The sequence below is a fragment of the Paenibacillus prosopidis genome (genome assembly GCF_003337375.1).
Lineage (GTDB): Bacteria > Bacillota > Bacilli > Paenibacillales > Paenibacillaceae > Pristimantibacillus > Pristimantibacillus prosopidis.
In genome coordinates, this window is sequence record NZ_QPJD01000006.1 from 45,172 (window position 1) to 160,514 (window position 115,343).

87 protein-coding genes and 6 pseudogenes (1 of these 93 running past the window's edge) are annotated in these 115,343 nt (G+C 47.9%); 74 read left to right on the top strand and 19 right to left on the bottom strand.

The window, feature by feature from the left end:
* Nucleotides 1–24: 24 nt before the first annotated feature.
* The 9 genes and pseudogenes from DFP97_RS10625 to DFP97_RS10665 all read left to right on the top strand — a co-directional run bounded on the left by DFP97_RS10625 (nucleotide 25) and on the right by DFP97_RS10665 (nucleotide 8,099).
* Nucleotides 25–426: a GlcG/HbpS family heme-binding protein gene (locus DFP97_RS10625; protein WP_114379979.1), complete on the top strand. Its 402-nt coding sequence runs from the start codon at nucleotides 25–27 to the stop codon at nucleotides 424–426.
* A gap of 52 nt (nucleotides 427–478) precedes the next feature.
* A complete protein-coding gene (locus DFP97_RS10630; RefSeq protein ID WP_114379980.1) occupies nucleotides 479–1,285 on the top strand; it encodes an SDR family oxidoreductase in 807 nt (268 codons plus the stop codon).
* 29 nt (nucleotides 1,286–1,314) lie between these two features.
* Nucleotides 1,315–1,716 (top strand): GlcG/HbpS family heme-binding protein, encoded by a 402-nt coding sequence (locus DFP97_RS10635; RefSeq protein ID WP_114379979.1) that lies wholly within the window; start codon nucleotides 1,315–1,317, stop codon nucleotides 1,714–1,716.
* A gap of 52 nt (nucleotides 1,717–1,768) precedes the next feature.
* Nucleotides 1,769–2,575: an SDR family oxidoreductase gene (locus tag DFP97_RS10640; RefSeq protein ID WP_114379981.1), complete on the top strand. Its 807-nt coding sequence runs from the start codon at nucleotides 1,769–1,771 to the stop codon at nucleotides 2,573–2,575.
* 359 nt (nucleotides 2,576–2,934) lie between these two features.
* A complete protein-coding gene (locus DFP97_RS10645) occupies nucleotides 2,935–3,570 on the top strand; it encodes an acetate uptake transporter family protein (RefSeq protein WP_114379982.1) in 636 nt (211 codons plus the stop codon).
* A 1,513-nt stretch (nucleotides 3,571–5,083) separates the two neighbouring features.
* Nucleotides 5,084–5,272, top strand: a complete 189-nt coding sequence (locus tag DFP97_RS10650) for a hypothetical protein (RefSeq protein WP_147275043.1) — start codon at nucleotides 5,084–5,086, stop codon at nucleotides 5,270–5,272.
* Between the two features lie 193 nt (nucleotides 5,273–5,465).
* Nucleotides 5,466–6,365: a LysR family transcriptional regulator gene (locus tag DFP97_RS10655; protein WP_114379984.1), complete on the top strand. Its 900-nt coding sequence runs from the start codon at nucleotides 5,466–5,468 to the stop codon at nucleotides 6,363–6,365.
* 409 nt (nucleotides 6,366–6,774) lie between these two features.
* Nucleotides 6,775–7,105, top strand: a pseudogene (locus tag DFP97_RS31455) (extracellular solute-binding protein); the annotation flags it as partial.
* Nucleotides 7,106–7,220: 115 nt separating this feature from the next.
* Nucleotides 7,221–8,099, top strand: a complete 879-nt coding sequence (locus tag DFP97_RS10665) for a LysR family transcriptional regulator (RefSeq protein WP_114379985.1) — start codon at nucleotides 7,221–7,223, stop codon at nucleotides 8,097–8,099.
* Between the two features lie 81 nt (nucleotides 8,100–8,180).
* Here the strand turns inward: DFP97_RS10665 and DFP97_RS10670 are convergent, their stop codons facing one another.
* The 4 genes from DFP97_RS10670 to DFP97_RS10685 all read right to left on the bottom strand — a co-directional run bounded on the left by DFP97_RS10670 (nucleotide 8,181) and on the right by DFP97_RS10685 (nucleotide 12,455).
* Nucleotides 8,181–9,281, bottom strand: coding sequence for a GerAB/ArcD/ProY family transporter (locus DFP97_RS10670; protein ID WP_114379986.1), 1,101 nt, complete (start codon nucleotides 9,279–9,281; stop codon nucleotides 8,181–8,183).
* Nucleotides 9,281–10,339, bottom strand: coding sequence for a Ger(x)C family spore germination protein (locus DFP97_RS10675; RefSeq protein WP_181873460.1), 1,059 nt, complete (start codon nucleotides 10,337–10,339; stop codon nucleotides 9,281–9,283). The genes DFP97_RS10670 and DFP97_RS10675 overlap by 1 nt, the downstream gene beginning before the upstream one ends.
* 25 nt (nucleotides 10,340–10,364) lie before the next feature.
* Entirely contained in the window at nucleotides 10,365–11,837 is a 1,473-nt protein-coding gene (locus tag DFP97_RS10680) for a spore germination protein (protein ID WP_114379988.1), read from the bottom strand.
* Nucleotides 11,838–12,182: 345 nt separating this feature from the next.
* Complete coding sequence (locus DFP97_RS10685) at nucleotides 12,183–12,455, bottom strand: SDR family NAD(P)-dependent oxidoreductase (protein WP_114379989.1); 273 nt, start codon at nucleotides 12,453–12,455, stop codon at nucleotides 12,183–12,185.
* A gap of 422 nt (nucleotides 12,456–12,877) precedes the next feature.
* Between DFP97_RS10685 and DFP97_RS10690 the strand changes: the two genes are divergently transcribed.
* From DFP97_RS10690 to DFP97_RS10715, 6 genes are all read left to right on the top strand, one after another.
* The gene (locus DFP97_RS10690) at nucleotides 12,878–14,596 is read left to right on the top strand and encodes a sensor histidine kinase (RefSeq protein WP_181873461.1); all 1,719 of its coding nucleotides are present in this window, start codon (nucleotides 12,878–12,880) and stop codon (nucleotides 14,594–14,596) included.
* A complete protein-coding gene (locus DFP97_RS10695; RefSeq protein ID WP_114379991.1) occupies nucleotides 14,589–16,028 on the top strand; it encodes a response regulator transcription factor in 1,440 nt (479 codons plus the stop codon). The genes DFP97_RS10690 and DFP97_RS10695 overlap by 8 nt, the downstream gene beginning before the upstream one ends.
* A gap of 221 nt (nucleotides 16,029–16,249) precedes the next feature.
* Nucleotides 16,250–17,209, top strand: coding sequence for an ABC transporter permease (locus DFP97_RS10700; protein ID WP_245976097.1), 960 nt, complete (start codon nucleotides 16,250–16,252; stop codon nucleotides 17,207–17,209).
* The gene (locus DFP97_RS10705) at nucleotides 17,210–18,085 is read left to right on the top strand and encodes a carbohydrate ABC transporter permease (protein ID WP_114379992.1); all 876 of its coding nucleotides are present in this window, start codon (nucleotides 17,210–17,212) and stop codon (nucleotides 18,083–18,085) included. It begins immediately after the preceding gene.
* A 52-nt stretch (nucleotides 18,086–18,137) separates the two neighbouring features.
* The gene (locus DFP97_RS10710; protein WP_114379993.1) at nucleotides 18,138–19,763 is read left to right on the top strand and encodes an extracellular solute-binding protein; all 1,626 of its coding nucleotides are present in this window, start codon (nucleotides 18,138–18,140) and stop codon (nucleotides 19,761–19,763) included.
* 197 nt (nucleotides 19,764–19,960) lie between these two features.
* The gene (locus DFP97_RS10715; RefSeq protein ID WP_114379994.1) at nucleotides 19,961–23,920 is read left to right on the top strand and encodes a LamG-like jellyroll fold domain-containing protein; all 3,960 of its coding nucleotides are present in this window, start codon (nucleotides 19,961–19,963) and stop codon (nucleotides 23,918–23,920) included.
* 124 nt (nucleotides 23,921–24,044) lie between these two features.
* Here DFP97_RS10715 and DFP97_RS10720 read toward each other — a convergent pair whose 3' ends face one another.
* Nucleotides 24,045–25,031, bottom strand: a complete 987-nt coding sequence (locus DFP97_RS10720; protein ID WP_114379995.1) for a LacI family DNA-binding transcriptional regulator — start codon at nucleotides 25,029–25,031, stop codon at nucleotides 24,045–24,047.
* Between the two features lie 170 nt (nucleotides 25,032–25,201).
* Between DFP97_RS10720 and DFP97_RS10725 the strand changes: the two genes are divergently transcribed.
* The 13 genes from DFP97_RS10725 to DFP97_RS10785 all read left to right on the top strand — a co-directional run bounded on the left by DFP97_RS10725 (nucleotide 25,202) and on the right by DFP97_RS10785 (nucleotide 37,441).
* Nucleotides 25,202–25,963 carry an SDR family oxidoreductase gene (locus tag DFP97_RS10725; RefSeq protein ID WP_114379996.1) on the top strand — a complete coding sequence of 254 codons (762 nt, stop codon included), beginning with the start codon at nucleotides 25,202–25,204 and terminating at the stop codon, nucleotides 25,961–25,963.
* A complete protein-coding gene (locus DFP97_RS10730) occupies nucleotides 25,960–27,237 on the top strand; it encodes a nickel pincer cofactor-dependent isomerase, group 22 (RefSeq protein ID WP_114379997.1) in 1,278 nt (425 codons plus the stop codon). Before DFP97_RS10725 ends, DFP97_RS10730 begins: the two co-directional genes overlap by 4 nt.
* Nucleotides 27,234–28,757 (top strand): gluconokinase, encoded by a 1,524-nt coding sequence (locus DFP97_RS10735; protein ID WP_114379998.1) that lies wholly within the window; start codon nucleotides 27,234–27,236, stop codon nucleotides 28,755–28,757. The genes DFP97_RS10730 and DFP97_RS10735 overlap by 4 nt, the downstream gene beginning before the upstream one ends.
* 13 nt (nucleotides 28,758–28,770) lie before the next feature.
* Nucleotides 28,771–29,586: an ATP-dependent sacrificial sulfur transferase LarE gene (larE, locus tag DFP97_RS10740; RefSeq protein ID WP_114379999.1), complete on the top strand. Its 816-nt coding sequence runs from the start codon at nucleotides 28,771–28,773 to the stop codon at nucleotides 29,584–29,586.
* Nucleotides 29,583–30,257 carry a nickel pincer cofactor biosynthesis protein LarB gene (gene larB, locus DFP97_RS10745; protein WP_114380000.1) on the top strand — a complete coding sequence of 225 codons (675 nt, stop codon included), beginning with the start codon at nucleotides 29,583–29,585 and terminating at the stop codon, nucleotides 30,255–30,257. Before larE ends, larB begins: the two co-directional genes overlap by 4 nt.
* A 1-nt stretch (nucleotide 30,258) precedes the next feature.
* Entirely contained in the window at nucleotides 30,259–31,650 is a 1,392-nt protein-coding gene (larC, locus tag DFP97_RS10750; protein ID WP_114380001.1) for a nickel pincer cofactor biosynthesis protein LarC, read from the top strand.
* 12 nt (nucleotides 31,651–31,662) lie between these two features.
* Nucleotides 31,663–32,322 carry a hypothetical protein gene (locus DFP97_RS10755; RefSeq protein ID WP_114380002.1) on the top strand — a complete coding sequence of 220 codons (660 nt, stop codon included), beginning with the start codon at nucleotides 31,663–31,665 and terminating at the stop codon, nucleotides 32,320–32,322.
* Nucleotides 32,323–32,397: 75 nt separating this feature from the next.
* Nucleotides 32,398–33,660: a glucuronate isomerase gene (locus tag DFP97_RS10760; RefSeq protein ID WP_114380003.1), complete on the top strand. Its 1,263-nt coding sequence runs from the start codon at nucleotides 32,398–32,400 to the stop codon at nucleotides 33,658–33,660.
* 402 nt (nucleotides 33,661–34,062) lie between these two features.
* Entirely contained in the window at nucleotides 34,063–34,812 is a 750-nt protein-coding gene (locus DFP97_RS10765; RefSeq protein ID WP_114380004.1) for a hypothetical protein, read from the top strand.
* A 2-nt stretch (nucleotides 34,813–34,814) separates the two neighbouring features.
* Nucleotides 34,815–35,189, top strand: coding sequence for a GntR family transcriptional regulator (locus tag DFP97_RS10770; protein WP_114380005.1), 375 nt, complete (start codon nucleotides 34,815–34,817; stop codon nucleotides 35,187–35,189).
* A gap of 10 nt (nucleotides 35,190–35,199) precedes the next feature.
* Nucleotides 35,200–35,880 carry an ATP-binding cassette domain-containing protein gene (locus DFP97_RS10775; protein WP_342773268.1) on the top strand — a complete coding sequence of 227 codons (681 nt, stop codon included), beginning with the start codon at nucleotides 35,200–35,202 and terminating at the stop codon, nucleotides 35,878–35,880.
* 77 nt (nucleotides 35,881–35,957) lie between these two features.
* Nucleotides 35,958–36,359 (top strand): hypothetical protein, encoded by a 402-nt coding sequence (locus DFP97_RS10780; protein WP_114380007.1) that lies wholly within the window; start codon nucleotides 35,958–35,960, stop codon nucleotides 36,357–36,359.
* Nucleotides 36,360–36,511: 152 nt separating this feature from the next.
* Nucleotides 36,512–37,441 carry a Gmad2 immunoglobulin-like domain-containing protein gene (locus DFP97_RS10785; RefSeq protein ID WP_181873462.1) on the top strand — a complete coding sequence of 310 codons (930 nt, stop codon included), beginning with the start codon at nucleotides 36,512–36,514 and terminating at the stop codon, nucleotides 37,439–37,441.
* Nucleotides 37,442–37,824: 383 nt separating this feature from the next.
* On the opposite strand, the gene DFP97_RS10790 is transcribed toward DFP97_RS10785, so the two are convergent.
* The gene (locus tag DFP97_RS10790) at nucleotides 37,825–39,210 is read right to left on the bottom strand and encodes an MFS transporter (RefSeq protein ID WP_114380009.1); all 1,386 of its coding nucleotides are present in this window, start codon (nucleotides 39,208–39,210) and stop codon (nucleotides 37,825–37,827) included.
* A gap of 112 nt (nucleotides 39,211–39,322) precedes the next feature.
* On the opposite strand from DFP97_RS10790, the gene DFP97_RS10795 reads away from it, so the two are divergent.
* The 5 genes from DFP97_RS10795 (at nucleotide 39,323) to DFP97_RS10815 (ending at nucleotide 44,990) form a co-directional block, all read left to right on the top strand.
* The gene (locus tag DFP97_RS10795; protein ID WP_114380010.1) at nucleotides 39,323–40,201 is read left to right on the top strand and encodes a LysR family transcriptional regulator; all 879 of its coding nucleotides are present in this window, start codon (nucleotides 39,323–39,325) and stop codon (nucleotides 40,199–40,201) included.
* Between the two features lie 86 nt (nucleotides 40,202–40,287).
* Complete coding sequence (locus DFP97_RS10800; RefSeq protein WP_114380011.1) at nucleotides 40,288–43,002, top strand: winged helix-turn-helix domain-containing protein; 2,715 nt, start codon at nucleotides 40,288–40,290, stop codon at nucleotides 43,000–43,002.
* A gap of 229 nt (nucleotides 43,003–43,231) precedes the next feature.
* Entirely contained in the window at nucleotides 43,232–43,543 is a 312-nt protein-coding gene (locus tag DFP97_RS10805) for a hypothetical protein (protein WP_220271149.1), read from the top strand.
* On the top strand, nucleotides 43,540–44,262 hold the full coding sequence (locus DFP97_RS10810; RefSeq protein ID WP_220271150.1) for a hypothetical protein: 723 nt from the start codon (nucleotides 43,540–43,542) through the stop codon (nucleotides 44,260–44,262). The genes DFP97_RS10805 and DFP97_RS10810 overlap by 4 nt, the downstream gene beginning before the upstream one ends.
* 2 nt (nucleotides 44,263–44,264) lie before the next feature.
* Nucleotides 44,265–44,990, top strand: coding sequence for a DUF2306 domain-containing protein (locus tag DFP97_RS10815; RefSeq protein WP_114380012.1), 726 nt, complete (start codon nucleotides 44,265–44,267; stop codon nucleotides 44,988–44,990).
* Nucleotides 44,991–45,020: 30 nt separating this feature from the next.
* Here DFP97_RS10815 and DFP97_RS10820 read toward each other — a convergent pair whose 3' ends face one another.
* On the bottom strand, nucleotides 45,021–46,184 hold the full coding sequence (locus DFP97_RS10820; protein WP_114380013.1) for an MFS transporter: 1,164 nt from the start codon (nucleotides 46,182–46,184) through the stop codon (nucleotides 45,021–45,023).
* A 173-nt stretch (nucleotides 46,185–46,357) separates the two neighbouring features.
* Entirely contained in the window at nucleotides 46,358–47,221 is an 864-nt protein-coding gene (locus tag DFP97_RS10825; RefSeq protein ID WP_114380014.1) for a LysR family transcriptional regulator, read from the bottom strand.
* 525 nt (nucleotides 47,222–47,746) lie between these two features.
* Between DFP97_RS10825 and DFP97_RS10840 the strand changes: the two genes are divergently transcribed.
* The 5 genes and pseudogenes from DFP97_RS10840 (at nucleotide 47,747) to DFP97_RS10860 (ending at nucleotide 51,801) form a co-directional block, all read left to right on the top strand.
* On the top strand, nucleotides 47,747–48,133 hold the full coding sequence (locus DFP97_RS10840) for a MerR family transcriptional regulator (protein WP_114380015.1): 387 nt from the start codon (nucleotides 47,747–47,749) through the stop codon (nucleotides 48,131–48,133).
* Between the two features lie 82 nt (nucleotides 48,134–48,215).
* Nucleotides 48,216–48,293 (top strand): annotated as a pseudogene (locus DFP97_RS10845) (MFS transporter); the annotation flags it as partial.
* Between the two features lie 108 nt (nucleotides 48,294–48,401).
* On the top strand, nucleotides 48,402–49,577 hold the full coding sequence (gene tnpB, locus DFP97_RS10850; RefSeq protein WP_114380197.1) for an IS200/IS605 family element RNA-guided endonuclease TnpB: 1,176 nt from the start codon (nucleotides 48,402–48,404) through the stop codon (nucleotides 49,575–49,577).
* A gap of 81 nt (nucleotides 49,578–49,658) precedes the next feature.
* A pseudogene (locus tag DFP97_RS10855) lies at nucleotides 49,659–50,738 on the top strand (MFS transporter); the annotation flags it as partial.
* 19 nt (nucleotides 50,739–50,757) lie between these two features.
* A complete protein-coding gene (locus DFP97_RS10860; protein WP_114380016.1) occupies nucleotides 50,758–51,801 on the top strand; it encodes an NAD(P)-dependent alcohol dehydrogenase in 1,044 nt (347 codons plus the stop codon).
* A gap of 138 nt (nucleotides 51,802–51,939) precedes the next feature.
* Here the strand turns inward: DFP97_RS10860 and DFP97_RS10865 are convergent, their stop codons facing one another.
* The 3 genes from DFP97_RS10865 to DFP97_RS10875 are packed head-to-tail and all read right to left on the bottom strand — an operon-like array spanning nucleotide 51,940 to nucleotide 56,411.
* Nucleotides 51,940–52,968: a sugar ABC transporter substrate-binding protein gene (locus DFP97_RS10865; RefSeq protein WP_114380017.1), complete on the bottom strand. Its 1,029-nt coding sequence runs from the start codon at nucleotides 52,966–52,968 to the stop codon at nucleotides 51,940–51,942.
* The gene (locus DFP97_RS10870; RefSeq protein WP_114380018.1) at nucleotides 52,961–54,586 is read right to left on the bottom strand and encodes a response regulator transcription factor; all 1,626 of its coding nucleotides are present in this window, start codon (nucleotides 54,584–54,586) and stop codon (nucleotides 52,961–52,963) included. Before DFP97_RS10870 ends, DFP97_RS10865 begins: the two co-directional genes overlap by 8 nt.
* A gap of 1 nt (nucleotide 54,587) precedes the next feature.
* On the bottom strand, nucleotides 54,588–56,411 hold the full coding sequence (locus DFP97_RS10875) for a sensor histidine kinase (protein ID WP_245976098.1): 1,824 nt from the start codon (nucleotides 56,409–56,411) through the stop codon (nucleotides 54,588–54,590).
* Nucleotides 56,412–56,677: 266 nt separating this feature from the next.
* Between DFP97_RS10875 and DFP97_RS10880 the strand changes: the two genes are divergently transcribed.
* The 17 genes from DFP97_RS10880 (at nucleotide 56,678) to DFP97_RS10955 (ending at nucleotide 85,290) form a co-directional block, all read left to right on the top strand.
* A complete protein-coding gene (locus DFP97_RS10880; RefSeq protein WP_114380019.1) occupies nucleotides 56,678–57,709 on the top strand; it encodes an ABC transporter substrate-binding protein in 1,032 nt (343 codons plus the stop codon).
* Nucleotides 57,710–57,817: 108 nt separating this feature from the next.
* Entirely contained in the window at nucleotides 57,818–59,329 is a 1,512-nt protein-coding gene (locus DFP97_RS10885; RefSeq protein ID WP_114380020.1) for a sugar ABC transporter ATP-binding protein, read from the top strand.
* A 6-nt stretch (nucleotides 59,330–59,335) separates the two neighbouring features.
* Entirely contained in the window at nucleotides 59,336–60,376 is a 1,041-nt protein-coding gene (locus DFP97_RS10890; RefSeq protein ID WP_114380021.1) for an ABC transporter permease, read from the top strand.
* Nucleotides 60,369–61,337, top strand: a complete 969-nt coding sequence (yjfF, locus tag DFP97_RS10895) for a galactofuranose ABC transporter, permease protein YjfF (protein WP_114380022.1) — start codon at nucleotides 60,369–60,371, stop codon at nucleotides 61,335–61,337. The genes DFP97_RS10890 and yjfF overlap by 8 nt, the downstream gene beginning before the upstream one ends.
* 89 nt (nucleotides 61,338–61,426) lie before the next feature.
* Nucleotides 61,427–62,479: an ABC transporter substrate-binding protein gene (locus DFP97_RS10900; RefSeq protein WP_245976101.1), complete on the top strand. Its 1,053-nt coding sequence runs from the start codon at nucleotides 61,427–61,429 to the stop codon at nucleotides 62,477–62,479.
* A gap of 180 nt (nucleotides 62,480–62,659) precedes the next feature.
* Nucleotides 62,660–64,321, top strand: coding sequence for an extracellular solute-binding protein (locus tag DFP97_RS10905; protein WP_245976102.1), 1,662 nt, complete (start codon nucleotides 62,660–62,662; stop codon nucleotides 64,319–64,321).
* Between the two features lie 87 nt (nucleotides 64,322–64,408).
* Nucleotides 64,409–66,148 (top strand): sensor histidine kinase, encoded by a 1,740-nt coding sequence (locus tag DFP97_RS10910; RefSeq protein ID WP_114380023.1) that lies wholly within the window; start codon nucleotides 64,409–64,411, stop codon nucleotides 66,146–66,148.
* Nucleotide 66,149: 1 nt separating this feature from the next.
* Nucleotides 66,150–67,790, top strand: a complete 1,641-nt coding sequence (locus tag DFP97_RS10915) for a response regulator (protein WP_114380024.1) — start codon at nucleotides 66,150–66,152, stop codon at nucleotides 67,788–67,790.
* 162 nt (nucleotides 67,791–67,952) lie between these two features.
* Complete coding sequence (locus tag DFP97_RS10920) at nucleotides 67,953–69,608, top strand: glycoside hydrolase family 43 protein (protein WP_114380025.1); 1,656 nt, start codon at nucleotides 67,953–67,955, stop codon at nucleotides 69,606–69,608.
* A gap of 724 nt (nucleotides 69,609–70,332) precedes the next feature.
* A complete protein-coding gene (locus DFP97_RS10925) occupies nucleotides 70,333–71,061 on the top strand; it encodes an ABC transporter ATP-binding protein (RefSeq protein ID WP_114380201.1) in 729 nt (242 codons plus the stop codon).
* Complete coding sequence (locus tag DFP97_RS10930; protein WP_114380026.1) at nucleotides 71,015–72,082, top strand: efflux RND transporter periplasmic adaptor subunit; 1,068 nt, start codon at nucleotides 71,015–71,017, stop codon at nucleotides 72,080–72,082. Before DFP97_RS10925 ends, DFP97_RS10930 begins: the two co-directional genes overlap by 47 nt.
* 116 nt (nucleotides 72,083–72,198) lie before the next feature.
* A complete protein-coding gene (locus tag DFP97_RS10935) occupies nucleotides 72,199–75,072 on the top strand; it encodes an ABC transporter permease (protein ID WP_114380027.1) in 2,874 nt (957 codons plus the stop codon).
* A 3-nt stretch (nucleotides 75,073–75,075) separates the two neighbouring features.
* A complete protein-coding gene (locus DFP97_RS10940) occupies nucleotides 75,076–75,969 on the top strand; it encodes an ABC transporter ATP-binding protein (protein WP_114380028.1) in 894 nt (297 codons plus the stop codon).
* A 175-nt stretch (nucleotides 75,970–76,144) separates the two neighbouring features.
* Nucleotides 76,145–76,294, top strand: coding sequence for a hypothetical protein (locus tag DFP97_RS31460; RefSeq protein WP_245976104.1), 150 nt, complete (start codon nucleotides 76,145–76,147; stop codon nucleotides 76,292–76,294).
* Complete coding sequence (locus tag DFP97_RS10945) at nucleotides 76,291–76,833, top strand: carbohydrate binding domain-containing protein (protein ID WP_245976106.1); 543 nt, start codon at nucleotides 76,291–76,293, stop codon at nucleotides 76,831–76,833. The genes DFP97_RS31460 and DFP97_RS10945 overlap by 4 nt, the downstream gene beginning before the upstream one ends.
* 107 nt (nucleotides 76,834–76,940) lie before the next feature.
* Nucleotides 76,941–83,108, top strand: coding sequence for a family 43 glycosylhydrolase (locus tag DFP97_RS31890; protein ID WP_114380029.1), 6,168 nt, complete (start codon nucleotides 76,941–76,943; stop codon nucleotides 83,106–83,108).
* 331 nt (nucleotides 83,109–83,439) lie between these two features.
* Nucleotides 83,440–85,290, top strand: coding sequence for a glycoside hydrolase family 5 protein (locus DFP97_RS10955; RefSeq protein ID WP_220271151.1), 1,851 nt, complete (start codon nucleotides 83,440–83,442; stop codon nucleotides 85,288–85,290).
* 70 nt (nucleotides 85,291–85,360) lie between these two features.
* Here the strand turns inward: DFP97_RS10955 and DFP97_RS30705 are convergent, their stop codons facing one another.
* The 7 genes and pseudogenes from DFP97_RS30705 to DFP97_RS10990 all read right to left on the bottom strand — a co-directional run bounded on the left by DFP97_RS30705 (nucleotide 85,361) and on the right by DFP97_RS10990 (nucleotide 90,727).
* Nucleotides 85,361–85,525: a hypothetical protein gene (locus DFP97_RS30705; RefSeq protein ID WP_181873463.1), complete on the bottom strand. Its 165-nt coding sequence runs from the start codon at nucleotides 85,523–85,525 to the stop codon at nucleotides 85,361–85,363.
* 614 nt (nucleotides 85,526–86,139) lie between these two features.
* Nucleotides 86,140–87,384: a DUF4153 domain-containing protein gene (locus tag DFP97_RS10965; RefSeq protein ID WP_114380031.1), complete on the bottom strand. Its 1,245-nt coding sequence runs from the start codon at nucleotides 87,382–87,384 to the stop codon at nucleotides 86,140–86,142.
* Nucleotides 87,385–87,386: 2 nt separating this feature from the next.
* Nucleotides 87,387–87,605 carry a helix-turn-helix domain-containing protein gene (locus DFP97_RS10970; RefSeq protein ID WP_114380032.1) on the bottom strand — a complete coding sequence of 73 codons (219 nt, stop codon included), beginning with the start codon at nucleotides 87,603–87,605 and terminating at the stop codon, nucleotides 87,387–87,389.
* 10 nt (nucleotides 87,606–87,615) lie between these two features.
* Nucleotides 87,616–88,089: a DUF2975 domain-containing protein gene (locus tag DFP97_RS10975; protein WP_114380033.1), complete on the bottom strand. Its 474-nt coding sequence runs from the start codon at nucleotides 88,087–88,089 to the stop codon at nucleotides 87,616–87,618.
* A gap of 245 nt (nucleotides 88,090–88,334) precedes the next feature.
* Entirely contained in the window at nucleotides 88,335–88,658 is a 324-nt protein-coding gene (locus tag DFP97_RS10980; RefSeq protein WP_114380034.1) for an NAD(P)H-binding protein, read from the bottom strand.
* Between the two features lie 195 nt (nucleotides 88,659–88,853).
* A pseudogene (locus DFP97_RS10985) lies at nucleotides 88,854–89,814 on the bottom strand (MFS transporter); the annotation flags it as partial.
* A gap of 151 nt (nucleotides 89,815–89,965) precedes the next feature.
* The gene (locus DFP97_RS10990) at nucleotides 89,966–90,727 is read right to left on the bottom strand and encodes a response regulator transcription factor (protein ID WP_114380035.1); all 762 of its coding nucleotides are present in this window, start codon (nucleotides 90,725–90,727) and stop codon (nucleotides 89,966–89,968) included.
* Nucleotides 90,728–91,005: 278 nt separating this feature from the next.
* Between DFP97_RS10990 and DFP97_RS10995 the strand changes: the two genes are divergently transcribed.
* From DFP97_RS10995 to DFP97_RS11050, 12 genes are all read left to right on the top strand, one after another.
* The gene (locus DFP97_RS10995; protein WP_114380036.1) at nucleotides 91,006–92,397 is read left to right on the top strand and encodes an ABC transporter substrate-binding protein; all 1,392 of its coding nucleotides are present in this window, start codon (nucleotides 91,006–91,008) and stop codon (nucleotides 92,395–92,397) included.
* 99 nt (nucleotides 92,398–92,496) lie between these two features.
* The gene (locus DFP97_RS11000) at nucleotides 92,497–95,388 is read left to right on the top strand and encodes an extracellular solute-binding protein (RefSeq protein WP_181873464.1); all 2,892 of its coding nucleotides are present in this window, start codon (nucleotides 92,497–92,499) and stop codon (nucleotides 95,386–95,388) included.
* Between the two features lie 45 nt (nucleotides 95,389–95,433).
* The gene (locus DFP97_RS11005; RefSeq protein WP_114380204.1) at nucleotides 95,434–96,363 is read left to right on the top strand and encodes a carbohydrate ABC transporter permease; all 930 of its coding nucleotides are present in this window, start codon (nucleotides 95,434–95,436) and stop codon (nucleotides 96,361–96,363) included.
* Between the two features lie 8 nt (nucleotides 96,364–96,371).
* Entirely contained in the window at nucleotides 96,372–97,241 is an 870-nt protein-coding gene (locus DFP97_RS11010; protein ID WP_114380205.1) for a carbohydrate ABC transporter permease, read from the top strand.
* Nucleotides 97,242–97,257: 16 nt separating this feature from the next.
* Entirely contained in the window at nucleotides 97,258–98,724 is a 1,467-nt protein-coding gene (locus DFP97_RS11015; RefSeq protein ID WP_114380037.1) for a hypothetical protein, read from the top strand.
* Nucleotides 98,717–99,343 (top strand): YIP1 family protein, encoded by a 627-nt coding sequence (locus DFP97_RS11020; RefSeq protein ID WP_114380038.1) that lies wholly within the window; start codon nucleotides 98,717–98,719, stop codon nucleotides 99,341–99,343. Before DFP97_RS11015 ends, DFP97_RS11020 begins: the two co-directional genes overlap by 8 nt.
* Nucleotides 99,344–99,359: 16 nt before the next feature.
* Nucleotides 99,360–101,918: a DUF5696 domain-containing protein gene (locus DFP97_RS11025; protein ID WP_114380039.1), complete on the top strand. Its 2,559-nt coding sequence runs from the start codon at nucleotides 99,360–99,362 to the stop codon at nucleotides 101,916–101,918.
* A complete protein-coding gene (locus DFP97_RS11030; protein WP_114380040.1) occupies nucleotides 101,915–102,829 on the top strand; it encodes a carbohydrate ABC transporter permease in 915 nt (304 codons plus the stop codon). The genes DFP97_RS11025 and DFP97_RS11030 overlap by 4 nt, the downstream gene beginning before the upstream one ends.
* A gap of 19 nt (nucleotides 102,830–102,848) precedes the next feature.
* Nucleotides 102,849–103,796, top strand: coding sequence for a carbohydrate ABC transporter permease (locus DFP97_RS11035; protein WP_114380041.1), 948 nt, complete (start codon nucleotides 102,849–102,851; stop codon nucleotides 103,794–103,796).
* Between the two features lie 108 nt (nucleotides 103,797–103,904).
* On the top strand, nucleotides 103,905–105,206 hold the full coding sequence (locus DFP97_RS11040) for an endo-1,4-beta-xylanase (RefSeq protein ID WP_245976111.1): 1,302 nt from the start codon (nucleotides 103,905–103,907) through the stop codon (nucleotides 105,204–105,206).
* Between the two features lie 82 nt (nucleotides 105,207–105,288).
* Nucleotides 105,289–106,806 carry a glycoside hydrolase family 43 protein gene (locus DFP97_RS11045; protein ID WP_114380042.1) on the top strand — a complete coding sequence of 506 codons (1,518 nt, stop codon included), beginning with the start codon at nucleotides 105,289–105,291 and terminating at the stop codon, nucleotides 106,804–106,806.
* Between the two features lie 404 nt (nucleotides 106,807–107,210).
* Nucleotides 107,211–107,888, top strand: a complete 678-nt coding sequence (locus DFP97_RS11050; protein WP_114380043.1) for a class I SAM-dependent methyltransferase — start codon at nucleotides 107,211–107,213, stop codon at nucleotides 107,886–107,888.
* A gap of 181 nt (nucleotides 107,889–108,069) precedes the next feature.
* Here the strand turns inward: DFP97_RS11050 and DFP97_RS11055 are convergent, their stop codons facing one another.
* Nucleotides 108,070–108,960 (bottom strand): diguanylate cyclase domain-containing protein, encoded by an 891-nt coding sequence (locus tag DFP97_RS11055; protein ID WP_147275044.1) that lies wholly within the window; start codon nucleotides 108,958–108,960, stop codon nucleotides 108,070–108,072.
* A gap of 219 nt (nucleotides 108,961–109,179) precedes the next feature.
* On the opposite strand from DFP97_RS11055, the gene DFP97_RS11060 reads away from it, so the two are divergent.
* From DFP97_RS11060 to DFP97_RS11085, 7 genes and pseudogenes are all read left to right on the top strand, one after another.
* The gene (locus tag DFP97_RS11060; protein ID WP_114380045.1) at nucleotides 109,180–110,829 is read left to right on the top strand and encodes an RNA polymerase sigma factor; all 1,650 of its coding nucleotides are present in this window, start codon (nucleotides 109,180–109,182) and stop codon (nucleotides 110,827–110,829) included.
* A 280-nt stretch (nucleotides 110,830–111,109) separates the two neighbouring features.
* Nucleotides 111,110–111,424: pseudogene (locus tag DFP97_RS11065) on the top strand (DoxX family protein); the annotation flags it as partial.
* Between the two features lie 55 nt (nucleotides 111,425–111,479).
* Nucleotides 111,480–111,575 (top strand): annotated as a pseudogene (locus DFP97_RS32100) (VOC family protein); the annotation flags it as partial.
* Between the two features lie 216 nt (nucleotides 111,576–111,791).
* The gene (locus tag DFP97_RS11070; protein ID WP_114380047.1) at nucleotides 111,792–112,772 is read left to right on the top strand and encodes a glycoside hydrolase family 43 protein; all 981 of its coding nucleotides are present in this window, start codon (nucleotides 111,792–111,794) and stop codon (nucleotides 112,770–112,772) included.
* Nucleotides 112,773–112,822: 50 nt separating this feature from the next.
* Complete coding sequence (locus DFP97_RS11075; RefSeq protein WP_114380048.1) at nucleotides 112,823–114,352, top strand: glycoside hydrolase family 43 protein; 1,530 nt, start codon at nucleotides 112,823–112,825, stop codon at nucleotides 114,350–114,352.
* Nucleotides 114,353–114,507: 155 nt separating this feature from the next.
* Nucleotides 114,508–115,029, top strand: a complete 522-nt coding sequence (locus DFP97_RS11080; RefSeq protein WP_114380049.1) for a TetR/AcrR family transcriptional regulator — start codon at nucleotides 114,508–114,510, stop codon at nucleotides 115,027–115,029.
* A gap of 131 nt (nucleotides 115,030–115,160) precedes the next feature.
* Nucleotides 115,161–115,343, top strand: the start of a protein-coding gene (locus tag DFP97_RS11085; RefSeq protein ID WP_245976113.1) for an SDR family NAD(P)-dependent oxidoreductase. 795 nt of this gene lie beyond the right edge of the window; only the first 183 of its 978 coding nucleotides appear in the window; it begins with the start codon at nucleotides 115,161–115,163; its stop codon lies off the right edge, out of view.

Below are 115,343 nucleotides of genomic sequence, written 5' to 3' on the forward strand. Positions count from 1 at the left end.
TCCTAAAAGACAGGAGAATACGAGATGATTACAGCAGAACAAGCCCGCAAGATCATCGCCGCCGGCGAGGCGCGGGCCACGGAAATCGGCGTTCCGGTCAATATTGCAGTCCTGGACGCCGGCGTGAACCTGAAGGCCTTTGGCCGGATGGACGGTGCCCTTCTGGGCTCCATCGACATCGCTCTCGGCAAGGCCCGGACAGCCGCACTGTTCGGCATGCCCACCGAGGCGATCGGTGAATTCTCCAAACCCGGCGGCACCTCGCCCGGCCTGGAGCAGACCAATGGCGGTCTGGTGGTCTTCGCAGGCGGCCTCCCCCTGCTAGACACCAGCGGCATCCTTATCGGTGCAGTCGGCGTATCCGGCGGCGCAGTAGCTCAGGACCTCGACATCGCCCAAGCCGCGGCAGCGGCGCTCGGCAACTGAGCACCAACCCAAGCACAACCATCAACCCAAATGTGAAAGGAATGAATGTATCATGACAACCAAGACCATCCTCATCACCGGCGCTGGCTCTGGCTTCGGCAAGGCAGCGGCCATCGGCATGGCCAAGAATGGCCACAACATCATCGCTACCGTCCACGTATCCTCGCAGGTGACCCCGCTGCGCGAGGAAGCCGAAGCCCTCGGCCTCTCCAACCTGCGCGTCGAGCGGCTAGACTTGACCGACTCTTATGATATCAAGCAGGCGCAGTCCTGGGACTTCGACGTGCTCTGGAACAATGCGGGCATGGGCGAAGCCGGCCCGGTCTGGGAAATCCCCGTCGATCTCGTCCGCAAGAATTACGAGGTCAACGTCTTCCTGCCACTGATCCTCACTCAAGGCGTTGTCCAGAAATGGGTACGCGAGGGCAAGAAGGGCAAGGTCGTCTTCACTTCGTCCATGGGCGGCCTGTTCACCCCTGCCAACTGGGGCACCTATGTTTCGACCAAGCATGCGCTGGAGGCATTCGCCGAAGCCATGCAACAGGAGTTGGCCCAGTATGGGATCAGGGTCCAGACCATCAATCCGGGCGCCTATTACACGGGCTATAACGAAACGATGGCGGACAATCCGTTCCGCTGGCTCGATGACGAGGTCAACTTCACAAAGCGCGCCGATCTGCGCAAGGGCTTCGACGATTTCTTCGCCACGCCTGAAGGCAAGATGGATGCGCAGGAGATGATCGATCGCATGATCGAAATCGTCCCCGCCGACGAAGGCAAGTTCCGAAACGTCGTCCCTCAGGTGATCGAGGACATGCTGAAGAACCATCAGCTCGCCGCCTGGGAAAACCGGATCTGATCTCAACCTAAAAGACAGGAGAATACGAGATGATTACAGCAGAACAAGCCCGCAAGATCATCGCCGCCGGCGAGGCGCGGGCCACGGAAATCGGCGTTCCGGTCAATATTGCAGTCCTGGACGCCGGCGTGAACCTGAAGGCCTTTGGCCGGATGGACGGTGCCCTTCTGGGCTCCATCGACATCGCTCTCGGCAAGGCCCGGACAGCCGCACTGTTCGGCATGCCCACCGAGGCGATCGGTGAATTCTCCAAACCCGGCGGCACCTCGCCCGGCCTGGAGCAGACCAATGGCGGTCTGGTGGTCTTCGCAGGCGGCCTCCCCCTGCTAGACACCAGCGGCATCCTTATCGGTGCAGTCGGCGTATCCGGCGGCGCAGTAGCTCAGGACCTCGACATCGCCCAAGCCGCGGCAGCGGCGCTCGGCAACTGAGCACCAACCCAAGCACAACCATCAACCCAAATGTGAAAGGAATGAATGTATCATGACAACCAAGACCATCCTCATCACCGGCGCTGGCTCTGGCTTCGGCAAGGCAGCGGCCATCGGCATGGCCAAGAATGGCCACAACATCATCGCTACCGTCCACGTATCCTCGCAGGTGACCCCGCTGCGCGAGGAAGCCGAAGCCCTCGGCCTCTCCAACCTGCGCGTCGAGCGGCTAGACTTGACCGACTCTTATGATATCAAGCAGGCGCAGTCCTGGGACTTCGACGTGCTCTGGAACAATGCGGGCATGGGCGAAGCCGGCCCGGTCTGGGAAATCCCCGTCGATCTCGTCCGCAAGAATTACGAGGTCAACGTCTTCCTGCCACTGATCCTCACTCAAGGCGTTGTCCAGAAATGGGTACGCGAGGGCAAGAAGGGCAAGGTCGTCTTCACTTCGTCCATGGGCGGCCTGTTCACCCCTGCCAACTGGGGCACCTATGTTTCGACCAAGCATGCGCTGGAGGCATTCGCCGAAGCCATGCAACAGGAGCTGGCCCAGTATGGGATCAAGGTCCAGACCATCAATCCGGGCGCCTATTACACGGGCTATAACGAAACGATGGCGGACAATCCGTTCCGCTGGCTCGATGACGAGGTCAACTTCACAAAGCGCGCCGATCTGCGCAAGGGCTTCGACGATTTCTTCGCCACGCCTGAAGGCAAGATGGATGCGCAGGAGATGATCGATCGCATGATCGAAATCGTCCCCGCCGACGAAGGCAAGTTCCGAAACGTCGTCCCTCAGGTGATCGAGGACATGCTGAAGAACCATCAGCTTGCCGCCTGGGAAAACCGGATCTGATCTCAACCTGCCACCGGGCGGCGCCTCAAGCGGGTGCCGCCCCGAAAGTAGGGATTCTACATTTTACTCGCAAGAAATATTCGGCGGTAAAGTAATCATTCTTATATATAAGTGTGAGGTTTTCTCTTAAGGTAAATTAGGTTAGTTTTTTAAAATAATAAAAAATACCCTACGGAACCAACGCCGCAGGGTATTTTTTTAATAAGGTATTAACTGCGACCTACTTTGTTGCAGTCCGTGCGGGTTAAGTCATATACGCTTGAGTACATTCCTGTCGCCCGTACTCCAGCGACTCATATCTCTTGCTACTATGACCTTATTACGATAATAATTAGAATCAGTTTTAGGAGGAAATAAAAATGGATGAGAACAAAACACAAAATGACCATTCGCAGCATTGGTCGAATCCGACGCCTGCGGGGCTTGTTGCGCTTGCTGTAGCCTGCTTTTGCTTCTTTGCTTTGCTGACGGGGAGTGTAGATGCAAGTGCTATGCCGCTGCTTGCCTGCTTTTTGCTTGGCGGGTTCGTAATTCAGTTTGTAGTCGCTTTGCTTGACCTCAAGGCAAACAATCTGTCGGGCGGCAACACATACCTTTACTTTTCCGCATTCTTTATGCTTGTGAGCGGACTGGAAATGTTATTAAAGTATTACGAGCCCGGACTGGACGCGAGAATAGACGGTTGGGCATGGACTGCTCTTGCGCTTGTGGTTCTGCTCTGGACGCCCGCATTTTTCAAGTCACCGGCAATACTTTTCGAGCTTATAGTTGTATTGAACTTCGCGATAATCAGTATCGCTATTCACGACTTCGGCATAGTCAGCGCAGGATTCAGCAATGTTCTTGCTCATATCGCCGCATACGCGCTGCTCATCTGCGGATTGCTTGGAATATATCTGTCGGCTGCGCTTGTGGTGAACGGCACTTTTGGCAAAGAAATCTTTCCGAATCCGAGTCCGTTCTATACTAAATTGCAAAATAGAAAGAAAAACTGAAAATTGAAAAGCACGGACATCTCCGTGCTTTTTCTTATTTTTTCGGGAAAATAACTTCAGTTGTGTCCTCGTGACAATTAAATTAGTTAAATATTAATGAAATTAAACATTCAGCACGTGCATAATGTTTCCGTTCATTATCATAAGCACCAGGACATGCTGTTTTCCGGCTGGTTCGCCAGCCACTAAAAAACAACTCTCATTATCCCTGTGCTTCCGAAGCGTCCGTTACAATCTCGCCAGTTTCGCAGTCAATGATAATCTCATCATCTGATGCAAACTTGATTTTAGGCTCGGCGGTCTTGTCGTTTAAAGTGCTGACCGTTCCGTCAGCCGTGATGAAGTCTGAACGCAGCGGCGCGTATTTCAATGGGGGTGCGCGGCGACTACTGGCGTATGGACGACGAGCGCGTTGCTCGGTCGTTCGAAGACCGAACGAAGATGAGCTTTTCGAAATCAGGATGACAAACGCTTACCTCGCTAAACTAATACCGTTGTCCAACCTAATTTTTAAACGATCATTCGATTAATAACCTCGTCACTACCCGCATTGTCCGCCCTTATCCACAAGGAGAGGAGAGGGTGACCATCAATAAGGCGTTTCGCGGTCAGTCCTACTCGATTCCGGCATTCTCCAGAATGAAAGAATAAGGAAGGGTCCGATTAACCATTCTATAATTATGAGTGGGTGCTATGTTTAAAATAACTTTGAATTTGCCAGAATGGCGCACATTGAATCGCATGTCTAGGCAAGACGTTGAGGCATTCACGGTTATACCTACGGACATTACGCAGGGGACCAGCTGCTTGTACAATGGTCCAGGCTTGCCAATGAAGCAGCAGGGACGTAGCCACGTATGTGATCTGAAGAAAGCTTTTCCGAGGTAAAGTGAAACTAACAGCCCCGTACTTGTATTTATGGGGTTATTTGTTGTTCGCCGATAACATGTCGGAACGTCAAAATGATTCTGTGATTGAGATGATCAATTCTATTAAAAACCTATTGACTCGCCGAAAACTCTAAGCACTCCATATAGTTCCGCAACATCGATTGTTATGCGAGATTTAATAGTTTTAGCGACGGGTAACAGACCCAGGTGAACATCCGATCAGCCCCGGCTACTGAGAAATACACCACCAAGACAAAATTGGTCAACCAGCCAACGCGATTTAACCATCCCCCCCCCCCCGTCTTACCATAGCCGTTGCTGATATTCGTTCGGTAACATGCCGGAGTGGCGAAGGAACAGGCGTGTAAAGATCTCCGTAGTGCAGCCGACCTGTTCGGCGATTTCCTTGATTTTTTTCTTCGGCTACTCTTCCATGAGCTTGCAGGCCATTTGGTAGCGGAATTCGACCAAATAGTCCTTGAAGTTGCGGCCCACTTCTGATGCCCGGTAAAATGTCCGATTCATGCCCGTTTTTTTTACCGATAATTACAAGGTGGGGAAAGGTTAAGTTTTAACTCGTATTGTATTACTATAGGATAGGGGATTATTAGAGGGTAATGGGTTTGAATTATTACGAACGCATGTTACGCGCATTTTCCAGGAAGGCCATCATTTATACGCTGCTGATCGAGCCCGTCTTTTTGCAGCTTTATTGGTTTCCTTCGAGACATCGCGCCGCCGGCCGATTCGTCCTGGGAGAAGGGCGCGTCCAACTGGGCGAAGTGCCGCGAAGAGCTGCTTACCAAGTATAAAGGACGTGAACTGTTCAAGACGTATGCAGAGCAGATCTCCAAGGCGCACGGACGACGATATCTCTTGTATATCTTAATTCCGTTACTATGAGGTCCGCTGCATGCATATTCATTCAAGAGATGAATTCATATGTAAGTACAGGACGATCATATAACACAGTACGATCTATTGGGAAAAGGAGGTGAATCTTTCGTGTTCTGGCAACTAGAATGTTTCGTTGGAATTTGCAAAGAAGGAAGCTTTACTAAGGCCGCAGAAGTTTTAATGATCTCTCAATCTAATTTAAGTCAACATATCCGATTTTTAGAAGGAGAAGTTGGAACTCCTTTGTTTGAGAGAGTTGGTAGGGGGGTAAAGATTACAGCTGCCGGTGAAATACTTTACGAAAAGGCTCTTTCTGTGATGAGGCTCATTGAAGAATCGAAGAAAGAAACTTACGAGTTACGCAATGCTCGAACAAATAATCTTTTGGTAGGCATCCCGCATATGGACTTTTTTTGTTTAATACCCCGTTTTTTGAAATTCCATGAACAGTATCCTGATATCACATTACAATTTGCCAGTGCAGAGGATACATCACAGCAATTATTGAATAGTAGTATCGATATTGGCATTACCGACAATCATGAACCAAACAAAGAAATTCACATGATGCACCTATATAAAGAAGAACAAGGATTGGTCGTTTATGCGGATCATCCATGGGCAGATCGAACCGTTATTTCTTTTCAGGAGCTAGAAGATTTAGAATCTGTCTTATTTGTTAGGGATTTAAGTCTAATCCAGCAACTTCATACATTCAGCGATAAGATCGCTAAATCTTCAAAGTTTGAGTCAGCTTACACATCAATGCATCTTTTTATGGTGCTGCATAAGATGGGGGTAGCTATTTTACCTGCTTCTTTAATTGAAAACAGCTTTTTTGGTCAGCAATTAAAAATGATTCGTCTCGTAGATCCAACGCCTGTTCGTGAGATCAAACTTATTTTTAAAAAGCATCATTACAATAATCCTTCGGTTCAAACATGTATCGAGTTTTTTCTAGAACAATCGAAAACACTTGGCACACTATGGCCATCGCAAATAGGGTAATTATGAAGTTTAAACGCTTCCTCGATTTACCCTCCAACCCATATTAAAAAAAGACAGTCACTGCTGACTGTCTTTTTTTTGCGATGAATTGAATTATCATCAGCAAGAATCGCTGTAACGCATAGCGATTGCCAAGACGGTATCGTAGGTTTCTTGGCATGCCCAATCTCGATGGTACTCCAGCAGAACGGACAGTCAGTTGAACAGACATGTCCCATTAAATGTCGCTTATATAGCGGCTTTTATTTTAAATTCTAGGGGTGCATTTTTATTGTGCAAAGCGGGCTTGGTCTAAATAGAAAAAACATTTGGACCTTTCAGAAAAGCGATAGCACCAAAAGTACGTTAAAGTTAATTAATCAGGTGGGATTCACAAACAACAGGAATATGGTAAAGACAATGAATATGGTGGACTATCAATTTCGATTGGTTCACCAGCAAGTGGGGAGACAACGTCGTTTCCGATTATATAACGAAGTAGACGGGCATCAGCTTGAACTTTATCGTGCCTGCTGACAACGTCAACGAGAAGCCCAACACGATGATGGCAGCAAGGTCGCTTCCTGACTTCATCACGCTGGGCTAAGTACGAGGATGCCGTGCAGAAGATGATCAAGGGAGATAGGGTGCTTCGATTAAATGAGCTAGCGGATCAGTATGATCCTTATTTCTATATAGTCGCAGACCCCATAGCTGGTATACACAGGCTGACGGCAATGTGGTATGACTACCCGAATGCTTTCTTGAACAGAACCAGCCAGCGAATATAGGTGATGTCAATTCTAAGGGGTGCATATCACTCTCAATGAGGCGCCGCTTTTTTGTTTGAACTATCTTTGCAGCGAGGGATACACAATGGAATTACGCCAACTTAAATATTTTATTCAAATATGCAAATCGGGAAGTTTCACTAAAGCTAAAGGAGAATTAGGTGTGACTCAGCCTACACTAAGTCGGCAAATTCGGGCTTTGGAAGATGAGTATAATATTCCACTGTTCGATCGGGTAAGTAGGGGAGTTGAAGTAACGGAAGCGGGAAAAATTCTCTTGAAAAAGGGCAACGCTATAATGAATCTTCTTGAAGAGGCGCGAAATGAAATATATGGCGTAAACAATATATCTAGAGAAATAATTTCTATTGGATGTTGTCCTTCTGAACTTGAATATCTTGCTCCCTATTTCATGAGATTTCGCGAAAAGTACCCGAATTTTTTATTAAAAATTATCGATGCTGAGGATGCCGAGAATAAAGTTTTGGAGCAAAGGGTAGACATTGGAATCACCGCAAAACCGATTTCTGATGCTTCGGTCATTTCGACTCATTTGTATAGACAAGAAATGGCGCTATTGGTTCACTCAGAACATCCTTTGGCTGATAAATCTTCAATTCCTTTTCGATCCTTGAAGCAATTGAATTCTATCATGTTTCGAGACGAAAACAAATCATTAATTAATATGTATTGTTTATCTTGTGGGTTCACCTTGAAGTCGATAATAGAAACGTCCTCCACTTCAGTATTGATTCATTGGGTTCGTCATGGACTTGGAGCAGCTCTTATACCAACATCTTTGCTCGAAAGTTTAAGGGACGAATCTTTGCGTATTGTAAGATTAGAAGGCCATGTTCCTTGTTGGGATATATCTCTTGTATATCTTAATTCCGTTACTATGAGGCCCACTGCACGTTTATTCATTAAAGAGATGAATTCATATGTCCAAGCGGTGCTGCGCTAACGGTTAATGATAGCGTTCGAATTAGAGGCATTTCCAACTGCAGCCGTTTCGCTCAAGTCGTTGCGAATCATTTCGGATGAATCACTGTGCAAGCCGCTTACCCTTCATTTTTTTTATCGCGAAATAAAGAACAAACAGCAGAGGGATATAAGCGATAACGAAATAAATTCCAATTTGCGAAGTGAAACGGCTTAAAGCATAGATTTTAGTCTGATCGTTAAATGGTTGAGCTGCGATAAAAAGGAACGCGAGTACGACAACCAAAAATAACTTTGGCTTTAACGCAAACAATCTTTTCGTTAATCTTGTGCAACACCATAATGGAATGCAAACGGTTGGGATGATGATCATGAGCCAAATAAAAATGAACAGATATTCGAATCTCTCAAGAAATGGCACTTCGATGATTTTCATCATCTCTAAGGTAGGCCAAAGAGTTCGACTCAGATGTCCTTGGCTGAAATAAAGGAGGGTAACGATTAATAGCGCCAGATACTTGATTGTGCTAAAAAGCAGGGCAAAATGCGCCCATTTTATGTTGGTTTGCGGGGACTTTAAAAATGGAAAATACAACAGCAATGATTCAAAACCGAGAAAGACAACACTCGAAGATTGCGAGGACTTCAATAAGTCTGAGAAAGAATGGTTGAATATAGGGAAGAAATAATTCAACTGCCCGTGTTGCAATGGAAAATATAACGAGAACATGAGCCCGGTGGATAATAGTACGCTAAAAAAACAAAAACCCGTCAGGACTCTGAAACCTCCGGTTATTAAGTAGTATAAAATGATAAGAAGCGCAAGCGATAATTCCCACGTCTTTAAAGCGGGAAAAATCCATACCTGAAGGATGTTGATGTAAGCCAGCAGGACCGTAAGCGCAATAATAAAGAAGTATCCGATCAACAATAGGGATACAGCGTTTCCCAAGAACCTGCCGAAGCAATAACGGTGAACATCGATGATATCCTTGGAAGGATTATTCAGGATCTTAACCATCATCCATAATACAATATGTAAGCATAATCCTGCGATAATGACGGCTATCCAAGAATCTTGTCCGGCGCCTTCAATAATCTGACGTTGAAAGCTGAGCATGCCGATTCCCGTTTGAGTGGAATGAATGAGAAAAAATACAAGAAAGCCGGATATTTTGTAATTTTCTTTAACTGCGCAGTGCATTATGACCCCACTCCTGATTGAGAAAAGATAACTTCAGTATGGATGATAAAATTAAGCTTTGGATAGGTATCTCTATAAAAATCCTCTTCGTTCCATTCTTTTAATTTTCCCCTGTACAATTCTCCAAACCCGGCAGGGTCGACGTTACGACTTTGGAATTTTTCGATTACGGCAACGATCTTCCGCTGAAGCTCATCTTCGACTCGACTTTTCAGATCGCTCATTTCTTTATTGTCCAGCAAGTTTACGGTTGCCGGATATTCTTTGACCTGAACATGTAAAACAAAAGAAACAACAGCCTTTTCATTCGTGAGGGATATGTTCCTTTTGCCATTTAACAAATTCATTAAAATGTGTTCGTTCTTGCCCGTTGCCAACTCCAATTGCCCTGTCAGGTTTTTATCTTTCAGAAGCTTTAGAAAAAAAGCCTCTTGACGGTTGATTTGCAGCGTGAATTTTTCTCTTTTAAAGATACCTGCCCCGTCCATATGCAATAGTCCGTCCGGGTCTATATTCACAATCGGCAAGAAGATATCTTGGCCTTCGCCAAAATATTGATTCAGCAATATGTTTAAATTTGTTGTCGGCGTATTTCCCTCCTTCATGTTTTGTTCAATTAAATTCGAAAAATAATAAGGTGGTTGTTTCAAAGAATGCGTGAGTATCTTGTTCGAAGTTTGATTGGTTAGAACAACGGTAGTATTGCTTCCCATCACGGGATCGCGGAGAAGCGAATGGATAAGCTCTGAGATTCTATGCTTCGCAAAGTCTTCGCTTAATACCAATGTACGGGTCTGGCCAAGCGCGATCGGGAACTGGGATTGGGCCGTGAACGACGCAGTAATGCCTTGAACCGTGGCCGATTGTCCTTTCATTAATAAAAGCGGACTGCCTCTATGCGTAGTTTTGTACAACGGGTACGATGCAAAGCCCTTTATGGCTTGTCCTTCCATGTCATATCCTAAACTTTGCACAATCTTTATTTCATCAATGATTTGTAATTTGGCGCATCCCGACAGAACGAGAGCCAGCGATAAGCTTAGACCAATCATCTTCATCGTATCTTCTCCTGGGTATAAGATTCTATTCTTCGTTAAAGTTGTCACCTTTATCATTTCTCGGACGGACGTTGTACCGTTTCTGCGTGAGCGGACGCAGGTACCCCGGGCGTAAATAAGAGGATTCGACGGAAGAGCGAACGAAACTGTCTCGATAATCCTTGTAACGGAAAGGGAACATAGGGACGAGATAGGGATTGCCTAACGACTTTAGTCTCAAGAGGTGTCCCAAAATAAGCACAATCCCCATCATAATGCCAAGTCCCCCCCATAGAGCGGCAAGGCCGATTAACGGAAACCGTAAAAAACGAATGGTGTTCGACATTTTATAAATAGGAGTCGTAAATGAAGCAAGAGCGGAAAGAGAAACGAAAATGAGCAGAATATTGCTTGTGAGGGCGGCAGCTACCGCCGCTTGCCCGATAACAATACCGCCGACGATACCCAGCGTTTGGCCCACCTTCGTGGGGAGCCTGGCTCCTGCTTCGCGCAAAAGCTCGATCGTTATTTCTAGAAACAACGCTTCCACGACCGGCATAAAGGGTACGTTGACTCTTGAGTCAATAATGGAACCCATGAGTTCCCAAGGGATGACCGAATAGTGGAAACTTGTGACGGCTACATAGATAGGGGTTGCCATAATGGAAAAAAGTACCCCGAAATACCGGATGAGGCGAAAGAAGGAACCAATAACCCATGGGAGATAATAATCTTCAGGAGAAATGAAAAAATCGAAGATCGTTGCAGGTCCGATTAATACATACGGAGAGCCGTTGCATACGATGACAAGCTGTCCGGAGATCAGGGCATATTTGATGCGGTCAACTCGTTCGGACGTCATAAATAAAGGGAAAGGCGAATTGGAGTTATCTGTAATGATTTGGTCAATAAAAGAACTATCGAAGATGACGTCGAAATCAAAATCAGAAAGTCTTTGTCTAACGGTGTTAACGTGTTGACGGCTTGTTATCCCGTCAATGTAACCAATAGCGACTCTAGTTTTGGATAAGGAACCGACGGTGCTTTCTTCAAATTTGAGTTTATCCGACTTGATGATTCTGCGAATCAGCTTCAGATTGGTATCGATATCTTCGACAAACCCGACTTTCGGTCCGACAACGCTGTATTCGTTTTCGGTATCGTTATTTTTGCGAATGGCGCTGTTTAAATCACTGATATTGATTAATATTCCTTCGTTATAGTTTTCGTCCAACTGTATAAAGACGAAACCGTTCATTAAATGCTCCATAATTTCATCGGCTCCAGATGATACCCTTATATCCTGAATAGGGATTAGAGCGCGCAATTCCTGCAGATGATTAATACTGTTCTCCGGAGTTTTGAGAAAGGTCAATATTTCGTGATGCAATTGTTCTTTGCTAATGAGCGTATTGTAATAGGACAAATAAAAAGAGTTCCATTTTGTATGCACGCTGGTTTGAGCAAAATCGTCGGATCCGGATAATTCTTTTAATGAGTCGTAGAAAGTCCTTTGCATGTATGTACCACCTATCGGCTTATGAAAAAAGTCATGAGCTTATCATTTACCAACTATAAATTTGTTATTCATAGATGTCGGGAATTAAAATGGTTCCGAAAATTGGTATTGGAGCGATTACTCCTTGGAATAAGTGATTTTCTCTATCCTCGGGAGATAAGAAGCAGTACAAAAACTTAAGGAATTTAGTCAGTCCCGATGATGGTTAGATCTCATCGGGACTTTTTTATTTAGAGATGTATTTCTATATCTACGACTGGAGAAAGGTTTAAACGAGTAAGTAACATACCTGAATAATCAAGTCGATGTTGCTAGGTAAGAACCTCCGATGGGGTAAATGCTCGACTAGCGTGAAATGAGTGCGGCAATGCCGGCATTATTAACAAGACCATCTAGACGTCCATAAGTCTCGACAGCAAATTCGACCAATCTCCTTACATCTTCTTCTTTGCTTACATCTGTTTTGAAGAAGGATGCTTCACCGCCACTAGCGTTTATCTCATTTACAACCTGCGTTCCCTTTTCTGTGTTGATATCTGAAACAACGACTTCCATGCCATTCTCTGCGTAACAAAGCGCAATCGCTTTTCCTAGTCCGTCTGCGGCGCCGGTTACAATTGCGACTTTTCCTTTTACGCTCGAAAAATCTTCATATTATGTCCTCCATTCAAAATATCAAAATACTGTGTTCTTTACGTTCTATACCATCTGCCTTCTACATTAAGGAATTCCGATAGGCTTATCTAACGTTTTGACGACTTTCACGATAATACTTTAACGACTTTCTAAACCATGACGACTACGGCGGATGCAGGACGGACGGCTTGTTGAAGTAATTGTCAATCCAAATAATATATAAAATCATTTTCTACCAATGATGCTCAACTAGCGTCAAATTTTCATGACATGTACAATGGAACGAGCTGTTATATAATAACGGAAAATAAATTTTCGAAGCGTTCATACAATTGCCAACTTCAACTAGAGGTCGTGAAAATATGGAATACCTTAAAAAATTGCCGATAAGAGTTCAATTATCTATGTTGGTCATTATCATTATCGTAATCGTTATTTTTATTATTTTTACCAATTACTTCAAAGCAGCTAATGTCGTGGAAAAGAAAAATGAAGAATACTTTACAGAAATGATTTCTCAAATGAATCAAACCTTATCTTCCAACAGCGATGTTGTGAAGCGAATTATTCAAAATATTTCTTATAATTCGCCCATCGTCCAGCAATATTTGACTGAGACTAATCCGGCAGCGAAATTTGTGCAATATAATCAGCTGAAAAGCTATATTTCAGACATGACCAGTATGAAGGACGGTATTTTGGATATCGCGCTGATCGGAAGCAACGGCACGAAATTCAACATCAACGGCGATATCAGTAACCTCGTCCCGCTTAAAGATGAAATACCGGAAAAACAGCTTTATTATTTTACGGCCTTGAAAACGCTCCCTTTCAATAATGAAAACAAAAATGTATTTATTGCGGGGGCTCAAATCTATTCCATTGACAATTTAGAAAGCACGAAAGCAATCGGCACGCTTCTGGTTGTTATGGATGCAAACGCTCTACTCGGCTCCTCAAACAAAGCGTTACGGATCAGTGGAAGTAAAGCCTATGCATTGGACCGCAATGGCAACGTTTTTTTTACCAATGATGACGAGATAAAGCCTGGCAGCGCCTATCCACCCCTCTTATCGTTGGAAAAAGATGGGGATGTTATCATTCAGAAAGGCGCGGTTCCCGATATTGGGGGAGAAATTATTTTCAAGCTGCCGAAAAGCGAGCTTCTTAGCGGCATCGAAGAAATTCGCAAGCAATCTTTTTTGATCTTCTTTATTTCCTTGCTTTTATTGGCCATCCCTTTTTTTCTAGTAATCAATAATATTCTTCAGCCTTTAAAGAAGTTAATGCGGTTAATGAATGAAATCAAGTTAGGCAAACTGAACAATCTTCGAAAGCGGATCAGTCTGCAGGGATATGCGGAAATCATTATCATGGCAAACGATTTCAATGAGATGCTGGACGAAATTGACGACCTGACTCATCGCCTGTTGGAAAGCAAGACAAGACTGTACGAGGCGGAATTGGTCAAAAAGCAGTCCGAAATGGCGTATTTGCAAAGCCAAATTAATCCGCACTTTTTATATAACACGCTGGAGTCCATCAATGGAATTGCGGCGAAAGAAGGGGCTGACAAAATATATCATATGACAAAAGCGCTGTCCCTTGTTTTTCGTTATAGCGTGAAAGGAACGGATACGGTTCCGCTTCGCGAGGAGCTCGCGATGATTAAAAGCTTTATCTACATTCAAAAAATCCGTTTCGGCAACCGGTTTGAAGTGAAATATCATTTTCCCGAAGAGATTTTGGAGTACAGGGTTCCGAAAATGATTTTGCAGCCGATCGTGGAAAATGCGATTTTTCACGGAATTGAGCCGAAAAGCGGGGAGGTCTTATTGGAGCTGGCAGGAGAGATTTCGGGAGATATGATCTTGTTAACTGTTAAAGACAACGGAATGGGCATGGATGATGAAAAGCTTCGTATGATAATGAATAGCTTGTCTGCCAAGCAGGGGTTAATAGGCCAAAACCAGGATTGGACCATAAGCATTGGATTGGCGAACGTAAACAATCGGGTAAAATTGAAATATGGGAACGAGTATGGCATTATAATCGAAAGTGAACCCGGGTTGGGTACAGAAGTTGTCATTATGATGCCGGGTGGGAGTGACTCCGATGTTTAAAGTCTTTCTTGTAGACGATGAAGAGATGGTGATCGAGAGTTTAAAAGCATGCGTGGACTGGAACAAATATGGGTTCGAGGTCGCGGGCTTTGCCTTGAGAGGCGAGGAAGCGTTCAAAATGATTGCGGTCATGAAACCGGATGTCGTATTTACGGATATCCGGATGCCCGGCATGAGCGGTCTTGAACTCATTAAACGTTTAAAGGATACATTCAATCCTGCTCTGGCAATCGTTGTAAGCGGGTACGCCGAGTTTGCCTTGGCACAGAAAGCGATTAATTACGGCGCCTTCGGATACTGCTTGAAGCCGTTCGACGAAGGCGAGATTATCGGTTTCCTGAAAAAAGCAAGGGCGGTTCTGGAGGAGCGCGACACATCCATTGCTACAAAAATATGGGATCTTATGGAGGAAAATCATACGGGGGCAAGTGTTGGTTTACGCAGGATGTTAATCTTGTCGGGAATCGATCTGGAATCGGCTGAGGGCATGAAGGCAATCGTCACGATCGGAAAAAGCAAGCTCAAGCTTGACGGGGTGCGAGGCTGCGTCATCTTGAATATAGGATTCGGCAAATACGCTTACCTGATTCAGGAGAACCTTGATAGCCAATTGCAAATCGATTTGCGGGAAGCGGCAGCCAGCGGAATAAAGGGAATCGGAGTCAGCGGCATCATCCGCAAGGAAGAACAGATCAAAGAAGCGATTCATACGGCTGAAATCAACGCGTACCGCTACTTTATAACCGGCGAGCCGTGCAGCGTTTCAGATGAAGCAGCCAACGAAGCAGCGGGCGGGCCGGAGAAAGATCATTCCATCAAAAAAATGGAGGAAACCATCGGCAAAAACGATATTGCTGCGCTTTTCGATTTGCTTGACGAGACGGGAGCCTCATTTGCGAGCGGGCAATTGCATATGAAGCATGCTTTGATCGTTTACAATCAGATCATGTCGTTCGCTCATAAGAACGATGAAGAACCATACGAAGATTATATGTATTCCTTGGACCAGCTTGCAGGATTGTTCAGTACCGCTCATGACATGCTGCTGTTCCTGAAAGAACGGTTAAGGGAGAAGCTCGAAACGACAACGGGGTGGAAGCTTCTTCATGTGAGGAATCGAACATTCAAAGCTATCTTAGCCTATGTCGATGAAAATTATTGCCGCGACATATCGATTTCAAGCATTTCAAAACAATTTAATGTGAATGGCAACTACATAAGCCAGCTGTTCACGAAGGAAGTCGGAACAACGTTCACGCAATATTTGTCAAAGCTGCGGATCGATTATGCTTGTCAATTGCTCACGACCACGGATCTTCCCATCAACGAAATAGCCGAAAAGACAGGGTATGACGATAACTTCTATTTTAGCCGGATTTTTAAAAGAATGAAGGGAACATCGCCCAGCGCCTACCGGGTTGGGAAGCAATGAAAAAGCTCAAAAAATAAATTCGGCCGCATCAGGCCGGATTTTTTTTTTTTGCGCTGATGGACAATACTTCGTGAATCATGGATTTTTCTTATGTACACTCAGCAAATATAACGCTTTCATTTCGTATCAATCGTACATTTTTGCCTAACCTGCGTGAATGTTCCTGTCGATAAAAGTCGATTATTATAGAGCTGTAATGAAAAAGATAGAGGTGAACAGGATTGGAAACGGATACGGAACTCAAACTTCAAAGCAGCATGACCCTGAGGCAGACAGGCAATCGATTATGGAAGGAAATCGTAAAGCATAAGTACCTGTATATACTTGTAGCTCCCGTTGTTATTTTTTACATTGTATTCACCTACATTCCTATGTATGGAATTGTACTCGCTTTCAAAGAATTCGACTATTCCAAGGGAATACTCGGAAGCCCATGGAATAACTTTCAAAACTTTAACGAAGTATTCGCCAACCCGGATTTTCGGGTCGCCTTTCGCAATACGTTACTGATCAGTTTAGGGAGGCTAATCATCGAATTTCCGGTTCCGATTGTCCTTGCCTTGCTGCTGAATGAAATATCGAAAGGCCGGATGACGCGTATTTTTCAAACGGTTTTTACTTTTCCGCATTTTATCAGCTGGGTTGTATTAAGCGGAATTGTTGTCGGGATCTTCAACGATCAGGGCTTATACAATCAAATATTAACGGTTCTGGGGATAGAGAAAACATCCGTATTGACGGATGGCCCAGGATTCACGGCTGTATTGTTTCTATCAAACATTTGGAAAGAGGCGGGCTGGTCGTGCATTCTTTATTTGGCGGCAATCGCGGGAATCAATCCGGAGCTGTATGAAGCGGCTTCCGTCGATGGCGCGAATCGGTTTCAACAAATGAAAGCGATCACTTGGCCGGTGTTGAAATCGACCGCAGCCGTACTCCTGATTTTGGCCGTAGGCAACATCATGAACGGCGGATTTGATCAAATCTTTAACATGTACAATCCCGCCGTTTATGATTACGCGGATATTCTGGACACTTATGTATATCGCAGCGCATTTACGGATGCGACAGGGTTCGGGTTTTCGACGACCGTTGGGCTTCTGAAGTCCGTGATCAATTTCGCTCTGCTGTTCGGCGCCAATTACCTTGTCAAAACCATTGGAAAGGAGGAGGGTTTGTAAGTGAAGAACAAAATGAGTTTGGCCAATCTGATCATAACCATTTTTCTTTCAATCCTGGCATTCATTGCTTTGTTTCCTTTTTATCAAACGATTATGCTTTCGTTTTCTACGGTTACCGATGTCGGTTCAGGCAAGCTGTTTCTGTTTCCGTCAACGTTCGATTTGTCATCCTATAAGTTCTTATTACTCGAAGGGAAGGTTACTCAAGGGCTAATCATATCCGTGATCGTAACCATAGCTGGAACCGTTATGAGCTTGATCGTAACGACCGCCGGAGCCTATGCTTTGTCCAAAAAAACCTTGCCCGGCAGAAACCTTATCTTTAATGGCATTATCTTTACGATGTTTTTCTCCGGCGGTTTAATCCCGTATTTTCTTACGCTGCAAAAGCTTCATTTTCAAAACAGTCTGCTTGTTATGATCATTCCTCTGGCCGTTAATACCTTTTACCTTATTTTGATGAAAAACTTTTTCAATACGATTTCACCGTCTTTGGAGGAATCGGCCAGAATCGACGGAGCGCAGGATATTACGATTCTGGTGCGGATTGTAGTGCCCGTATCCATGCCTATCATTGCGACGATGATCCTGTTCTATGCCGTAGACCGGTGGAACGAATGGTGGGTGCCTACGCTCTTTATTAACGATACGAAATTGTATCCGCTTCAATTGGTCTTGCGAAATGCATTAACGAACATGAGCCAAATTATTGGCAACGCAGCGGGCTCTCAACTGGCGGCGGGTACACAGAACATTTATGGAGATTCCGTCAGATCCGCAATGATTGTTATTTCCGCCGTCCCGATTATATTGGTATATCCGTTTATCCAGAAGTATTTTGCTAAAGGCATCATGATCGGATCGATCAAAGGTTAATAATATTAGCGAAAGCTTTTATTATATATAAAATGATAAAGGGTGAGTCTTCGTGAGAAAAGGCAAAACGATTGTCATGGCAGTTTCCTTAATTCTGGCAGCGGTAATTGCAGGCTGCAGCAGCAACAGCAATGAACCCAAAGAACCGGCAGCTTCAAACGCAGCTGAAAACTCCAATTCGGGAGGGGAAGCATCAACGAACAATGAGGCTGCTGCGCCAGTAGAGCTCAGCGTCTCATTGATGGGGATCCAGGACGGATTTGACGCGCAAGGAGCCAAGGAAGACAAGATCTTCAACGATCTGCAGAAGAAATTTAATGTGACGATCAAGCCTGTTCAGGTTACATGGAACGATTGGCAGGAAAAGGCGAAGGTATGGGCCGCATCCGGGCAGCTGCCTGACATATTCCCGAATGCAATCGCGGTGGAGAATCCAGCTCTGTATGCTTCGTGGGCGAAACAAGGCGTTATTAAAGCGCTTCCGGACGATTTGAGCAAATATCCAAATCTGGCCAGAATCATGGAGCTTCCGTCCATTCAGCCGCTGAAGGTGGATGGAAAGTTCTATACCGTGCCTCGAATGACCTACAATGATTCGAGCGATTGGATTTTGGACAGACCGATCCTATACCGCAAGGATTGGGCCGCGCAAGCAGGCTTTACATCGGAGCCGCAAAGCTTCGACGAATTCGTCGCAATGGTCAAGGCTGTGCAAAAACAGCATCCTGGAACGGTTGGAATCGCGATTATGAATAAAGATTACTTGAATACATTATTCCTGCCAACATTCCCTGAAATGTCCAACAAGAAGAGCTGGACGAATGAGAACGGCAAATGGGTGCCTTCCTTTGCCTCGTCTAAAATCAATGACGGTATCAAGCAGTTAAGACAGCTTTATACGGAAGGTTTGTTGGACAAGGATTTCGCGATCCAAAAAGAAGCGGACGGCTTTACGAAATTCATGAACGGCCAAGCGTTTATTTCCCTCGGCGGAACGTTTACGAACCCCGCTAACGTCGAAACGTTCAATAAAGCGAATCCAGGCGTCAATATTGCGTCGGTCGGGCTCATGAACATTTGGCCTGCGGCGGATGGAAACCGGTATACGTTTGTTGAAACGCCATTCTGGTCCGAGACGTACTTCAGCAACAAATTGGATGACGAAACATTCGACAGAGCGCTTCAATTGATTGATTATATGTCCTCGGAAGAATACTCCGCTTTGGCAGTAAACGGTATTTTGGACACGGACTACAAAATGGAGGGCGACAAAGCGGTTTCGCTGCTGAAAGGCGACGAAACGCTGCAGAAGAAATACCCGGTCAATTCCGCGATCGGCTTCCTGGCGCAATGGAACGGCGCATTCGGCAAAGCGGGTAAAGCGGTTGTCAATCCGAACCCGGACGTCGCGGCTTGGCAGGCCTATGACCACGATATGTTCGTGAAGTTCAAGCAAGAGGATAAGCCGGCGCCAATCAATTTTGATATTATGTTGATGTCTACACCGGCGAAGGACAAGCTTGTCGTAAATGTGATGGATGATCTTATTAAAGTCATCCTGGAGAAGGGCGATCCTGTTGAAATGTGGAACGCTACGGTTAAAGGCTATGATGCCAAGGGGCTGCAAGAGGCGATTGCCGAAGTCAATGCAAAGGCTGCGGAACTGGGTATTAAATAAAGATGATTCGACATGGGATGTAACATATCTCGCCCGGGATGTTACATCCCATCTTTAACAGAATTATGGAAGCGGTTTCATTGAAATCGGAAAATGGCGATACTATGATGCACGGCATGCTGTCGTAACCCGCGAGGGGGTGATTAATGAAGTTTAGCTTTTGATTTAAATGATTAATATTAAAAGGAGTTGAAAGTATGTTTAAAAGTTCATGGTTTAACAGAAGTAAAAAGAGGTCTAAACTGTTTACTTTTCTGCTTGCGTTTTTATTAGCCTTCACTACAATGACGGTAAACTTTCCTACAAATGTTGAAGCGGCTACTACATTAACGACATATCCGGCCCCCGCGGGTGCCACCCTTAACACCGACTTTACTGTAAAAGTCCGTGTACCGGGTGGAGCATGGCAGGACCTGGATGAATATCGAACGAGAATTGGGGCGCCAACTAGAGCCACCTATGCATCATTTGTTTATTTCGATACGGACGGTCCGGTAGAACTATCTGTGACCGCTAATGCCGGAACGGTAACATCGGCTGAAGTCCGGCCATTGCATCGTAATATTACTCCCGCGATCAATGGCAATACAATGACCTTTACTATATCCGGTCCCCAGAAGCTTGTCTTTGATGTTAATGGGAATGTTGACAGTAATCTGATGATTTTTGCCAATCCATTAGAAGTTAATCCGCCAAGCCCTACCGACCCTGATGTCATTTACCTTGGTCCTGGTCTTTATACTCAAAACTACAAAGTGCCTAGTGGCAAGACTCTTTACATTGCCGGCGGAGCGGTCGTCCAAGGAGGAGTGACTTTAGCTAATGTCACGAATGCCAAGGTTATTGGGCGTGGAGTTCTAGATCGCCCCTCAAACTCTGCCATAGACATCCTTTTTTCCAACAATATCACAGTTGATGGTATCATATTTAACGACTACAATAACGCGAACAGCGGCGGCAACGGTATTCTTATCGGAAATTCCACCAATGTCTCAGTAAATAATGTTAAAGTATTAGCTTTCCAGAGATGGTCTGATGGTATTGATACTTATTGCGCTTCCAATGTTTCCATCAATGACGTATTTGTTCGCTCAGGAGATGATTCCATTTCTGTATACGCTTCTCGATGGACGTTCTCGGGAAATACTACCAATATCAGTGTCACAAACTCTATTCTCATGCCGGGCAAAGCCCATCCGATCAATATAGGGACCCATGGCAATCCGGGTTCACCTGGCGGCGGAGATATGATAGATACACTCAACTTTTCGAATCTGGACATCTTGACGTATAACCCGTTAAGCGCCGGTTTACCATTACAAACGTCCTTAACCGCCAGCGATGGAAGTCTGATATCCGATGTAAATTTCACGGATATTCGGATAGACGATGCCGTTGTAAATAAGTTTATCGATATCAAAACTTTTAAAAATCCGGGTTATGGTCTTGGAGTGGGGCGTGGAATTAATAATGTCTATTTCAAGAATATTTCCTATACCGGTTCTAATAGCATCGCTAACGAAATTTTCGGCAATAGCTCCACCCGCTTGACACAGGATATAACATTTGAAAATTTGAAAGTGAACGGGAATGTAGTCCAGAATGCTGCTGATGGAAATTTCAGTATCGGCAATTTTGCCAACAATATTAATTTCATCGCTTCCGGTGCTACTCCGCCATCAACGACACCGATTCCGCATTATGCTCCAATCAATCTGGCCTTGAAAAAGGCTGCCAGTGCGGATAGTTGGCAGACAGGCAGTCCGGCTGCCAGTGGAAACGACGGCAACGAAACGACCCGCTGGACGGCGAATGATGGAAATACCGGCCATTCGTGGACGGTTGACCTTGGTTCAAGCATGAATATCACACGCGGCACTCAGGTTAAATGGGAATTCGGCGGCGGCGGATATAAGTATAAGATTGAAACCTCAAATGATAATACGAACTGGAAATTAAAGGTTGATAAAACCAATAATACTAGCACGGATCAGACGCAATCCGATATCTTTTACGATACAGCCCGGTATGTCCGTATTACCGTGACCGGATTGCCAAGCGTTGGCTGGGCCAGCTTCAGTGAGTTTAAGGTGTTTGGAGATCCAACCAACTTGGCGTTGAATAAGACCGCAAGTGCGGATAGTTCGCAGTCATCCAATCCAGCATCCTTTGGGGCGGACGGCAATGCTGCAACCCGCTGGAGTGCGAATGATGGCAATACCGGCCATTCGTTAACGGTAAACCTTGGCTCAAGCAGGAATATCACCCATGGTTCCCAAGTGGCGTGGGAAAAGAGCGGCGTATATCAATATAAGATTGAAACATCAACGAATAATACAAACTGGACTACAGTCGTTGACAAGACCGCCAATACCAGCACGGATCAGGTTCAGAACGATTACTTTACCGGTATCGCCCATTATGTCCGTATTACCGTGACCGGACTGCCAAGCGGTTCGAATGCCAGCCTCTACGATTTCATGGTATTTGGAGATCCAACCAATCTGGCATTGAACAAGACTGCAAGTAGCGATAGTTCTCAGACAACGAATCCGGCTAGCAATGCTAACGATGGTAATACTGCAACCAGCTGGATTGCGAATGACGGACTTACCGGCCATTGGTGGATGGTAGACCTAGGCTCAAGCAAGACTATTACTGGTGGCGTCCAGGTGATGTGGCAACAGCCTAGTTCAATTTATTCCTATACGATTGATACATCAATTGATAATACGAATTGGACTACAGTGATTGACCAAACTAATGCTTCGAACAATGCTCAGGTCTACAACAATTTCTTTAACGGTACCGCCCGTTATGTCCGTGTTACCTCGACGGGCTTGCCAAGCGGTATTAATGCCGGCATTTCCGATTTCAAGGTATTTGGAGACACAGGCGAAACCGTGCCGCTCGCACAACTTCCGTTTGACGAGACAAGCGGAACGACGACAAACGATACGACCGGCAACGGCTGGAACGGCACATTGACGGGCGGCGCTAGCTTTGTGGCTGGTAATAGCGGAAACGCAGTTGATTTGGCTGGAACGAACGGCTACGTTGCTCTTCCGACCGGCGTTGTCTCCAAAGCCAGCACAGCTACCATTGCAGCCTGGGTGAATCTGGATACTGCAAGCACCTATTCGCGGATTTTTGATTTCGGTTCCGGAACGTCTACCAATATGTTCCTCACGCCGAAAAATTCCAGCGGTCAAATCCGCTTTGCGATCAAGGTCAATAACTCAAGTGAACAAAGAATTGACGGGCAAGCGGCGCTGCCGACCGGAGGTTGGCATCATGTAGCTGTCACCTTAAACGGCTCGACAGGCACCCTCTACGTTGATGGCGCTCAAGTAGGGATCAATACCGCGATGACCCTGAAACCATCCGATTTAGGAGCTACCACGCAGAATTGGATCGGCCGCTCCCAGTACTCCGATCCTTATCTCGACGGGCTGGTGGACGACTTCCGCATCTATAATCGTGCTTTGACCACTTCGGAAGTCATGCATTTAAAGAAAGGGCAATCCGTGTTTCCGATCGCGGAACTTCCTTTTGACGGAACAACCGGAACGACGGCAACCGATGTTTCCGGCAACGGCTGGGACGGAAGATTGGCCAACAATGCAGGTTGGACGACAGGCCACAGCGGCAACGCAGTGAGCCTGAGCGGAACGAATCAATATGTCGAATTGCCAGCCGGTGTTGTTTCCAGCGCTGACACGATGACCGTTACGGCTTGGGTCAATCTGAATACCGTGACCAACTGGACGAGGATCTTCGATTTCGGTACCGGGACGACCAACTACATGTTCCTGTCGCCGAAAAACGGTTCCACCGGCAATATTCGCTTTGCGATCAAATCCGCTTCGTCAACTGAGGAAGTTATCGACGGAACTGCGGCGTTGGCTGGGAACGGATGGCACCATGTGGCCGTTACCCTGAACGGCTCTACGGGAACACTTTATGTCGATGGCCAGCAGGCAGGCAGCAATACCGCCATGACTATAACACCTGCCATGCTCGGAGCCACGACACGGAATTGGATCGGTCGCTCCCAATTCTCCTCAGATGCTTATCTCAACGGACTGGTGGATGGCTTCCGCGTTTATAATCGTGCTTTATCCGCGTCGGAAGTATTGGCAGTGATGAACGAGTAGAATTCGGTGCTGCCGACACTATCGGGCTTGGCGCTAAGGATAAAGGTTGAATAAGAATTTAAAAAGACGATTTTTCTTTCCCTAAAAGGAAGAAAAAATCGTCTTTTTTATTCCATAAAATGTCTTAGTGTAGTCGGGAGGTGGAAGCACGTACAACCAGTTCTGGTTCTAAATAAACGGTCTTAAGTGAAGCTGGAGCTTCAATTAGTTCAAGAATTGTTGCTGCAATTACGGATGTTATGGTATCGATGGCAACGCCGACAACAGTCATAGGCGTTTCAAGGTCTTCCATCTGAGGCAGGTTGTCATAACTGACAACGGAAATATCCTGCGGAACGCTTAGTCCCTGCTCTCCTATGGCCCGGAGGATGCCTCGTGTCAAATCGATGCCGCCGCTGATGACGGCTGTAGGACGTGTCGTCCGCTCCAGCATTGTACGTGCGGCCATATATCCGTCGTGAAAGTCCAAGCCATTCATCTGAAGAATCGCATCGTTCCTGGCATGTATGCCTAGACGAATTATTTCGTCCCGGAAAGCTTCGATCTTGACGGTCTGCAGCGGATCTTGCGACTGAGGTTCCCCTATAAAGGCTATATCTGTATGACCGAGCCCAACTAAATGACGAACGGCAAGACGAATGGCTTGGCCCCGGTTTACGTCCACTGCGGAAAATGGAGCGTAGCCGGCAGCGCCATAGGTGAGAATCGGAATCTGCAGCGGATTCAAGTGATTAAAGCTGGAAAAACTATCCCTGTCCCCAAAGACGAGTATGGCGTCTACTTGATACCGGCGGAAGGTATCAATCGCAGAATCTAAATTACTTATCGATAGTAATGTGATATAACCTTGCTTTTCGAGTTGTTTATTAATCTTCGTAATGAGGGAGGAAAGTGCAGCTCTTTCGATGGATGGCCATACGACGCCAATCGCCCCGCTTCTTCTGGAGACGAGACTTCGGGCTGCGATATTGGGTTGGTAACCCATCTCCTTCGCGATGGATAGAATATGCTGTTTTGTTTTGTTCTGTACGAGCGGGCTGTCTCTCAATGCCTTAGAGACAGTGGAGAAGCTGACGCCGGCTCGGTCTGCGATGTCTTTAATGGTTACCATGGATTCCCTCCGGAAACACGTGTACGAGTTCTCATTTATGACGTTCACTTTATCATAGAACACATTTTTTGCAAATGAAAGCGGTATATTTTTTCGTATAGACAGTAAAGTAGTATTCGGATATTATGAAAATAACAACGTTGTTAATTTGGATTTAAAGGTGGTTTCCTATGTTTGAATTACAAAATACCGTATCAGTCGTTATCGGAGGCAATGGCGTGTTAGGCAGTGCCATGTCTGCCGCGCTTGCAGAAGCAGGATCAAAAGTGGCGGTTATCGGCAGGGACATGGAGAAAGCTCGTTTAGTATGTGAGCAGATAGAACGAAACGGCGGAACGGCGATTGCATTGAAGGCGGACGCGACTAAGAAAGAGGAGCTGGAGTCGGTTTTAAATGAAGTGCTGTTATGGGGCGGCCGTGTGGATACGCTTGTGAATGCTTCAGGGACGAATAGCGCGACCCCCTTTTTTGATCTGGAAATGGATGAATGGGACCGAATTATGGATGTTAACCTCAAAAGCGTCGTATTGGCAAGTCAAGTGTTTGGTAAAAGGATGATCGAACAGGGAGATGGCGGCTCCATTATTAATATTTCTTCCGTATCATCTTCACCGCCGCTATCTAGAGTATTTACTTACTCGGTATCGAAATCGGGAGTAAATAGCGTAACCCAATATCTGGCACGGGAGTTCGCTCCAAGTAAGGTACGGGTTAACGCGATCATTCCCGGGTTCTTCCCGGCTGAACAAAATAAAAAAATCTTATCGCCTGACAGAATTGAATCAATTATGAATCATACGCCAATGAATCGCTTCGGAGATCCGGAGGAACTTAAGGGAACTGTTGTTTACTTGGCTTCAGCAAAAGCATCATCATTTGTCACCGGGGCTTTGATCCGGGTCGACGGAGGGTTTGGAGCGATGACCATATGAGTGAATTACTTAGAAGTTTAGTTGAAAATACGCCGATTCCGAAACTAGTGAAAATTCGTCAGTCATTTGATGACACGGTACTTGCGGACCCAATCGGAGAATTGATTGAGCGGCTGCGAACTGCTGATTCTATGACTGGAATTACTGCCGGGCAAAGGGTTGCGGTGGCCGTTGGAAGCCGTGGGATTTCCCGAATCGATGAGCTCACAAAGACTGTTATCGACGAGCTGAAAAGAATCGGCGCCGAACCTTTCATTGTGCCATGCATGGGAAGTCACGGGGGAGCGACAGCGGAAGGGCAAACGGAGGTGCTTGCCCATCTTGGTATAGATGAGAAACGCATGGGTTGCCCCGTCCGATCTTCAATGGAGGTTGTAGAGCTGGAGCGTCTGCCAAACGGCTTGCCGGTGTACTGTGACAAAATCGCAGCTACAGAGTCTGATGCCATTATCGTCATTAACCGTATAAAGCCGCATACCGCTTTTCGGGGGGCGATTGAAAGCGGCATGTTCAAGATGATTTCTATCGGACTCGGCAAGCAGAAGGGTGCGGAGGCTTGCCATCAGCTTGGCTTTAAATATATGGCTGAGAATGTACCCGCCATGGCCAGGGTTATGATCGAGAAGCTTCCGATCCGGTTTGGCGTAGCGATTGTTGAAAATGCGTACGACCAAATCTGCCGGATTGAGGTACTCGGAACGGACACGATGGAAGAGAGAGAAAAGGAGCTGTTAATTGAGGCGAAAAGCCGGCTTCCGCAAATCCTTTTCAATGAGTTGGATGTTCTTGTTATTGATTACATCGGCAAGAACATCAGCGGAGATGGAGCGGATCCGAATATCACGGGCAGGTATCCGACGCCTTATGCGCACGGGGGACCTGAAGTGAACAAGATGGTTGTTCTCGATCTGACGCCAGAGTCCCAGGGCAATGCAAACGGAGTGGGCACAGCCGATTTCACGACAAGCAGACTAGTAAGCAAGACGGATTGGCCCGCTACCTACGCCAATGGACTAACCTCTACGGTTTGCGCACCGACGAAACAAGCGACTACGCTTGAGAATGATCGTGATGCCATTAAAGCTGCGATCAAAACCTGCAACATTTTGCATTACACAAAGTGTAAGCTGGTGCGTATTCGCGATACGCTTCATCTTGGAACGATAGAAATTTCCGAATCGCTGCTAGAGGAAGCAAAAAGCAATCCGCGTATTGAAATTTTGGAAGGACCTTACGAGTGGAAGTTCGACGCGGAAGGATTTTTGCCGAAATGAGTGCGGATACAGAATTAGTCATTGCCATTGATATCGGAACGACGAGCACGAAGACGCTGGCAGTCGGCCTAACAGGACAAATTCTCGGCAGTCATTCGATCGAGTACCCTCTGCATACTCCGAGTCCCGGCTATGCCGAGCAGGATCCTGATGTCATCTGCGAGGCTGTAATAGATAGTGTAAGCAAGGTTATGAGGAATGGCGGATTTCGGGCACAGGATATACGCTGTGTTGCCTTCAGCTCAGCAAATCACAGCTTGATACTGCTTGATTCGAAAGGACGTCCGCTCACACCGAGCATCACTTGGGCGGATCAGCGCAGCGCGGCTCAGGCAGAGAGATTGATGAATGACGGATCGGGATTATCGGTCTATTCGCGAACGGGGACGCCGATCCACCCGATGTCGCCGCTCGTCAAGCTGATCTGGTTGAGGGAAGAACGACCGGATCTATTTCATTCCGCACATCATTTCGTCGGTATAAAGGAATATATTTTGAATAAATTATTTGGAATTATGATTATGGACCATTCGATCGCAAGCGCTACCGGTTTATTTAATCTGGAAACGTTGACATGGGACAAGGAAGCTTTAATTCTCGCAGGTATCCGTGAGGATCAACTGCCCCGATTAGTTCCTTCTACGGAGTGTATCGAAGGGCTCAGCAGGGAAACGGCTGAACGGATGGGACTTGGAACGGACACGACATTCATCGTCGGGGCGCAGGACGGCGTACTGGCCAATCTTGGGATTGGCGCGGTGGAGGATGGGGTTCTGGCAGTGACGATTGGCACAAGCGGCGCTGTCCGGACTTCTGTCAGTCGACCGACCTTTGACGCAGAAGGGAAGCTGTTCTGCTACGCCTTGACGAAAGATCATTGGATTGTAGGCGGACCTTCCAACAATGGAGCTATCGTAGCCAGGTGGATTTCGGATCGCCTCTACCCCGGGAAACCTATAGATGAGGTGCTTCCTTTAGCTGGCGCTGTGCCTCCGGGATCAGACGGACTGCTCTTTCTACCTCTTTTATCGGGTGAACGAGCTCCCTTCTGGGACGCACAAGCCAAAGGAGTGATGTTCGGATTGACACTCGCGCATACGGAGCCGGATATGCTTCGCGCTGCAATGGAAGGCGTTCTGTTTCAAATTACGGCTATCGTTTCTTTAATGAAGCAGGCAGGAGAAAAGCCTAGGGAGGTTCGGGCATCCGGAGGATTTGCCCGTTCAACCATATGGTGCCAGATGATGGCGGATATGCTGGGCGTGCCCGTTCGCGTACCCGAATCCGTAGAAAGCTCAGGTCTCGGAGCCGCTCAGCTTGGGCTGCACGCCATGGATGGCTGCCGCGGTCCGCTGCTGAGGTGGAAGGAGATGGAGGGCAGCCTCTATGGACCTGATTTGACCAATCATAAGCTGTATCAAAGATTACTTCCGCTATATTTAAGCTTATATGACCGATTGAAAGAGCCGATGAGGGAAATATCGAAGTTGCAGCATGCGTCGGTTGGATGTCGTAACTGAAGGAGGGATCAAGATGCATGATAAATACAGCAGGCTGCAGGCGATTCTAACGGAAATGGAATCCGTTGTGGTGGCGTTCTCTGGAGGCGTTGACAGTACTTTTCTTCTGGATGCCGCCATAAAAACACTTGGTAGCAAGCGTGTCTTGGCGGTCACGGCTGACTCGGAAACCTATCCGACAGAAGAGCTTGAGGAGGCTATTCAGCTCGCGAAGCGTATTGGCGCGACTCATAGGGTGATAGAAACGTCTGAGTTAGGTATTCCTGGTTATAAAGAGAACAATGCGAACCGTTGTTATTTTTGCAAGAGGAGTCTATTCGAGCATTTAGAACCTTTCATCAAGGACGGAGCTTACCGCCATATCGTCTACGGGCTAATTGCAGATGACATGAATGAGCATAGGCCAGGGGTTCAGGCGGCGAAGGAACGAGGCGTGCGCGGACCTTTGCAGGAAGCGGGTCTTTATAAAGAGGAAATCCGTGATCTATCTCGAGAGCACGGTCTGCCAACTTGGGATAAGCCATCATTCGCTTGTCTTTCCTCACGAATCGCATACGGCGAGACTATAACGATCGAGAAGCTTGGACGTGTCGGAGAAGCTGAGCGCTATATTCGTTCACTAGGCTTTGGCCAAGTACGAGTCAGAAGCCATGGCGATATCGCCCGAATCGAAGTAGAACCGGGAGCAATGGAGCTGCTTATCAGTCACGCCTCAATCATTTCAGATCGACTGAAAGAGCTTGGTTTTATCTACGTTGCAATGGACCTTTCCGGTTACCGGAGCGGCAGTATGAATAAAGTGCTTGAACTTGGAGGCTCGGCGATATGAATGAGTTTGAGGATCTTGGATTCTGCAAGCTTGACGTGGGGCGCAACGAGCGGACGGGACATCCGGAAGTCGTTTTCGGACAGGGAAAGACGGTTGATCAGGTTGAAACGATCTTCTCACGGCTCGTTGAGATTCATGGCAGGGCGCTTGTCACCCGGGCAACGGCAGAGATGGCGGAACGCGTGATCACGAGGTACCCTGAAGCGCGATACGAAGAAGGATCTCGTCTGATCTCACTGGGTCAATCTGCTCGTAAGCTGCCAGGAAAAGTGGCTGTGCTGACCGGAGGTACATCGGATATCCCGGTAGCGGAGGAAGCGGCAGGGACAGCCGAATGGATGGGCTGCGAGGTCGATCGTATCTTTGACGTAGGTGTCGCTGGAATCGATCGGCTTCTCAGCCAAAAGGACCGGATCCGCGAAGCGTCCGTTGTGATTGGGGTCGCCGGCATGGAGGGCGCCTTAGTGAGTGTAGTCGGAGGACTCGTGCGCAGGCCGGTGATTGCCGTACCGACGTCTGTCGGATACGGCGCAAATTTACAGGGCATTACAACGCTGCTTGCTATGATGACCTCCTGCGCAGCCGGCGTTACGGTAGTCAACATCGATAACGGCTTCGGGGCAGGATTTCAAGCAGCAATGATTTTACAACTGGTAGCGGAGGGCGCTTAAGATGAGGACGGTCTATTTGGATTGTATTTCTGGCATCGCAGGAGATATGGCACTGTCCGCGCTAGTGGACCTTGGCGCAGACCAGGATTATATTATTAGCCATTTAGCGAAACTGCCAATCGATCCATTCACGATGGAATTTGTAAAGGTGGACCGGAGAGGCATTACGGCGAACTGGCTGAAGCTAAACTTTGATCAGAGTAACCAAAAGGAAGGTCATGTAAACCTTCATCATGATCACGCCCACACTCATGACCACACTCATGACCACACTCATGACCACACTCATGACCACACTCATGACCACACTCATGATCACACTCATGATCACGCTTATGATCACACTCATGACCACACTCATGATCACACTCATGATCACACTCATGGTCACACTCATGGTCGCACTCATGATCACCATCATGAGCACTCGCATGAGCATAGAAAAGCTGCTGATATCATTAGAATGATCGAAATTTCAGATCTGCCGGAACGAGTTAAAGAGAGAAGTCTGTCAATTTTTCGTTTGATCGCTGAAGCTGAAGGCAAGATCCATGGCATAGACCCGGCCGACGTTCACTTTCACGAGGTGGGTGCCATGGACTCTATTTTAGACGTCATCGGAGTATGTTTGGCGCTGGAGAGCCTCAATGCCGGCAAAATAATCGTTTCTCCCGTTCCAACAGGCACAGGCAAGCTTCGCATGGCCCACGGCCTCTATCCGATTCCTGCTCCTGCGACCGCAGAACTGCTTCGCGGCGTACCGTTATCTGCTTTTACGGCTGAGGGGGAACTGACAACGCCAACCGGCGCCGGAATCGTCAAAGCGCTGGCCTCTGGCTTTGGTCCTTTGCCCGCAGGGACGATTGACCGAATCGGATATGGCGCAGGCACAAAAAATTTTGATCATCCGAACGTTGTAAGAGCTATTTTATATCAGCAGGAGCAAGAGAAAAATTCCAAAGAGACGATTGTCGTACTCGAAGCGCAGGTGGATGATTCAACGGGGGAGACGCTTGGTTACGCCATGGAAAGGCTGTTCGAAGCAGGGGCTCTCGATGTTTATCATACTCCGGTTTATATGAAAAAAAATCGTCCGGGTGTTCTCGTTACTGTTCTGTGCTATCCAGCGAACAGCGACCGTTGCGAGGAGACGCTGCTTGCAGAAACGTCAACCTTCGGGGTGCGCAGGAGCGAATGGAACCGCAGGGCGCTTGCACGCCAGTGGATTGAGGTGGAAACCCCTTTCGGATCAGTGAGAGTAAAGCAGGCATTGGACGGGGAAAGAATCATTCGCCAATCGCCGGAATACGAGGATGCAGCTCAAGCTGCAAGAACGTTCGGTGTTCCTCTCGAGACCGTCTATCGTGAAGTATATAAACAGTTAAACGGATAGGAGAAGGAGCTGGTGGAGTTTATAGGTTTGTTAGTAGTGTCTATATTATTAGGTCTTCGACATGGCATAGATTTGGATCATGTGGCGGCTTTGGCTGATATTACGGGAGGCGGCTCGGGCTCGAAACAGGAAAGGATGAAGCTGTCTCTATGGTATGCGGGCGGGCATGAGGCAGTCGTTTTCGTTCTCGGCTGCAGTATTATTTTATTTGCATGGAGCGTGCCGATATGGGCCGACCAATGGATGGGCAAGGCGGTAGGCATCACCTTGATCTTCATGGCAATCCTTATTTTGATAGGAAGAAGAAAAGGGAACGGTGCCTATTGGAGTCGCGGGATCGCCGTATTTCAGAAGCTCGGTCGGAGAAACGGTGGGCCGTTTACCTTTACACGGCGGAATGTATTTACAGTTGGAGTCATTCATGGGATTGGCGCGGAAACACCGACTCAGCTTCTGCTGTTAACTACGGTGGCTGGAGCTGCTGCGATTCATCACGGGATTTTTGCGGTTGCGGCCTTCAGCTGCGGTTTACTTATTTCCCATGCGGTCATAGCAATTATAAGTATTTGGTTTCATGATCTAGCGAAAAAAATTCGCCCAATGCTTCCAATTACGATGTATGCCGCTTGCTTATTTAGTTTTGTTCTTGGACTAAGCTATTTAATAGAGTAAGTGCGGTTTTTTTAACAACGTTGTTTTTACAATTATCACTTATGAATGGAACAGCTGAGAAAAGGGGAAATGATAATGACTACTCAAACGGATATTAGTTTGTCTGATCTTCGGGAGACGGTTGAGCGCCTGGCTCTTAACATGCCCGTCACCGATATGCATACACATTTATACGCGCCTGAATTTGGAAATTTGCTGTTGTGGGGCATAGATGAATTACTAACCTACCATTATTTGATTTCAGAATCTTTCAGGTGGTCAGAGGAGGAATACAGTCACTTCTGGTCTATGTCAAAGCGCGAGCAAGCGGACTGGATATGGAAATTGCTATTCCTTGACCATTCTCCAGTAAGTGAGGCAGCTACCGGCTTCATTACTATTCTCAAACGGCTTGGATTTGACGTATCCTCGCGTAACCTGGACGATTACCGTCAGGCACTCGAAAAACGGACGGTACATGAACAGGTCGATACGGTGATGCAAATCGCGGGAATCGAAAAAATCGTCATGACTAATGACCCGTTCGACCCCGTGGAACGTCTTGTCTGGCAGTCAGGCAAAGGTAAAACGGATCCCCGTTTTTACGCAGCGCTTCGGGTTGATGCATTGCTGGGTGACTGGCCTCACGCTGTAAGCGAGCTTCAAAGTCTTGGTTATGATGTTCAGGCTGAGTGGACAGAACGGACGAAAGAGGAAACTCGCCGTTTTCTATCGGAATGGATCATTCGCATGGATGCGCTCTACCTTGCCGTTTCAATGCCAGGCGATTTCAAATATCCAGCCGGTGATCATCGAAGCAAAATGATAGATGAGGTTATGATTCCAGTATGCCAAGAGCTAAATATTCCGTTTGCGCTTATGATTGGTGTTCGGAGAAAAGTGAATCCATCACTGCGATTGGCAGGCGATATGAGTATGCTGTCTGACGTGTCGGCAGTTGAAGCGTTATGCCGCCGATATCCGGAACAGAAGTTTCTTGTCACTATGCTGGCAAGAGAAAACCAGCATGAATTGACGGTCCTTGCCCGTAAGTTCCGTAATCTGATGATTTTCGGCTGTTGGTGGTTTCTGCACATCGAGTCGATGGTCGAAGAAATGACGCGATTCCGCTTAGAGCTTCTCGGTACTTCGATGATTCCTCAGCACTCTGACTGTCGTGTGTTCGAACAACTGATCTATAAATGGGAGCATTCCAGAAGAATCATCGGGAATGTGCTGGCGGACAAATACGAGAAGCTGCATCAAAGCGGTTGGAACGTTACAGAAGAGGAAATAAAAAGAGATTTGAATGATATGCTTAACCGGAACTTCTGGCGCTTTCTTGGCAAGGAGCAATAACAGGCAAGAGATAGATTTATGTCAAAATGGCGCAACAAAACCTGACAATTATAAATAGTGGATACTACGTTCAATTTATGAGCATATATCAAAAAAAGCAATCAAGATAATAATCCAGAAGGATTAATTTTTGTTCGTTATCGTGGCGCTCGCAAAGGAAGGTTTCACTTAATGCTCAGATTTACGAAAAATTTTAGTTGCACTTGATTGAACGGGAGTTATGTTGAATACATAAGGAATCCCTTTTATATTAGGAGTCATATTAATGCGTACTCAGGAAGCAAAGAAGGTTTTTCCTTCGTTGCTTCTTTTTTATTATTGTCTATTTACAGAACTAATAAATAGGTGTGCTATTACATCAGTACACTGATACAGTAGTTTTATTAAGAAGGAGAGATTTGGATGAGGGCATGGGTAGCTTTATTAAAAAGAGATTTTAAATTAACAAGAACCGTATTTTTCGTAGGACTAGTAATTAATGTATTAATTGCAATGTTGACGATATATTTGGGGATGAAAGCAGAGAATACTTTACTTATGTTCATACCTGTAGTAGCTGCTGTTGTTTTTCATGTTTTTTATGTTCCGATTATTGTGTTTATCAGTTTGAAAACTGAGGCAAATCAGCTACATTTATGGCTGCATAATCCCCAATCGGCTTCTACATTGCTAATTAGTAAAATAGTGGACGGGCTGATTATGATAGTTATTTCACTATTGATGTTATATGTGATGTCTGGATTGTTGATGATTATACCCAAGTTCAGCTTAATTGAAGCGGATTGGACTGATACTTGGATCTCGGGATTATTGATATTTCCTCATATTATTCTGATTTCTATTATGACTGGCGTGTTGGTGATGTTTTTTTGGGCCCTATATCAATTCCTTAAATTTAAGATCGGGCGTTGGAGTTTGTTGGTAGTTATTGGCACGGTCATCCTTTCTGGATGGATAGTTGCCTTGTTCGAAAGCACTAAACTATATATATTATTGACGCAATGGGGAAGCATGGGGATTAATTTTAATTTTTCGACTTTTTCATTGGATCCTATACAAGTATATACGGGAGAATATTTCTATAACTTCATTATTATCATTGGATTATTCTTTCTGAGCGCTTGGATCATTGACAACAAAGTTGAGGTGTAACGATGGATGAATTTAATGCTTCAAAGCCAATTTATCTGCAATTAGCGGATCGAATCAATCGACAGATTGTAAGCAAAGAATTGAAAGCAGGTGAGAAGCTTCCTTCTGTCCGTGATATGGGGATAAAATACAGCGTGAATCCAAACACAATTCAACGTACTTACAGTGAGTTGGAGCGTGAGGGTATCCTGGAAACAAAAAGAGGTCAAGGTACATTTGTTACGGAACAAGAAGATCGTTTGGTTCAACTACGTGATAATTTGAAGCATGAGCAGATTTTATTGTTCGTTCAGGTCATGCAGGAAATGGGATACAGCTCACTTGAGATCATTTCGGGGCTGAAAGACCACTTAAAATTCGATATAGGAGATGAGTAAAGTGATTCAAATGATTAATGTTTCTAAAAAATATATGAAACAGTCCGCACTTAAGGATATTTCATTAACTTTACCCATAGGTAAAATCATTGGCATCGTGGGCGAGAACGGTTGTGGGAAGTCAACGCTATTGAAGCTTATTGCCGGACTATCGCTCCCGACAAGTGGAAGAGTAACCGTCAATGGTGAGACTGCCAATCGAAGAATCTGCAAAGTAGTTTCTTATTTATCGGAGCTTGATTCTTTAAATTATATATTTACAGTAAGAGAAGCGTTGGATTTTCAGGCTTCACAATTTACTGACTTTAACATGGCTAAAGCGGAAGAAATCATGAAGTTTATGCAGCTGGAACCGCATATGAAAATTAAAAATCTCTCGAAAGGAAATCTTGGTCGATTAAAAATCATACTTACTCTGGCCAGAGAAGTACCGTACATTCTGATGGATGAACCATTGTCCGGACTTGACCCTATGGTGCGAGAATCTATCATTAAAGGAATGATTTCTTATGTTGACTTGGAATCTCAGACATTAATCATGACGAGCCATGAGATTACGGAAATCGAATCCATACTAGATTGCTTCATAGCGATCAGAGACGGCTCATTACTTAGAATGGCTGATGTGGAGGAATTACATGAATCAGAGGGTCTTGGTGTCACGGATTGGATGAAAAAGACTTATGTTTAATCAAAGAAATTGTACGATCAAATTTAAAGTATCTATAGTGCAAGTTTATCATTTTCAAATAAAAGGAGAGATTTAGAATGAATGAGGTCTCGTTGTTTCGTCTTTATTTTCTGAGGGCGTTTTACCTTCTTGTCGTGGTGGGGCTTGGTATCGTGGTATGGCCTGGAGTCATCCACCACGAAAAGCCGTGGGAACTGATGGAAGGAGTGGTACAGTGCATGCTGGTCGCCTTTTGGGCGCTGTCAGTCCTGGGACTGAGGTATCCGCTTCAGATGCTGCCTGTGCTTCTGTGGGAATTGGTGTGGAAGTCGATCTGGCTGATCGTCGTTGCGCTCCCACTGTGGTCCGCCGGTCAAATGGACGAGTCAACATGGGCGGTGGCCTCATCCTGCTTGTTGGTCGTGATTCTTCCTTTCGTCATTCCTTGGCGCTTTGTGTTTGCAAACTACGTGAAGAAGCGCGGAGATCGGTGGCGCTGAGGGGAAATGGACATCGCAGCTCGCGGATGTCTCTGATAGCCGGAGAACGACGCGAACGGCTTATCCAAAAGAAAACGAAGAGCATTTTCCGCCGTTCTTCTGAAACCTTTCCGCCACATGCTGCGTCTTACCCTTCAAAGGAGTTGAGAGGCATGAGAAAACGGAAGGGGTTTCTTTTTCTCGTTTTGATGTGCATGGTGTCGTTATTAGTAGCATGCGGGCAAAGCAGCGGTTCAGCCGAACCGAATGAGGAGACGACAGCGGTCAAAGTGATTGACAAGGGGCGCCTGATACAGAAAGAAGCGGGCACTTGGTTAATTACGGCTTACATCGAGAAGGAAGGAAATGCTTATATCGATGCCTATTGGTTCACGCTGACGGAACAAACCGTGCTGGAGAACGGCAGCGGGGAAAGGATATCGCCCGATACGATCCCGGTCGGCGCTCAGCTTGAGGCTTGGCACAGCGGAGAGGTCCGGGAATCATACCCGGCGCAGACCGATGCCGCCAAAATCGTCTTATTCGAAGAGACGCAGGATGTGCCCGATGGTATGATTAGCGAATCGGAAGCGGTACAGGCCGCTTTGCAAGCGAGAAGCGGATCAACGTTCGCAAGGGCTGTCAAGAATGCAGCGCTGGATACGGAGAATGGATACTGGAGCGTGGAGCTTGCGGAGCATATGACCGCCGATCAACCGGCCACCGTAAAGATTGACGCCCGCACAGGCATGCCCGTTCCCGTTCCCGTGGCGGAGAACAAAGCGTTCCGCGTCTTTTCTCCCGAGCCTGGGACGGAGTCCGGTCACACCTTCACAGTCGAAGGCGAAGCCCGCGTATTCGAAGCCGCTTTTAGCTGGACGCTGGAAGACGGGCACAATATTTTAGCCGAAGGACATGAAATGGCCGAGATGGGGGCGCCGGAATGGGGCCGTTTCCAATTCGACGTCAGCTACGAGAAGGCTTCACAGTCCAATATAATGTTAATCTTGTTCGTTCACAGCGCCAAGGACGGAAGCACGGAGCATGAGCTTGTCATCCCGCTGAAGGTGCCCGAGGAGCTCATCCAATATACACCGGAGTGACGGCACAGAACCGGGCTGTACAAACAAAAGCGGAGAAATCGAGGTAGAGACGGTGTGCGGGTATACCGAATATTTATCCGGCATGAACGAGGCTGATGATTTACCCAGAATGGTCCCGATGATGTCAAAATCAATCGGGACCATTTTTACTTTTAAAAGGCATCAGTCACTGGGGATTTACGAGAACAGCTTCAGTCCCTTTGTCCGAAAGCCTAACGTGTCTGTGACGTTGTCATAGATTGTACCGCCAAGACCATGATTACTAAACCAAGGATCGCCGTTGACCTGATTTTAAATGCTCATCGCAAAGGAAATGAAATATCTATGGAGGCATATGTTTCGGCTATATTGCTTTGACTTTTGACTAATTAAACGTGGTGAACCTACCACTCTGCCAATTGCCCCGACTCCCGGCGCCGCCGGCTCATGAAGATCAAGGACAATGCAATTACCGTGAGGATAATCCCAAGCATTTGAAATCCCCTGAAGCTGAACGTGCCTCCCATTACGATGCCTGTCAACAATGAAGAGAGAATGGTTCCCAGGTATCTTGATGTATTAAATAGTCCGGATGCTACTCCGATTATTTCTTTTGGGGAGCTTTCGAATAATGCCGCCTGCATCCCGACATTGTTCAACCCGTTGCTAATACCGAAGGCAGCTAAAGCCAAACACACACTGATAACCGGTGTGTTTTGATTCAATGTCACGATCCACACTGACCCGAATGTCATCAGGATTGCGGACACGAGCAATCCTGGCCGAGGTCCTGATTTATCGATCCATCGTCCTGCCATTGGAGAAGTTACAAGTGAGCACAAGCCTAAGCTTAGCATGAGAATCCCTGTTTCGAATTCACTGACATGACGTACCATTTGCAAGTAGGACGGAATCCCGAAAAAGAGTGAGTAAAAAAGTACATTAACGAGCATGAATTCGACATTGACCCAAGTCATCGCAGGATATTTGGCGAATGTGCGCAAAGGAATAAAGGGTGACGCCGCTTTTAACTCATGACGTACGAAAGCCGCAAGCAGAACGAGACCTATCAGCCCGACAATGAGATTTGTTAATGAGACATGCCCAGTAGATTTTGCTGACAGTAATCCAACAAGCAGGGCGACCAGACCCACTGTGAAGAGCAGGATCCCTGGCGCATCAATCAAACCAAACCATCTGCGAAAGGACATGTTGCGTGCAACGGCAGTTGACGGTTCTTCCTTAGGAATAGTCCTCCAAGCTAATAGAAAGCTCGCCGCCACGAACGGAATATTGACGAAAAAGATAGCAGGCCAATGCCACCAGTGAATCAAGACCCCGCCAATAAAGGGTCCAATTGCTGCCGCTCCTGACAGGAAGATGGACATAACTGACAGGGCAGTCGCTTGTTTCTCCGTAATATGAATTCGCACAATGGCCATTCCAACCGCAACCATCATGCTTGTTCCGATGGATTGCACAATGCGGAACACGATGAGCCACCCAAAGTTTGGTGATAGTGGAGCTAATAATGATGCAACAAAAGATACAACAAGCCCGGCAAGAAATATCTTCCTACGGCCGAATAAATCGCTAGCCTTTCCCATGACAGGTTGAGCGATAGCACTCGCAATGTAGAAAGAAAAAATAATCCAGGAAACAACTGTAAAGTCGAGTTGGAACACATTTTGCAAACCTGGAATAGCAACAGCAATCATCGAAGAATTTAATGGGTTCAATAGCACCCCCAGCCCAACGGAAATCAACAACCACCTGTTTCGAACATTCATTTTTGGTCCCCCCAAAGTGTATTGTTGTCATCGTACTTGAATTCGATAATTTACTCCAACGCATTTTATGTTATGATTTCATTGATTTGAGGGAATGAACGGAGGGTGCGAAATGGAACTTCTTCAACTGCAATATTTTCTCGAAGTAGCTCGATTGGAACACGTGACTGAAGCTGCACGAAGTCTGCACGTTACTCAATCCTCACTAAGCAAAACGATTCAGCGCTTGGAGGAGGATCTGGGGGTCCCTCTATTCGATCGAACAGGGAGGAAGCTGCGATTGAATGAGTTCGGAAGCCGATTCCTTCGCCGTGCCGAAAGGGCTTTGTTTGAATTGGAACAGGGGAAGCAGGAGATTAGCGATTTGTCCAGCCCGGAACATGGCACACTCGAATTGGCGGTGACGACCGCAAGCACGTTACCCAATATCCTTAGAGAGTTTCGGAAAAAGCGGCCCTATATCCAATTTCATGTGCAAATGCTGACCACGCAGGAAATGGTTACTCGTCTTCATAGAGGAGAGGTCGATTTTTGCTTGTCCTCACCTCCTATAGAAGAGGATGACATTGAATGTCAAATCGTGTTCCTCGACCCAATCCTAGTAGCTGTACCAAAGGGGCATCGGCTGGCAGACCGAAGCTGCGTATCGTTGACAGAATTAAGGGATGAATGGTTTGTCGGTGTAAAAAGAGGCTACGGTACCCGCGATTTAGTGGACTCTTTATGCAAATCGGTTGGATTTGTACCTAAATATGTGTATGAGGGAGATGAACCTGCACGGCTAATCACTCTTGTGGAAGGCGAAATTGGCATTGCTTTCATACCAAGCACGGCAAGGGATTCACGGGAGCATATCAGTTATCTCCAAGTAGCGGATCACGAATTGGTACGGGAGATCGCTTTATTATGGCACAGAAGCCGGTACATTTCGCGGGCTGCTCTGGAATTCCGTGAGGTCGTTGTAGAATATTTTGGGGCGTTATCCAAATAGACGATTTAATCAATACAGTCATAGAATGGGGAAATCAATATGTTGAAAGATGTAGGCAGAAGTCATTATCGTGTGGGTATAAATCTATGAGTATACCAATTTTAGCCACTAAACTGTATATCCCGCAGCCGCGTACTAAAGCTGTCCTCCGACCAAGCCTGATCGGGCGGCTGAACGAGGGTCTTGACCGTAAACTGACTCTCATTTCTGCCTCTGCCGGCTTTGGAAAGACTACGCTGGTCAGCGAATGGGTCGCCGTTTGTGAACGACCTGTCTCATGGCTGTCGCTGGACGAGGGAGATAACGATCCTGCACGCTTCCTAACCTACCTAATCACTGCTGTGCAGACGATTGCAGATGGAATTGGAGAAGGCGCGCTTGGTGCGCTCAAATCCTCACAGCCCCCGCCAACCGAATCGATTCTGACGATCCTTGTGAATGAAATCTCAACAATCCCATACAAATTCGTCCTCGTCCTTGATGACTACCATGTTATTGATGCCAAACAGATCGACGATGCACTCATCTTCCTGCTCGAGAATCTCCCGCAACAAATGCATCTGATCATTGCCACCCGAGAGAATCCGCAATTCCCCCTGGCCAGACTACGCGTACGGGACCAATTGACCGAGTTGCGTGCCACCGACCTGCGATTTACTCCCGGCGAAGCGGCAGCGTTCCTTAATCAGGTGATGGGCCTGGTTCTCTCGGCAGACGAAATTACTGCGCTGGAGACCCGTACCGAAGGCTGGATTGCCGGGCTCCAGCTAGCGGCTCTCTCGATGCAGGGGTGCGAGGACATTCCTGCGTTCATTCGTGCATTCGCAGGAGACAATCGGTACATTGTGGATTATCTGGCCGAAGAGGTCCTGCAGCGTCAGCCCGAACATGTCCGGAGCTTCTTGCTTCAGACCGCCATTCTCGATCGGTTGCATGGCCCGCTGTGCGATGCCGTCACCGGCCAAGAGGATGGTAACGCGCGGTTGGATGCCCTGGAGCGAGGCAACTTCTTTGTCGTTCCATTGGATGACAGGCGTCAGTGGTATCGCTATCATCACCTTTTTGCCGAGGTTCTCTCTACACATTTGAGGGAGGATCAGCCCGATCAGGTAGCAACGCTGCATCGGCGCGCGAGCACTTGGTACGAGCAGCATGGCTCGGCGGCAGATGCGATCCGCCACGCGCTGGCCTCCGAGGATTTCGCGCGGGCGGCGGACCTGATCGAAATGGCATGTCCAGCCATGCGCAGCAGTAGACAGGAGGCTGCGGTGCTCGGCTGGCTGAAGGCGCTCCCCGATGAGCTGTTCCGCTGCAGGCCTGTGCTCAGCGCGGGTTATGCCTGGGCGTTACTGGCTTCCGGCGAGTTTGAAGCCGCTATGGACCGACTGCGAGATGCAGAACGGTGGCTAGGGACGACAGAAGACATGAGTGAGCGAACGGAAACCCCAGTGGTTGAGATGATCGTCATGGACGAAGAGGAATTTCGCCGTCTCCCGGGTGCGATCTCCTTGTACCGTGCCGCATATGCCCAAGCGCTGGGTGATGTATCCGCCACCATGAAATACGCCCGGCAGGTGCTCGACCTCGTACCTGAGGGCGACCATCTCCTGCGAGGATCGGCAGCTGCACTCCTGGGACTCGCATCCTGGACGAGCGGGGATCTCGAGGCAGCGCACCGGTCATTTACCGATGGCATGGCTATTGTACAGTTGGCAGGGGGCATCTCTGACGCAATCGGGGGCGCCATCGCTCCAGCTGATATACGGATTGCGCAAGGTCGGCTCCGCCAGGCGATGCGTACCTATGAGCGGGGATTACAGCTTGCGACAGAGCAGGGCGAGCCCGCCCTGCGGGGAACGGCAGATATGTACGTGGGAATGAGTCAGCTCTACCGTGAGCATGACGATCTGCACGTCGCTACGCAGCACCTGCTGAGAAGCAAGGAGCAGGGCGAGCACACCGGGTTCCCGCAAAACCGGTATCGCTGGCACGTCGCAATGGCTCGAATACGGGAGGCCCAAGGAGATCTGGACGGTGCGCTTGACATGCTCCACGAGGCAGAGCACCTGTATGTAAGTGACTTTTTCCCAAATATTCGTCCTGTAGCCGCGTTGAGGACACGGGTTTGGGTCGCGCAGGGCAGGTTGGATGAAGCCCTCGACTGGGCACGGGAGCATGGCCTATCCGCCGGGGACGACCTTTGCTACCTGCGCGAATTCGAACACATCACCCTAGCCAGGGTCCTCCTGCTCCGGTATAAGAGCGACCGTGCAGACCGCTCTATGCTAGAGGTTATGGGACTCCTGGAGCGCCTCCTTCAAGCAGCGGAAGAAGGCGAGAGGACGGGAAGCGTGATCGAAATCCTGGTCGTGCAGGCACTTGCTCACCATATGCAAGGCGACATCCCGGCAGCGCTTACTCCGCTGAAACGCGCCCTGGCCCTGGCTGAACCAGAGGGCTACGTCCGCATTTTTGTGGACGAAGGCCGACCCATGGCGGCCTTGCTGGAAGCGGCTGTGAAGCAGGGGATCGCTATGAACTATGTCCGTCGCCTCCTGACAGCCTTCGGCAAGGTTGAGGGCAGAACGCTTGCCAAACAAGTTATGAGCGAGCCGCTAAGCGAACGAGAACGTGACGTGCTTCGGCTGCTCAGAACCGACTTGAGCGGCCCGGACATTGCCCGCCAACTTATGGTGTCCCTGAACACCTTGCGAACCCACACCAAGAACATTTACGACAAACTTGAGGTGAACAACCGCCGGGCAGCAGTCCGGCGGGCTGAGGAACTCGATTTGTTCTAGCGAGCCCCCAAACATCCACCGCCAAATATTAACCCCGGCCCTGGCAGTTTTGACAAACCATGTGCCGGGGTTTTTTCTCATTCCCGACACAGCCTCCCGATTGACAAATCACCACATCCATCACCACATGTGGTGATGCCGTCTCACCACATGAATGTGTATCTTCTAATCAAGAAAGGAACGACGAAGTGAAGATACATCCAGTGAAGGAACAGGAAGGAGGCCCAGAATGAGTCAAATAAATGTATCAACGGAGGACCATCACGAGCCTGGACTGTATGAAATTCGCATCAAGGGACACCTTGATGCCCGGTGGGTCGACCGGTTTGAGGGTCTAAGCTTCACCCACGAAAGCGACGGAACAACCATCCTCTCTGGACCGGTGGCCGATCAGGCCGCATTACATGGCTTGCTGAGGGGAGTGCGTGATCTCGGCCTGCCGTTGGTCTCGGTCATTCAGGTTCATCCCAAACAGGCGAGTGGGCTAGATCTCAACACCGACACAAATCACAATTGTTCGAGAAAGGAGAGAAACACATGAATTCCAATCGTAAGACCGCAGTTATTAAAGGAAACAACCAGGAGAGCAAAATGAAGATAACAACCTCGAGCCTCATCCGTTGGGCAGGTCTAGCAGCTATGGTGGCAGGGATATTTTACGTGGTTGTTGGGATGTTCCATCAGCCTAACAATCTTTCGTCAGTCACCACCACCCAATGGGCAATCGTCCACGCCTTGGCCACCGTCATGTGCTTCTTCTTCCTGCTCGGCATTACGGGGCTCTATGCCAGGCAAGTGGAAGAGGCTGGATGGCTTGGTCTGGCCGGCTTTCTACTATATAGCTTCAACTGGGTGCTCACAGCGCTCTTTACCTTCGCCGAAGTCTTTATCTTGCCGCTGTTGGCGACCGAGGCGCCGACGCTTGCGGAGGGATTCTTAGGGATCTTCACCAACTCCGCCGGCGAGACGAACTTCGGAGCCCTCGCAAATCTATGGACGCTAACAGGGACCCTGTATATCCTCGGCGGTCTGCTGTTTGGCATCGCGACATTCCGTGCCGGCATCCTGCCTCGCTGGGCGGCCGGTCTGCTTGCCTTCGGGTCCGTGCTGGCCCCCGTGGCTGCGCTGCTTCCGCCCGAGCACGAGCCGAAAGTTGCGGTACCGGTGGGGGTAGCTTTAGCCTGGCTGGGCTATGCGCTCTGGTCGGAACGGCGCGAGAAAGCCTCGGAACCCGACACGTCCATCCGTCCAAGGAGCTGAACATGAAAGCGAATGTCTCCAATGAAGGCCGAGCCCCCGATGTGCCTCAGCTCAACAAGGCAGGGAAACCGACGTCTCAGAAACCCAAAGCGCCAGCAAACGCAGGTTCGGCAAAGCGGCTCGTGACCGCAATGCTCCTGCTGAGCGCCATCCCGCTCGCCTTCGGCGTTGTCCGCCTCATCCAGCTGGCCGGCGGCGCAGAGATCACGCCAGCCAACGCACGGTTCTTTGCGTCACCTCTGCCGGTGGTGCTGCATATCGTGAGCGCCGGAGTGTATGCCATCCTGGGCGCGTTCCAGTTCGCACCTGGTTTCCGGCAGCGCCGGCCCGTCTGGCACCGCGCGGCCGGACGGCTCCTGGTCGCATGCGGGCTGCTGGTTGGGCTTTCAGGTCTGTGGATGACCCTGTTCTATCCCAGCCCGGATGGCGACGGTGAGCTGCTTTATGCATTGCGGCTCCTGTTTGGGTCGGCCATGGTCGTGTCCATCGTCCGCGGCTTTACCGCGATCCGGCGCGGGAGCGTGATGAGGCACCGCGCGTGGATGATGCGCGGCTACGCGATCGGTCTTGGCGCGGGCACGCAGGTGCTGACCCTGTTGGCCGGGGAATTGATCATCGGCCCGCCGAGTGAGCTCAGCAGAGCGCTACTGATGGGCTCGGCCTGGGTGATCAATCTCGCCGTGGCCGAATGGGCCATCCGTAAGCGGCCGGCCCCTCACAAACAGTAAACAGGCTCACTAATGAGAGGTAATGTTGATTCAACTCGTTTGTTTTTCCCCTTTCAGTGAAGTGTTTAGGCCTTGTTCGGGTTTGATTGCCCAGGTTCCGCCAATTAAGAAAGCTCCGCTGATAAAGAAGACGGAAAACAATCCAAGCGAAGCGCCGACTACCCCGAAAAAAAGCGGCGCAAGCAGCTGAGAAACTCTGTTAATGGACAAACGCAGCCCCAATACCTCACCAGTTCTAGATTTTGGTGATGCGTTATATGTCGTAGCCATCGAAAGCGGCTGTCCTGAGCCTAGACCAATACCCATCAGTGAAGCCCATAGCCCGATCAAGTAAAAATTATGTGTAAACGGTACGAGCACAAATGAAGCGCCAGCTAGTAAAACCGACCAAACTAATACATTGTCACGGCCAAATTGATCGGTAAGCTTAGTTAAAAACAGCCGGACAGCGACCATCATAAAGCCTTGGAGCGATAGTATCCAGCCGATAGTGGTTGCGGTCATGCCAAGGCCTTGGCCGTATAATGGAAAATAAGCGACAAAAATATCCCTTGAATATAATGCAAGCGCACTGGCTATAAGCGCTTTTCGCAGTATTGGCATCTTTAGCATCTCTACGGATGCCATCAAACCGATGGCGCTGGCTGTCTTTTTTCTTGGCTCATGCGGAAGAAAGACTGAGAACAAGATAGAGAAGATGCTAACAACTAGGGAGAGTAGAAATACCGTTGGATAAGATATATATTCTGCCAAATAACCGCCAGTCACAGGTCCAATTACAGCAGCGATGGATACGAAAGTTGCAAACATACTGAAATAATGATCTCTTTTTTCCGGTGAGGCTGAATTACCCAATACATTCTGAAGTGAAATAACGATGAAAATGTGAGCGACTCCAACAATTACCTGTGATACAAACAAAGACCACATAGATGGAATTAGGCCGGGAAGCGCCATTCCCAGAGCAACGCCGACATGACCGATCATGACTGGAAGGCGGTCCCCGATCCGGTCGGCGATCTTACCGGCTCTTATCGCAATAAACAGAGGAAGGAAGGCATATGCAGCAGCCAATAGCCCGACTTCAAATGTGCTTGCGCCAAGTCCGGTAGCTTGAAGAGGAATGATAGGCCGCGTCATATTCAGTATAAATTGAAAGCAGAATACGATAATGATGACAGTACGGAGAAGCATGTAATCACATCCGAATATGAATATTAAGGACAAAAGAGGAGAGTGGGTTTAGTACGGTTAGTATACATTAGTCACTGAAAGGTGGGGAAATAGAGAAGGGTGATTGCTCTCCATCAATAAATTTTATGGCTCTGTAAACAGACATCAAAAGAAAAGACAGAACGTATATGAAACTACGCCTGCCTCTGATTGATTATTAAATCGACAAATGCTTTTACGTTGCGCTTCTCCAAAGTTTGCTCGTGATAGAACATCCAGGTATTGCGTGTAAGGGGCTCTCCTTTGTTATCCGTAATTTCAATCTTATTGATATCCTCGAGATCATCTACAAACATTGAGGGCATAATGGCGTACCCCAATCCATTTAGCACCATTTCCCGGCATGTGTCCCCGCGATCCACCTTCATCGCAGTTAATGGAGGTTTGATGTAATTTTCTGACCACCATCTATCGATTAGTGATTTATACAAAAAGTCGGTATGATAATCGATTCTAGGTATATTAGGCAGATCTTCGAGCGTAATCCTCTCTGTTGAAATCACGATTATTTTTTCTTCATAAAGGAGATGTTTGTTACCCGGCCAACTGTAGTCTCCTCTTACAAAGCCGATATGAACATTGTGGTTATAAACCAAATTAAAAATATCTTTGCTAAATCCGGTTTCAACTTGATAGTCGACCTGCGGATATTGTTGTTTATATTGCTTCAATAATCCGGGAAGCTTGTACTTGCCGAAAAAAATGGAAACCCCCAAACGTAAGGTTCCCGCTACTTCCTCGCTCATATTCAAAACATCATCTTTGATCGAACGAATAGTTGCGACCATCTCACGTGCACGTTGTGCCAAAAACTCGCCTTGCGGCGTAAAGGAAACCCCTTTAACTCCACGGTTCACGATTTTTACGTTAAATTCTGCTTCAATCTGCATGATCCGTTTTGTTAAAGCAGGCTGGGTCAAGAACAAAATTTGTGCGGTTTTAGTAATGTTTTTTTGATTATAGAGAACATCTAATATTTCCCAATCCCGATGGTCCATCATCGACCTCCTGTAATTCCGCTCTTTCTAGTTACAATTTCTCTCTAACAATGACCCCAATTGTACTGCTAAATCCTGATGTGGAATAGGCTTTTCATTTGTGAACCATTTTACTACCCCTACATAAGCCGATGCAACAAACCTAACGATAACCTCTTTATTGAATCCGTGGTTTATCCTTTGGTTATATCCACCGAGAAGAAATTCAAGGAAACATCGGAGGTCACCAGAGTTCTAAAGATAATAAACAAATATCAAAGATTCGTTCACTAATTAACAAATTGCGCTCATCTAACAATTGCATGATATCTGTACCTGTTTATAATGATAGACAAAAGTTTAATAATGCATCAAGAATTATTAATGAATTGACCTTATAAGAGTGTTGCGCACTTGATTGTTAAATTGGCAACCAACCCAGAATTGGAGGTTCGCCGCAGCTTAGGGGTGAATAAACCCGAATAACACTTGACTTGGAGTTAACTCCAAGTGCGATAATATCGGATATAAGGGAGGGGAAACCGCATGAGAATGACAGAAGTAAGTACAAAATTCGAAATTTCACAGGATACACTCCGCTATTATGAACGGATTGGACTGATCCCACCTGTTAACCGCAATAAAAGCGGGATCAGGGATTATACAGAAGAAGACTTGAGGTGGGTCGAATTTATTAAATGTATGCGAAATGCCGGCCTTCCAATTGAAGTGTTGATTGAGTATGTGGGGCTGTTTCAAAAAGGTGATGAAACTCTTGAGGCGCGGAAAGAGCTCTTAATTGAGCAGCGTACCCAGCTCCTAATAAGAATGGAAGACATGAAGAAAGTGTTTGAACGTTTGGATTACAAAATTGAAAGATATGAACAGACCATACGTAAAAAAGAGAAATCACTAACAAGATCTGAGAATTAAATCTCGCGTTCCGGCAAGAAGCTTATATCGTAAGACTTGATCTGCTCCTGAACTGAATCTTTTACCCGGGGAGGGATGAAACCTGGAACGCCTTTGGACGAAGTCGTTTATTCTAATGACCGTAGGGATGCTTTTCTTATTTACCGGATTTTATCATCTCAGTCGAGAAGACTCCCTCTTCAACATAATAAGGGGGAGATGAATCGATTTCTTTTTGGTTAATAAATACGAACATATGTGCTATAATTTGGATGAGGTGGTGATCCCAATACTCGTCCATAAAGCCTACAAATTTCGTATCTATCCGAACAAAGAACAAGCAACACTCATGAACAAAACGATAGGTTGCACGCGTTTCGTGTTTAATTTTTTCTTGGCCAAGCAGCTAGAAAAGGATGCCTATTGGCACATTGTCGAAGAAATGAAGCAAAGCGGTCAATTGCCTTCGAACGAATGGAAAGGCGAGTTTTTTAACAAATATGAAGCCATCAAAGGCGTCCGGGAGTTAAAGCATCATTATCCTTTTCTCAAAGAAGCGGATAGCATCGCCTTACAAAAATCGCTTGAAAATCTAAATGATTCGTATACCCGCTACTATAAGAAGCAGAATGACAAACCACGATTCAAAAGCAAAAAGAATGCTGTACAATCGTATACGACCAAACAAACGAATGGCAATATTACGGTGTCGGGCAACCATATCAAGCTGCCGAAGCTCGGTTTGGTTCGTTTTTCAAAAAGTCGTGAGGTCGAGGGAAGAATACTAAATGCTACGATTCGCCTCAATCCAAGCGGTAAATACTTCGTTTCACTTTTGGCAGAAACCGAAGTGCAGGCGTTGCCTAGAACCCATTCCGCATGCGGAATTGATGTTGGGTTAAAGGATTTTGCTGTAGTTAGTGACGGAACCGTCTATCCGAATCCGAAGTGGTTCAGGCGATTAGAACATAAGCTAGCAAACGCACAGCGAATACTTGCCAGACGAACAAAAGGTTCTTCGAATTGGCATAAGCAGCGGATTCGGATTGCCCGTATTCATGAGCGTATTGCGAACTCACGGAACGATTACTTGCATAAAATCTCTACCGAGATCGTCAAAAACCACGACATCATCGGGATCGAGGATTTAGCGATAAAAAACCTTTTGAAAAACGCAAACCTTGCCAAAGTGATTAGTGAAGGTTCATGGTCGCAATTTCGTACGTTACTTGCGTACAAAGCAAGCTGGTATGGCAAACAGGTGATTGCCGTAGCGCGCAACTTTGCCAGCAGCCAAATATGCTCCTGCTGTGGAACGAAGAACAAAGACGTGAAGAATCTCGCCTTGCGTGAATGGGAATGCCCAATCTGCGGCAGTCATCACCATCGCGATCTGAACGCAAGCATTAATCTGAGAAACGAAGCCATCAGGCTTCTAACCGTAGGGACTACGGGGATAGCCTAATCCACGATTTGCCCGCTAGGGTGAAGTTCTTAGGAATCCCCTTCTTCAAAAATCAATTGATTTTAAGAAGGGGTAGTTCAATTGCTGCTTCCGACCCTGCCGCTGTTCATCAAACAAGTGGGCGGCAATGAAGCGCAGGTCGGTCTGGCGGTGGGCGCGTTTATGCTGTCTGCCGTTATTTTTCGCCCGATCGTCGGCGGGCTGCTGGACCGATTCGGCAGGCGTCCGTTTATCGTGTGGGGGCTGCTTCTCTTCACCGTGTCTATGTATATGTATGATTGGGTTGGCGGAATTCTTGTTTTGATGGGGCTCAGAATATTGCACTGGATGAGCTGGGCCGTTTCTACAACCGCCGTTTTCACGGCGGTTACGGATATCATACCGTCCGCCCGCCGCGGAGAAGGCATGGGATGGTTTGGTACGGCTATGACCTTGGCTATGGCGGTCGGCCCGATGTTAGCCATCTGGGTTACCCAGAACTTATCGTATCACGCTCTGTTTCTAATCGCCGCAGGGCTCTCTGCCGCAGCGATGCTCTTGACGATGGGTGCAAAAATGCCTTTCCGGCCGTAAGCGAATGCACGGAGAATCGAATTATTCGAAAAATCGGTTTTACCCGTCACAGCATCGGTTTTTTTTCTGACTGTCGCTTATGGCGGCATTACCGCCTTTGTCCCGCTGTTCGCTGACTCGATCAAGGTCAATTCCGGCGCGTTCTTTCTGGCTTATGCCGTAACGCTTGTTCTGAGCCGTCCCATTTCGGGAAAACTTTCGGATCGGTACGGCGAGACGTTTGTTATTGTACCGGGCCTTGTGATTACGATTTTGGCTTTGATTGCCTTAAGCTTCTCAACCGGATTGTTCGGCGTACTGGTTTCGGCGGTTCTGTACGGTATCGGCTTCGGTTCCGCGCAGCCGGCACTTCAAGCGGCGACGATACGTCTTGCCCGTCCGGACCGTAAAGGGGTTGCCAATGCTTCATTATTGACGGCTACCGATCTCGGCATCGGGCTTGGTGCGATCATGCTGGGCGGGGTCTCCCTGTACATGGGCTATCAGGCTTTGTTCACGGTCAGTGCCGTGTCGGTCACGTTTTCCTTATTGATGTTCACTTTCTTTGTGAAACGTTTGTTGAAAGAGAATCGTCTAAGTCCAATATAGTCAGAGAAAGGAGTAAATTATGCTCAAAACACATGCCCTTAGCATAGCAAGTGCCGGTTCTCCGTTTGAGCATACAACGATTGAACGTCGAGAGCTTCGAGCGCATGACGTACTCATTGCTATCAAATTCTCGGGAATTTGTCACTCCGATATTCATCAGGCTGAAGGGGACTGGGGAGGAGGGATCTTCCCAATGGTGCCCGGGCACGAAATCGCCGGTATTGTGACTGCCGTGGGCTCACACGTGTCAGTATACTCGGTCGGCGATCGAGTTGGAGTAGGATGCTTAGTCGACTCCTGCCGTATGTGCGAGTATTGCTTGTCCGGTGAAGAGCAATATTGCAAAAGGGGAGCTGTTTATACCTACAATGCACTAGATTATGAAGGGAATCCTACTTACGGCGGTTACAGTGAGCAAATCGTTGTGGACGAGGAATACGTAGTTCGTATCCCCGATACTCTTGGACTTGACGCAGCTGCCCCGTTATTGTGTGCAGGTATCACCACGTACTCCCCGCTCAAGCATTGGAATGCTGGTTCCGGCATGAAGGTGGCCATCGTTGGGATGGGAGGGCTCGGACATCTCGGCGTCCAAATCGCTCATGCTATGGGTGCGAGCGTCACGGTGTTAAGTCAGGGCGAGAACAAGCGTGAAGAAGCTTTTCGCTTTGGTGCCGATCACTATTATGCAACTCGTAATCAGACCACATTCACCGAGCTTGCCGGCACGTTCGATTTAATTTTAAACACCGTTTCAGCTAATCTCGACATCGATGCTTATTTATCGTTATTAGGTGTTGGCGGGTCACTTATTAACGTCGGCTTGCCTGCAGAACCAGTGGCATACCATACATTTTCCATCCTCCCAAGAAAAAGCATTTCCGGTTCAAGTATAGGCGGTATTCGAGAGACGCAGGAGATGCTGGATTTCTGTGCTGAACATGGTATCGTTCCCCAGATTGAACGGATTCGTGCAGATGAGGTGGATCAAGCTTGGGATCGGATTAAACAAGGGGACGTAAGTTACCGGTTCGTTATTGATATGGCAACATTGAAGCAATAATGTGAAATTAAAATTGTATCGCAACATATTCTTTGAATCTTATATTCATTCGACCCTAAATAGAGCAGCAACAAATAAAGCAGACCAATTTGGTCTGCTTTATATTTTATATTTAGTGTTAATATTCACCAATTGCCCTTACTGCACAATAGCCTCGCTACGTTCAACTTTATTTTTCTGGCTTTGGCTGCTCGCGTCAATAATCGACTCACCTGTATCGATTCTCTCGAGAACAGGTTTTCCTTGCATGGCGTTATGGAGCAAGTCCACGATCTGATTGCCCCAATTCGCCTCGTTTTGGGTGACGGCGAGTGTAATTTGCCCGTTTGTAATCGCCTCCTCAATTGCCGGCATCATCCCGAATGTTAGAGCATACCGGTTCAGCCCCATCGCTTTCCAAGCAAGAATCGAGCTAGAGCCTGAGATGAAATCGAGGGCAACGAAGGCGTCAAAATGGGGGTGGTCGTCGATCATCTTCTCTAATTCTGCCAATGCGCGCTCATCGCTTCCTTCATGAGTCTTCACCTCCAAAATCTGAATGTTCGTTTCTTCCCGTATATAATCGAGAAATCCGTCCAAACGCTCTTGGTGGCTGCTCATACTGGTAACGCCGGATTCGACGAGCACCATGCCGCCGTTTCGCAATAGTCCTCCGAGCGCCTGGCCCATGTGCGCCCCTGCGTGCTCATTGTCACCGCCGATATACGCCAGCCTTCTGCTCGACGGCACGTCCGACTCGAAGCAGACAACTGGAATTCCGGCTTCGATCGCTTGATCGATATAAGGGGCAAGTGCCTTGCTATCGATCGGTGAGATGGCGATTCCGTCTAGCTGGAGGCGGATCATATTTTCGAGCATCCGAATTTGCTGCTCAACGTTCGCTTCATCCGGGGCTTTAATAATGAGTTTGCCTCCGGCCGCCGCCGCCGCGTGTTCCGCGCGTTCCGTTATGTTTTCATAAAATGGATGCGCGATCGGATAGATGATGCCGAACGTAAACGCAGGAACATCGGATTCGATGCTTATATTATCTGCAGGAAGAGGGAGCAGGGCAGATGAGCCATTCGTACAGCCGGCCGCACCCAGCAGGACAACCAATCCAAGGATGGCAATGGTGCAACGTGGTAAGAGCGAAAAGCGAAGAAGGAGTTTACGCAGTTTATGCATCCTTGGTCCCTCCTTCTCCGAATGGACTGTCCTGCTGCCATCCATGCTTTCGGAACTCACGGATTGTCATGCCCGTGACGCGTTTGAAGAGATTTGAAAAGTAGTGGGGATCGTTATAGCCGACTTCGTTAGCGATTTCGTAAGATTTCGCGTTTGTAGACTGCATCAGCTCCATCGCCTTCCGGATTCGCGTCATCATGAGAAAATCAATGAATGTCTGCCCGGTTTCCTGGCTGAACACTTTGCTGAGGTGGCTGGCGCTGACATTGACATGGTCGGCGGCATCCTGGAGGGATAGCCCTTCTTTGCCGTAATTAGCTTGCATGAATGCCTTTGCCTGTGCAATGAGTTCGCCGTATTTGCCGGCGGAGTCGGCCCGCCACTTCCAGAATAGCTCCGCGAGCCGGGCTAGATATTCGCACACTTCATCCAAGGACTTGACCGACCGGATCATCCTCTTCAGCGTTTCAATCGATTCTTCTGTTGAAGCGGCAGCGCGGTACAGCTTACGAGCTTTGCGGATGACTTCAAAGGTTAAGTCATTCAGGATGTAATAGCCGAATAATGACGTGCTCCAATCGATGGCAGCGAGTCCGGCAGCGAACTGGCGGATGTACGCTTCAGCCTGGCGGGGCGAACCGATCGCGAGAAATTCTGTGAACCCGTCTCTATCCAGATACAGATCCCGCTCGAACGAATTCGACATTTCAAAAAGGGCGCTTCGGTGCTGCTCGGTGAGTCTTCGCCAATGTTTGTCTTCCTCGGCTTCCAAGAAGGAGGTGTGTACCCCTTGCAGCCTGTCTTGGATGCCCCCAATGCCAATCGAGATGCCGGACCCGGATGATGCTTCAATCTGTTTTATCGCTTCTGTTAACATCTCGCACAGTTTTTGAAGCCGGGTGCTATGATCGGACTTTAAAACCCAAACCGTCTCCGTGCGACTCCGTTTGCATGTCAAATATTCGGCATGCTCTTCGAAAAGTGCGGAAATATCCGATTCAATCCTGCTGATAAGGCTATGTTCGTCCGGATTGCCTTCTACTCCGGATCGGATATCGGTGAGAATGACGGCATATTGACGCGCGAGCAGCGAAAGGCCGAGCGTCGAGGCTAGTTCAATAGCCTCGGCCGAAGCGATGAAGCCGCCGCACAGTTGGGCAATCAGCTGCTCGCCCGAAGCATGCTCCTTTTCGGTCAAGCTCCGGTTGAGCTGCTCGATTTTCATCTTTTGCTCGGTCTCCCTGTCAATTTTAACGGCAACTTCCCGCAGTAATCGAATGATATCCGCCGACCCGAGCGGTTTGAGGCAATAATCCTCGACGCCGATCCGCAGCGCCTGACGCGCGTATTCAAACTCATCATGCCCGCTCAGGAGGACGATCTTCGTGTTCGGTAACCGCTTTCGAACGATGGCGCTGAGCTCCAGACCGTTCATGAATGGCATCTTAATGTCGGTTATAAGGATGTCAGGCTTATGTTCCTCGATGAGCGGAAGCGCAAACTCACCGTCAGGAGCATCGCCGCAATAGTTAAACCCTTCCTTCTCCCAATCGATACAAGCGCGGATGTTCTCTCGAATGACAATCTCGTCGTCGACGAAAAAGATTTTCTTGACCATATCAATTCCCTCCCGGAAGTATGGGGATTCGGAGTGCTACTGTCGTCCCGATTCCTTCAGTGCTGTCAATTGCCAGGCCGTACTCAGCCCCATAATAAAGGCGGATTCGCTGATTTACGTTATGAAGACCAAAGCCGCCTTCGGGACTGCTTTCTTCGGCCTCGTCGCCCGGAGACACCAACTGCGTGCTGCCGCCGATACGTTCGATTAACAGATCGAGAGCCCTCTGGCTCATGCCTATGCCGTTGTCTTGGACTTTGATGACAAGCGTCTGGCCGGTATCGTCAAGCTGCCCGGAGATGAGGATCATTCCTTTACCCCGTTTATTTTTAATGCCGTGATACAGAGCGTTTTCGACTATCGGCTGCATCGTCATTTTCAGAATGGGAAGTCGAAATGCTCCGGGCTCGATATCAATTGAAAACTCCAGGATATCGCGGTAGCGTACTTGCTGGATGACGAGGTAGTTATGAACGTGCTCTATTTCGTCTGCCACCGTAATCCAATCCTTGCCTTTGCTTAGACTGATTCGGAAGAAGCGGGAAAGAGCCTTGACAAGCTCAATCACCTGTACGTTTTTGCCCGCCTCTGCCATCCAGATAATCGAATCGAGCGTGTTGTACAGGAAATGCGGGTTAATCTGCGCCTGGAGGGTACGGAGCTCCGATTTTTGAATTTGTTTCTGCTCCTGTATGCTTCGGGCGATTAATACCTTAATTTGCTCGATCATCGTATTGAAGCTATTGCCAAGATCGGCAATTTCGTCCGATCCGGTAGGGGTTACTTTGGCATCCAGATTGCCTAAGGCAGCCTTTCGCATTCTGCTCTTCAAAACCTTAAGCGGTTTGGTCAGCCGCGAGGAAATGAAGAAATAAAGGACGACGACAAATAGGATGCTGAGTCCGACGCTTACTATGATTAATTGCCTGATTTCATTGGCATCTTCTACAATCTCCTGTAACGGGGCAATACCGACGATTTTCCAGCCGGTTGCCTCCGATGTCGTATAGGTGACGAATATCGGTTTGCCCGAACCGGCGGTAACGAAGCTGTCTTTGGCGGATGTGAGCCGAGGGGCCAGCGTATCGGCGGGCAAACTGTGCGACATATCCGCTGGTTGATAGATAGGAACGCCACCCGGCCCCGCGACGATGAACCGGCCGGTCTTGCCGATCTGATAAGCATCGGAAAATTGTTGAACAAATTCGTCGTTCAAATCGATTACGATGAATCCGATGATTTCGTGCGTAATGCGCTGCTTGACCGTAGCCATCATCGAGATGACCCCTCCATCCGAATACCGGGAGCCGTCCAACCGGTCGAGCGGCGAAGTATCGGAGGGCGGGATAATCAGCACATCATCGGGATGCCCGATTAAATGCTGGAAATGCGGGTTCCGAAGCGGGTTCTGATTCAGCGAAAAGACGCCTTTCCGTTCGCTGATGCCCCTTCCGTATAAATTGACCATCGAAATGTTCAAAACGTTATCGTATTTATAGGTCTTGCGGTATAAATCGAAAGCAAGCAAAATTTCCTTGGCGTCGGTGTACGAATCTGTCTGACGGAACAGAAACTGCAGGACGGCCGGATTTTTCTCAAGCTCGAGGAGCTTGCCAGTGTCTTGAAAAAGAATGTCGATATTCCGGGCAAGCTGATCCGCGATATAAATCGTAGAGGCTTTGCTATGCTCGGATACGGTATTGAACGATTTCTGGTAGGAGATCAGACCGACGGCAAGGAGCGGTATAGATGTAAGAATGACGAACATGATTAACATTTTAGCTTTTACACTCGAGATGGTCATGCGGAGAAGTCTTGTCATCATTCGCCAGACCTTTCATGCTTACTCAGGAACCTGCATGTTACGCAGTCCGTTTGCTTCAATCATACACAATAGGCTTTGAAAACGCATCCATCGAACAAAATAATCTATAAACCCGACAAAGTAACAACACTTCCGCTATCGCGATTCCTGAAAGTTCCCATGATAACAAACAGAATGCCCATGATACTCCGTATTTTTGAAAGATGAAAGCGTTTTATAATGGCATCACAACCGTTACACGGTGAAAATAAGGGGAGGCATGTAAGATGAAAAGATTCACGAAGATCGGCGCTGCAGCAGGCATCGTAGCAGTCATGCTGTTTACGGCGGCTTGCGGAGGCGGCACTAACAATGGGGGCGGCAATTCGCCAGTCGACGCGCCGGCTAATAACGCGAGCTCGGGCGAAGCCCCGGCGGATGGTAAAGTCGTACTCGGGTTCTCGCAGGTTGGAGCGGAGAGCGGCTGGCGTACGGCAAACAGCGATTCGATTAAGGAATCAGCCAAAGCTGCAGGGTTCGAATTGAAATTTTCCGATGCGCAGCAAAAACAGGAAAATCAGATCAAAGCACTGCGTTCCTTCATCCAGCAGAAGGTCGACGTTATCGCGTTCTCTCCGGTCGTTGAATCCGGCTGGGATACGGTGCTGCAAGAAGCGAAGGATGCCGGCATCCCGGTTATTCTGACTGATCGCGCAGTCGACTCAAAGGATACGTCGCTGTACAAGACGTTTATAGGCTCCGACTTCGTGGAAGAAGGACGCCGCGCAGGCAAATGGCTCGTCGAGCAATTCAAGGATGCAGCCGAACCGGTAAAAATCGTCGAACTCCAAGGTACGACGGGTTCCGCTCCGGCGATTGACCGGAAGTCGGGGTTTGAGGAAATCATCAAGGAAAACCCGAATCTACAAATCGTTGCGTCGCAAACGGGCGATTTCACCCGTGCCAAAGGCAAGGAAGTCATGCAGTCTTTCCTCCAGGCCCATCCGGATATCGACGTACTCTACGCACATAACGACGACATGGGTCTTGGAGCCATTCAGGCCATTGAAGCTGCCGGGCTCGTCCCTGGCAAAGACATTATTATCATCACCGTTGACGCGGTGAAAGACGGTATGACGGCAGCGGCCGAAGGCAAGATCAATTTCATCGTAGAATGCAATCCGCTCCTCGGACCTCAGTTGATGCAAGCCGTGAATGACGTGCTGGCCGGCAAAGAGATTGAGAGCCGAATCGTGACCGAGGAAGGCACGTTCACTTCCGAGGAAGCAAAAGCAGTGCTGGCGGACCGGAAATACTAAACATCGGGACAACCCCGCAGCCAATTAAATTTCGCCTGAAGGAGTCACTCGACCTGACACAAGAAGGGGTAGGGTGACTCTTTCATTCGGAGGAAGGAGAGAGCCGTCATGACTGAGCAGAACCCCATTCTTGACATGAGGGGGATCCACAAACGTTTTACAGGTGTTGTAGCGCTTAAAGACGTCAAGTTTCGGCTGTTCCCCGGCGAGGTTCACGCGCTCATGGGCGAGAATGGCGCCGGCAAATCGACGCTGATCAAGGTGCTTACCGGTGTACATGATATTAATGAAGGCACCGTAACAATGGAGGGCAAGCAGCTAGCTATCAGCAGCCCTCTCGAAGCGCAGGAAGCCGGTATTACAACCGTATATCAAGAGGTCAATCTTTGTACGAATCTGAGCGTGGCCGAGAACATCTTTATCGGAAGGGAGCCGCGCCGGTTCGGACGCATCCTATGGAAGGAGATGAACCGCCGAGCCGAACAACTGCTGGCGGAACGGCTCAATGTCAGCATAGACGTCACCTTGCCGCTAGCCTCTTATTCGGTGGCCGTGCAGCAGCTCGTTGCCATTGCGCGGGCACTCAACATATCCGCCAAGGTACTTATTCTGGATGAACCGACATCCAGTCTAGACGCAAACGAAGTCCGGGAATTGTTCACCGTCATGCGCAAGCTGAAGGAGCAAGGTCTGGCCATCCTGTTCGTGACGCACTTTCTGGATCAGGTCTACGAGATATCGGATCGGATCTCGATCCTGCGGGGAGGCGAATTCGTCGGCGAATACCTTGCCGCTGAGCTGCCGCGTATCGATCTTGTTCTCAAGATGATCGGCAAAGATCTGCATTTATTGGCCGAACTCCCTAAGTCGGGATCGAAGGAGGAGTCGAGGAATGGCGAAGCGTTTCTTCAAGCGAGCAGCCTTGGACGAAAGGGAGCAATCGAGCCATACGACCTCAACATCGCGCGCGGCGAAATCATCGGTTTCGCGGGACTTCTCGGCTCCGGTCGTACCGAGTCTGCAAGATTGCTGTTCGGTGCCGATCGCGCGGACGCCGGGGAGCTGACGGTTGAGGGTACAGGCGGCAAAATCGACTCACCGAGGCAGGCGATACGCCAAGGCATCGCATTTTGTTCGGAAAATCGTAAGACGGAAGGCATTATTGCAGATTTGACCGTGCGAGAGAATATCGTGCTTGCCTTGCAGGCCAGCCGCGGCTGGTTCCGAACGATATCACGCAAGCGGCAGGACGAAATTGCGGACGAATACATCAAGGCGCTCAACATTAATCCGAAAAATCCGGAGCAGCTGATCAAAAACTTGAGCGGCGGCAATCAGCAGAAGGTGCTGCTGGCCAGGTGGCTGCTTATGGAGCCGAAGCTGCTCATTCTTGACGAACCGACGCGTGGGATCGATATCGGAGCAAAGGCTGAGATCCAGAAGCTCGTGCTGGCATTGTCGCGCAAAGGCATGTCCGTGCTGTTCATATCATCGGAGCTGGAGGAAGTGCTGCGTGTCAGCGACCGTATCGCTGTCCTGCGCGACAGGCATCTCGTGAAGATGATGACTGCCGAAGAAATGAGTCACGAAAACGTCATGAAGGCAATAGCGGGAGGATAAGACGACATGTGGAACCGGATATCGAAGCATCACTTGTTCTGGCCGCTTATGGTACTTGCGGCGCTTTTATTGTTTAACTTGATTTATAAACCTGCTTTCTTCTCCATTCGCATACAGGGAGGACACTTGTACGGCAGTCTGATCGACATTCTAAATTATGGAGCCCCGCTTATTCTCGTTGCAATCGGCATGACGCTCGTCATTGCGACGGGAGGCATCGATCTCTCGGTCGGATCGATAGTCGCGATTTCTGGCGCCGTCGCCTGTCTGCTCGTCAGCAAGTCGGCTGATCAGAATTCGCTGGGCATCGTTCTGACCGCAGTTGCCGTGTCGCTTGGTCTGGCCATTGTCTGCGGGTTATGGAATGGCGTTCTGGTAGCCGGAGTGGGCATGCAGGCAATCATCGCAACACTCATCCTAATGGTTGCCGGACGGGGCATTGCGCAGCTGGTGACGAGCGGCCAGATTATTACAGTTTCGAGCAATCCGTACGAATATATCGGTGCCGGATGGCTGGCTTTGCTGCCGTTTTCTATCTTCATTGTCGCAGCCGTCTGGCTGGCGGCAGCTTGGTTGACGCGCCGTACGGCGCTCGGCCTGTTCATTGAGTCCGTAGGTTCCAACGCGACGGCCAGCCGTTTGGCGGGAATACGCTCGCGTTCGGTTATTTTTGCCGTCTATATCTTCTGCGGCTTGTGCGCCGGAATGGCCGGCCTTATTCTAAGTTCGAACGTATCGAGCGCAGACGGCAATAATGCGGGGTTATGGTACGAGCTGGATGCGATACTCGCTGTCGTCATCGGGGGCACGTCCTTGAACGGAGGACGTTTCTACTTATCGGGAACGGTCGTCGGTGCCTTGATTATTCAGACTCTGACGACGACGATCTACATGATCGGCGTCCCGCCTGAGATTACGCTTGTCGTCAAGGCATTCGTTGTATTCGCCGTTTGTCTGGTTCAGTCCGAGAAATTCCGAAATGTTTTGACTAGCAAATGGAGAAAGCGTCGTTACCAGGCGGAAAGAGAGGTTACGCATCATGTTTAAACGGCAGTACTTACCTATCCTAGTGACGGTCGGTTTGTTCGTGCTCGTCTTTCTGGCAGGATCCTTCCGCTACACCGGCTTCTTCTCGCTGCAGGTACTCACCAATTTGCTGATCGATAATGCCTTTCTGTTAATAGTTGCGGTCGGCATGACGTTCGTCATCGTATCGGGAGGAATCGATTTGTCCGTCGGCTCCATGGTGGCGCTTACGACAATGCTTTCCGCAACATTGGTCGAGCAGCAAGGCTGGCCGCCGTCCGTCGTTATCCCGCTAGTTCTCGCGTTCGGGTGCTTGTACGGCTTCGGGATGGGCGCAATCATCCATTATTTCAATATCCAGCCGTTCATCGTGACGCTGGCGGGCATGTTTCTGGCAAGAGGGCTGTGTTATATCATCAGCATCAACACCATTACGATCAACGATTCCTTCTATAAGGATATGGCGATGACCAAAATCCAGCTTCCGGGCGGCAGCTTCGTCTCGATCAGCGTAATTATCGCTTTGGCCGTTGTGCTCCTTGCTCTCTATTTGGCCCATTACACGCGCTTTGGACGCAATACGTACGCGATCGGAGGGAGCGAGCAGTCTGCCTTGTTAATGGGGCTTCCCGTTGCCCGCACGAAAATGCTTGTATATGCGTTCAGCGGTTTCTGCTCTGCGCTCGGCGGTGTCGTGTTCACCTTCTACATGCTCTCAGGTTACGGTCTGCATGCGGTTGGACTGGAGCTGGACGCTATCGCGGCTGTCGTCATTGGAGGCACGTTGCTGACGGGTGGCGTAGGCTACGTGGCGGGGACATTCTTCGGCGTTCTTATCCTAGGCGTCATCCAGACGATTATTAATTTCGAAGGCACGCTCAGCTCTTGGTGGACGAAAATCGTTATAGGCGTACTGCTGTTTCTGTTCATCATACTACAACGAGTCATCAATGTAAGAGCTTCCAAAATGAAAGTAATATAGCTTATAATTAATAGCGTAAATTATGATTTCAAACCGCTTTCAGGTCGATTGACTACATCGTAAAGCTGTGAGTAAAGGCAGGTGTCGGCATGAACGGAATGAACGAATTTCGAGCAGGATGGGTGATTGTCGCGCTAGTTATGCTGTTCGTTGTCGGTTGCGAAAATACAGCCGGAAATAACGGGCGCCTCGAGCCCGTTGCAACGAACGCGAACGAACCGCCTGTAAAGGAACAGCCGATAGACCCGGCTTCAATGGAGCAGCGAATCGTCGTTGGCTTCTCCCAGCTCGGCTCGGAGAGCGATTGGCGCAAGGCGAATAGCCGATCAATCCAGGAAGCAGCGAAGGAAGCAGGCATCCGGTTATTGTTCGAGAATGCCGAGCAGTCGCAGGAGAAGCAATTTGAAGCGATTCGAGGCTTCATTGACAAAAAGGTCGACGTCATCGCCGTCTCGCCAGTCATAGAGTCGGGTTGGGAGCCGATTCTGCAGGAGGCGAAGCTTGCCGGCATTCCGATTATCCTGGCCGACCGGGCCGTAAAGGTGAGCGACCCATCGCTTTATGTCACGACGATCGGCTCGGACTTCTTCGAGGAGGGACGGAAAGCGGGGAAATATTTGCTCGACAAACTGCGTAATGAACCGGGGCCGATCGGCATCGTTGAGCTTCAGGGAACGGCCGGATCATCGCCGACGATTGAGCGCGGAAGCGGCTTTCGGGACATTATCGGGGAGCGCGGCGATCTGGTCATTCAGCGGGCGGAGCCTGCCGATTTCACGGTTGAGCAGGGTAGAGAGACAATGCGCGCTTTCTTGCAGGAGATGGGCAGCGACATCCGGGTATTGTTCGCGCACAACGACGATATGGCGATCGGCGCTATCGAGGCCATTGAGGAATACGGACTGCGCCCGGGGGAAGATATTGTTATTATCTCGGTTGACGGGACGCGCAAGGCGTTCGAATTGATGGTGGAAGGGAAAATCAACTGTATCGTCGAATGCAATCCGCTGCTTGGTCCCATCTTAATGCAAGCCGTTCGGGAAATTATGGAGGGCCGAACCTTGCCGAAGCGCATCGTTCCGCAGGAGAGCGTCTTCACAGAAGGGGTTGCGGAAAAAGAAGCCGCGAACCGGCAATATTGAGACCATATCCGCAGTTCCCCGTGAATTGCGGACTCTTTTTGTAAAAATCAGTAAAGATTGGGTAACGAAATAAAGATATGTGTCTTGTTTTTTCAGAATTTACTTTGGATAATGATAATATTGTAGTTGGTCTTTATCAAGAAACGTGAAATGGGGTTATATCTGTTGCGGATACCAAAAATGAATAAGACCAAGCTTATGCTTACTGCGTTAATGTCTGTTCAAATTTTATCGGCATGCGGCCAAAGCGACAGTACGAATAATCAAATTTCAGATGAGAACGACCATTTGATAGAGTATCAAGACCGTGGGTTAAGCAAGTATAATCCGCCGATAGAAGTTACCTTTGTGAGGGAAACCAGCGTCGGTATGGAAAACTTAATAGGATTTCTGCCGGGACAAACGTTGGAGGACAACACTTGGAGCCGTCTTTATGAACAGGTGCTCGGCATTAAAATAAAGTACGATTGGATTGCCAAAGGCGATCTCTATCATCAAAAATTAGGCGTTGCGCTTGCTTCGGGAGATATACCCGAAGTAGTAAAGGTCAATGCGGAGCAGCTCAGACTGCTCAGTAATGCAGGATTAATTCAAGATTTATCCGAGGTTTACGAGAAATACGCCACTCCGCTTACCAAGCGAATCCTTAGTCAGGAAGGAAACGGTCCTTTCGATGCGGCGACGATCGATGGAAAGCTGATGGGAATTCCGGAAACGGGCTCCTCTATTGAAGGAGCCCAGTATATATGGATCCGAACGGATTGGTTGGATCAGCTTGGTATTAAACCGCCCCAAACCATGGATGACGTTTTGGCGATTTCGAAAGCGTTTACAGAAAAGGATCCGGACCAAAACGGCGACAATGACACGTTTGGGCTTGCGATCACGCAATATTTGTGGGATCCCGTCATGGGAATAACGGCATTTATGGCAGGTTATAATGCGTTCCCGAATATTTGGATTGAGGATGATTCCGGTAAACTCGCCTATGGAGGAATTCAACCGGAAGTGAAAGAGGCGTTAAAAGTACTGCAGGTCATGTATCGAAAGGGTCAAATCGATAGCGAATTCGGGTTTAAAGACGGCAATAAAGTGAAGGAGCAAGTCGCTGCCGGGAAGATCGGAATGCTGTACGGGCAGCAATGGGGGTCGTTTTTGGTTCATGTGAGCCGCGAAAACAATATTAATGCCCAGTGGCAGGCATTTCCGATCGTTTCTTTATCGGGAGTAGCGCCGAAGGTACCGCTCGGATTCAGCACAAATCAGTTCCTTGCGGTGAGGAAGGACTTTAAACATCCCGAAGCCATCGTTAAGCTTTTTAATTTACACCTGGAGAAAAATTGGGGAGAAACGGCCGAATATGAAACTTACTATATCTCTCCGCTCCCTATATGGCAGCTATCCCCTGTAACCCCTTATCCGGCAAGGAAAAACCTGGAGGCGTTTCGGCAACTAGAAGAGGCCCGCCGCACCGGGGATACTTCCGTGTTAAAGGACGAAGCCAAAGCCATACAGAAGAACATTGATACCTATCTGTCCGGAGATAAGAATAAGGAATCAGGGTGGGGATGGGAAAGGACATACGGTCCCTCAGGAGCCTTTGCGATACTTGATCAATACGAAAAGAATAACCAGTTATTGTATGAGAGTTTTGTCGGAGCCCCAACGGAAACGATGATAGAGAAACAAGCCATTTTGAATAATCTTCAAATCGAGACCTTTGTTAATATCATACTCGGCAGATCCATCAACGAATTCGATCAATTTGTTGAAGAATGGCATAAGTTGGGCGGAGAGAAGATGACAACCGAAGTAAACGATTGGTTTGCAGGAAGGCAATAAGTGAGGAAGGTCATTCTCCGAATTGGTCTGCTAATAGGCATAAATACAATGTAATCCATTCATTAAAGCAGCAACGGAGGCGTTTTCTTGTTTAAATTTCCCGCTATATCATTGCGCAATACAATCTTCGTCCGATTGGTTCTTACCTACCTCATAGTCGTACTCCCCATAATATTGCTTGGGGTATATCTATATAATTGGAGTTACAAAAATGCAAGCCAAGATATATCGAGAGCTACCGTTAAGCAGTTGACTTATTATTTGGAAGGTTTAAATCGAGAACTCGAGTGGATGGAGCTTCAGCAGTTCGATATTTTGGAGGATAGCGAGCTCCATAAGCTCGCTGCCACTTGGGGGATGATGGATAACGCAGAAAGAAGGTCAAGTTTGAACTACTTGCTGCATCGGCTTACTTCCTTCCAAAATAGCAGTCCATATATTAAAGATATCTATGTGCATGTCCGTTCTATTAATAAAACAGTCTCGACGGCTAATGCGATATATGATTTTGACACAGAAAGGTTCGATTATTTTCACTCCAGTGCCGGAAGAAATGAAAACCGCCTTATTAATTGGAATAACATGCTTCATCTCAGTGCCTCGAAACAAAGCGGGAAAAAGGGAGGGGAACCTTTATTCCTTGTCGAAATCGAGCTGGACGCGGAGAGGCTAAGGGATTCTTTGCATCAGATCAACATTTATCCGGATAGCGGCTCTTTTCTGATCTCGGAGACGACGGGATTTACGTTAATGAGCCATGAGGAATCAAACCCTATAATCCAGGACTACATGAGTGAAGCGAATGCATCAAGCGGCAGCACTTTTTTATTGAATATGAACGGCAGAAAATATCATATTGATAAAGCCTATTCTGATAAACTAGGACTTTCCGTCGCTACGTATTTACCTGAAGAAACAGTCAAAAGACCTTTGAGCATTTTTTATAGATGGGCCTGGGTGTTCGCCATAACGTCTTTATTCGCCGTTGTTGTATTCTCCTATTCATCCTATACGTTTATTCATAAACCGCTGCTGTCTCTCGTCCAGAGCTTTAAACGGATGGAAGGAGGCGCGTTAAACATTCAAATCGAACACGAACAGAAAGATGAATTCGGATATTTATATACAAGATTCAACCATATGCTTACGAAATTGCAAAGTCTTATCGATCAGGATTTTAAACAGAAAATGATGATGCAAAGGGCGGAGTTAAAGCAGCTGCAATCCCAGATTAACCCGCATTTTCTGTATAATAGCTTCTTCATTCTGAACTCATTGGCTAAAACAGGGGATGTAGACAGGGTCGAACAATTTACCAATATGCTTGGCGAGTATTTCAGGTTTATTACCCGAAACGGGGAAGACCATGTTTTATTGTCGGAGGAAACGAGACACTCCCGCATGTATACGGAAATACAAAAGCTCCGGTTCTCAAGACGCATTCGGGTACAATTTGATGACTTACCGAAGGAAATGGAACAAATCAAGGTACCAAGATTAATCATTCAGCCCATTATCGAGAACGCTTACGAGCATAGTCTCGAGAAAATGACAGAGGATGGCCTGCTTCGCGTTACATATGAGATGAATGATGCCGAGGCTCGAATCGTTGTAGAAGATAACGGGGACAGCATCAGCGATTCCGAAATTGAAGCATTAAGGGAACGGCTGGATCATACTGCCGAATCCTATGAAATGACTGGTGTGATCAACATTCATCGACGCCTGCTTTTAACTTACGGGGAAGGCAGCGGCTTGTCTCTATCAAGGAGCGAGCTGAACGGCCTGAAAGTCGTCATTCGAATCAAGCTGCAGGAGGAGATTTAAGATGTATAGACTTTTAATCGTCGATGATGAAGAAATTATTACGGATGGTCTATACGAGGTTTTTAATCAACTAATGTCGGAAACGCTGGATATTTGCAGAGCCTATTCCGGTAAAGAAGCGCTGAATTGGATGTCCCGTACGAGATTCGATATCGTTCTAACCGACATTCGCATGCCCGGGATGAGCGGTATGGAATTAACTGAAGAAATTCAAACCTATTGGCCAAGATGCAGAATCATTTTTCTCACCGGATACAGTGAATTCGACTATGCCTATAAAGCCATTCAAATGCCCAACGTCCGGTATTTGCTGAAAACGGAAGGATACGCGAAGGTAATCCAAACCGTAAAAGAGGTCATGCAAGAATTAAATCATGACATTCAAATGAGTAAATTATTGGAGCAGTCCCGCGAACAGATGGATACGCTTGAATTTATGGCGCAAGGGGATTACTTTAGGCATTTCCTGCAAGAGAGCCATAGTTTTTATGAAAATCAAGAAGCGTTAGTCCAAGATTTTGACAAATTGAATATTAGTTTAGATCCAAAAGCGCCAGTCGTGCTGGCCCTTGGCCGCTTATCGTATCCTGTGGGGACCGTATACACCGAAAGAAGCGAAATCCTTGCTTCAACTAGAATAATATGGAACTCCTTTATGGCGGAGCAGCCCCGCAGCATTGGAATCGTGGATAAGCATGGGGACATATTATGGTTCCTTCAGACATCGCTGTATTCAGAGGAGAAGTTCAGTAATCACTTGATACGCTATTTGGAAGGAACGCTGGAGCTGATTCAAGAAGCATGCCTGGCATCGCTTGGTTTGACAATCGCCTTCACGATAAGCGGTACTTCTTGTGAATGGGGAGGCGTAACCCAGCAGTATGAGAGACTTCGGCAGCTTCAGCAGTTAAAAATCGGTGACGGTATTTCCATGATCCTTATGGACCGTTCCGACCAATTCGATGCCACCTCTATTAAAGAAGGATATATGCTGAGCCATAAAGCCGGGATCATTGAGGCGCATCTTGAGGCTGGCAGGGCAACGGAGTTTTTTGAGGACTTGGATGAACTGTCGAAGTCCATGCTGCATGCAAACGGAAAAGTCCAGAGAACGATCGAAGGGTATTACTCAATCGCGCTTGTCCTTCTCTCTTACATCAACCGAATGGGGCTGCACGGCCAAATCGACGATTACGGAAAGCTTATGCGTTTGGATGACCATGCCTCCATGAAAGAGGGATTCCTATTTCTTAAACAAATTGCTGAAGCGATATTTAAATTCAAACACAAGGACGAACGAGACAGAGCCTCTCATGTCATCAAGCGAATATGTCATTTTATCGAGGAGCATTTATGCGAGGACTTGTCTTTGGTTCGACTGGCGGAAATCCATTATTTCAACCCGTCCTACTTATCCCGCTTTTTCAAACAGGAGCGCGGGGTCAATCTATCGGAGTATATCGACAAATGCCGGATAAGAAAAGCAAAGGAGCTTCTTAGGGACGGAGATTTGAAAGTGCGGGAAGTGGCGTCTTTCGTCGGTTACGAGGCAGCCCATTCGTTCACCCGCTTTTTTAAAAAGGCTACGGGGCTGACACCCCAAGAATACCGTGACACCCTATCTGTAAATGATAGTCATTAATTATTAACGAGATAAAATGACTGGACGAGCTAAAGCTTGTTCCGGTCATTTTTTTTGCTAAAAACCTATAACTTGCCGGGTAATTAATCATCGATAGGCAGGTTGTTGCCGCTATTTGTAAGCGTTACACTTTTTACATTAGGAAGAGGAGGCTGGCGGACCATGCTTGTCAAAAGGAAGACATTCCTATTACTAGCTGCGGCTATGGTCGTCATAGCAGTCGTTCTTTTTATATTAATAGCGACCAACAGATTAAAATTGAATCGGGAGTTGATACAAGTCATGAATGAAGAAATTAAAATAAATAGCTTAGAGCTCGGTTATTCCGATAACAAAACGGATTCGTACGACGTTAACGGCGCCGCTTCTAAAGTGAGCGTCGCTCCGCTTGCCAGGGCGATCGGGAAGCTTCCTCCGAACGGCAACCCGGTTGTCTCCCATAAATTCGGCGCCGATCCGTATGCGTTGGTATTCAAGGATCACGTATATCTGTACAATACGAACGACGTACTGGAATATGACGGGGATGGCAACGTCAAAGACAATAGTTACGGAACCATTAACAAGCTGTCGGTCATCTCCTCTGACGACTTGGTGAACTGGACGGATCACGGTGAGATCAACGCTGCAGGCCCGCATGGCGCAGCCAAATGGGCGACGCAATCGTGGGCGCCTGCAGCCGCCCACAAAGTCATTAACGGAAAAGACAAGTTTTTCTTATACTTCGCCAATAATGCCAGCGGCATCGGCGTATTGACGAGCGACAGTCCGACCGGCCCGTGGGTGGACCCAATCGGGAAGCCGCTCATATCGAGATCAATGCCCGCCGCAGCGGACGTGACCTGGCTATTCGACCCTGCCGTGCTGGTAGACGACGATGGCAAAGCCTATATCTATTTTGGCGGGGGCGTTCCGGAAGGGAAGGATGAAATGCCGAATACTGCGCGCGTGATGCAGCTCGGTGACGATATGATCAGCGTTGTCGGCGAAGCGGCGGCAATACCAGCTCCCTTTATGTTCGAGGATGCCGGTATCAATAAATACAACGGCGTTTATTACTATACCTATTGTTCGAATTTTTACAACGGCGTCCGTCCGGAAGGAAGCCCTCCGGCTGGCGAGATTGCCTATATGACGAGTAATAATCCGATGGGACCATGGACGTACCAAGGAACGATATTAAAGAATCCCGGACACTTCTTCGGGGTTGGCGGCAATAACCATCATGTCATTTTCCAATTCCATGACGCTTGGTACATTGCCTACCATGCGCAGACCTTATCCAAAGCGATGGGTGTTCCTAAGGGCTACCGTTCGACACATCTGAATCAGGTTCAATTTAACGAGGACGGTTCCATTGGGGAAATCGTCGCAGACATGAAAGGCGTAGAGCAAATCAAGGATTTTAATCCGTTTGTTCGCGTTGAAGCGGAGACGATAGCGTGGAGCGCAGGGATTAACACGCAGCCGTTGACAAAGGAAGTCAATGGGCAAGCGCCCGTGAAGTTGGCAGTATCCGATATTGGCAACGGGGATTGGACGGCGGTTTCAAAAGTAAACTTCGGCAGCGGAGCATCCTCATTTATGGCATTGGTATCGAGCGCGGAGGACGGCGGCATCATGGAGCTGCGCTTGGACGATCCGGAAGGAAAGCTGATCGGGACGCTTTCCGTGCCTTCGACGAATCGATGGGAGCAATGGATCGAAGCGAAAACGGAAGTCACGGGCGCCGAGGGCATTCACGATCTATATTTCGTGTTTAAAGGAAAGCCCGGTACGGAGTTATTTAAAATCAACGCCTGGCAGTTTAGTAAATAAGCTGCCTGGACCAGTAGCTAGCGTGGATGGCGCCAGACGAATGTTCCGGCTGGCGCCTTACTCCACAGAATGGCGTACTTAGAGGGAATACCTCCCTCTAATCGAGCCATTTTCTGTGGAAAGTTTAAATTAGAGGGAAAACTTCCCACTTAAATTTCATATTTGAGCAAAAATAGCCGATTCCGACTAACATAGAGGGAGCTTTTCCCCCTAATTTACTTTAGAGGTTTTAATATCCAAATTAGAGGGAACTTTTCCCTCAAATAGTTGCAGAGATAGTCGTGACTTTTTATATTCGACGGGGTTACCAACAAGGAGTATTGGAACGGTAAGGAGAGGTTTGCTGAAGAATTCGTTAACGACTACGATTCTGCCCCATGACGCAGCCTTTAGGCAATTTGCGAAATAGCGCCCGTCGCATGGCATGCCGGTCGGCGTGCCCAATGGGGAGATGCAGCGTATTGCTGGGTCTTCTTTTTTTGAAATTACGTTTCAAACGTATAAGCGCAATATCATAGACCGGCTGATTGGACGATCGGGCGGCGGTCTTCTTTTCGCTCGATAAATCTATCATTTGTCAGGGAATAAACAAGAAACGAACGGGTATTGTTTGCAAAATGAAAGCGCTAAAATTATGAATGATAGAACCGGATCGGCATTAAATACGCGCTATTATTTATAGCATTAACAATTAGATGAACTGGGGGGGATCGCGATGTCGGTGATGGTAGAGAGACTGAATGAAGCAAGCGGCGAAACGATCCTGAAGGCAATCGGCATTAAACGGGTCTTCGGCCGAGGCCATACCGCTGTGACCGCGCTGGCGGACATCCATCTATCCATACCGGCCGGGTCTATGGTGGCGCTCAAAGGCCGGTCGGGTTCAGGCAAGACGACCCTGCTGAATATTCTCAGCACGCTTGATGAGCCGACGGAGGGCCAAGTGTTTCTCCGGGGAAGGGAGATCACCGGATTTTCCGGAGCGCAGCGCAGCGCGCTGCGGCGCAAGGAGATCGGCCTGGTGTTCCAGTCGTTCGGCCTGATTCCGCTGATGTCCGCTTACGAGAACGTTGAGTTCGGGCTGCGTATCGCGGGTACCCCGGTCAAAGGTAACCGAGAGGCCGCGGAGCGGGCGCTCGAGCGAGTCGGGATGCGGGAGAGGATGAAGCACCGGCCAATGGAGTTGTCCGGCGGTGAACAGCAGCGCGTGGCGATCGCCCGCGCGATTGCGCACGAGCCTGCGCTGCTGATTGCGGACGAGCCGACCGCGGAGCTGGACAGCAAGATGGGACTGCAGGTCATCCGCGTTTTCCGTGATCTTGTGAACCGGTCAGGAATGACTATCGTTATGACGACGCATGACCCGGGCATTATGGAGCTTGCTGATTACGTTATCGCATTGGAGGATGGAAAAATTGTATCACAGACGACTCCTGAATCACCCGTTGTTTAGTCTGATTCCCCGCGCCAAGCACGTGGCTGTCATGCTCGCCGCATCGCTGGCGCTTACCGGCTGCTCGCTGCTCCCCTTGGAGGAGGAGGCGCTTCAGCCGCCGCTTGTTCAGCCGGCCGAGGAAGAATTAGACATCGTCGACGCAGCCAAGGGTAATATTCAGACGTTCCTCAAAGGAACGGCAAATTTTGTTTCCGCCAGCATGGATACGCTCTCATTCAAGGAATCCGGCGGGCGGTTGAAATCCATCAATGTGACGGTCGGCCAAGAGGTGAAAGCCGGCGACCTTCTCGCCGAGCTGGAGACGGGCGATCTGGAACTTCAGATTCGCTTGCAGCAGCTGAACATGGAGCGCGCGCGCCTGCAATACAATCAGGCCCGGGCTTCCGGCGCGAACGCAACCGATCTGCGCCTGCGGGAGATCGACTTGGAGCGGGAGTCGATGCTGCTGGAATCCATGGAGGGCCGACTCGATCAATCGCAGCTGTATTCGCCGATCACTGGGATCGTAACCTTCGTTGAATCGTTGAATGCAGGCGACTTTATCAACGCCTACCAATCGATTGTAACCGTCGCGGATCCGTCAAAGATGCAGCTGACCTATGTAGCGGCAAATACGAAGGACTTGCTTCCGGTAGAAGCGGGCATGCCAGTCAGCTTGAAGTATAAGGGCAAGGATTATAAAGGGAAAGTGCTGCAATCCCCTTCGGGTGTGCCCCTCGCCGCTAGCGATGCGAAGGCCGAACGAAATTCGGTGACCATCATAATCGGCATGGACGATGAGCCGGGCGGGGCCCAGATCGGCCATAGCGCGGAGCTCACTATCGAGCTCCAGAAGCGCGAGAACGTCATCGTGCTGCCGCGTGCGGCGATCCGCTCCTATATGGGCCGCAGCTACGTGCAGGTCGCGGAAGGCGATCGCCGCAAGGAGGTCGACGTCGAGGTAGGATTAACTACGCCGACCGAGGTGGAGATCGTCCGCGGTCTGGAGGAAGGCCAGAAGATCATCCTTAACAATTAAACGCTAGCCTAAACGGCTGATGTCGTCCTTTGGAGACTCAGCAACGTTTCACGGTGATTCTAAGCGCCTAGAACAAGAATGCCCGGATATTCCGGGCACAAGAATGGGGTGTACGTATGGCCTTATGGACGATGATCCTCCGCAAAATGGCAAATAACAAATGGCTGCAGCTGAATCTGTGGTTTGGCCTTACCGTATGCGTGGCCCTGTTCAGCTCCATGCCGCTCTATTCCGAAGCCATCCTGCAGCGGACATTGTTGAAGGAGCTCCAGCTGTTACAGAGTCAGAGTGCCATTTACCCGGGTTTCGTCCGGGTCAGTTCGACCGTTTCTTCATCAAAGATGGACAAAGAGACGTATGAGGCGATTGCGCGTGCTGACCGTTTCGTGCAGACGATCCCGGACAGGGCGGGCCTTGAGGCGTTGTCGTTCTATCAGCAGCGGTTCACGCAAAAAATGAAGGTGTACGGCGCCGACGCCTCGGAGCAGGAGAAGCAATCGCAGAAAACGGCGGGCAGCTTTAAATCCTTGTCCGATATGGAGAAGCGCGTACGGCTGATCGACGGCCGAATGCCGGTTGACCGAATGGACGGCGTCTTCGAAGCTCTCGTGACGCAGAAATTTCTGTTTGCAACAAAGCGCGGACTCGGGGAAGAACTGGTCGCGGAATCGCCGGAAGAAGACCGGCAACGCTTCCGCGTCGTGCCGGTCGGCGTCATCGAGACCGATCCGGCCGCCGACCCGTATTTGCCGTATCTGACGACGGAGGCCGAAGACGGTTTTATTATCCCGTTCGAGCAGTTCGAGCGCGAATTCACGAAGGGCGGCAAGGCAAGGCTAACCGACTTGGAATGGCGCTTCGCCCTGAATTATGAACAGCTGAGCGTCGACAATATCGACCAATTCATCAAGGCCAATGCGGACATCCGTCGCTATTTCCGGGGACGGCTCGGGGTAGAAGATGTTAACGTCCCGGCGATCGAGACGATAGCGTCTTATCAGGGAAAACAAGCGAAGCTCGACGTTATGATGCTGTCCCTTTACTCTCCCGTCATGCTGATGCTGGCCTTCTATTTGTATATGGCCGCCAATCTCATCATCGAACGGCAGAAGACGGAAATCTCCGTTCTCCGCAGCCGTGGAGCCAGCCGATTGCAGATCATGACGGCCTACACGCTGGAGAGTGTGCTGCTCGGACTGAGCGCGCTGGCCGCGGGACCGTTCCTCGGCGTTTCGTTCACGAAGGTGCTGGGTGCCTCGAGCGGCTTCCTTGAGTTCGTCCAGCGCTCGGCGCTTGAAGTCAGCCTGACCAGCAGCGCCTATAAGGTCGCGGCGATTGCTGTGTGCGCGGCGATTATGCTAATTCTGATTCCGGCTTTCCTGGCGACAAGGGTAAGCATCGTTGGCCACAAGCAGCAGATGGCGCGCCTGACCAGGATGTCGTTCTGGCACAAGACTGGGCTCGATGTCATTCTCGTCAGTCTGGCAGTCTATCTTTTGTACAATTTCAACAAACGGCAGGAGGACCTGAAGCGTCTGGCACTTGATTCCGACGCCTTGCAGCTTGATCCGCTGCTGTTCCTGATGCCGGCGCTGTTCGCGCTCGGCGGCGGTCTGCTGGTGCTTCGCGTGTACCCGTGGTTCATCCGCATCATCTATTGGGCGGGCCGCAGATGGTGGTCGCCGGCGCTTTACAATACGCTGGTTCAAATCAGCCGCTCCTCAGGGCAGTATTTGACCATCAAGGTATTTCTGATCATGACGGTCGCAACCGGCCTCTTCAGCGCGAATGCAGCCCGGACGATCAACGACAACATGGAGAGCAAGATCCAGTACGGCGTCGGCGCCGACATTGCGCTGACGACGCGGTGGGAGAGCGATGCTCCGCCTCCGCTGCTCCCTGGCTCCCCGCAGCAGTCGCAGACCGATCAAGGCTTTGCGGAAACGAGGAGGATCCAGTATACCGAGCCGCCGTTTCAGCCGTTTCAGGAGCTGGAGGGAGTGGAAGCGGTCGCCCAAGTGTTCAAGAAGGAAGAGGTCAGGTTCAGTGCAGGCGGCAGCGGAACGAGCGGCAAGACCATGCTTTACGGTATTGATACGATGGATTTCGGCAAGACGGCCTGGATGAAGAACGGGCTGCTCGAATACCCCATCAACAGCTATTTGAATCTGATGGCGCCAAATCCGAAGGCGGTGCTGATCTCGCGCTCGCTCGCCAATGCGGCAAAGATCAAGCCGGGCAATCCAATCCGTGTCTCCTGGGATGGACTCGACCAGGTACAGTTCACCGTCTTCGGTATTATCGACTACTGGCCAAGCTGGAATCCGCTTCCGGCGGGCGAGGCGAAAGACGGGAAGGCCGCGGAGCCTCATCTGATCGTCGGCCATCTGGGCACGATCCAGAACCGGCTTGCGGTAGAACCCTATGAGGTATGGCTCAAGCTGAAGGACGACGTTTCCAGCCAGCTCGTTTACGACCAACTGGCAGAGAGAAAGGTGCAGGTCACCAGCCTTCGCGACGCGAAACAGGAGCTGATCCTGTCCAAGAACGATCCTTTCCGACTGGCAATCAACGGCGTCATGACGCTGGGCTTCGTGATCTCCATGCTGATCAGCTTCTTCGGCTTCTTGCTCTTCTGGGTGCTGACCCTGTCAGGAAGGACGCTCCAATACGGGGTGCTGAGGGCCATGGGCATTCCATTCCCGCAGATTATCGGCATGCTCGTCAGCGAGCAGGTGTTCACCTCGGGAGCGGCTGTCATCATCGGCGTGCTTATCGGCAACTTGATTAGCGAAATGTTTGTTCCCCTGTTCGAATTGTCGTTCTCGACTACCGAGCGGGTGCCGCCGTTCGAGATCACCTATCAGCTCAGCGATTATATGCAGCTTTACAGCATCGTCGGGATCATGCTGACGATCGGCCTGCTGATTCTCGGCTACCGCCTGTCGCGGATCCGGATTGCCCAAGCGCTAAAGCTGGGAGAGGAGTAATCTATGATTCAATGCGAAGGACTTGTCAAAATCTATAAAACGGCGGATCTTGAAGTCGTCGCCCTGCAAGGGCTCGATATGAAGGTCGAAGATGGCGAGCTGATGGCCATCATCGGCAATTCCGGCAGCGGCAAGTCAACGCTGCTCAACATGTTGGGCGGACTCGATAAGCCGTCCGCCGGCAAGCTGCTCGTAGACGGCAAGGATCTGCTGACGTTTGGCGAGAAGGATCTGGTGAAGTACAAGCGGGATACGGTCGGGTTCGTATGGCAGAACAATGCGCGCAACCTGATCCCGTACCTTACCGCGCGGGAAAATGTCGAGCTGCCGATGCTGCTGCGCGGCAACCGCGGCCGGGCGAGCGCGAGCGAGCTGCTGGAAGCGGTGGGACTCGGCCACCGGATTACGAACCGGCTAAGCGAGCTCTCCGGCGGGGAGCAGCAGCGGGTGGCGATCGCAATCGCCCTTGCGAACGAACCGCGGCTGCTGCTCGCCGACGAACCGACCGGCTCGCTGGACACGAATACGTCCAATCAGGTGCTGGATCTGTTCCGTACGCTGAACCGGACGATCGGCATTACGATTGTCATCGTCACGCACGATCCGCTATTGGCGCGAAAGGTGGACCGAGTCGTCCAAATCCGCGACGGCAAGACGTCGGCGGAGATGATCCGCCGGGTCTCGTATGCGGAAGAGCTTGCGCTGCTGGACGCCGAGAACGTTCGGCACGGGACAGAAAGCCATATTGAGTATGCCGTTGTCGATAAGGCGGGCCGGCTGCAGATTCCGGCCGGCTACCTCGACCTGGGGGGCTTCAAGGACAGCAACAAAGTGCGAGTGGAGATGGAGGACGGCCGCATCATTCTTTACCCGCCGGAGGCCAGGAAGACGGGCTGACACCAAGATCGACAGAAGCTGATGATGCCATGCGAAACGTCCCCGAAAGGGGCTGTTTTTATGGAATATAAATTTCTAAGGCGAGGTGCATTTATGAAGACAGTTCGACTGAAAACGCAGCATTTCAAAGGTAATGGCCGCCATACTTGTTCTCATGTCCTTAACGGTGGTCCCGTTGCCGGAGGTTTCTTATGCGGAGGAGGCGTTATCGGTTTCCAGCGACTACGAGGACGGAACGACGCAGGGCTGGCAAGGCCGCGGCGGCAATGAAATTTTAACAGCAACCGCCTCGCAGCCCATTCGGGGGCATACGGCCTTCAAGTGACGGGAAGAACGCAAGGATGGAACGGCCCGCAGCTCGATTTGACATCGTTTATGCAGGCCGGCAAAAACTATGCGATTTCAGCCTGGATCCGCCTGCCTGCAGGTACGGCCGATGCTCCCGTTTCGATGTCGGTCCAGCGGACGACGGCAGGCACGACGTATTATGAGTACGTTACGGCCATAACGGCAAACGAAAATGGATGGGTAAAGCTGACGGGTGAGTATAAGCTGCTCCAACCCGCAGAGAGAATCGGCGTTTATTTCGAATCGTTCAACAACCCGACTCTTGCTTTCTACATGGACGATTTCCGGATCGAGCAAGCGTCCGATCCGGTTCCGATCGAAATCGAGCATGATATTCCGAATTTGAAGGACGTGTTTGCCGACCATTTCATCCTTGGATCTTCTCTGCTTGTGGGTGAGATCGAAGATCCCGAGGGCCCGGATGCGCAGCTGCTGAAAAAGCTCACCGCCGTCATTTTCTGGGGCAAGGATGATTTGAACACCTGGCTCCGGACCTTCCCGGTTGCAGTGGACTGATAACGGTACAGTTCACCATATATGGGTAATAACAATAGTTAATTGTAAACATAATATTATGACAGAAATTAGAAATTATCGAAACTAGGTCTGAAAAACGTGAGTAAATGGAAGTAAAATTATTTGAGGAGGAATTGTCAATGTATGAGAAGTTTATTCCATTATTATTAACATTTACATTATTACTGAGCCTTGTACCAGGTATATCTGTGTTTGCTACTGGTACAACTGTTCAGAATCCGGTCATATGGGCAGATGTACCGGACGTAGATATCATCCGGGTAGGTGATGCCTACTATATGACTAGTACAACAATGCATATGAATCCGGGAGTTCCGATTATGAAATCTACGGATCTCGTAAATTGGGAAATTGTTAATTATGCATATGATATACTTGCTGCTAATGACAAACAAGCTCTATTAAATGGAGAAAACGAATATGGGCAAGGCTCCTGGGCAAGCACCATAAGATATAATAAAGGTAAATTTTATATTGTGTTTGGTTCATTAGCTACAAGAAAATCATATATTTTTCAAACTGAGAATATAGAAAAGGGCCCATGGACATGTACAACCCTTAATCAATATTATCATGACCCCTCATTGATGTTTGATGATGACGGACGTGTGTATTTGATTCATGGGGGTGGAGATATTTGGGCAACTGAGCTTACTCCTGATGCTACAGCGATTAAATCAGGTGGGCTTGATAAAGCAATTATTCCTAATGCAAGTGCTGCTGCAACAGGCTGGACAGGAAAAGGACTAAATGCTGAAGGCTCACATATACAAAAAATTAACGGTAAGTATTACGTATTCACCATAGCATGGCCAGAGGGAAGCATGCGAACTCAATTAGTTCACCGTGCAGACAGTATAGATGGTACATATGAAGGGAAGACCGTTCTAAGAAACAATGGCATAGCACAGGGCGGAATTATTGATACGCCAGATGGAAAATGGTATGGTGTGTTGTTTAAAGATAATGGAGCTGTGGGACGTATACCCTACATTATTCCAGCTACATGGCAGGATGGATGGCCTGTATTCGGGGATACACAAGATACAGGTATTTCTACTGGCAATATGAAATTCAATATCGTAAAGTCCGATGAATTTTATCAACGTGCAGATAAAGTTGGAGCTTACCATACAGTAGTAAATAACCCACAGATTACAACAACATCAGGCACACTGCTTGATCCAAGCAAAGGTAAAAAACTTATAACAGATGGTGACTTTGAAAGCGGTACGGGCTCATGGACTAATTTTGGATCTGAAAGCTTGTCAACGGTCACTGAAAACGAACCAAAAGCACTGTTTGTAACCGGCAGAACTGCAACAGGCGATGGTCCAAAACAAGATGTAACAGGAAGTGTATTTGCAGGCAGAACATATAACTTTTCTGCAAAAATTAAATATGGCAGTGAAGGTGACGCAACTCCTGCAACCAAGGTCTTTAATTTTGATCTTGAAGCTAACAGCACCCAGGCGGCTCCCTGGGAGTCTATAATATTGGGCTCTGGAACTATAAACAAAGGTGAATGGGGCACTATTTCCGGAACCATTACAATTCCAGCAGATAGAAGTATAAGCAATCCTTTCATTTTTATTGAGACACCATGGACAGCAACCCCGGATGCAAATAACGATTTGATGAATTTCTATGTAGATGATGTTTCACTTGTAGATACCAGTGATCCTACAAATACCAATATTATTGCAAACAGTGATTTTGAAAATGGCAATACGGATTCATGGATAGTATATGGAAGTGCACAGTTGTCAGCTGTTGGAGGACACTCAACATATTTATCTGTTACAGACAGAAATACAACAGCTGGCCCAAGGCATTTTTTAAATGGAATACAAGCCGGTCATACGTATTATTTTTCTGCAAAAGTAAAATATGGCTCTGACGGTGATGCAACTCCTGCAACCAAGGACTTCCTTTTTAGTATTGAAGTCAACAGCAAACAAGAAAGACCTTGGGAATCTGTACTAAACAAATCTACAACCTTGACTAAGGGTACTTGGGGTACAATTACCGGAACATTTAATATTCCAGCAACTGCAAGTGTGGATACTCCATTTATTTTTATTGAGACACCATGGGTAGCAACCCCGGATAAAAATAACGATTTGATGGATTTTTGTGTAGATGACATTTCATTTGTAGATATTACACCAGACCCAAATATTATTGTAAACGGTGGATTTGAAAACGGACAAAATCCTTGGACAGCTCATGACAACAATGTAACCCTTTCAATAACCAATCAGATGTATAACAGTGGTACAAATAGTATATTAGCATCTGAGAGAAAAGCAACAGCTGGTTCTCCGCAACAAATTCTTACAGGTAAATTGACCGCCGGACATAAATATCATTTCTCTGCGAAGGTAAGATATGATGATCCATTAGCTCCAACTGAAAAGAAATTTAATATGAATTTCCAGGATGGGGACGACTGGACAACTATAAAGGTTATGGGATCAAATACCATAAAAAAAGGGGAATGGGGTACAATTGAAGGAAACTATACGATTCCATCAGATCAGACTCTAGTCGCCCCAAGTATCTTTTTTGAAACAGATTGGGTACCTAACCCAGATCCGCATAATGATTTAATGGATTTCTATATAGATGATGTTTCAATGATAGACGTCACTCCTACGGATACAGCTCGAACACTGGAAAATGAGAGTAATGGTTCAAATCTTGATTTGGTCTGGCAGTGGAATCATAACCCTGACAATACCAAATGGTCTCTTACTGACCGTTCTGGATACTTAAGGATGACCACTGGAAGAAAAAGCAATGACATTCATAATGCCAAGAATACCCTTACCCAAAGAACCTTCGGACCGGAAAGCTCAGGAAGTATTGCGATAGATGTAAGTAATATGAAGGATGGGGATTACGCCGGGCTTGCAGCATTCCAATACTACTATGGATCTGTCGGCGTTAAAATGTCCGGAACTACAAAATCTATTGTTATGGTGCGTGGCAGCTCCAATGATGCTAATGTGAAAAGTACCCCTGTGGAAGTAGAAAGTATCCCTATTGAACAAAACAGAGTATATTTTAAAGTCGAATTTGATTTTAAAAATATGGCGGATAATGCATATTTTTATTACAGCCTTGACGGCAACACCTGGACATCTATAGGAGAACCACTTCATATGAATTATTACTCGCCTCATTTTATGGGATATCGTTTTGGACTATTTAATTATGCAACAAAAACAACAGGAGGCTATGTCGATTTTGATTATTTCAGAGTTAATAACAAGATGACGGGAACTACAGCAACGACAGCTCTAAATGCAAGCCTGGCAGATGTTCCTAACGTTACCGGTGCCCAAAATGTTGAGTTTACAGTCCCTGTAAAAATGGATGCGCTGCCTGCAGGAACATATTCCTCTATTGCAGCTTCCTTAAACATACCAAAGTATCTGACTGTAACAGGTATAGATTTCAATTCTACTAATATTACTGGAACTACCTCATATACTTATTCAAATAATCAGCTGATGCTGAATGTATCAGGAAGCAATGTAAATTTTGCAAACAATAATTCAGACAATTTGTTTGCAACTATTAAGCTTAAGGTTGCCTTGTTTGTTCCAATTGATACAACTCAACAGATTACTATGGATTATATAAATGTCGAAGGTGGAGATGTTGTTTATAACGTTAACAATGCTGTAGCAGACATTGAATTAAAAGCACTTAATACAGGTGCCATTGAAAAAGTTCCCGGGTATGCCAATCCTCTTATTACCCATAAATATGGTGCAGACCCATATGCCATGGTTTATAACGGGAGAGTATATGTTTATATGACTAGTGATGCATATGAATATAATACGGATGGAACCATTAAACAAAATTCATATTCTAAAATAAATAAAATAACCGTTATATCTTCAGCGGATATGGTCAACTGGACAGACCATGGTGAAATCCCGGTCGCAGGGCCAAATGGTGTTGCAAAGTGGGCAGGACTCTCCTGGGCGCCGGCGGCAGCACATAAAACAATAAATGGCAAAGAAAAATTCTTTCTTTATTTTGCAAATCCAGGAGATGGTATTGGCGTACTCACGGCAGATAGCCCTATAGGACCATGGTCAGATCCATTGGGACATACCATGATTACCCAAGAAACCCCGGGAGCAGCCGGAGTTACATGGCTTTTTGATCCGGCAGTATTGGTGGATGATGATGGAACAGGATATCTATATTTTGGCGGAGGTATCCCAAATGAACAGGATCCAGCGTCAGTTGCAAATCCTAAAACAGCCAGAGTTTTGAAATTGGGCGCTGACATGATTAGTATTGATGGAAGCGCAGTAACAATTGATGCTCCTTACATGTTTGAAGATTCCGGAATTCATAAGTATAACGGCAAATATTATTACTCGTATTGCATCAATTTCTCCGGTACACACCCGGCAGCTTATCCGATCGCTAACATTGGATACATGATGAGTGATAGTCCTATGGGACCATTTACTTATGTAGGGCATTTCCTTAAAAATCCAGGTGATTTTTTTGGAATAGTTGGCAATAACCATCATTCCGTTTTCCAATTCAATAACCAGTGGTATGTCATATACCATTCCCAAAATTTAAACAAAGCAATTTTAGGTGTTGACAAAGGATACCGTTCGTCAAATATAAATAAGCTTGAATATTATGATAATGGACAAATTAAAGAGGTTCAGGGAAGTTTAGAAGGTGTAGTACAGATTGCAAATGTTGATCCATATCAGAGGACTGAGGCTGAAACAATTGCATGGAATAAAGGTATAACAACTGAAGCATCTAGTGCAGCAGACGGACCGGTAAGCAATTTGAATGTTACTGGTATAGATAATGGAGACTGGCTTGCCGTATCAAACGTTGACTTCGGTGACAACGGTGCTAAATCATTTAAAGCAAATGTTGCATCAACTGTGGGAGGTAAAATAGAAATACATCTTGACAGTCCAGAAGGTCAACTTATCGGTACTCTTAATGTCAGTCCTACAGGTGGAGCACAAACATGGCAGACAGTTGAAACCGATGTAACCAATGTTAAAGGAGTTCACAGTATTTTCTTTAAGTTTGCTGGAGCCGGTACCAACTTATTTAATGTGGATTACTGGCAATTTATAAAGGCAACAGCGATTACTTCCGTCCAGTTGGTGATGGATCCTACGTCCCTGGCCAAGACAAAATCCGCTGCGCTGACCCTGACGGTCAAAGATCAATTGGGAGCTGCCATGGAGTTGGGGGATGCGACAGTTGCTTACACCAGCGGCAATCCGGAAGTTGCCGCTGTTTATAACGGCATTGTAACGGGCATCGAGGCGGGCATAGCAAAAATTACGGCAGCGGTTACGACCACAGACGGTAGGGTTGTGGAGTCCAATCCCGTTACCGTTGAAGTTCTGCCCATCTTAGAGTCTGTAAGCGTCAGCACCTCCAAGAGCTTGTTGGGCACCGGCTTTACGGCTCAATTAACGGTAAAAGGCACCATGACCGGCGATGAACAGGCCGATCTGTCCAAGGCTAACATTGTATACTCAAGCAATGACGTGCAGATTGCTTTCGTTGATCCCGCAGGCATCGTTCATCCGGTTAGCGACGGCTCTGTGGCCATTAAGGCTGCCGTAACCTTAAACGGCATTACCAGGGAAGGCTCTATCGATCTCGCCGTGGATGCAACGAAGCCGGAATACGAGCTCACAGTTAACGGTACCGTTCTTAAGGACGGCGGTACTTTCGAAGATCATCTCGGCATCGACTTCCATGCTTGGGACAGCTTGTCTGGCCTGGCTTCTGCTAAGGTCACGGTGGACGGCAAGGAATATCCGGCCGCCCCGGCGGTAGGCTCCGGGGTTCAGATTCCTATGGCAGGCAATCTGGGCAGCCACAGCCTGACCGTTGTCATAGAGGATTTGGCAGGGAACAAAGTGGAGAATCACATCTCTTTCGAGGTGACAACCGGCATCGAATCCATGAAGCAGCTTATGGACCGTTACGTGAAGGAAGGGCTGCTCAAGGGCTCCCTGACCTCGCAATTGTCCAATAATCTGGATCAGGCACAGCATCAGCTGGATATTGGGAAGCCGGATCAGGCCGCCAAGCATATGGAGGATTTCGTGAAGCACTTGAACAACGAGGCCCTTGGTAATGATTCGGTTAATCAAGTGAAAACGGTTCTGAATGCAGATGCCCAGCAGTTGATACAACAGTGGAATAGTGCTGACACTACGAAATGATAGTATGTATTTTGGTTGAAAATGGAAAAGCCCGCTATTTTAGCGGGCTTTTCCATTTTCGCCGAGTAATTTTTTTTATTTTCAGGAACTTTTTTCGAAATAGTCAAAGTCCGGATAAGTATAGGGAGAGTTAGGTGCTGGAATTTTCTCAATTTTGCTAGCATGGATTTTCATGATTTCATTTCCGATATAGTTCGTCTTTCATGCCTTTATCGTGCTATTCTATGGCTAGAATATGAAGGGTTGTTAATAATCAAACGATGACTTACAATCAATCAGAAAGCAGAAATGTATACGCTTTCAAAGAAAAATTAATAAAGGAGACTAGTTGATGAAAACAAGTAAAAAGTCGCGTGGATTCACCAAATCAATCATTTCCTTATGTAAGTCAGCTTCACTTCTGCTGATGGCCGCCGCGTTGACAGTAAGCATGGGCTCTTCGTTGACGGAGATCCCCGATAAGGCATTCGCAGCGGATTCGACCGGAAGCGAAGCAACGGCCGAAATGCGAGAGATCACAACAATGGAGCTTGTCAAAGAAATGGGAATCGGCATTAATTTGGGCAACACGCTTGAAGCCACAGGCAGCTGGATTAATGGCACCAGTGTTACAAATTATGAAACTGCCTGGGGCAGTCCCGTTATTACGGAGGAAATGATTAAAGGTTATGCAAACGAAGGTTTTGGCGTCCTTCGAATTCCCGTAGCGTGGTCAAATATGATGGGCGAGGATTACACAATCAATCCTAGTTATCTGGGCCGGGCAAAAGAAGTTGTGGATTGGGCACTGGATAGCGATATGTATGTTATTCTGAATATTCATTGGGACGGCGGCTGGTTTGAGAAATTTCCGTCAGAAAAAGAAGAATCTATGTACAAATATACACGCATATGGACACAACTGACAGAAGCTTTTAAAAACTATGACGATCATCTGATGTTCGAGTCTTTCAATGAGGAAGGTGTATGGCCTGATTTATGGAATTTTTACGGCAGCGATGACGGAAAAGAAGAAGCTTATGCGCTGCTGAATGAGATCAACCAGAGATTTGTAGATATTGTACGCGGTTCCGGGGGCAACAATAAACAACGCCACCTGTTGGTAGGCGGTTATGTAACGGATATCGAGAAGACCGTTGATGAACTTTATAAGCTGCCAAACGATCCCCAAAATCGCTGTGCAGTATCGGTCCATTATTACACTCCTGCAACATTCGCCATCCTGGAAGAGGATGCGAGTTGGGGAACAGCGCGTACGGAGTGGGGAACGGATGAAGACTTCGCCGAGCTAAACAGGCTCATGGATATGGTTAAAACACGTTTCATCGACAATGGTATCCCCGTTATCATGGGGGAGTTTGGTGTAGCTACAAAAAATAAGACGCAAGAAATGATACGGCTCTATCTTTCGTCGGTGAACAGTGCCGCATATTCCCGAGGAATTACCCCGGTTTTATGGGATGTTACAAATCTACATTACAACCGAGATATATTTGAAATGAATGATAAGGTGCTGCTTGAGCAGCTTATGGCTGTCAAGGCGAATTCGGCTCCAACCGCCTCGATCACCTCGTATCAGGATGGCCAGGCAATCAATCTGAATAGTCCGCAGATTGACTGGACGTTCCTTGACGCCGACGATGCGGATGTTCAAGCCGCCTATCAGGTTCAAGCTTCCAGCAACGGTTGGGAGACGGTTGATGTGGACAGCGGCGAACTGGCGGGCGCATCCGGTTCATACACCTTGAATGGATTGGCGGACGGAGATTGGTCGATCAGGGTTCGTGCGAAGGATAATCGGGGCGCCTGGTCGGAGTGGGCGTACAGAAGCTTGGGAATTAATACGGTTGCCCCAACCCTGAATGTCGTACTGGATAAGGAAACATTGTGGCCGGCCAACAACAAGCTGGTTAAAGTAACGGCAACTGTTGAAACGGATGTTGAGCTGTCTCAGGTGGAATTGCTGTCCATTACGCCGAGCATAGCCGTTGGCAGCTATGAATCCATGGTACAAGAAGCCGATTTCGGCACATTCGATACGGAATTCAAGCTGTTGGCCAAAAAAGCAAAAGGTAAAGAGCCTCTAGTTTATACAATAACTTATAAAGCGATAGATCAAGCAGGGAATGTTACGGAAGCAGATGTCACCGTTACGGTTCCCCATGATCAGTCAGGAAAATAAATAAGCATCTTCAGGAACTGGATACCTCCGACCGGAATGGTTCGGAGGTATTTCAGGTAAAATGTCTATATTATGTGTAGTCCAGCATGGAAAAGACAACAGATTCTTGTGTCCAAAAGTGATACTCGCCAATGGTGTTCTTCTGCTGGATCGTGGCCATATCTCGTACGGCTTGTTCATCCATCAACTGCCGATAGATGTCGCAATACTCAGCTGCCTGCCTAGTCTGAATCATAAGAAGAGCAACCATGTAACGGTAAGAGAGAAATTGAAATATCTGCTATGGAGTTTGCCGAATCAACAGGATTACTCGAAGCCTGATCCGGAAACCAAGGAATGCATGAAGTATATTCCTGCAGGCGGGAATTTTACAGACATTCCGTCAGAATTCCGACCGAGATCCGTTCACGATCAAATGGACTCACCAAGGACTGCTTTAATTTGGAGCAAGGGAATGAAGGGATTTTACCTTAGTGGTGACCACAACAATTATGCTTTTATCAACGAGCTTGATCACTTTTTAACAAAGAGTATCACGCCAATGATGAGGGAACTCGGCATGGACTATTTCGAAGTTTCAGGCCATCACGATAAGTGGAACTTGGAATCGTTATTTGCCTCAAGGACACTTCAGCATTGGGATCAACTCGTTTTTGGGTTATCAGGTTTCGAAGCAGTGTCTCTGGGATCAACTAGTGATAATCAAATTAGGATGCTTAATTTACGGTCACGTCTTAGACTGTAATTGTTGACCTAATAAAAGAAACAGCGGCGACCTAAGACCAGAAAATAAAGTCTTAGACTGTCGCTGTTTTTTTATAGATAGAGATGTTTTTGATGAGAGTTTTTTTAAAAGATTAAAGGAAAAATAAATGTAACGAAAGCTGCCCAAAGTCCGTAAACCGGCAAATACTTAGTAACGGCATCTTGGATGGTTGAAGGTCCGGTTTTGTTTTGTAGAAAACGTATATAGGAGAGCATAATCCAAATTAGGTTGGCCCAGATAAGTATGTTTACGCCTAAAACAGCAAGTCTGTTGGGCGTAATCCCATAAGAAGAAAGCCTAAACACTATGGCCGATAAAGCCACACTGTCAATGATAAGAGCAAGAACAATTAGAGCAAAATTTATATAATCAGAAATGTTCATTTTCTCGTCTTTGCTGCTTTCGGTAATGGAGAATATGGTGACGGCCAATACACTAAGGAGTATTCCGTTGAAGGATATGAGAAAATTGCGGTCCAAGAATGGATTTTTTCCGACCCAAATAACGGTTATAAGATAGACCAACAATGTCGCCAGTACAAGAGGACTAAAAATTTTGGCTATATATGGTGCTATATTTTTGGCAAGCTTAAGGTTCCTTGATACCAGGTATGTAGCCACAATTGCGAGAGCGGCAGCACCAAATAAAACGATATTTTTAAAATAGAATTCAGAAATATCCATGTCGACAAATCTAAATAACTGCATGGTTAATGCTGTTAGCAGCATCCCGCTAATTGCCATGCTGGCGTAGAGTATGCAAAACTCCCCATTAAATTTAAGATAGGCCAATCTTGTGCTGCCTATGCCATATTCATTTCCTGTAAATGCAAGCCCTAATAATACCCATAAGAAAATGGGAAGGTGTAGATAAGCCAGGATAATACTGTCTTTATGCTCTAGTGGCAGCATATTAAGATAAAACCCGGACATTAGAAATAACGATGCAAGGGTGTAAAGAACATTTTTTTTCGGAGTATTATTGTATACAAAATAGATGGCAATAAAGGGAAGTATACCAAAAACAAGGTTAATAGGGGCTATTGTCTGCTGTTCGACAAATTGGAAAATAATCCTGGTGCAAATCCCGGCTAGAACTGCTAAAATGCCCATGGATAAGAAAGCTTTCTGAAGCAAGGAAGCTTTTTCTGTATTTGCCGTCTCCTTGAAATGCAATCTTTCATTCCAAACGGCAAGAACCTGCGAATCAGGGTTTTGTTCCCAGGCGTATGAGAATGACTTTTTAAAAGCTTCGGGTTCTTTTCTAAACATTCTCTCTAACTCATGGGGGTTAGCAATATTTTCAATAATCAGATTGTTAATGTCCATGGTTATACCTCCCCTTCGTCACTTCTATATTCTAAAATATCTCCAGGCTGACATTCTAAAGCCTTACAAATCGCCTCTAAAGTGGATAATCGAATCGCTTTTGCCTTTCCATTTTTCAATATAGAAAGGTTAGCCATTGTTATTCCAACCCTCTCCGAAAGTTCTGTTACGCTCATTTTCCTTTTAGCCAGCATTACATCAATATTGATTATAATGGACATGTTGTTCACCTCAGACCGTTAAGTCATTTTCTGATTTTATATCTATGGCATTTTTTAATAGCTTTTGAAGAACAGCAGCAAAGACTGCAATCACAAAAGAAGCAAAAGGAATGACTAATCCGATTACTGCGAGACCTGGAGCGTCATCCATCTCCGCCATGAGAACTAAGAGTGGTAAAACTGCCAGATTCAAGATACTGATTGTGATTGCACAGTATTTTATATTCTTTAAGGCTCTTACAGATAAATCTGAGAAAGCTTTGTTCTTGTCAATATAGCTTAAAAGTCTAAAAGCCTGAAACAATGCCACGAAAAACGGTATCGTTGATACATATAAACCGATTAAAGCGAGATATAGCAAAAAAGCCGGATAATGTTCTGCTGCTTCATTAGCTATCCAAGGCAACCAAAATAAACACAAAAGAATAATCGGAATTCCAATAAGAATAACAGTTACTTTTAAAAAGAGTGTTTCACGTTTCATAAAAGGCACCTCACTTGTTTATTGTCATTTTAAATCTAACACAACACTTATCGTTTTACAATATGTTATGATTGTTATTCAATTTATTATTATTGTTTTATGTATTCTCTTCAGTTTTTAGACAAAGAAAAAAGCATTTCTCATTACAAAGAAATGCTCTTTCATTTTTCTTGCTTTGGGGTATTGTATAACCTTGATTTTTAGCTAAATATTTGATTTGATCGGACTCCCATAGCACGTAAGTTCTATCTTGTTTGCTCACGGCGATCCGATACATCGCATAGGCAACCTTGTCTGCTCGAATCTGCTTGTATTTGCGCAGTGGACCGACCATGAACAATAGTCGTACCCAGACAGCAGAACACATCCTGCCCGACGATCTCCTCCGCGAAGTCCTCCAGCCGTGCGAAGTCGACGATCACTGTGTACAGCTTGGGATGGGAGTAGGGGAGAGGAGAACGAACGAGCGCGGTCACCCGGACGTACTCTTCACTTTGCAGGAGAAGCTTGACCAGCTGTTCACCGATCAGGCCGGTCGCTCCGAGTACAAGGGCGGTTCGATTCATCATGAACTTCACTTCCTATTCGGCAATGAATTCCTGACCTCAGTTTAGTCATTGTGAAATTTCAAAGCTCATTTCTTAAAGCTCTACAGAACCCCTATCTTTAGTGTTGGTGGATTGAGTTGTTAGGTTCGTTCCGCTTGTTCAGGAAGACGTTCAACCGTTCCGAGAATAACAGCATGGCGGCAGCCGATATAACGATATCATGCATGGGAATATCGGCGCGAGTCCCAGTCCGGTGATTAGCAATCCGCTTAGTGCAAAACCGTTCGGAAGCGGTAGCAGCAGAAGAAGCGTACCGGCAAGCGCCGTGATCTGGCCAGCTCGAATTAACAGGCGATTGCTCATCTTGAACGTGACGATTCCGGTGGTGAACCTTCCGATCGTTATGCCTGCAAAGTACATCGAAACCCAAAACGCGGCTTCGTTCGCGGGCAACCCCTTCATCTTCACCAAATAACTACTGCCCCATAAGCCAACCGTTGCTTCGACCCCGCAGTAGAATAAAAACGATGCCAAGGCATACTTGACACCTTTCGCATGCTGCGGTTTGTACACCCCCCCGTTATCAAGCGACGGCCCCGCCTCCGCTTGTTCGGCGCCTTGTTTCCCGGCTAGATGCCCCCATAACGGGAGCGTTATGAAAAGCAAAATAACTAACGCAAACTGAATTCCTGCTACGGCGAGATACCCGTCTCTCCATGAAGAATTCCCAGACAAGAACGCGGCCATAATCATTGGGACCGGCTGTCGCTCCAATACCCCAGAAACAATGCAGCCAACTCATGTGATGGGCTTTATAACGAGCCGCTACGTAATGGTTGAGTCCGGCATCGACGGCCCCTCCGCCGAGCCCAAGGGGGATGGCGCACACGATCAACCAAACGATCGATGGCGCATATGAAAATCCTAGCAGCGCGCCAGCCGTCATGATACAACTTGCCAGCGTGACGCTTCCCGTACCGAACCGGCTCACAACCGCTCCGCTTACCAAGCTGGATACAATCGTGCCAACGGTAACCGTCATCGACAACAACCCTGCCATTCCAATTGGTGCTTCCAGATCGGGCCGCATGACAGGCCATGATGCTCCGAGCAAGGAATCGGGCAGCCCGAGGCTGATAAAGGCCAAATAAATGATCAATAGCAAAATCGTCCCCATACATGTGCGCTCCCATCTTCAATTCAATCGTCGTTTGGTATTCGAACTGCCCTGCCAGTTACTTCAATAAACAAAAGAGGAGCTTCCTCAAAGGAAGCTCCTCCACTATAGTTTCCTGTTAGCTTAACATTAGTTCTCAAACAATCGTGGATTATGCCGTAATCGAGATCATCTTCCTGTACTCGTTAGCGCTTACACCGGTGTACGATTTGAATTTTTTGTAGAACCAATCCATTTCGGTATATCCGACTTCGTTAGCAATTTCATAAACTTTCATTTCTGTATGTTCGAGCAAAGATTTGGCTTTCTCCATGCGCTGCTGCAGCAGGTATTCGTTGAAGGTCATGTTCACGTGATATTTGAATTTTTGTCCCAGGTAAGAGCAGTTAAAGTGTAATATATTGGATATTTCTTTCAAAGTGATGTTCTGATGCAAAGCTTTCTCCACATAGACCTTCACTTTATCAATAACGTTGGCCTGCGGAGAAGCATCATTTTCGGATAAGGATAAGGATTGCTCATACTGTTCCCCTTGTGGCGCGGAGTCGAGCTTCCGCTTCACGTTCTGCAAGCTTGAAGTTAATTCATCGGCTGACAAGGGATCGGGCAAATAGTCGCTGACTTGATAGTACATCGCCTTTCGTGCGAGCTGGAAGTCATTGTCCCCGCCAATGAGAATAATCGGTACGCGGCTTTTGCTGCGGATCTGGCCGCACAGCTCCATCCCGCTTTCGTGAGCGCCATTCATATTGATCGCGATAAGCGAGAAACGATGCTTGGCGAATAAAGTCATGGCGGTTGCGGAAGCATCCGCATAACCTTCCAAGGCAAATCCCATACTGCTCCAATCAAGCATATATCGCGTCTTATCTCCCGATTGATGATCCAGATCGACAAACAGTACCTTATACACAATGATTACCTCCCCTTGCATTCGCGGCACGTCGAACCCCTTATGCCTGCAAAAGATTACGCTTTCATTATGTAAAATGCACGAATGATTAACAATGTGCTTTTCTTTATATCGTTAGCAGTTGTTTACTACTTGTCATTCCTTGCGGCTTCGGATTCGAAATGTCAGCTCTCAACCTATAATTAGACAGGTGGAATATCTCGTTTTCGACAGGTTGTTGCCTAATAATGTAAGCGTTACACTTTTGATGTGTTCACAAATCTTAAGGGGGATTAGGTATGCGGATTCGCAAAATGATGATTCTGTTATGCGCAATGGTTCTGGTTCTCGCAGCATGCGGCGGCGGCTCCAATAGCGGTACAAACAGCGGAACCAACACCGCTAACAACGGAACCAACAGCGCAACGAACAGCGGCGCGACCGATACGCCGGACAACGCAGCGGCGAACAATGAGGAGGAAGTGTACAGCACGCCGGAGATGGATTTCGACCTGGGCGGCAAAACGATCAAAATCGTATCGTGGTGGGACATGACGATTCCGGAAGACAATCCGGACAACATTCAACGCAAGAAAAACCTGGACGCTTTAATGGAGAAGCATAATTTCAAAGTGGAATACGTCGCTATCGATTACGGCGAATACCAGCAGAAAGTCACCGCATCCTTGCTGGCGGGCGAGCCGATTGGCGATATCGTCCGATTGGGCAAAACGTATACGGTTCCAACGCTTGTGAAGCAAGATCTGCTGTGGCCGATCGACGAGTATACGAAGAACCCTAGAGCATTCAACCAGAAGGTCACGAATGAATATTACCAGTATGAGGGCAGAGGGTACGGATTCAGCGAGGGTCACGCCAATCTGGTTCAGGGCCTCTTCTACAACCGCACGCTTATGAATCAGCTGGGTTTGAAAGCGCTTCAAGAGTATGTGAACGAAGACAACTGGAATTGGGAAACGTTCATTCAAGTGGCCAAAGAGGCCAACAAAGATACGAATAACGATGGCAAGCTGGATACATGGGGGCTCGCAAATCCATCGCTTCCAGATCAAGCTCTATATTCCAACAATACGGGCCTCACCAAAGGAGATAAGCAAAATCTGGACGATCCCGCGACGCTTGATGCGCTTAATTTCGTTTCCCGCTTGGCGACCGAGCAAGTTGGCAGACCTACGGAGGGCGGCGATTGGACAGAGGCCGGCCAATTCTTCCGTCAAGGCAACACGCTGATGGTTGCAGGCGCTCTGTGGGAGCTTAGCGGCATGCAGACGGATATGCCGGACTATGAGCTCGGTTTCGTTCCGTTTCCGAAGGGACCGAATGCTACCGAATATCATTCCGCCGAAGCGCTCTACCAGGCTTTGACGATTCCGAAAGCGGTCGAGAATCCCGAGCAGCTCATGTATATCTGGGAAAAGATCAATGACATCGATTCTATGTATGATTATCCGGACCAAGGCTGGTATGAGACTTTGTTTACCAATGAAGATGACATCAACAATGCCAAGATGGTTGCGCCTAATATGATCATTCTCGATCACAATACGTTCCCGAATCTGAAGTACTATGATTTCATGGGCGAACTGACTAGCGGGGTTTCGGTATCCACCGTCGTCGAGAAGTATAAGTCGGCGTTCCAGGCGGCAATTGATGAAGTGTATGCACCGTAACAATTGAAATGGATTGACGGACAGTCCCCATTTAGAAATTTTCTATAATGGGGACTGTTATTGGATTTAAAAACTTCTAGCTGCAGGAGGGGAGAAAAATTGAACATCAGAAAGAAGAACTATGTAATCGTCATACTAGTTCTGACCGTATTTTTTTTGTCCATTTGGGCGTTCTACCCTTCGAATCCAGCAGGTAACGGGCATGTTCGGGCCATGGCAGATTTTGAAGCGATTACGGAATCGGCTGGAGAAGGGGGCTACGACGACTATTTGAATACCCACCAGGCTGCGAAGCGGCCGGACGGGGTCATTCGAATCGAGGGGGAGAATTATGCCGAAACGGTCGGGGACGGTTTTGAAGTCATGGAGCAGCTGCATGGTTTGGATGGAAAAGCGGTTATTACGCCGGAGACGGGGTCCATTGGCTGGGACGTTCAAATCGGTCAGCCGGGTCTGTACAACGTTAGAATTCATTATTATCCGATCGAGGGAAAGAGCTCTGCGATTGAAAGAGAGTTTTCTATTAATCAGGAAATTCCCTTTAAGGGCGCTGATATTATTTTGTTTGACCGGGTTTGGGGAGACCGGCACGAAGAGATCAAGAGAGACGACAGAGGAAACGATCTGCGTCCGAGACAGGTCGAGAAGCCTGCATGGCAGCTATCGGCGCTTACCGACAGATACGGTTATTACGATGAGCTGTATTCCTTTTATTTCGACAAAGGCACGCAAAGGCTTTCCATGAAGGCGTTACGGGAACCGATGGCTATTGATTATATTGAGCTATACCAGGATCAGGACTTGAAGACGTACGAAGAACTGAAGAGCGAATATGAAGCTGAAGGCCTTAAGGCTGTCAAGGATCAATCGATTCTCATCCAAGCGGAAGACGCAACGCTCAAGTCTTCCCCGACCTTATATCCGGTATCCGACAGGTCTAGTCCAACGGTTATTCCATATGATGTTTCCAAAATCAGAATCAACACGATCGGAGGACTGAACTGGAAGCTGCCCGGGCAGTGGATCGAGTGGGAATTCGAGGTGGAAGAGGACGGTTTGTATCAGATTGCGTTAAAACAAAAGCAGGACCAGCTTCGCGGCGTTTATGCCACGCGGAGTCTTATGATCGACGGAAAATATCCGTTTCAGGAAATGAAGCGAATCCGCTTTAACTTTGAAAGGGATTGGCAGATGAACTTGCTCGGCGGCGACGAGCCCTATTTATACCATTTGACCAAAGGCGCGCATCGTATTCGAATGATGGTTTCCCTCGGCGAAATCGCTCCGTTGCTTCAAACGATCGAGTCGAGCGTGCTGAAGCTGAATGAGATGTACCGGAAAATCTTGATGATTACGTCGAATACGCCCGATCCGTTTCGCGACTATCAATTGGAGAAGCGGATTCCCGATATGATAGAGGTTTTCACTGAACAAGCCGAAACGATTCAAAGCGTCGCAGACTATCTCGAGCAAGCGACAGGCGAGCGAAGCGACAAGGTAGCCGTCCTTCACTCGATGATTCGCCAACTGAAAGATATGACGAAATATCCCGAAACGGTTGCCAAGCGATTGGATGCATACAAGGTCAATGTCGGCGGACTGGGAACATGGATCCTGACCGTGCGGGAACAACCGCTTTCGCTTGATTATCTTGTCGTCTCTTCGCCGGGCCGCGAGCTTCCGAGAGCGGAAGCGACCTTCTTCGAAGAAGCAGGACACGAGCTCGGCGCCTATGCGGCCTCTTATACGGAAGATTATGACAGCATCGGCAATACCGAAGAGAAAAACCGTTCGGTCACGGTCTGGATTACGACCGGACGCGACCAGGCGCAAGTCTTGAAGGGCTTGATCGACGACTCCTTTACGCCGGATACGAATATTTCCGTTCAGCTGAGGCTCGTTCCGGGCAACATTCTTCTGCCGGCTACGCTTGCCGGCGAGGGGCCGGACGTGGCCATGCAGATCGGCGAGGATGTTCCGGTGAACTATGCGATGAGGGGCGCTGCGGCCGACTTGTCGGAATTTGCGGATTACGATGAAGTTGCTTCAAGGTTCCGCGACAGCGGACTTACGCCTTACAAATACGATGGGGGAGTGTATGCCCTCCCAGAGCAGCAGACATTCCCGATGCTGTTTTACCGCAAGGATATCCTCAAGGAGTTGAATTTAACTCCACCCAAAACCTGGCAGGAAATTTATAACATGATTTCGGTTCTTCAGAAGCACAACATGGCGTTTTATTTGCCGCTTGAAGCCACGAATGCGAGCTTGGTTCCGAATGCGACCTTCTCTATGCTGCTCTACCAGAACGGCGGCAAATTTTATCGGGATGACGATAAGAAGAGCGCACTCGATTCCGAAATTTCAATGAACGCTTTTAAAAAATGGACGCAATTTTATACAAGCTATAAGTTCCCGCTGCAAGCGGACTTCCCGAACCGGTTCCGGACGGGCGAGATGCCGATCGGCATTGCGGACTATACGACGTACAACATGCTGACGGTGTTGGCTCCGGAGATCAAAGGCCTATGGGACTTCACCATTGTTCCGGGTACGAAGCTTGCGGACGGCACTATAAACAATGAAGTGGCAAGCCATACAACCGCGGTCATGATGCTGGAAAATTCGGATGATAAAGAGTCGTCTTGGGCGTTTATGAAGTGGTGGACGGACAAGGAAACCCAGATTGCTTACGGACGCGAGATGGAAGGTCTTATGGGCGAGGCGGCACGTTATCCGACGGCCAATATTGATGCGCTTGAAGAATTGCCTTGGCCGGTCAAGGATTACAACAATTTGGAGAGCCAGTGGCAGTGGGTCAGAGGCATCCCGCAGGTTCCGGGCGGATACTTTACGGGCAGACATTTGGACAATGCCTTCAGGAAAGTCGTTAACGCCAATGAGAATCCCCGCGAAGCCTTTTCGGACTATATCCTCTATATCAACGATGAAATTGAAATTAAGCGAAAAGAATTTAATTTACCGTATTAGTTAGGGGGTGGAAGCAGGGTGCAAGCAGAAACAACCGTTCAAGCCATGAAGGGCTCCATTCACCCGAAGAAGAGATCTAGGTGGGCTTATGTCATGAGTGAGTTGAAACGAAACAAGCATTACTACCTATTGATGAGTCCTTACATGATTATTTTCTTTTTATTTACCGTTATTCCGGTAGTTTTCTCGCTGGGCTTAAGTTTCTTCTATTTTAATATGCTTGAATTTCCGCGCTTTGTTGGTTGGCAAAACTATTCCAGGCTGTTTCTTAATGACGATATTTTTATGATCGCCTTGAAGAATACGTTTATGTTCGCGGTCATTACCGGCCCAGTCAGCTATATCGCCTGCTTTGTGTTTGCATGGATTATCAATGAGCTTACGCCCAAGGTGCGCGCTGTCATGACATTGATTTTTTATGCGCCGGCGATTTCCGGAAATGTGTTCTTTATCTGGCTGATTGTGTTTTCCGGGGACAGCTACGGCTACTTGAACGGCTTTTTGATGAAAGCCGGGTTTATATTGGAACCGATTCAATGGCTGCTGGACGAGAAATATATTTTGACCATTGTCATGATCGTTCAGCTTTGGCTCAGTCTGGGCACCAGCTTCCTGGCTTTTATCGCCGGTCTGCAAACGATCGATAAAACGCTGGTTGAAGCAGGAGCGGTAGACGGAATTAAGAACCGCTGGCAGGAGCTTTGGTTCATTACGCTGCCATCGATGAGGCCGCAGCTTCTGTTCGGAGCGGTCATGCAGATTACCGCTTCGTTTGCGGTTGCCGACATATCGATCGCGCTTGCGGGCTTTCCAAGCGTCAATTACGCGGCGCATACCGTCGTTACGCATCTGATGGACTATGGCACCATCCGTTTCGAGATGGGCTATGCGTCCGCCATTGCGACGGTTCTCTTCGGCCTGATGATCGGGACCAACATGCTGACGCAAAAAATGTTGAGAAAGATAGGTGAGTGACGTTGGTCATGAAAATGATGGCGGCCTTTCGAACGCCCAAAAAGCTTAATCGCTCCTTTACCGTCAGCTTTTTGCTGTTCGTGCTCCTTGCCTTATTCGGGTCATTTATGGCTTTGCCGTTACTTTATGCGGTGAACAATGCCTTTAAGCCGCTTGACGAATTGTTCATTTTCCCGCCGCGGTTTTTCGTGAACAATCCGACATTGGATAACTTTTATGATCTGCTCGCCTTGATGGGGAATTCGTGGGTGCCGCTCTCGCGCTATATCGCGAATACGCTGCTAATTACGATAGTCGGCACCGCGGGGCATATCTTATTGGCATCCGCAGCGGCTTATCCGCTTGCCAAGTATCGATTCATGGGCTCTAAAACGCTTTTCTCCATCGTCGTGCTGTCCTTGATGTTTTCTCCGCATGTAACGGCCATCCCCAACTATATGGTAATGTCCTGGCTGGGGTGGATTAATGCGCATGCGTCTATCATTGTGCCTTCATTAGCATTTTCGTTAGGTTTGTTCCTGATGAAGCAATTTATGGAACAAATACCGGATGCATTGCTGGAAGCGGCCAAGATTGACGGAGCTAACGAGTACCGGATTTACTGGAGTATCGTTATGCCCAATGTAAAGCCTGCATGGCTGACGCTCATGATTTTGCAATTTCCGATGCTATGGGGAACCGATGGAGGCAGCTTTATCTACAGCGAGAACCTGAAGACGCTTCATTATGCTTTGGGGCAGATTACGCTTGGGGGGATTGCCAGAGCAGGGGTTGGAGCGGCAGTCGCGCTGATCTTGATGATTGTTCCGATTTCGCTCTTTATTATTTCCCAGAGCAGCGTCATTCAGACGATGGCGACTTCCGGGATGAAGGATTAGAAGGGAGCCGTGCACGATGTTTAGAAGCATACAAAAAGGGAAAGCACACCTCCTTATTGCGCTTTGTTGTTTACTGGGCGTAAGCATGGGCGGAACGCTTGTCCAGGCTGAAGACGGAGCCGCCGCTTCCTATAATTACTCCTTCTGGGGAGATACCGTCGCCTCGCCAGCGGCTTATCAGGCGACGACCTTGTTGAGCGGGCCGGGCCTGGGGGTGGGGCCGTTCAAGGATCCGAGCGATCTTCACGTCACGCCGGACAAACAAATCTATGTGCTGGATTCCGGCAATAACCGGATTGTTATTCTTGATGAGCAATTCAATCCGGTTACCACGATCGATTCCTTTGATCGGGGCGGGCAAGCGGACACATTCCAAAGTCCTCAAGGCCTCTTCGTAACGGAACAGAAGCATGTGCTTATTGCCGATACAGGCCATAATCGCGTCGTTCATCTCGACCAGGATTTCAAATTGGTAAAGATTGTCGAAGCGCCGGAGTCCGAGCTGCTGCAGGATACTTTCCTGTTTCAACCCGTTCGGGTTGTTATGGACAAGGCGCAGCGGATTTATGTGATGGCGACCGGTGTATTTGACGGCTTTATAGAATTTAATGCAGACGGGGCGTTCACTTCTTTTATCGGCGCTAACCGCGTTTATATCGATCCTGTTGAGTACTTCTGGAAGCGGCTGTCGACGCGGGCGCAGCGGAGCCAGATGGTCATGTTTACGCCGACGGAGTTTACGAACCTGGATATTGACGATGAAGGGTTCATTTATGCAACCAATGGGGATCTTTGGGGAGACAATATCAAAAAGCTGAATGCTCAGGGCAACGATATTTTGCGTAGAACCGGGTATTTCAATCCTCAGGGCGATGTTCGTTATACGAACGAAAATGGCCCCTCCAGGCTTGTGGATATTGATGTCGCGGACAGCGAGATGTATTCCGTTCTCGATTCTAAGCGGGGCCGGGTTTTCACCTACAGCGGTGACGGACATTTCATGTACGTTTTCGGGGGGATAGGCAACCAATTGGGCGAATTCAATACGCCGGCGGCGATTGAGCGGGTCGGAGACGATATCCTTGTCCTGGATAAGGCGCTCGGCGAGATTACAGTATTCCAAACGACGGAGTATGGCCGGACGCTCAACGAAGCCGTTAGAAGCTATTATAGAGGCGAGGAAGAGAAAGCCTTTCAATTATTTAATCAGACGATCAACATGAACGCAAACCTGGAATTCGCTTATGCCGGTATTGGCAAGTCGCTTCTTAGGCAAGGCGATTACGAAGAGGCGATGAAGTATTTTAAACGAAGCATGGATCAGAGGAATTATTCGAAGGCGTTCCTGCTCTTCCGGAAGCAAGTGATGAGGGAGCACTTCGCCACGATCATGACCGTTATCGTCGTACTTGCAGCCTGCGCTCTATTGGTGAGAAAGTACCGGAGAACGATGGTAAGAAAGAGGGGTGTTTCTATTGAATAAAGAGTTGTTTAAATACCCGTTAAATCTCATCGTTCATCCCTTTAACGGCTACTGGGACCTGAAATATGACCGGAGTCAGAAGCTCAATTTAATCATTTCATTTGCGGTTTTGTTCCTGCTTGCCGTTACCAATATTTTAAGCAGCCAATACAGCGGTTTCCTAGTTAATCTGTTCAATCCGAACGAGATGAACAGCTTCATGGAAGTCCTGTACGTGGTCGTGCCGGTCTTGTTCTGGTGCGTGGCCAATTGGTCGCTCACTACCCTGATGGACGGGGAAGGGAAGTTTGTCGAAATCTTTACCTCTACATGCTTTGCCCTAATTCCGCTGGTCGTTATTAATTTCCCGTGGATTTGGTTAAGCAACGTTATTTCGATACAAGAAACGGCATTTTATTATTTTTCGAATAGCGTTGCCGTTATCTGGTTTGTTTTTCTGTTATTTGTCGGTAATATGACGGTGCATCAATTTACGCCGTCCAAGACGATCGGGATCATCATTCTGACGGTCGTCGCCATGGGCTTTATGGCCTTTATCAGTTTATTGTTCTTCAGCTTGGTCCAACAGATCATCGCCTTCATATCCGTTATCTATCAAGAATTGGTTATGAGGAACTAAGGAAGGAGGGGGAGAGATGAGCATAACTGCAAGATACTTACTGCTTACCGCATGTTTACTGGTCGGGATCATCGTCGCAGGCTGCTCGGATGGGGGCACGGCCAATCAGGCGGATGAAAGCGAACAGCTTGCCGAGGCATTTACGCAAGGAAAGGCTCTGGGCGTTTCCTTCACGGATACCCGAGTGGCCGGCATGAAAGGGATCGCCGAAAATGATTTATTGCAATTGTTTGTGGACGATCAGACAGGCGCGGTTGCGGTCATTCATAAGAAAAGCGGCGAGATATGGCACAGCAATCCTCCTGAACGCGATTCGGATTCGTTAGCCGCCGGGGTTAACAAGGGTGTATTGTCCGCTCAATTGAAAATCGATTTTTATAATTTGTTTGGCCAGCTAAATGCGGTCAATTCCTATTCGGACAGCGTTGTCCATAAGCAGATCAAATTCGAGGAGATTGTGAATGGCGTAAGGGTGTCTTATCAGTTCGGAACTAGCGAAAAAACGATGGACGACATGCCCATGAAGATCAGCAAAGCCCGTTTTGAAGAAAAGGTGCTAAGTAAATTGGATAAAACGGGGCAGCGGGCATTGAAAATCGCATATACCGAGGACAAAGAAAATTCAATTTATGTAAGAAATGATGGAGCCTTGAAAGGACTTCAGCTTGACCGGGCGCTCAAGGCATTCGAGGATGCCGGTTATACGGAGGAGGATCTGGTAGCCGATATCGCGGAGAACAATCTGGATCAGACGAAGCCGGAGCCGCGGATTTTCCTTGCATCGATTGAATATATCCTGGATGGTGATAGTCTCGTCGCCAAGGTTCCGGTTTCGGGTATCCGTTATCCGGCGGAATATCCGGTGAATACGATTTCGTTCTTGAGCTTCTTTGGCGCAGGGGATACGGAGACGAAGGGTTCTATCCTTGTCCCGGACGGGTCGGGAGCGCTTATCCATTTCAACAACGGCAAAACGAATTATCCGGCCTACCAGCAGCAAGTATACGGAACGGATCAGGCGTTGGATACGACCGAAAATGCGGTTAGAACGCAAGAGGTCAGGCTGCCTGTATTCGGAATCATCCGCGAGGGCGGCGCATTTCTCGGCATTATTGAAGAAGGCGAGTCCGTTGCGACCATTAATGCCGATATCAGCGGCAGGCTGAACAGCTATAACTACGTCTACCCGAGCTTCTCTGTTCTGAACAAGGGCGATTTAAGCCTGGATGCAAATGGACAGCAGCGCTCGCTGCCGAAGTTTCAAGAAAATCCGATGAAGACCGACTTCACGGTCCGTTATGCTTTTCTAGACGGCGAAGATGCATCTTATCAAGGATTGGCGGCGTACTACCAGCAATATTTGAAGCAGAACAACGGTCTCCCTCAGCCGAAGACGGGTGACGAGAAGAAAGATATCCCTTTTTATTTGCAGCTGATCGGCAGCATATCCAAAAAGAAGCATATAGCAGGAATTCCGTATCAAGCGCTTGAGCCTCTTACGACATTCGAACAAGCGCAGAGCATTGTGACACAGATGCAGCAGCGCGATATTCATCAAATTAAGCTCAAGTACTCCGGCTGGTTCAACAAAGGCTTTGATCACGAGGTTCCGGAGAACATAACGGTCGATCGGAAGATCGGCGGAAGCAAAGGCTTGCGGGACTTTGTATCGTTTGCGCAGAACCAGGGAATTTCATTCTATCCGGACGTTGCGATTCTAACTGCCCATTCAGGATCAGGGTTTAATGAGACAAAGGAAGCTTCCAGAACGTTAAGAGGAGTCCCTGCAACGCTTTATCCGCTCGACATGGCGCTCAATCGACGCGACCGGGACCGGTTGCCGTCCTATGTCGTATCGCCGAAGGCAGCAGGCAAATTCGTGGATGCCATGCTGAAGGACTTCGGCAGCTTTCAGACCGGCGGCATCTCTTTGCGGGATTTGGCAGATCAATTGAACAGCGACTATCGCGAGAACAAACAAATCGATCGGGCAGAGTCCGAGGGCATGTCCGTTCAAGCACTTAACAAGATTCGTGAAGCGGACCTCAAGATGATGGCTGAAGGAGGAAATGCCTATGCGCTTCCTTTCCTGACGGATATTACAAATGCGCCTATGTCGAACAGCAAATTTAAAATCGAGGACGAAGAGATTCCTTTCTATCAAATGGTTGTTCGCGGATTTATCGATTATACGGGAGCGCCATATAATCTTTCTACCTCCACCGATATAAAGCAATACGTGCTCAAATGTCTGGAATACGGAGCTGGCGTTTACTTCGAGTGGATCTATGAGCCGAATCATAGGGTGAAAGATACGGAATATAACGAGCTGTACGCCGTCAATTACGAGCTCTGGATCGATCAGGCCGCCGAGATCTATCAGGAGGTGAACGCGATTCTGAAGAATGTCCGGAATGAGCGGATCACCGGGCATGAGAAGCTGAGTGAAGGCGTGTTCAAAACGGTCTATGAGAATGGCGCTTATGTCATTGTGAATTATAACCGTTCGAAAGTAACGGCGGGCGGCAGGACGGTCGAAGCCGAGAGCTATATTACGGGTGGTGGGCAATCATGAAATCCTTAACGAAGCTCGGCATGAAGCAAAGGACGTATGCGGAGCAGAAAGCGCTTTGGGGCTTTGTCTATGTTTTGCCTTGGCTGCTTGGATTTATATTTTTCTTCTTTATTCCATTGCTGTCTTCCTTAAGGTACAGCTTTAGCACTATAAAAGCCAATGCTGAAGGCTTGACGATCACGTTTGCCGGCTGGACGAATTACTTGGAAGCCTTGACCGTCGACACCAGCTTTAACCGGACGCTGACGGAAGCGATCGTGAATATGGTAGTAAACGTACCGCTGATCGTCATATTCAGCTTGTTCCTCGCGGTATTGCTGAACCAGAAATTTTTTGGCAGATCCGTGGCCAGGTCCATCTTTTTCCTGCCGGTCATCCTGGCCTCCGGGATCATTATGACCCTTGAGAGCACCAGCTTGATCCAAGCCGTTAACGAGCAAAATGCGGGCTCCGGCGGCGTTATGAATGCTTTTGCAAGCTTTGAACTGGCCAAAATGATGCTGCAAGCAGGTGTAAACGAGACGATCGTGTTGTATCTGACGGGGGCGGTTGACCGGATTTACCAAATCGTCAGTCAGTCCGGCGTCCAGATCCTGATTTTTCTTGCCGGCATTCAGACGATTTCGCCCCAGCTGTACGAAGCGTCCAAGATGGAGGGGGCTACCGGCTATGAAGCCTTCTGGAAAATCACGTTTCCGATGGTCAGCCCGCTTATTCTGGTCAATATGATCTATACGATTATTGATTCGTTCTCGCGAAATGCGCTGACGGACTTGATTCGTGATACGGGCTTTGTCAAATTTAACTTTGGACTCAGCTCGGCGATGGCCTGGATTTATTTTCTGGCGATTGCCGTCATTTTATTGATCAGTTCTTATTTTGTATCCAGGAAAGTCTTTTACCACGAATAATAGAAAGAGGGTGTATGAGATGCCCATTTCCAGGTTGTTATCGTTAGAAAGCTGGAAGCGATGGCTTTGGACATTCATTCGGTTAACGCTGATCGCAGGATTATCGTTCGTTATTTTGTACCCGATCCTTCAGAAAATCTCTACAGCGATTAAGGACAAAACGGATCTTTATTCGCCGATCGTCGTTTGGATTCCCAAGCATTATACGCTGGAAAATTTCATGAACGCGATAAGGATCATGGACTATTGGGAGACGCTGCTCAATACCTTTACGCTGTCGGCGACGACCACGATTCTGACTGCGGTTTCCTGCGCGCTCGCCGGTTACGGGTTTGCCCGCCTGAAATTTAAAGGAAGCAATTTGTTCTTTGCAGGTGTCATTTTGACCATACTCGTACCGCCAACAACGATACTCATTCCGATTTATTTAAATCTGAAGGATTTCACCTTAATGGGACTGATTCCTTTGATTGCCGGGAAGCCCGTTAATTTGCTCAACTCCTATTGGCCGTTTATTCTCACGTCGCTGACGGCGAATTCGCTTAAAGCAGGATTGTATATTTTTATCTTTCGGCAATTTTTCAGGGGAATTCCCAAAGAGGTCGAGGAAGCGGCGTACATCGACGGCGCCGGGGTAGGGACAACGTTCACTCGGATCATGCTGCCCAATGCGGTGCCGGCCATCATTACGACGACGCTCTTCTCGTTTGTATGGCAATGGAACGACAGCTTCTTTACGACGACGTATTTAACCTCGAGTAAAGTCATGTCTACGCAATTGTCGTCATTGCCGTACAATCTGGCGATTCAGCTTGCTGGCGGCGATACATCAAAAGCGGATCCGTTCTATATGAGCATGGTGCAGGATACAGGGATTCTGCTCGCGATTTTACCGCTCATTATTATTTATTTGTTCGTTCAGCGTTATTTTGTCGAAAGTATCGAGCGAACAGGCATCGTCGGTTAAGCTTTACCGAGCTGTACAGAAAGCGTCTTGCGCGAGCCGGAGGTTTCCGCAAGACGTTTCCGGTTTTGTGGAGTGAATAGCAATTACCATAGGAAGGTGGTTTCCGGCTTGTCCAGCCCAATAATCAAACGAAGACACACCTTGCTTATAACCTTGTTAGCCACCGCAATAGTCGTAACGGTGCTGCTGTTGAACCGGTTCGAGCCAAACGGGACAGAAGCTGACGGTACTGGCGAAAGCCCGGCGGCTCAGCAAATGAATGAGATGGAGGTGGAAGCGGCTATGGAGTCAATTGAACAGACTGCGGCCCCGGAGGGAGAAACAGCCGAAAACGGCGGCCAGGCAGCGCCTGCGGAGCCGTCGGTCCAGACGGATATTCCGTCGCTTGCGGAAACGTATGCAGACTATTTTCCGATCGGAGCGGCCATTGAACCGTTTCAGACTACTGGGCTGAAGGCCGAGCTGCTTAAGAAGCACGTGAATTGGCTGGTCGCGGAGAATGCGATGAAGCCGGCTTCGCTGCAGCCTACGGAAAGGAACTTCACTTGGGAAAATGCGGACCGGATCGTCGAATTTGCGAAGGAGAGCGGCATGGAAGTACGCTTCCACACGCTTGTCTGGCATAGCCAGGTCGGAGCTTGGTTCTTTAAGGATGCCGAAGGCAAACCGATGGTCGATGAGACGGAACCGGGGAAGCGCGAAGCGAACAAGAAATTGCTGCTTGAACGGCTCGATACACATGTCCGCACTATCGTCGACCGTTACAAGGACGACATCAAATCATGGGATGTGGTCAACGAGGTTATCGAACCGGGCGATCTGGACGGGATGCGCGCCAGCGACTGGTACAAGATTACGGGTACCGACTACATCGAGACGGCCTTCCGCGCCGCGCGCGAAGCGGGCGGACCGGACGCTAAGCTGTACATCAACGATTATGGAACGGACAATCCGGCGAAGCGTGACAGGTTGTATGAACTGGTGAAGGAAATGCTGGACAAGGGGGTGCCGATCGATGGCGTCGGGCATCAGACGCATATCGGCATACATGGGCCATCGGTCGATTCCATCATCGAATCAATGCGGAAATTCAGCGAACTCGGCCTTGACAATCTGGTCACCGAGCTCGATATGAGCATCTATGCATGGAACGATCGCAGTGATTTCGGTGCGGATATTCCGGATAATGTGCTGAAGAAGCAAGCAGATCGGTATCGCGAGCTGTTCGAGGCGTTCAAGGCGAACAAAGACATTCTCAGCGGCGTCGTATTCTGGGGAATCGCGGATGACCATACCTGGCTAAGCTCGTTCCCGATGAAGCGCACCGAGGCGCCGCTCCTGTTCGACAAGCAGCTGCATGCGAAGCCGGCTTTCTGGGCGGTCGTCGATTCGTCAAAGTTGGTAAAGTAAGGAGAATCTGGTCGATTACAGTTACTTCCGCTATGAGAAGCTTGTCTAATCAATTATTTGTCATTGAGGAGAGTGTCCTTGCATGAATTATAAAAATCCGGTTATTAGCGGATTCCACCCGGACCCGAGCGTTTGCCGGGCCGGAGAGGATTATTATCTGGTAACAAGCTCTTTCGAATATTTTCCGGGCGTTCCGCTCTTTCACAGCAAGGATCTCGTGAATTGGACGCAGCTTGGCCATGTCCTGACCCGGCCCGATCAGCTCGATCTAAGCCGAGCGCCAAGCTCCGGCGGCATATTCGCGCCGACGATCCGCGAGCATAAGGGAACGTTTTATATGGTGACCACGAACGTCACGGCCGGAGGCAACTTCATCGTTCATACGAACGATCCGCGCGGGGAATGGTCGAACCCCGTATTCGTCGATCATCCCGGCATCGATCCCGACCTATTCTTCGATGAGGACGGGACGGTCTATTTCACATCGGCTGCTCATGGCGCCGATGGCCCCGGCATTTATCAGAGCCGAATCGACTTAAAGACCGGGAAAAGGAACTCCGACGTGACCTTCCTGTGGACGGGAACCGGCGGCCAATACCCGGAGGCTCCGCATATTTATCGGATCGGCGAGTGGTACTATCTAATGATCGCCGAAGGCGGCACCGAGTATGGCCATATGGAAACGGTGGCAAGGAGCGAGAGACCAAACGGGCCGTTCGAGAGCTGCCCGCACAATCCGATCTTGACCCATCGCAGCCAATCTAAATCCATTCATGCGACAGGACACGCAGACATCGTCCAAACGCCAGAAGGAGATTGGTGGGCCGTATTTCTGGGCATCCGGCCACACGGCTATCCGAATCGCCACCACCTTGGCAGAGAGACGTTCCTTGCACCCGTCACATGGACGGAAGACGGCTGGCCGATCATTGGCGATAACGGGACCGTAAGCGAGACGATGCCGGCAGGCATTCTTCCGCTGCAGCCGGTTGAGGCGCCTCCAGCCAAGGATGACTTCGCAGGTCCGACTCTCGCCCCGTACTGGAATATGATGCGAATATCTGATCCGGAGCGTTGGTCGCTTAGCGAGAAGGAGAGCTGCCTGACGCTGCACGGCAACGAGACGAGCTTGAATGAAATCGGCGCTCCTGCGTTCGTCGCGAGAAGGCAGCAGCATTTTGATTGCGACGTGTCCGCGCATATGACGTTTGCGCCTTTACGGGACGGCGAAGAAGCGGGCATCGCCGTGTACATGAACGAACGCTTCCATTACGAGCTTGCGTTGATGCGCATCGCGGGCGAGCGGAAGATCATCTTCCGAAGAAGAATTGGCAGCTTGCAGAAGATCGAGAATGAAGCGCCTTGGTCTTCCGATTCGCTTTTGCTGCACGTGAGAGCAAATAGGGATCAATATACCTTCGGGTTCTCCGACGGCAACGGAGCGCCGTTCTGGTTCGGGCGCGGAGAGACCTCTCTGCTCGCGACGGAAGTAGCAGGCGGGTTCACGGGCGTGCTTATCGCCTTATATGCGACGGGTAACGGCGTCAAATCCGAATCGCCGGCTCATTTTGACTGGTTTGATTACAAAGCGGTCGAGTAGGATTTTAACATCAAATATAATTCGGGAAACTTAACTTCTACTTGGATCGAGGCTTATTTCAGTAATTTCACCATCGGCAAAGTAAGTAAATGAATTATTATTTTTTTTAAGCGATGATGAACAACAAAGGCTTTTCCCCCGCGTTATGGGGGAGAAGCCTTTATTGATGCGAGATAATAGACTCTCGTAAATCTTTTTGCAGCTTCAGCGCTCGATCATGAAGGAATTGAATCCCGAATTGTTTAATTATGTACAAACATATAAGACTTATTGACGTATATAACCACATGGCTTGGCAGGAGATGAACGTAAATAACCGGAGAGTGGCATCTCCTTCATGGCGAGAAGCCGCAGGGATGTGAAAATTGAAGGCTGCAAATTGGTTACATTACAGGAGGTAAAGTATGGGAGTCGAATGGTACGATATGATAGCTCGAAGAAATGGAGGGTATAAAAGTAGGGCTGTATTTACTGTTGAGGGTAAATCTGCTGAAGATATTTTTGAGGACCGCTTAATTAACATGTTACCAGATTTTAAATCGGTTATGGATGCAGGATGTGGTCACGGTGAATTTACGCTAAGGATGTCTAAATATACTAATCGAATAATCGGATTTGATAATTCTGTCGAACTCATTAATATTGCACAGACATTATTAAATTCTAGCAACATCCATAATGTAAATTTTGTGTATGCTACTACAAAGTCACAGATGCCTTTCCATGATGAAGAATTTGACTTGATTTATGACCGCAGAGGGCCAACTTCCATCATAAATCACAGCAGTTTATTAACTTCCGGGGGTATTATTTTTGGAATTCATACGAGCATAGATTCCGCAAGAGAACGTTTGTTTAAAAATGGATTTATAGATATAGAAATTGAGGAGTTTAATGAAGCAATTTCATATTTTCCGAACGAGATGGAGTTTGCTAAATTTCTGTCAGACGTACCAGGGAATCCTGATTACACGTTACCCGAATTTAGAAAAGAGCTTCAAGCAAAGATGGAAGAAAATATTATTGGAGGAAGACTTGGTATAAGAGAACATAAATACATATGGAAGGCAATGAAACCTTAAGTACGAAGGAATGAATTCCAACATCAAGCTAGCGGATAACGTGCGATTGATCCCAGATAACGAACAGGAGTTTGTGCATCAGATTTTTCTGCTGCCGGTATCCAATATAAGGCATTGCCGATGGGGCTGTCTCTCAGGTCAATTAATGACCTTTTGAGACAGTCCCAGTACCGGCCGGCTTCTATAAATTGTAGGCTTCAATGGTGATGGAGTTCGGGCCTTTTTTTCTTGCATAGTTAATGGCTTCTATGGAAGATTCGATTAGATTCCGAATTTCCGTTATATTTTTGACATGACCGATTAACCCGCCAATATAGCATCCCATTTGTTTCGGACAGCCTATGCTTAAAAAATCATATTTTTTTATATCATCGATAATGGACTGAGCGACTTGAATGATCGCTTCCTTATCCGCTTTGGCAAATACCACGAATTCATCGCCATGGGCGCGGCCAATAGCTGCGTGACTTAAGTATACTCTGACATTTGATTCAATCATCTGATAACAAGCGACAATGACACGATCTCCGACATCGAAGCCAAAGTCGTCATTGACCTGCTTGAAATGGCTGATGTCAAAGCGAAAGACGGAGACGGTATCGTCTCCCGAACACAAAGCAGAGATGTTAGCCGCTGTATCAAGAAACATCTCCATATTGGGGATGTTCTTTTTGATCTCATGCGCATGCGTTTGTTCAATATTTAATAAATCAATGTTCTTATCCATATCAAAACCTTCCTTCTCGATTATTGTGATGAGCCGATCAATTGCGATTTTCTTTTGGATTTGTTCATTAAGTACGGAAGTGATCTCGATGCGCTTGCGGATCAGTTGATGAACGATTTTGTTGCCCTCAACGGGGCCGCTTAATATTTCTTTTATCTCCGTGAGGGAAAATTCAAGATTTTTCAGGATGATAATCCAGTTTAAAAGATGAGATTGCTCCGGTTCATAGGAACGATAACTAGTCTCAGGATCAATTGCCGATGGTTTAAGCAGCCCAATCTCGTCATAGTGCCGCAGAATTTTAGCAGTAACGTTATTCAGTAGGGCGAACTCGCCTATTTTCAAAGATGACACCCTTTCATAAAGAACTCCGGCCGGAATTGCTTATATTAACCATAAACCTTTCCCCTACAGGAAAGTCAATACTTTATTAGAAAACTAGCTCTAACCAGTGATGGTATGAGAAACTTGATAAAAATATTTTAAAAAGCCCCAACCTTTTTTCATTTCGGCACACTATTTGATTGATAGGAATTTTTGAAAGGCAATTTCAGGAGGCAAAAGATGAATTCGACATGGCAGAACGAGAACGAAACAGCGGAAGTGATCCGAACCTACATCAAACCCATCTTCGGATTTGCGTTGAACCGGGTCAAGCAGCGGATGGAAGCAGAGGACCTGGCACAGGAGATCTTGCTGCAATTGCTTAAATCCATTTCCTCGGGGGCGAACATTCAGAACCTGGATGCTTATGTTTGGACAATTGCCAGATATACTTGGGTCAATTGGGTGAAAAAGCGTGCGCACGCGCCCAAGTCGATCGAAATTAACGGTATGTCTGAGCTTCTGGCCGATCATCAACAGGAACCTCTTGAACAACTGCTCGAAACGGAGGCATATCGAATGCTGCGTAGAGAAATCGCGTTTCTGTCCGATATTCATCGCCGAATTGTTGTCCTTCATTATTACGATGGGCTAAAGCAAAGTGAAATTGCAAATGTCCTTAGTATACCTGTCAATACCGTAAAATGGCATCTGCATGACGTCAAGAAGGAATTGAAAAAGGGGCTGAACCGTATGCGAAAGACCGGCGTTTTAAGTGTAAATCCAATTCGATTGTGTAATACAGGACATTCCGGCACACCGGGAAAACTTGGAGAAACGAATGATTTTCTTGGGCGAACCTTGGCTCAAAATATTGTATTTGCGGCTTATCATAAGGCATTGACTATTCATGAAATCGCTCAGGAGTTGGGTATGCCGCCGTCTTTATTAGAAGGTGAGGTTCGGTATTTGGCTGAATACGATTTTCTCAGTGAAATCTCTCCTGGAAAATATCAAAGTAATACTATCATTTGGGATAAAACGGTTGAACAATTTGAAGCCGGCCACCAGCTTTATAAAGATTGTGCGGCTGAAATCGCCGATACTCATTTTGAAGCACTAATGGATATTCGCAAGCAGGTTGTGGAAAGTGGGGTGTATTTCCCGGATCAGGACTATAACTTCCTTCTCTGGACCTTACTACCTAAAAGCATCGGGGAACAGTCATGGCGAAGCCGACCAACAGGAGTAAGCTTCAATACAGTTGCTCCAATGAGAAAGGACGGAGGTCAATATATCGCTTATGCATCTCTAGAAAAGTGCATCCAACCTGAGTTAAGCTTTGATTCAAGTTATTATTACATTTGCGGTACGATGACTCGTTATCAGGAAGGTAGTGCGTTGTACCTATGGCAGCTTAATACCTATTGGAGTGAACGGAAAGATTGGAGATATCTTGACTTTAAGGATGTTGAGGTTTGCAATGAGTTTTGGAAAGATGGTCTACCCGACGACGAAACGCACCGCGAGGAATATGCATTCCTCCTTGAAAAAGGTTATATCCGAGAATTAGATGGGAAATACCGTTTTAATGCGGTGTGGATCGATTCACCTGTAACGCTTAATCGGTTAAATCGAGTCATGCCAGACTTGGCTAGTCTTTATGCACCTGCAATTACCAATTTATACGAGAAAATGCTTGACTTGACTATACTAAATCAACCGAAACATCTGGAACCTCAAATTGCTCATATGGTTAGGGGTAATACCTGTGGAGGGATATTAAACGCCTATGTTTTGAAGTATCTAGTGGATAACGGTAAGCTTCGGAAGCCACTGCCACATCAGAAAAAGACTATTACTACCTGGATGGGCCCGGTAAAGCAATGATTTAATAGCGTTTGAAAAGGCCATCCACTGGGGTGGCCTTAAGCTTGTCGTTGTAGACAGCGCTGCAGAATACTTGATATGATCAAGTATTTGAAAGAATGCAGAGGAGGATCAAGAGCAGAAAATTGAATGTTGAAGCAGCAATGTTAAACGTGCAGGAATTAAACAGGAAAGGCATTGTTTTATATTCCTTGACAGGAATATTCTTAGTTAGGTATACTATACCCATAAACAACGAAACCACAACAATAACGAACAGTTAAGGAGGAAGATCGAGATTATGCGTAAACTCATCATTACCTACTGGATTTGTACTGGATTAGTGGCCCTGCTTATGGGGGTTGGTTCAATACCTAACATTCTTTCTTCGGCTGAATCAATTGCCCTTTTTCAAGAGCTTGGTTATCCTGCCTATCTTCTCCCCTTCCTAGGTGTGGCGAAGCTGCTAGGCGTCATTGCAATTATCTTACCCAGGTTTCCCAGAATCACGGAATGGGCATATGCCGGTCTTACCTTCGACCTCGCCGGTGCCACGTATTCCTTCCTTGCCATCGGGACACCTATCGAAGGAATCTTCATCATGATCTTCGGGTTCCTGGTGATTGCAGGTTCCTACGTAACGCACCACAAAATTAGAAAAGCCAAGATGAATGAGATGGATGGAAATTTCTCCAACAAAAGGCGCATAAACAAGCATCATTCTGCACAATAAGGAATTCATTGCTAAAATGGAGCCTAAATTAAATCGGTACACAGTAATGGAAAAAAGAAAGAAGCGGAGCCGAATGGCTCCGTTTTTACGTGGTTAGATACGGTTCCACGTTGTTATCGCAGCCGGTCAGAACTGCCTTTGTTCAATTAATGACTATTACTATTAATCGACAGGTTGTTTCCACAAATGGTAGACGCTACACTCTATTTATCGTCAACTATTAACGCGATACAAAAAAAGGAGAATTCGCATGAACCAAATACCTAAACCTAATCAACCGCTTGTCACCCATATTTTTACGGCCGATCCTTCCGCACATGTATTTGAGGGCAAAATTTATATTTACCCATCGCACGACCTCGATCACGACAGGCCCTCTAACGACAATGGGGACCAATACGCAATGGAAGATTATCATGTGCTGTCTATGGATAATCTCGCTTCTCCCGTCGTTGATCACGGTCAGGTCCTTCATCTAAAAGATATCCCGTGGGCCTCCAAGCAGCTCTGGGCACCGGATGCCGCTTATAAAAACGATACCTATTACTTGTTTTTTCCCGCGCGGGACCATGACGGGATCTTTCGGATCGGAGTGGCGACAAGCTCTTCGCCAGCCGGTCCTTTTCACCCTCAGCCGACTTACATGGAAGGCAGCTACAGCATCGATCCGGCCGTACTCGTTGACGACGACAATCAGGCCTACATCTACTTTGGGGGGCTATGGGGCGGCCAACTGGAAAAATGGCAGACGGGCAACTTCGAGCCGGAAGCGACGGGGCCGGATGCGAGTGCTCCTGCGCTAGGTCCGCGGGTCGCATTGCTAAGCGAGGACATGTTGTCTTTCCAAGGAGCTCCGCAGGAAATCACGATCGTTGATGAGAATGGCAAGCCGATTCCGGCTGGCGACGAGGACCGGCGCTTTTTTGAAGGACCGTGGGTGCACAAGTATAACGGATGGTACTATCTATCCTACTCGACCGGTACCACGCATAAGCTCGTCTATGCCGTCAGCCGGAATCCGATGGGCCCATATACCTTCAAGGGGACGATCCTTACGCCGGTAATCGGCTGGACGACCCATCACTCCATCGTCCGGTTCGAAGACAAATGGTGCTTGTTTTATCATGATTGTTCCCTCTCTGGAGGCGTCAACCATAAGCGGAGCGTCAAATATACGGAACTGCATTATAACGAGGACGGAACAATTCGGACGATCGATCCTTATGCATAAACCGATTATTTATGACAAACGATGCCAAAATGAGTTAGGAGGAGCATGAGATGAGCAAAACGGTAATCACGAATCCGATCATGTGGGCGGATGTTCCGGATGTGGACCTTATAAGAGTAGGGACTTCCTACTATATGGTCAGCACAAGCATGCACTCGATGCCGGGCTGTCCGATTATGAAGTCCGAGGATTTAATGAATTGGGAAATTGTGAGCTACGTATACGACCGGTTCGAGGATAACGACGCCCATAATCTGATAGATGGCAAAAACATTTACGGACAAGGCTCCTGGGCAGCAAGTCTCCGTTATCATAACGAGATGTTTTATGTGTGTTTCTCTAGCAATGACATGCACCAATTCTATATTTACCGAAGCGACGATATAGAGAGCGGTCAATGGGAGCGCTCCGTTATCAATGGACTCCATCATGACCCGGGCTTATTGTTCGACGAAGACCGCGTGTTTGTCTTCTTCGGCTGCGGAAATATTCACATCACCGAGCTGACGGCCGATGCGACGGCGATCAAGCCTGGCGGCATTAACCAGCTCCTGTTCGAAACGGAGCGGCATGGGATCGGGCTTCGATGCGAAGGCTGTCACGCATATAAAATCGACGGCTATTATTATTTATTGTTCATCGAATGGCCCTTGGCAGGCGTAGGAAACGGCCGACGCAGGCAAATCTGTTACCGTTCGAAGAAGCTTTTGGGTCCGTATGAACGCAAAATCATCTTGGATGATGACATGGGGTACTACAACAAAGGCATAGCGCAAGGGGGCATCTTTGACACGCCTGGCGGGGAGTGGTATGCCATGCTGTTCCAAGATCACGATGCCGTCGGCAGAGTCCCTTATCTCTTGCCGCTTTCCTGGGTAGATAGATGGCCAGTCATCGGATTCGATGGGAAGGCGCTGGAGCAGTTTGAAGTTGATTTGCCCTACTCTCCCAGTGAGCCGCTTGTGATCAGCGACGAGTTTGATTATGCGGAAAACAAACTGGCGCTGAACTGGCAGTGGAATCATAACCCTGACAATCGGTTTTGGTCAGTAACGGAGCGGCCAGGCTTTCTGCGATTGAAAACGGGGAATATAACCAACAGTGTTCTATATGCCCGTAATACGTTAACCCAGCGAACGGAAGGCCCAGCCTGCGTTGGGATGACATTGATGGACGTTTCCCATATGAAGCCTGGCGATCATGCTGGTTTGATTGCTTTGCAGAATTACTTCGGCACCGTTGGCATTAAAGTTGCGGAGAACGGCGACAGATTCGTTACAATGTGCGTCAATCGGGGCGACGGTAGCGAAGTTGAGCTAGAGCGCATTCGATACGATGGCAGTCAGATTTTCTTAAAGATTGAATTTAATTTTGACAACAGTATTGACCTTGCAAGCTTTTATTACGCCGAAGACGGAGTCAATTGGATTCAAATCGGCCGTCCGTTAGAGATGAAATATACGTTGGATCATTTTATGGGATACCGGATAGGGTTGTTTCATTATGCTACCAAGGAAATTGGCGGGTATGTCGATTTTGAATATTTCCGTTATACCAGGATGAAAGAAAAGCTCAATTAATAATATTTCATTCATGCGAGTTATTCATCAGTGCCCAAACTTTGCGGCACTGATGTTTTTTTACACCTGCTGCCGCATTGCTTCGATATTATTTATCGGATATACTGGGTATACTAATTGATGGATCACTAACATGTGAAGGAGGCGGTAATCTGATGGCAAAAATCGAAACGACCGCGGTTAATCGCAAATCGGACATCATTTCTGCTGCGATCGAGGTATTCGCGGAGATTGGATATTTCCGTGCAACGACGGCACAGGTCGCGGAACGGGCCCAAATATCGCAGCCGTATATTTTTCGTTTTTTCTCTACGAAAGAAGCTTTGTTGCTGGCGGCGCTGGAGGCATCCTGGGACCGATTGATCGATTCCTTCCGCAAGGTCGTGGAGTCCGCTTCACCGGAACAATTGGAGAGCGACCTGATTCAGGCCTATGAGGGTATTCTGGGCACCTATCAAAATGAAGTAATGCTTCAGATGCAGGCTCAGACGATCCGGGAAGACTCGATCCGGGAAGCAATGCGCAATGGATTCGGGGAAGTTCGCCGTATGGTTTTGGAAGCCTTCCGAGCAGCCGGCATTCCAAATGCCGAGGAACGGACGATGTTATTCCTGGCCCGGGGTATGCTTTGCAACATTTCGGTAGCACTGGCAATGCCCGAATTGAAGGAAATATGAGGAGGGGGATAAGTTTTTCAAAAGTTGTGATTGACCAATCAATAATTGTAATTGACTGATCAATCACAACATGTTATATTGGATTCAAGTTAGTGATTGATCAATCACAAAAAATGAATGAGGTGATTCCTTTGGAAAAAGCAATTGTAGTAGGAGCAACGGGCGGTACGGGCGCTTCGGTAGTGGAGGAACTGGTCAAGAGAGGGATCCGGACGGTGGCTTTCGGGCGATCTCGCCAGAAGCTGGAGCAGCTTAGCGCTAGACTGGGTCATTCGGAGCATTTAACGATTGCCGTAGGTGATGCTTTCCATCCG

Excerpts from the sequence above, each read along its gene's own strand:
- DFP97_RS10625 (WP_114379979.1), top strand. The coding sequence starts at position 25 with ATGATTACAGCAGAACAAGCCCGCAAGATCATCGCCGCCGGCGAGGCG.
- DFP97_RS10630 (WP_114379980.1), top strand. The coding sequence starts at position 479 with ATGACAACCAAGACCATCCTCATCACCGGCGCTGGCTCTGGCTTCGGC.
- DFP97_RS10635 (WP_114379979.1), top strand. The coding sequence starts at position 1,315 with ATGATTACAGCAGAACAAGCCCGCAAGATCATCGCCGCCGGCGAGGCG.
- DFP97_RS10640 (WP_114379981.1), top strand. The coding sequence starts at position 1,769 with ATGACAACCAAGACCATCCTCATCACCGGCGCTGGCTCTGGCTTCGGC.
- DFP97_RS10645 (WP_114379982.1), top strand. The coding sequence starts at position 2,935 with ATGGATGAGAACAAAACACAAAATGACCATTCGCAGCATTGGTCGAAT.
- DFP97_RS10665 (WP_114379985.1), top strand. The coding sequence starts at position 7,221 with ATGGAATTACGCCAACTTAAATATTTTATTCAAATATGCAAATCGGGA.
- DFP97_RS10670 (WP_114379986.1), bottom strand. The coding sequence starts at position 9,281 with ATGCACTGCGCAGTTAAAGAAAATTACAAAATATCCGGCTTTCTTGTA.
- DFP97_RS10675 (WP_181873460.1), bottom strand. The coding sequence starts at position 10,339 with ATGAAGATGATTGGTCTAAGCTTATCGCTGGCTCTCGTTCTGTCGGGA.
- DFP97_RS10680 (WP_114379988.1), bottom strand. The coding sequence starts at position 11,837 with ATGCAAAGGACTTTCTACGACTCATTAAAAGAATTATCCGGATCCGAC.
- DFP97_RS10690 (WP_181873461.1), top strand. The coding sequence starts at position 12,878 with ATGTTGGTCATTATCATTATCGTAATCGTTATTTTTATTATTTTTACC.
- DFP97_RS10695 (WP_114379991.1), top strand. The coding sequence starts at position 14,589 with ATGTTTAAAGTCTTTCTTGTAGACGATGAAGAGATGGTGATCGAGAGT.
- DFP97_RS10715 (WP_114379994.1), top strand. The coding sequence starts at position 19,961 with ATGTTTAAAAGTTCATGGTTTAACAGAAGTAAAAAGAGGTCTAAACTG.
- DFP97_RS10720 (WP_114379995.1), bottom strand. The coding sequence starts at position 25,031 with ATGGTAACCATTAAAGACATCGCAGACCGAGCCGGCGTCAGCTTCTCC.
- DFP97_RS10725 (WP_114379996.1), top strand. The coding sequence starts at position 25,202 with ATGTTTGAATTACAAAATACCGTATCAGTCGTTATCGGAGGCAATGGC.
- DFP97_RS10730 (WP_114379997.1), top strand. The coding sequence starts at position 25,960 with ATGAGTGAATTACTTAGAAGTTTAGTTGAAAATACGCCGATTCCGAAA.
- DFP97_RS10735 (WP_114379998.1), top strand. The coding sequence starts at position 27,234 with ATGAGTGCGGATACAGAATTAGTCATTGCCATTGATATCGGAACGACG.
- larE (WP_114379999.1), top strand. The coding sequence starts at position 28,771 with ATGCATGATAAATACAGCAGGCTGCAGGCGATTCTAACGGAAATGGAA.
- larB (WP_114380000.1), top strand. The coding sequence starts at position 29,583 with ATGAATGAGTTTGAGGATCTTGGATTCTGCAAGCTTGACGTGGGGCGC.
- larC (WP_114380001.1), top strand. The coding sequence starts at position 30,259 with ATGAGGACGGTCTATTTGGATTGTATTTCTGGCATCGCAGGAGATATG.
- DFP97_RS10760 (WP_114380003.1), top strand. The coding sequence starts at position 32,398 with ATGACTACTCAAACGGATATTAGTTTGTCTGATCTTCGGGAGACGGTT.
- DFP97_RS10765 (WP_114380004.1), top strand. The coding sequence starts at position 34,063 with ATGAGGGCATGGGTAGCTTTATTAAAAAGAGATTTTAAATTAACAAGA.
- DFP97_RS10770 (WP_114380005.1), top strand. The coding sequence starts at position 34,815 with ATGGATGAATTTAATGCTTCAAAGCCAATTTATCTGCAATTAGCGGAT.
- DFP97_RS10775 (WP_342773268.1), top strand. The coding sequence starts at position 35,200 with ATGATTAATGTTTCTAAAAAATATATGAAACAGTCCGCACTTAAGGAT.
- DFP97_RS10780 (WP_114380007.1), top strand. The coding sequence starts at position 35,958 with ATGAATGAGGTCTCGTTGTTTCGTCTTTATTTTCTGAGGGCGTTTTAC.
- DFP97_RS10785 (WP_181873462.1), top strand. The coding sequence starts at position 36,512 with ATGAGAAAACGGAAGGGGTTTCTTTTTCTCGTTTTGATGTGCATGGTG.
- DFP97_RS10790 (WP_114380009.1), bottom strand. The coding sequence starts at position 39,210 with ATGAATGTTCGAAACAGGTGGTTGTTGATTTCCGTTGGGCTGGGGGTG.
- DFP97_RS10795 (WP_114380010.1), top strand. The coding sequence starts at position 39,323 with ATGGAACTTCTTCAACTGCAATATTTTCTCGAAGTAGCTCGATTGGAA.
- DFP97_RS10800 (WP_114380011.1), top strand. The coding sequence starts at position 40,288 with ATGAGTATACCAATTTTAGCCACTAAACTGTATATCCCGCAGCCGCGT.
- DFP97_RS10805 (WP_220271149.1), top strand. The coding sequence starts at position 43,232 with ATGAGTCAAATAAATGTATCAACGGAGGACCATCACGAGCCTGGACTG.
- DFP97_RS10810 (WP_220271150.1), top strand. The coding sequence starts at position 43,540 with ATGAATTCCAATCGTAAGACCGCAGTTATTAAAGGAAACAACCAGGAG.
- DFP97_RS10815 (WP_114380012.1), top strand. The coding sequence starts at position 44,265 with ATGAAAGCGAATGTCTCCAATGAAGGCCGAGCCCCCGATGTGCCTCAG.
- DFP97_RS10820 (WP_114380013.1), bottom strand. The coding sequence starts at position 46,184 with ATGCTTCTCCGTACTGTCATCATTATCGTATTCTGCTTTCAATTTATA.
- DFP97_RS10825 (WP_114380014.1), bottom strand. The coding sequence starts at position 47,221 with ATGGACCATCGGGATTGGGAAATATTAGATGTTCTCTATAATCAAAAA.
- DFP97_RS10840 (WP_114380015.1), top strand. The coding sequence starts at position 47,747 with ATGAGAATGACAGAAGTAAGTACAAAATTCGAAATTTCACAGGATACA.
- DFP97_RS10860 (WP_114380016.1), top strand. The coding sequence starts at position 50,758 with ATGCTCAAAACACATGCCCTTAGCATAGCAAGTGCCGGTTCTCCGTTT.
- DFP97_RS10865 (WP_114380017.1), bottom strand. The coding sequence starts at position 52,968 with ATGCATAAACTGCGTAAACTCCTTCTTCGCTTTTCGCTCTTACCACGT.
- DFP97_RS10870 (WP_114380018.1), bottom strand. The coding sequence starts at position 54,586 with ATGGTCAAGAAAATCTTTTTCGTCGACGACGAGATTGTCATTCGAGAG.
- DFP97_RS10875 (WP_245976098.1), bottom strand. The coding sequence starts at position 56,411 with ATGATGACAAGACTTCTCCGCATGACCATCTCGAGTGTAAAAGCTAAA.
- DFP97_RS10880 (WP_114380019.1), top strand. The coding sequence starts at position 56,678 with ATGAAAAGATTCACGAAGATCGGCGCTGCAGCAGGCATCGTAGCAGTC.
- DFP97_RS10885 (WP_114380020.1), top strand. The coding sequence starts at position 57,818 with ATGACTGAGCAGAACCCCATTCTTGACATGAGGGGGATCCACAAACGT.
- DFP97_RS10890 (WP_114380021.1), top strand. The coding sequence starts at position 59,336 with ATGTGGAACCGGATATCGAAGCATCACTTGTTCTGGCCGCTTATGGTA.
- yjfF (WP_114380022.1), top strand. The coding sequence starts at position 60,369 with ATGTTTAAACGGCAGTACTTACCTATCCTAGTGACGGTCGGTTTGTTC.
- DFP97_RS10900 (WP_245976101.1), top strand. The coding sequence starts at position 61,427 with ATGAACGGAATGAACGAATTTCGAGCAGGATGGGTGATTGTCGCGCTA.
- DFP97_RS10905 (WP_245976102.1), top strand. The coding sequence starts at position 62,660 with ATGAATAAGACCAAGCTTATGCTTACTGCGTTAATGTCTGTTCAAATT.
- DFP97_RS10915 (WP_114380024.1), top strand. The coding sequence starts at position 66,150 with ATGTATAGACTTTTAATCGTCGATGATGAAGAAATTATTACGGATGGT.
- DFP97_RS10920 (WP_114380025.1), top strand. The coding sequence starts at position 67,953 with ATGCTTGTCAAAAGGAAGACATTCCTATTACTAGCTGCGGCTATGGTC.
- DFP97_RS10925 (WP_114380201.1), top strand. The coding sequence starts at position 70,333 with ATGGTAGAGAGACTGAATGAAGCAAGCGGCGAAACGATCCTGAAGGCA.
- DFP97_RS10930 (WP_114380026.1), top strand. The coding sequence starts at position 71,015 with ATGGAAAAATTGTATCACAGACGACTCCTGAATCACCCGTTGTTTAGT.
- DFP97_RS10935 (WP_114380027.1), top strand. The coding sequence starts at position 72,199 with ATGGCCTTATGGACGATGATCCTCCGCAAAATGGCAAATAACAAATGG.
- DFP97_RS10940 (WP_114380028.1), top strand. The coding sequence starts at position 75,076 with ATGATTCAATGCGAAGGACTTGTCAAAATCTATAAAACGGCGGATCTT.
- DFP97_RS31890 (WP_114380029.1), top strand. The coding sequence starts at position 76,941 with ATGGAAGTAAAATTATTTGAGGAGGAATTGTCAATGTATGAGAAGTTT.
- DFP97_RS10955 (WP_220271151.1), top strand. The coding sequence starts at position 83,440 with ATGAAAACAAGTAAAAAGTCGCGTGGATTCACCAAATCAATCATTTCC.
- DFP97_RS30705 (WP_181873463.1), bottom strand. The coding sequence starts at position 85,525 with ATGATTCAGACTAGGCAGGCAGCTGAGTATTGCGACATCTATCGGCAG.
- DFP97_RS10965 (WP_114380031.1), bottom strand. The coding sequence starts at position 87,384 with ATGGACATTAACAATCTGATTATTGAAAATATTGCTAACCCCCATGAG.
- DFP97_RS10970 (WP_114380032.1), bottom strand. The coding sequence starts at position 87,605 with ATGTCCATTATAATCAATATTGATGTAATGCTGGCTAAAAGGAAAATG.
- DFP97_RS10975 (WP_114380033.1), bottom strand. The coding sequence starts at position 88,089 with ATGAAACGTGAAACACTCTTTTTAAAAGTAACTGTTATTCTTATTGGA.
- DFP97_RS10980 (WP_114380034.1), bottom strand. The coding sequence starts at position 88,658 with ATGATGAATCGAACCGCCCTTGTACTCGGAGCGACCGGCCTGATCGGT.
- DFP97_RS10995 (WP_114380036.1), top strand. The coding sequence starts at position 91,006 with ATGCGGATTCGCAAAATGATGATTCTGTTATGCGCAATGGTTCTGGTT.
- DFP97_RS11005 (WP_114380204.1), top strand. The coding sequence starts at position 95,434 with ATGAAGGGCTCCATTCACCCGAAGAAGAGATCTAGGTGGGCTTATGTC.
- DFP97_RS11010 (WP_114380205.1), top strand. The coding sequence starts at position 96,372 with ATGAAAATGATGGCGGCCTTTCGAACGCCCAAAAAGCTTAATCGCTCC.
- DFP97_RS11015 (WP_114380037.1), top strand. The coding sequence starts at position 97,258 with ATGTTTAGAAGCATACAAAAAGGGAAAGCACACCTCCTTATTGCGCTT.
- DFP97_RS11025 (WP_114380039.1), top strand. The coding sequence starts at position 99,360 with ATGAGCATAACTGCAAGATACTTACTGCTTACCGCATGTTTACTGGTC.
- DFP97_RS11030 (WP_114380040.1), top strand. The coding sequence starts at position 101,915 with ATGAAATCCTTAACGAAGCTCGGCATGAAGCAAAGGACGTATGCGGAG.
- DFP97_RS11035 (WP_114380041.1), top strand. The coding sequence starts at position 102,849 with ATGCCCATTTCCAGGTTGTTATCGTTAGAAAGCTGGAAGCGATGGCTT.
- DFP97_RS11045 (WP_114380042.1), top strand. The coding sequence starts at position 105,289 with ATGAATTATAAAAATCCGGTTATTAGCGGATTCCACCCGGACCCGAGC.
- DFP97_RS11050 (WP_114380043.1), top strand. The coding sequence starts at position 107,211 with ATGGGAGTCGAATGGTACGATATGATAGCTCGAAGAAATGGAGGGTAT.
- DFP97_RS11060 (WP_114380045.1), top strand. The coding sequence starts at position 109,180 with ATGAATTCGACATGGCAGAACGAGAACGAAACAGCGGAAGTGATCCGA.
- DFP97_RS11070 (WP_114380047.1), top strand. The coding sequence starts at position 111,792 with ATGAACCAAATACCTAAACCTAATCAACCGCTTGTCACCCATATTTTT.
- DFP97_RS11075 (WP_114380048.1), top strand. The coding sequence starts at position 112,823 with ATGAGCAAAACGGTAATCACGAATCCGATCATGTGGGCGGATGTTCCG.
- DFP97_RS11080 (WP_114380049.1), top strand. The coding sequence starts at position 114,508 with ATGGCAAAAATCGAAACGACCGCGGTTAATCGCAAATCGGACATCATT.